Origin of the sequence: Vreelandella arctica, assembly GCF_037070215.1 — a bacterium.
Classification (GTDB): domain Bacteria; phylum Pseudomonadota; class Gammaproteobacteria; order Pseudomonadales; family Halomonadaceae; genus Vreelandella; species Vreelandella arctica.
In genome coordinates this window covers 57,672-171,851 of the sequence record NZ_JBANSN010000008.1, presented here as the reverse complement: position 1 = coordinate 171,851, position 114,180 = coordinate 57,672, and the positions used below count along the sequence as shown (strand labels likewise).

General features: G+C 54.7%; 108 protein-coding genes and 1 other RNA gene (2 of these 109 running past the window's edge). 91 read left to right on the top strand and 18 right to left on the bottom strand.

Annotated features, from left to right (window positions below; all coding sequences use genetic code 11):
- Together hisG and hisD are read left to right on the top strand one after the other, a co-directional pair.
- Positions 1 to 340, top strand: the 3' portion of a protein-coding gene (hisG, locus tag V8L70_RS09885; RefSeq protein ID WP_008958662.1) for an ATP phosphoribosyltransferase. The gene continues 314 nt to the left of window position 1, outside the view; only the last 340 of its 654 coding nucleotides appear in the window; its start codon lies beyond the left edge, outside the window; its stop codon occupies positions 338 to 340.
- A 13-nt stretch (positions 341 to 353) separates the two neighbouring features.
- The gene (gene hisD / locus V8L70_RS09880) at positions 354 to 1,670 is read left to right on the top strand and encodes a histidinol dehydrogenase (protein WP_008958663.1); all 1,317 of its coding nucleotides are present in this window, start codon (positions 354 to 356) and stop codon (positions 1,668 to 1,670) included.
- Between the two features lie 41 nt (positions 1,671 to 1,711).
- Here hisD and V8L70_RS09875 read toward each other — a convergent pair whose 3' ends face one another.
- The gene (locus V8L70_RS09875; RefSeq protein ID WP_008958664.1) at positions 1,712 to 2,977 is read right to left on the bottom strand and encodes a Do family serine endopeptidase; all 1,266 of its coding nucleotides are present in this window, start codon (positions 2,975 to 2,977) and stop codon (positions 1,712 to 1,714) included.
- A gap of 129 nt (positions 2,978 to 3,106) precedes the next feature.
- Here V8L70_RS09875 and V8L70_RS09870 point away from each other — a divergent pair, with 129 nt between their 5' ends.
- Complete coding sequence (locus tag V8L70_RS09870; protein ID WP_008958665.1) at positions 3,107 to 3,868, top strand: Nif3-like dinuclear metal center hexameric protein; 762 nt, start codon at positions 3,107 to 3,109, stop codon at positions 3,866 to 3,868.
- 62 nt (positions 3,869 to 3,930) lie between these two features.
- Here V8L70_RS09870 and V8L70_RS09865 read toward each other — a convergent pair whose 3' ends face one another.
- The gene (locus V8L70_RS09865) at positions 3,931 to 4,389 is read right to left on the bottom strand and encodes a ZapG family protein (RefSeq protein WP_035587068.1); all 459 of its coding nucleotides are present in this window, start codon (positions 4,387 to 4,389) and stop codon (positions 3,931 to 3,933) included.
- A gap of 207 nt (positions 4,390 to 4,596) precedes the next feature.
- Here V8L70_RS09865 and zapE point away from each other — a divergent pair, with 207 nt between their 5' ends.
- The 8 genes from zapE (at position 4,597) to V8L70_RS09825 (ending at position 10,967) form a co-directional block, all read left to right on the top strand.
- Positions 4,597 to 5,781, top strand: coding sequence for a cell division protein ZapE (gene zapE / locus V8L70_RS09860; protein WP_101146235.1), 1,185 nt, complete (start codon positions 4,597 to 4,599; stop codon positions 5,779 to 5,781).
- A gap of 185 nt (positions 5,782 to 5,966) precedes the next feature.
- Entirely contained in the window at positions 5,967 to 6,395 is a 429-nt protein-coding gene (gene rplM, locus V8L70_RS09855) for a 50S ribosomal protein L13 (RefSeq protein ID WP_008958668.1), read from the top strand.
- Between the two features lie 13 nt (positions 6,396 to 6,408).
- The gene (gene rpsI, locus V8L70_RS09850) at positions 6,409 to 6,798 is read left to right on the top strand and encodes a 30S ribosomal protein S9 (RefSeq protein WP_008958669.1); all 390 of its coding nucleotides are present in this window, start codon (positions 6,409 to 6,411) and stop codon (positions 6,796 to 6,798) included.
- A 209-nt stretch (positions 6,799 to 7,007) separates the two neighbouring features.
- A complete protein-coding gene (gene petA / locus V8L70_RS09845) occupies positions 7,008 to 7,607 on the top strand; it encodes a ubiquinol-cytochrome c reductase iron-sulfur subunit (RefSeq protein ID WP_008958670.1) in 600 nt (199 codons plus the stop codon).
- Positions 7,607 to 8,866 (top strand): cytochrome b, encoded by a 1,260-nt coding sequence (locus V8L70_RS09840; RefSeq protein ID WP_008958671.1) that lies wholly within the window; start codon positions 7,607 to 7,609, stop codon positions 8,864 to 8,866. The genes petA and V8L70_RS09840 overlap by 1 nt, the downstream gene beginning before the upstream one ends.
- A complete protein-coding gene (locus tag V8L70_RS09835; RefSeq protein WP_008958672.1) occupies positions 8,866 to 9,633 on the top strand; it encodes a cytochrome c1 in 768 nt (255 codons plus the stop codon). The genes V8L70_RS09840 and V8L70_RS09835 overlap by 1 nt, the downstream gene beginning before the upstream one ends.
- Positions 9,634 to 9,782: 149 nt before the next feature.
- Positions 9,783 to 10,409, top strand: a complete 627-nt coding sequence (sspA, locus tag V8L70_RS09830; protein WP_008958673.1) for a stringent starvation protein SspA — start codon at positions 9,783 to 9,785, stop codon at positions 10,407 to 10,409.
- Positions 10,410 to 10,475: 66 nt separating this feature from the next.
- Positions 10,476 to 10,967: a ClpXP protease specificity-enhancing factor gene (locus tag V8L70_RS09825; protein WP_336269320.1), complete on the top strand. Its 492-nt coding sequence runs from the start codon at positions 10,476 to 10,478 to the stop codon at positions 10,965 to 10,967.
- 96 nt (positions 10,968 to 11,063) lie between these two features.
- Here the strand turns inward: V8L70_RS09825 and V8L70_RS09820 are convergent, their stop codons facing one another.
- From V8L70_RS09820 to V8L70_RS09805, 4 genes are all read right to left on the bottom strand, one after another.
- Positions 11,064 to 11,636, bottom strand: a complete 573-nt coding sequence (locus V8L70_RS09820) for a BON domain-containing protein (RefSeq protein ID WP_336269319.1) — start codon at positions 11,634 to 11,636, stop codon at positions 11,064 to 11,066.
- A gap of 85 nt (positions 11,637 to 11,721) precedes the next feature.
- Positions 11,722 to 12,312 (bottom strand): phosphoheptose isomerase, encoded by a 591-nt coding sequence (locus V8L70_RS09815; RefSeq protein ID WP_008958676.1) that lies wholly within the window; start codon positions 12,310 to 12,312, stop codon positions 11,722 to 11,724.
- A gap of 48 nt (positions 12,313 to 12,360) precedes the next feature.
- Positions 12,361 to 12,732, bottom strand: coding sequence for a YraN family protein (locus V8L70_RS09810; protein WP_336269317.1), 372 nt, complete (start codon positions 12,730 to 12,732; stop codon positions 12,361 to 12,363).
- Complete coding sequence (locus V8L70_RS09805; protein ID WP_336269316.1) at positions 12,722 to 14,227, bottom strand: penicillin-binding protein activator; 1,506 nt, start codon at positions 14,225 to 14,227, stop codon at positions 12,722 to 12,724. The genes V8L70_RS09810 and V8L70_RS09805 overlap by 11 nt, the downstream gene beginning before the upstream one ends.
- 114 nt (positions 14,228 to 14,341) lie before the next feature.
- On the opposite strand from V8L70_RS09805, the gene rsmI reads away from it, so the two are divergent.
- The 17 genes from rsmI to lpxC all read left to right on the top strand — a co-directional run bounded on the left by rsmI (position 14,342) and on the right by lpxC (position 33,398).
- Positions 14,342 to 15,199 (top strand): 16S rRNA (cytidine(1402)-2'-O)-methyltransferase, encoded by an 858-nt coding sequence (gene rsmI / locus V8L70_RS09800; protein ID WP_008958679.1) that lies wholly within the window; start codon positions 14,342 to 14,344, stop codon positions 15,197 to 15,199.
- Between the two features lie 32 nt (positions 15,200 to 15,231).
- An RNA gene (rnpB, locus tag V8L70_RS09795) (RNase P RNA component class A) lies at positions 15,232 to 15,602 on the top strand.
- Positions 15,603 to 15,669: 67 nt separating this feature from the next.
- Positions 15,670 to 16,626, top strand: a complete 957-nt coding sequence (rsmH, locus tag V8L70_RS09790) for a 16S rRNA (cytosine(1402)-N(4))-methyltransferase RsmH (protein WP_157826477.1) — start codon at positions 15,670 to 15,672, stop codon at positions 16,624 to 16,626.
- 14 nt (positions 16,627 to 16,640) lie between these two features.
- Positions 16,641 to 16,976 carry a cell division protein FtsL gene (gene ftsL / locus V8L70_RS09785; RefSeq protein WP_101146228.1) on the top strand — a complete coding sequence of 112 codons (336 nt, stop codon included), beginning with the start codon at positions 16,641 to 16,643 and terminating at the stop codon, positions 16,974 to 16,976.
- Complete coding sequence (locus tag V8L70_RS09780) at positions 16,973 to 18,679, top strand: peptidoglycan D,D-transpeptidase FtsI family protein (protein ID WP_101146227.1); 1,707 nt, start codon at positions 16,973 to 16,975, stop codon at positions 18,677 to 18,679. Before ftsL ends, V8L70_RS09780 begins: the two co-directional genes overlap by 4 nt.
- An 18-nt stretch (positions 18,680 to 18,697) precedes the next feature.
- On the top strand, positions 18,698 to 20,191 hold the full coding sequence (locus V8L70_RS09775) for a UDP-N-acetylmuramoyl-L-alanyl-D-glutamate--2,6-diaminopimelate ligase (protein ID WP_336269315.1): 1,494 nt from the start codon (positions 18,698 to 18,700) through the stop codon (positions 20,189 to 20,191).
- Complete coding sequence (locus V8L70_RS09770) at positions 20,191 to 21,543, top strand: UDP-N-acetylmuramoyl-tripeptide--D-alanyl-D-alanine ligase (protein ID WP_336269314.1); 1,353 nt, start codon at positions 20,191 to 20,193, stop codon at positions 21,541 to 21,543. Before V8L70_RS09775 ends, V8L70_RS09770 begins: the two co-directional genes overlap by 1 nt.
- A 14-nt stretch (positions 21,544 to 21,557) precedes the next feature.
- Positions 21,558 to 22,640, top strand: coding sequence for a phospho-N-acetylmuramoyl-pentapeptide-transferase (gene mraY / locus V8L70_RS09765; protein ID WP_008958685.1), 1,083 nt, complete (start codon positions 21,558 to 21,560; stop codon positions 22,638 to 22,640).
- Between the two features lie 58 nt (positions 22,641 to 22,698).
- Positions 22,699 to 24,087, top strand: a complete 1,389-nt coding sequence (murD, locus tag V8L70_RS09760; RefSeq protein ID WP_336269313.1) for a UDP-N-acetylmuramoyl-L-alanine--D-glutamate ligase — start codon at positions 22,699 to 22,701, stop codon at positions 24,085 to 24,087.
- The gene (gene ftsW, locus V8L70_RS09755) at positions 24,084 to 25,265 is read left to right on the top strand and encodes a putative lipid II flippase FtsW (protein ID WP_008958687.1); all 1,182 of its coding nucleotides are present in this window, start codon (positions 24,084 to 24,086) and stop codon (positions 25,263 to 25,265) included. Before murD ends, ftsW begins: the two co-directional genes overlap by 4 nt.
- 33 nt (positions 25,266 to 25,298) lie before the next feature.
- Positions 25,299 to 26,396: an undecaprenyldiphospho-muramoylpentapeptide beta-N-acetylglucosaminyltransferase gene (gene murG / locus V8L70_RS09750; RefSeq protein WP_336269312.1), complete on the top strand. Its 1,098-nt coding sequence runs from the start codon at positions 25,299 to 25,301 to the stop codon at positions 26,394 to 26,396.
- 53 nt (positions 26,397 to 26,449) lie between these two features.
- Positions 26,450 to 27,862 carry a UDP-N-acetylmuramate--L-alanine ligase gene (murC, locus tag V8L70_RS09745; protein WP_336269334.1) on the top strand — a complete coding sequence of 471 codons (1,413 nt, stop codon included), beginning with the start codon at positions 26,450 to 26,452 and terminating at the stop codon, positions 27,860 to 27,862.
- Positions 27,859 to 28,800, top strand: a complete 942-nt coding sequence (locus V8L70_RS09740) for a D-alanine--D-alanine ligase (RefSeq protein WP_008958690.1) — start codon at positions 27,859 to 27,861, stop codon at positions 28,798 to 28,800. The genes murC and V8L70_RS09740 overlap by 4 nt, the downstream gene beginning before the upstream one ends.
- A gap of 24 nt (positions 28,801 to 28,824) precedes the next feature.
- Positions 28,825 to 29,538: a cell division protein FtsQ/DivIB gene (locus V8L70_RS09735; RefSeq protein ID WP_008958691.1), complete on the top strand. Its 714-nt coding sequence runs from the start codon at positions 28,825 to 28,827 to the stop codon at positions 29,536 to 29,538.
- A gap of 314 nt (positions 29,539 to 29,852) precedes the next feature.
- Complete coding sequence (ftsA, locus tag V8L70_RS09730; RefSeq protein ID WP_008958692.1) at positions 29,853 to 31,142, top strand: cell division protein FtsA; 1,290 nt, start codon at positions 29,853 to 29,855, stop codon at positions 31,140 to 31,142.
- A 34-nt stretch (positions 31,143 to 31,176) separates the two neighbouring features.
- Positions 31,177 to 32,352, top strand: a complete 1,176-nt coding sequence (gene ftsZ / locus V8L70_RS09725) for a cell division protein FtsZ (protein ID WP_008958693.1) — start codon at positions 31,177 to 31,179, stop codon at positions 32,350 to 32,352.
- 134 nt (positions 32,353 to 32,486) lie between these two features.
- On the top strand, positions 32,487 to 33,398 hold the full coding sequence (lpxC, locus tag V8L70_RS09720; protein ID WP_008958694.1) for a UDP-3-O-acyl-N-acetylglucosamine deacetylase: 912 nt from the start codon (positions 32,487 to 32,489) through the stop codon (positions 33,396 to 33,398).
- Positions 33,399 to 33,580: 182 nt separating this feature from the next.
- On the opposite strand, the gene V8L70_RS09715 is transcribed toward lpxC, so the two are convergent.
- Positions 33,581 to 34,045, bottom strand: a complete 465-nt coding sequence (locus tag V8L70_RS09715; RefSeq protein WP_008958695.1) for a DUF721 domain-containing protein — start codon at positions 34,043 to 34,045, stop codon at positions 33,581 to 33,583.
- A gap of 112 nt (positions 34,046 to 34,157) precedes the next feature.
- Between V8L70_RS09715 and V8L70_RS09710 the strand changes: the two genes are divergently transcribed.
- The 4 genes from V8L70_RS09710 (at position 34,158) to V8L70_RS09695 (ending at position 39,720) form a co-directional block, all read left to right on the top strand.
- On the top strand, positions 34,158 to 34,520 hold the full coding sequence (locus V8L70_RS09710; RefSeq protein WP_008958696.1) for a hypothetical protein: 363 nt from the start codon (positions 34,158 to 34,160) through the stop codon (positions 34,518 to 34,520).
- A gap of 105 nt (positions 34,521 to 34,625) precedes the next feature.
- On the top strand, positions 34,626 to 37,358 hold the full coding sequence (gene secA, locus V8L70_RS09705; RefSeq protein ID WP_336269311.1) for a preprotein translocase subunit SecA: 2,733 nt from the start codon (positions 34,626 to 34,628) through the stop codon (positions 37,356 to 37,358).
- Positions 37,359 to 37,412: 54 nt separating this feature from the next.
- The gene (gene argJ, locus V8L70_RS09700) at positions 37,413 to 38,642 is read left to right on the top strand and encodes a bifunctional glutamate N-acetyltransferase/amino-acid acetyltransferase ArgJ (protein ID WP_336269310.1); all 1,230 of its coding nucleotides are present in this window, start codon (positions 37,413 to 37,415) and stop codon (positions 38,640 to 38,642) included.
- A 121-nt stretch (positions 38,643 to 38,763) separates the two neighbouring features.
- Positions 38,764 to 39,720 (top strand): Nudix family hydrolase, encoded by a 957-nt coding sequence (locus V8L70_RS09695; RefSeq protein ID WP_336269309.1) that lies wholly within the window; start codon positions 38,764 to 38,766, stop codon positions 39,718 to 39,720.
- 89 nt (positions 39,721 to 39,809) lie between these two features.
- On the opposite strand, the gene V8L70_RS09690 is transcribed toward V8L70_RS09695, so the two are convergent.
- Complete coding sequence (locus V8L70_RS09690; protein ID WP_336269308.1) at positions 39,810 to 40,712, bottom strand: carbon-nitrogen hydrolase; 903 nt, start codon at positions 40,710 to 40,712, stop codon at positions 39,810 to 39,812.
- Between the two features lie 10 nt (positions 40,713 to 40,722).
- Positions 40,723 to 41,790, bottom strand: a complete 1,068-nt coding sequence (locus V8L70_RS09685; protein ID WP_336269307.1) for an agmatine deiminase family protein — start codon at positions 41,788 to 41,790, stop codon at positions 40,723 to 40,725.
- Positions 41,791 to 41,970: 180 nt separating this feature from the next.
- Here V8L70_RS09685 and V8L70_RS09680 point away from each other — a divergent pair, with 180 nt between their 5' ends.
- Both V8L70_RS09680 and V8L70_RS09675 read left to right on the top strand, forming a co-directional pair.
- Positions 41,971 to 43,212: a lipoprotein-releasing ABC transporter permease subunit gene (locus V8L70_RS09680; RefSeq protein ID WP_008956821.1), complete on the top strand. Its 1,242-nt coding sequence runs from the start codon at positions 41,971 to 41,973 to the stop codon at positions 43,210 to 43,212.
- 25 nt (positions 43,213 to 43,237) lie between these two features.
- Positions 43,238 to 43,966 (top strand): ABC transporter ATP-binding protein, encoded by a 729-nt coding sequence (locus V8L70_RS09675; protein ID WP_008956820.1) that lies wholly within the window; start codon positions 43,238 to 43,240, stop codon positions 43,964 to 43,966.
- A 23-nt stretch (positions 43,967 to 43,989) separates the two neighbouring features.
- On the opposite strand, the gene V8L70_RS09670 is transcribed toward V8L70_RS09675, so the two are convergent.
- On the bottom strand, positions 43,990 to 44,541 hold the full coding sequence (locus tag V8L70_RS09670; protein WP_336269304.1) for a DUF2062 domain-containing protein: 552 nt from the start codon (positions 44,539 to 44,541) through the stop codon (positions 43,990 to 43,992).
- A 97-nt stretch (positions 44,542 to 44,638) separates the two neighbouring features.
- On the opposite strand from V8L70_RS09670, the gene V8L70_RS09665 reads away from it, so the two are divergent.
- From V8L70_RS09665 to murB, 7 genes are read left to right on the top strand one after another with little or no spacing between them, the layout of a single operon-like run.
- Positions 44,639 to 46,906 carry a DNA internalization-related competence protein ComEC/Rec2 gene (locus V8L70_RS09665; protein WP_336269303.1) on the top strand — a complete coding sequence of 756 codons (2,268 nt, stop codon included), beginning with the start codon at positions 44,639 to 44,641 and terminating at the stop codon, positions 46,904 to 46,906.
- Between the two features lie 56 nt (positions 46,907 to 46,962).
- On the top strand, positions 46,963 to 48,699 hold the full coding sequence (gene msbA / locus V8L70_RS09660; RefSeq protein WP_336269302.1) for a lipid A export permease/ATP-binding protein MsbA: 1,737 nt from the start codon (positions 46,963 to 46,965) through the stop codon (positions 48,697 to 48,699).
- Positions 48,696 to 49,724 (top strand): tetraacyldisaccharide 4'-kinase, encoded by a 1,029-nt coding sequence (gene lpxK, locus V8L70_RS09655; protein WP_336269301.1) that lies wholly within the window; start codon positions 48,696 to 48,698, stop codon positions 49,722 to 49,724. Before msbA ends, lpxK begins: the two co-directional genes overlap by 4 nt.
- A 13-nt stretch (positions 49,725 to 49,737) precedes the next feature.
- Entirely contained in the window at positions 49,738 to 49,983 is a 246-nt protein-coding gene (locus V8L70_RS09650; RefSeq protein WP_008956815.1) for a Trm112 family protein, read from the top strand.
- Positions 49,983 to 50,759, top strand: a complete 777-nt coding sequence (kdsB, locus tag V8L70_RS09645) for a 3-deoxy-manno-octulosonate cytidylyltransferase (protein ID WP_008956814.1) — start codon at positions 49,983 to 49,985, stop codon at positions 50,757 to 50,759. Before V8L70_RS09650 ends, kdsB begins: the two co-directional genes overlap by 1 nt.
- Before the next feature lie 18 nt (positions 50,760 to 50,777).
- Positions 50,778 to 51,242 (top strand): low molecular weight protein-tyrosine-phosphatase, encoded by a 465-nt coding sequence (locus V8L70_RS09640; RefSeq protein WP_008956813.1) that lies wholly within the window; start codon positions 50,778 to 50,780, stop codon positions 51,240 to 51,242.
- Position 51,243: 1 nt separating this feature from the next.
- A complete protein-coding gene (gene murB / locus V8L70_RS09635; RefSeq protein WP_336269300.1) occupies positions 51,244 to 52,272 on the top strand; it encodes a UDP-N-acetylmuramate dehydrogenase in 1,029 nt (342 codons plus the stop codon).
- A gap of 103 nt (positions 52,273 to 52,375) precedes the next feature.
- On the opposite strand, the gene rne is transcribed toward murB, so the two are convergent.
- Positions 52,376 to 55,642, bottom strand: coding sequence for a ribonuclease E (gene rne / locus V8L70_RS09630; RefSeq protein WP_336269299.1), 3,267 nt, complete (start codon positions 55,640 to 55,642; stop codon positions 52,376 to 52,378).
- 731 nt (positions 55,643 to 56,373) lie between these two features.
- Here rne and V8L70_RS09625 point away from each other — a divergent pair.
- Genes V8L70_RS09625 through sppA form a run of 3 tightly spaced genes read left to right on the top strand, consistent with a single transcriptional unit; the run spans position 56,374 to position 59,147 of the window.
- On the top strand, positions 56,374 to 57,315 hold the full coding sequence (locus V8L70_RS09625; RefSeq protein WP_008956810.1) for an RluA family pseudouridine synthase: 942 nt from the start codon (positions 56,374 to 56,376) through the stop codon (positions 57,313 to 57,315).
- A 35-nt stretch (positions 57,316 to 57,350) separates the two neighbouring features.
- Complete coding sequence (locus tag V8L70_RS09620) at positions 57,351 to 58,004, top strand: HAD family hydrolase (RefSeq protein WP_008956809.1); 654 nt, start codon at positions 57,351 to 57,353, stop codon at positions 58,002 to 58,004.
- Positions 58,005 to 58,028: 24 nt separating this feature from the next.
- Entirely contained in the window at positions 58,029 to 59,147 is a 1,119-nt protein-coding gene (gene sppA / locus V8L70_RS09615) for a signal peptide peptidase SppA (RefSeq protein ID WP_336269298.1), read from the top strand.
- 42 nt (positions 59,148 to 59,189) lie between these two features.
- On the opposite strand, the gene V8L70_RS09610 is transcribed toward sppA, so the two are convergent.
- A complete protein-coding gene (locus V8L70_RS09610; protein WP_336269333.1) occupies positions 59,190 to 59,807 on the bottom strand; it encodes a Maf family protein in 618 nt (205 codons plus the stop codon).
- Positions 59,808 to 60,038: 231 nt separating this feature from the next.
- Here V8L70_RS09610 and V8L70_RS09605 point away from each other — a divergent pair, with 231 nt between their 5' ends.
- The 15 genes from V8L70_RS09605 (at position 60,039) to V8L70_RS09535 (ending at position 73,185) form a co-directional block, all read left to right on the top strand.
- Positions 60,039 to 60,569 carry a YceD family protein gene (locus V8L70_RS09605; RefSeq protein ID WP_008956806.1) on the top strand — a complete coding sequence of 177 codons (531 nt, stop codon included), beginning with the start codon at positions 60,039 to 60,041 and terminating at the stop codon, positions 60,567 to 60,569.
- 36 nt (positions 60,570 to 60,605) lie between these two features.
- On the top strand, positions 60,606 to 60,776 hold the full coding sequence (gene rpmF, locus V8L70_RS09600) for a 50S ribosomal protein L32 (protein WP_008956805.1): 171 nt from the start codon (positions 60,606 to 60,608) through the stop codon (positions 60,774 to 60,776).
- 43 nt (positions 60,777 to 60,819) lie between these two features.
- Positions 60,820 to 61,872: a phosphate acyltransferase PlsX gene (plsX, locus tag V8L70_RS09595; RefSeq protein ID WP_336269297.1), complete on the top strand. Its 1,053-nt coding sequence runs from the start codon at positions 60,820 to 60,822 to the stop codon at positions 61,870 to 61,872.
- 108 nt (positions 61,873 to 61,980) lie between these two features.
- Positions 61,981 to 62,940, top strand: a complete 960-nt coding sequence (gene fabD, locus V8L70_RS09590; RefSeq protein WP_101146195.1) for an ACP S-malonyltransferase — start codon at positions 61,981 to 61,983, stop codon at positions 62,938 to 62,940.
- 58 nt (positions 62,941 to 62,998) lie between these two features.
- Positions 62,999 to 63,742, top strand: a complete 744-nt coding sequence (gene fabG, locus V8L70_RS09585) for a 3-oxoacyl-ACP reductase FabG (RefSeq protein WP_101146194.1) — start codon at positions 62,999 to 63,001, stop codon at positions 63,740 to 63,742.
- A gap of 124 nt (positions 63,743 to 63,866) precedes the next feature.
- Entirely contained in the window at positions 63,867 to 64,100 is a 234-nt protein-coding gene (acpP, locus tag V8L70_RS09580) for an acyl carrier protein (RefSeq protein WP_008956801.1), read from the top strand.
- Between the two features lie 192 nt (positions 64,101 to 64,292).
- Entirely contained in the window at positions 64,293 to 65,531 is a 1,239-nt protein-coding gene (gene fabF, locus V8L70_RS09575; RefSeq protein ID WP_008956800.1) for a beta-ketoacyl-ACP synthase II, read from the top strand.
- Between the two features lie 6 nt (positions 65,532 to 65,537).
- Positions 65,538 to 66,350 (top strand): aminodeoxychorismate lyase, encoded by an 813-nt coding sequence (gene pabC, locus V8L70_RS09570; protein WP_336269290.1) that lies wholly within the window; start codon positions 65,538 to 65,540, stop codon positions 66,348 to 66,350.
- 47 nt (positions 66,351 to 66,397) lie between these two features.
- Positions 66,398 to 67,405, top strand: a complete 1,008-nt coding sequence (mltG, locus tag V8L70_RS09565; RefSeq protein ID WP_336269288.1) for an endolytic transglycosylase MltG — start codon at positions 66,398 to 66,400, stop codon at positions 67,403 to 67,405.
- Between the two features lie 58 nt (positions 67,406 to 67,463).
- Positions 67,464 to 68,117 (top strand): dTMP kinase, encoded by a 654-nt coding sequence (gene tmk / locus V8L70_RS09560; protein ID WP_336269332.1) that lies wholly within the window; start codon positions 67,464 to 67,466, stop codon positions 68,115 to 68,117.
- Positions 68,108 to 69,094 (top strand): DNA polymerase III subunit delta', encoded by a 987-nt coding sequence (locus V8L70_RS09555; protein WP_336269286.1) that lies wholly within the window; start codon positions 68,108 to 68,110, stop codon positions 69,092 to 69,094. The genes tmk and V8L70_RS09555 overlap by 10 nt, the downstream gene beginning before the upstream one ends.
- A gap of 44 nt (positions 69,095 to 69,138) precedes the next feature.
- Entirely contained in the window at positions 69,139 to 69,474 is a 336-nt protein-coding gene (locus V8L70_RS09550) for a PilZ domain-containing protein (protein WP_008956795.1), read from the top strand.
- A gap of 69 nt (positions 69,475 to 69,543) precedes the next feature.
- Positions 69,544 to 70,374, top strand: a complete 831-nt coding sequence (locus tag V8L70_RS09545) for a TatD family hydrolase (protein WP_336269285.1) — start codon at positions 69,544 to 69,546, stop codon at positions 70,372 to 70,374.
- Positions 70,375 to 70,411: 37 nt separating this feature from the next.
- Positions 70,412 to 70,975, top strand: coding sequence for a DUF1285 domain-containing protein (locus V8L70_RS09540; protein WP_008956793.1), 564 nt, complete (start codon positions 70,412 to 70,414; stop codon positions 70,973 to 70,975).
- Complete coding sequence (locus tag V8L70_RS09535) at positions 70,972 to 73,185, top strand: ATP-dependent helicase (RefSeq protein ID WP_336269283.1); 2,214 nt, start codon at positions 70,972 to 70,974, stop codon at positions 73,183 to 73,185. The genes V8L70_RS09540 and V8L70_RS09535 overlap by 4 nt, the downstream gene beginning before the upstream one ends.
- A gap of 84 nt (positions 73,186 to 73,269) precedes the next feature.
- Here V8L70_RS09535 and V8L70_RS09530 read toward each other — a convergent pair whose 3' ends face one another.
- Positions 73,270 to 74,934: an electron transfer flavoprotein-ubiquinone oxidoreductase gene (locus V8L70_RS09530; RefSeq protein ID WP_336269281.1), complete on the bottom strand. Its 1,665-nt coding sequence runs from the start codon at positions 74,932 to 74,934 to the stop codon at positions 73,270 to 73,272.
- 473 nt (positions 74,935 to 75,407) lie between these two features.
- Between V8L70_RS09530 and V8L70_RS09525 the strand changes: the two genes are divergently transcribed.
- The 14 genes from V8L70_RS09525 (at position 75,408) to V8L70_RS09460 (ending at position 87,653) form a co-directional block, all read left to right on the top strand.
- On the top strand, positions 75,408 to 76,157 hold the full coding sequence (locus tag V8L70_RS09525; RefSeq protein ID WP_336269279.1) for an electron transfer flavoprotein subunit beta/FixA family protein: 750 nt from the start codon (positions 75,408 to 75,410) through the stop codon (positions 76,155 to 76,157).
- 56 nt (positions 76,158 to 76,213) lie between these two features.
- Entirely contained in the window at positions 76,214 to 77,140 is a 927-nt protein-coding gene (locus V8L70_RS09520; protein WP_336269277.1) for an electron transfer flavoprotein subunit alpha/FixB family protein, read from the top strand.
- A 201-nt stretch (positions 77,141 to 77,341) separates the two neighbouring features.
- A complete protein-coding gene (locus V8L70_RS09515) occupies positions 77,342 to 77,953 on the top strand; it encodes a superoxide dismutase (protein ID WP_008956788.1) in 612 nt (203 codons plus the stop codon).
- A gap of 248 nt (positions 77,954 to 78,201) precedes the next feature.
- A complete protein-coding gene (nrdH, locus tag V8L70_RS09510; RefSeq protein ID WP_008956787.1) occupies positions 78,202 to 78,423 on the top strand; it encodes a glutaredoxin-like protein NrdH in 222 nt (73 codons plus the stop codon).
- Positions 78,424 to 78,432: 9 nt separating this feature from the next.
- Positions 78,433 to 78,867 (top strand): class Ib ribonucleoside-diphosphate reductase assembly flavoprotein NrdI, encoded by a 435-nt coding sequence (gene nrdI / locus V8L70_RS09505; RefSeq protein WP_083832196.1) that lies wholly within the window; start codon positions 78,433 to 78,435, stop codon positions 78,865 to 78,867.
- Complete coding sequence (gene nrdE, locus V8L70_RS09500) at positions 78,849 to 81,029, top strand: class 1b ribonucleoside-diphosphate reductase subunit alpha (protein ID WP_269801094.1); 2,181 nt, start codon at positions 78,849 to 78,851, stop codon at positions 81,027 to 81,029. The genes nrdI and nrdE overlap by 19 nt, the downstream gene beginning before the upstream one ends.
- Before the next feature lie 80 nt (positions 81,030 to 81,109).
- Positions 81,110 to 82,081 (top strand): class 1b ribonucleoside-diphosphate reductase subunit beta, encoded by a 972-nt coding sequence (nrdF, locus tag V8L70_RS09495; RefSeq protein WP_035566164.1) that lies wholly within the window; start codon positions 81,110 to 81,112, stop codon positions 82,079 to 82,081.
- A gap of 47 nt (positions 82,082 to 82,128) precedes the next feature.
- Positions 82,129 to 82,533: an NUDIX hydrolase gene (locus V8L70_RS09490; RefSeq protein WP_176303141.1), complete on the top strand. Its 405-nt coding sequence runs from the start codon at positions 82,129 to 82,131 to the stop codon at positions 82,531 to 82,533.
- 208 nt (positions 82,534 to 82,741) lie between these two features.
- On the top strand, positions 82,742 to 83,524 hold the full coding sequence (locus V8L70_RS09485) for a DUF3450 domain-containing protein (protein ID WP_336269262.1): 783 nt from the start codon (positions 82,742 to 82,744) through the stop codon (positions 83,522 to 83,524).
- On the top strand, positions 83,521 to 84,867 hold the full coding sequence (locus V8L70_RS09480) for a MotA/TolQ/ExbB proton channel family protein (protein WP_336269260.1): 1,347 nt from the start codon (positions 83,521 to 83,523) through the stop codon (positions 84,865 to 84,867). The genes V8L70_RS09485 and V8L70_RS09480 overlap by 4 nt, the downstream gene beginning before the upstream one ends.
- A 1-nt stretch (position 84,868) precedes the next feature.
- On the top strand, positions 84,869 to 85,411 hold the full coding sequence (locus tag V8L70_RS09475) for a MotA/TolQ/ExbB proton channel family protein (RefSeq protein WP_336269258.1): 543 nt from the start codon (positions 84,869 to 84,871) through the stop codon (positions 85,409 to 85,411).
- Positions 85,404 to 85,811: an ExbD/TolR family protein gene (locus V8L70_RS09470; RefSeq protein ID WP_336269257.1), complete on the top strand. Its 408-nt coding sequence runs from the start codon at positions 85,404 to 85,406 to the stop codon at positions 85,809 to 85,811. Before V8L70_RS09475 ends, V8L70_RS09470 begins: the two co-directional genes overlap by 8 nt.
- On the top strand, positions 85,808 to 86,569 hold the full coding sequence (locus V8L70_RS09465) for an energy transducer TonB (RefSeq protein ID WP_336269253.1): 762 nt from the start codon (positions 85,808 to 85,810) through the stop codon (positions 86,567 to 86,569). The genes V8L70_RS09470 and V8L70_RS09465 overlap by 4 nt, the downstream gene beginning before the upstream one ends.
- Positions 86,570 to 86,573: 4 nt before the next feature.
- Positions 86,574 to 87,653, top strand: a complete 1,080-nt coding sequence (locus tag V8L70_RS09460) for a tetratricopeptide repeat protein (RefSeq protein ID WP_336269250.1) — start codon at positions 86,574 to 86,576, stop codon at positions 87,651 to 87,653.
- 19 nt (positions 87,654 to 87,672) lie between these two features.
- Here V8L70_RS09460 and xthA read toward each other — a convergent pair whose 3' ends face one another.
- Both xthA and V8L70_RS09450 read right to left on the bottom strand, forming a co-directional pair.
- Complete coding sequence (xthA, locus tag V8L70_RS09455; protein WP_336269249.1) at positions 87,673 to 88,500, bottom strand: exodeoxyribonuclease III; 828 nt, start codon at positions 88,498 to 88,500, stop codon at positions 87,673 to 87,675.
- Positions 88,500 to 88,754 carry a hypothetical protein gene (locus V8L70_RS09450; protein WP_336269248.1) on the bottom strand — a complete coding sequence of 85 codons (255 nt, stop codon included), beginning with the start codon at positions 88,752 to 88,754 and terminating at the stop codon, positions 88,500 to 88,502. The genes xthA and V8L70_RS09450 overlap by 1 nt, the downstream gene beginning before the upstream one ends.
- 144 nt (positions 88,755 to 88,898) lie before the next feature.
- Here V8L70_RS09450 and rhlB point away from each other — a divergent pair, with 144 nt between their 5' ends.
- Positions 88,899 to 90,173: an ATP-dependent RNA helicase RhlB gene (gene rhlB, locus V8L70_RS09445; protein WP_336269247.1), complete on the top strand. Its 1,275-nt coding sequence runs from the start codon at positions 88,899 to 88,901 to the stop codon at positions 90,171 to 90,173.
- Positions 90,174 to 90,178: 5 nt separating this feature from the next.
- The gene (dinG, locus tag V8L70_RS09440; RefSeq protein WP_336269246.1) at positions 90,179 to 92,308 is read left to right on the top strand and encodes an ATP-dependent DNA helicase DinG; all 2,130 of its coding nucleotides are present in this window, start codon (positions 90,179 to 90,181) and stop codon (positions 92,306 to 92,308) included.
- Positions 92,309 to 92,365: 57 nt separating this feature from the next.
- On the opposite strand, the gene V8L70_RS09435 is transcribed toward dinG, so the two are convergent.
- Positions 92,366 to 93,442 (bottom strand): 3-deoxy-7-phosphoheptulonate synthase, encoded by a 1,077-nt coding sequence (locus tag V8L70_RS09435; RefSeq protein WP_336269244.1) that lies wholly within the window; start codon positions 93,440 to 93,442, stop codon positions 92,366 to 92,368.
- 392 nt (positions 93,443 to 93,834) lie between these two features.
- On the opposite strand from V8L70_RS09435, the gene rpoE reads away from it, so the two are divergent.
- The 5 genes from rpoE to V8L70_RS09410 all read left to right on the top strand — a co-directional run bounded on the left by rpoE (position 93,835) and on the right by V8L70_RS09410 (position 98,550).
- Positions 93,835 to 94,434, top strand: a complete 600-nt coding sequence (rpoE, locus tag V8L70_RS09430; RefSeq protein ID WP_008956771.1) for an RNA polymerase sigma factor RpoE — start codon at positions 93,835 to 93,837, stop codon at positions 94,432 to 94,434.
- 297 nt (positions 94,435 to 94,731) lie between these two features.
- On the top strand, positions 94,732 to 95,457 hold the full coding sequence (locus V8L70_RS09425; protein ID WP_008956770.1) for a sigma-E factor negative regulatory protein: 726 nt from the start codon (positions 94,732 to 94,734) through the stop codon (positions 95,455 to 95,457).
- Between the two features lie 55 nt (positions 95,458 to 95,512).
- Positions 95,513 to 96,547 (top strand): MucB/RseB C-terminal domain-containing protein, encoded by a 1,035-nt coding sequence (locus V8L70_RS09420; RefSeq protein ID WP_336269240.1) that lies wholly within the window; start codon positions 95,513 to 95,515, stop codon positions 96,545 to 96,547.
- A 31-nt stretch (positions 96,548 to 96,578) separates the two neighbouring features.
- Positions 96,579 to 97,031, top strand: a complete 453-nt coding sequence (locus tag V8L70_RS09415; RefSeq protein ID WP_336269238.1) for a SoxR reducing system RseC family protein — start codon at positions 96,579 to 96,581, stop codon at positions 97,029 to 97,031.
- A 94-nt stretch (positions 97,032 to 97,125) separates the two neighbouring features.
- Entirely contained in the window at positions 97,126 to 98,550 is a 1,425-nt protein-coding gene (locus V8L70_RS09410; protein WP_336269236.1) for a DegQ family serine endoprotease, read from the top strand.
- 147 nt (positions 98,551 to 98,697) lie between these two features.
- On the opposite strand, the gene V8L70_RS09405 is transcribed toward V8L70_RS09410, so the two are convergent.
- A complete protein-coding gene (locus tag V8L70_RS09405) occupies positions 98,698 to 99,198 on the bottom strand; it encodes an MgtC/SapB family protein (RefSeq protein WP_336269235.1) in 501 nt (166 codons plus the stop codon).
- Positions 99,199 to 99,481: 283 nt separating this feature from the next.
- On the opposite strand from V8L70_RS09405, the gene lepA reads away from it, so the two are divergent.
- From lepA to acpS, 7 genes are all read left to right on the top strand, one after another.
- Positions 99,482 to 101,296: a translation elongation factor 4 gene (gene lepA / locus V8L70_RS09400; protein ID WP_035566127.1), complete on the top strand. Its 1,815-nt coding sequence runs from the start codon at positions 99,482 to 99,484 to the stop codon at positions 101,294 to 101,296.
- A 15-nt stretch (positions 101,297 to 101,311) separates the two neighbouring features.
- Positions 101,312 to 102,115 carry a signal peptidase I gene (gene lepB / locus V8L70_RS09395; RefSeq protein ID WP_336269233.1) on the top strand — a complete coding sequence of 268 codons (804 nt, stop codon included), beginning with the start codon at positions 101,312 to 101,314 and terminating at the stop codon, positions 102,113 to 102,115.
- A gap of 67 nt (positions 102,116 to 102,182) precedes the next feature.
- On the top strand, positions 102,183 to 102,875 hold the full coding sequence (rnc, locus tag V8L70_RS09390) for a ribonuclease III (RefSeq protein ID WP_035586249.1): 693 nt from the start codon (positions 102,183 to 102,185) through the stop codon (positions 102,873 to 102,875).
- Positions 102,872 to 103,771 carry a GTPase Era gene (gene era / locus V8L70_RS09385; protein ID WP_008956762.1) on the top strand — a complete coding sequence of 300 codons (900 nt, stop codon included), beginning with the start codon at positions 102,872 to 102,874 and terminating at the stop codon, positions 103,769 to 103,771. Before rnc ends, era begins: the two co-directional genes overlap by 4 nt.
- Before the next feature lie 8 nt (positions 103,772 to 103,779).
- Positions 103,780 to 104,475, top strand: a complete 696-nt coding sequence (recO, locus tag V8L70_RS09380) for a DNA repair protein RecO (protein WP_336269231.1) — start codon at positions 103,780 to 103,782, stop codon at positions 104,473 to 104,475.
- 52 nt (positions 104,476 to 104,527) lie between these two features.
- Positions 104,528 to 105,364 (top strand): pyridoxine 5'-phosphate synthase, encoded by an 837-nt coding sequence (gene pdxJ, locus V8L70_RS09375; protein WP_101146157.1) that lies wholly within the window; start codon positions 104,528 to 104,530, stop codon positions 105,362 to 105,364.
- A gap of 62 nt (positions 105,365 to 105,426) precedes the next feature.
- Entirely contained in the window at positions 105,427 to 105,807 is a 381-nt protein-coding gene (acpS, locus tag V8L70_RS09370) for a holo-ACP synthase (RefSeq protein ID WP_101146156.1), read from the top strand.
- A 54-nt stretch (positions 105,808 to 105,861) separates the two neighbouring features.
- Here acpS and V8L70_RS09365 read toward each other — a convergent pair whose 3' ends face one another.
- Positions 105,862 to 108,594 (bottom strand): ATP-binding protein, encoded by a 2,733-nt coding sequence (locus V8L70_RS09365; RefSeq protein ID WP_336269230.1) that lies wholly within the window; start codon positions 108,592 to 108,594, stop codon positions 105,862 to 105,864.
- Between the two features lie 91 nt (positions 108,595 to 108,685).
- On the opposite strand from V8L70_RS09365, the gene cysM reads away from it, so the two are divergent.
- The 4 genes from cysM to mazG all read left to right on the top strand — a co-directional run.
- Positions 108,686 to 109,594, top strand: coding sequence for a cysteine synthase CysM (gene cysM, locus V8L70_RS09360; protein ID WP_336269229.1), 909 nt, complete (start codon positions 108,686 to 108,688; stop codon positions 109,592 to 109,594).
- Between the two features lie 2 nt (positions 109,595 to 109,596).
- Positions 109,597 to 111,000 (top strand): 23S rRNA (uracil(1939)-C(5))-methyltransferase RlmD, encoded by a 1,404-nt coding sequence (gene rlmD / locus V8L70_RS09355; protein WP_336269228.1) that lies wholly within the window; start codon positions 109,597 to 109,599, stop codon positions 110,998 to 111,000.
- A gap of 77 nt (positions 111,001 to 111,077) precedes the next feature.
- Positions 111,078 to 113,354 (top strand): GTP diphosphokinase, encoded by a 2,277-nt coding sequence (gene relA, locus V8L70_RS09350; RefSeq protein ID WP_336269227.1) that lies wholly within the window; start codon positions 111,078 to 111,080, stop codon positions 113,352 to 113,354.
- Positions 113,354 to 114,180: the 5' portion of a nucleoside triphosphate pyrophosphohydrolase gene (gene mazG / locus V8L70_RS09345; protein ID WP_336269331.1), read on the top strand. The gene runs 13 nt beyond the window's last position; 827 of the gene's 840 nt are visible here — the first part of the coding sequence; its start codon is at positions 113,354 to 113,356; its stop codon lies off the right edge, out of view. Before relA ends, mazG begins: the two co-directional genes overlap by 1 nt.

The window sequence follows — 114,180 nt, the reverse complement described above, 5'->3', positions numbered from 1 at the left end:
CCAGTTGCCTGCGCGTGCCCGGCGCCGGGTAGCCACTAAGTTTGTGAATGTGGCCCGTCGCTATTACGCCGAGCAGGGCATTCAAGCCGAAGTGATCAAGCTTTATGGCGCCATGGAGCTTGCGCCCCTGATGAACCTAGCGGACGAAATTGTCGATATCGTTGATACCGGCAATACATTGCGGGCGAATGGTATGGAGCCGCGTGAGCTAATCGCCCATATCAGCACCCGACTAGTAGTGAATAAGGCGGCCATGACCATGAAGCATGAGCGCATTAAGCCGTTACTGGCTCGCCTAGACAGCGCGGTCAAAAAGCGTCAGGCACAGCTTGCCGAATGACATGAGGTGACCCATGAGCGAACAACGTAATGCCACCATTTCACGCCTGTCGACAAGCGATGCAGACTTTAACCATCAGCTTGATGCGCTGTTAGATTGGGAAGGGGTGTCAGACAAAGCAGTTCAGGCGCGCGTAGAAGAAATTCTTGCCAGTGTTAAACAGCGAGGCGACGCCGCAGTAATTGAAGCTACCAACCGCTTTGATCGGCTTTCTGTTAGCTCAATGGACGAATTGCAACTCACACCTGAGCAGTTGAAGCAGGCGTTTGATCACCTGCCTTCTGAACAGCGTGAGGCGCTATCCAGTGCCGCCGAGCGCATTAAGCAGTATCACGAGCGCCAAAAGCCCAGCTCCTGGCAATACGAAGAGGCTGACGGCACGGTGCTGGGGCAGAAAGTCTCCCCACTGGATCGCGCCGGTATCTATGTACCGGGTGGAAAGGCGGCTTACCCCTCTTCGGTGCTGATGAATGCGATTCCTGCCCATGTGGCCGGTGTCCGTGAAATTGTCATGGTAGTGCCTACGCCGGATGGCGTGCTCAATGAGTTGGTGCTGGCTGCGGCCCACCTGGCTGGGGTCGATTATGTATTCACCATCGGTGGGGCTCAGGCGGTGGCTGCGCTTGCTTATGGCACAGAAACGGTGCCTCGCGTCGACAAGATAGTGGGCCCAGGCAATATTTATGTAGCCACGGCTAAGCGCGCGGTGTTTGGTCAGGTGGGGATCGATATGATTGCCGGCCCTTCGGAAATCATGGTGGTGTCCGATGGGCTGACTGATCCTGATTGGTTGGCAATGGATCTGTTCTCCCAGGCCGAACACGACGAAGATGCTCAGGCGATCTTGGTGAGCTGGGATAAAGCGCACTTAGCTGCCGTTGAGGCCGCGATTGAGCGCCTACTGCCGACTTTAGAGCGCGAAGAGATTGTGCGTGAATCGCTGCGCCGACGTGGAGCGCTAGTACACTGTCAGGACGCCCAAGAAGCGATTACGCTAATTAACCGGATCGCCCCTGAGCATCTGGAGCTTTCGGTGGCTGAGCCAGGCACTTGGTTGGACGATATTCGTCACGCCGGGGCGATCTTTATGGGACGTTACACTGCCGAAGCGCTGGGAGATTATTGCGCGGGCCCCAATCACGTGCTGCCTACCTCTGGAACGGCACGTTTCTCGTCACCGCTGGGTGTCTATGATTTCCAGAAGCGCTCTTCGATTATTCACTGCTCGGCAGGCGGTGCGTCTGAGCTGGGTAAAATTGCCTCGGTATTGGCGCGGGGCGAGTCATTAACCGCCCACGCCCGCTCAGCTGAGTACCGTATTCGCGATTGATGCCCCCCTAGCACCTTGTCAACGCGCTCAAGCTGTTACCGCTATGAGTCGCGTTGGCCGGGCACCTCTTCATTAATCGGAATAGCGGGAAGCGGGCGTTCGCCTACTTCCAGTGTCATTTCCATACGCTCACCGCTGCGCACAATGGTTAATGGTAGCGACGTGCCGGGCGGTATTGAGGCGATCTCGCTCATCGTGGAGCGAGCATCCAGAATGGGCTCTCCGTCCACGGCGAGTAGTACATCGCCAGGCTCTAGGCCTGCTAGCGCAGCCGGGCCGCCGCTGACGACACCGGCAACAATAACGCCTTGAGGTGTTTGCAGCCCAAAGGAGGCCGCTAGCTCACGTGACAGCGCTTGTGCCTCTATACCCAGCCAGCCACGAATCACACGCCCTTGCGTAACCAGTTCATCTAGGATGCTGTGGGCAAGGTTGGCGGGGATCGCAAACCCAATACCCTGGGAGCCACCTGAACGTGAGAAAATGGCGGTATTAATACCCACCATGGCACCGTCAGGGTTGACCAGCGCGCCGCCAGAATTGCCTGGATTGATCGCAGCATCTGTCTGAATAAAATCTTCATAGGCGTTGAGCCCTAGATGATTACGCCCCGTGGCGCTAATAATGCCCATGGTGACGGTTTGGCCGACCCCAAAAGGGTTACCAATGGCCAGCGCTACGTCGCCCACTGCTACATCGGCAGAATCGGTCAGTTCAATAACCGGCAAGTCGTCCAAATTAATGCGCAGCACGGCTAAATCACTTTCAGGGTCGGTGCCAATCACTTCGGCCAACGTTTCGCGCCCATCACGTAACGCCACCTGAATTTCGTCGGCGCCATTGATAACGTGGTGATTGGTTAATACGTAGCCGTCTTCACTCACAATAACCCCAGAGCCTAGGCTGGAAAGCATCCGCTGGTGAGTCGTCGCATCGTCGCCCTGGCTATCAAAAAATTGCTGGAAGAAGGGGTCCGACATCAGTGGGTGCTGATCGCGTTCCACAATACGTGATGAATAAATGTTAACCACGGCCGGCGCTGCTTGTTCGACTGCTCGTGAATAGCTCACCGGGCCCTTATTGCGGGATAGAGGTGCAGCTTGGTGTATTTCTGGAGCTGGGCGATTAGGGTTGGGTTCCACTGCCGCTGGGACCGTAGAGATCACCGGGGCCGGAGATTGAGGCGCCTGTGGCGGTGAATCACGAAATGGGTTGGGAAGTTGCTCGGGGAGCGCAAACAGAATCACCACAGCGAGCAGTACGCCAGTAACAACAGGCCATAGGTAAGGCAGCACATAGCGTCGCATGTAATAAATTCCTTAACGAGTCAGTCTCACTGTTCGCGATAAAAAGCCGCGAGTTTTACAATGTTTTAATGGTAACACTTTCTTAGCAAGTTCCTCACGGGTGCAGTTAAATCAATAAAAGGACGCAATATGATTCATCGTGACCAATTAGTGGCAGCCTGTGACCATCAGCTGCGCGCTGCTCAGTTTAAAGATTATACGATTAATGGTTTGCAAGTGGCGGGTAGTGAGCACGTTAAACGCGTTATGACGGGAGTGACAGCCTGTCAGGCTTTGCTGGACGAAGCCGTTGCTTGGCAGGCGGATATGGTGTTGGTCCATCATGGCTATTTCTGGAAAAACGAACCCGTTGCGATCACCGGTATGAAGCAGAAGCGGATTAAAACACTGCTTGATAACGATATCAGCCTGCTGGCGTACCACCTACCGTTGGATGCTCACGCCGAAATGGGCAATAACGCCGAATTGGCCAGGCGCCTAGGCTGGAAAGTGGAGGGGTGTATTGATGGCGAGCTAGGAGAAGGGCTTTTATGGTCAGGACGTTTAGCGCAGCCACTTTCTGTACAGGATCTCGCAGCGCAAGTTGCGCACACCCTTCAGCGTGAGCCTTTGGTCATTGAAGCCCCGCAGGTGGGTGATATTGAGCGCATTGCCTGGTGCACCGGTGGGGCGCAAGACATGATTACGGCAGCCTTTGAAGCGGGGGCGCAGGTTTTCGTGTCGGGTGAAATATCAGAGCGAACCACCCACTTGGCGCGCGAAATGGGAATCCATTACATCGCTGCTGGCCATCACGCTACCGAGCGTTATGGAATCCAGGCCATGGGTGAGTGGTTAAGCGATGAGTATGATGTTGAGCATCGCTTTGTGGATATTGATAATCCTGCTTAACACATTAAGCGCCCCGAAAGATCGTTGACGAGAATCGGGGCAGCTTACTGTGGTTTGGTTACTTAATAGCGAGGTGGTTGAGGCGTTGCCACCTCATTACTTTTCAAGCCAAAATCCTCAGATAGCGTGCCGCCTTTACCGTCGGCATAGTCGCGCGGGGTAGCGGGAGCCGCTGTATCAGCCTGTGCCTGCTGTTCAGAGGTGGAATTGATGCCAGAAAGATCAAGGCTTGGCTGAATCGCTGCATCGCGAATATCCCATTCCTCAGCGTCCTCTTTTAGCTGAAGTTCTAGTTGGTTGGCTTCATCGCGAATATTGCTGAGTCGCTGATAGATCCCGGTCAAATGGCTGCCCACGCTGTTCTTCATTTCAGCGATTTGATGTTCGCGTTCGAGTAGCTTTTGACGCATGGAAGCAGCCTCACGCTGGCTTTTGCTGAAGAGGCGGTAACTGCCCAATCCAACGATTAAGCCGACGATAAAACCGATAATGGCAAAGGTTAATGGTGAGCTTGCGTCCACAGTGTTCTCCCTGGCGCCTTGAATATAACCGCAGACTGCATTAGCCAGCAGCTTTTGAATTAAACAGGCTGCCATTATAGGCGTCAGTCTGCCAGTTGGGTCAATCCACTCATGCGCTTAGACGTCTCTACGGGTATAATCGCAGCCTTCTTAGGGTTGCCAGTCATTGTGCTGGCTGCTGCCTTACATGCTGTGGGAGGCGATTGCATGTCATCAACATCTGCGGATAGGGCAATGTCCAAAACACGCCCAGCATCGCCTATTGAGCGCTACCGCGCGGATTTAGAGCGTGAGGATTTTCAATATGATGCGGCGCAGGAATCAGCAGTAAAACATTTGCAGCGGCTTTATGATGAGCTTGTAGCTGCACCTACGACCGTGCCAAAAACCTTGATTGCCCATAAGGGCTTGAAAGCCAAAATGGCCGGCTTAATGGGTAAAAAATCTTCTTCTGCCGATAAACCGGTCTTGCCTCAGGTAAAAGGGCTCTATTTTTGGGGAGGGGTAGGGCGTGGTAAAACCTATTTAGTGGACACGTTTTACGAATCCCTTCCTTTTCCTGACAAAATGCGTACCCATTTCCATCGCTTTATGCAGCGCGTCCATAATGAGCTGACACACTACAAGGGTGAAAAAAATCCCCTCACGCTGATAGCGGGTAAATTTGCCACTGAGGCGCGTGTGATTTGCTTTGATGAATTTTTCGTCAAAGATATTACCGATGCTATGATACTTGCCAACCTGCTGGAGGCGCTTTTTGAGCGCGGGGTGGTGCTGGTGGCAACCTCAAATATCGTGCCTGATGACCTGTATAAAGAGGGTCTGCAGCGGGCCCGTTTTCTGCCTGCCATTGAGCTTGTCAACCGGCATTGCAGCGTGGTGAACGTCGATTCAGGCGTTGATTATCGTCTGCGCGCACTTGAGCGGGCTGCTATTTTTCACTCACCGCTGGAAGAAGCGGCTGAGCATGAACTTTCGCGTAGCTTTCGTGAAATAGCGGGGCAGGCGGGCGAAGTAGATGCGTCGCTAGAAATTAACCATCGTGTGCTTAAAGCCCGCCGTTTGCATGATGATATTGCTTGGTTTGAATTTCTTGAGTTGTGTGACGGGCCGCGTAGTCAAAATGACTATATTGAGCTGGCCCGTGAGTTTCACACCGTGTTGGTCTCCAATGTAATGCGAATGGATGCAAAAAAAGATGATCAGGCGCGCCGTTTCATCAATATGGTCGATGAATTTTATGACCGTGGCGTAAAGCTGCTGATGTCGGCGGAAGTGCCAATTGAGCAGCTTTACAGCGATGGCAAGCTGACGTTTGAGTTCCAGCGCACGCTTTCCCGGCTACAGGAAATGCAGTCAAAAGAATACTTGGCGTTGGCGCATAAACCCTAGAAGGCAAAGAGTCTATCGGGCAAGTAAAAAAGTCACGATACGGCTTAACTTGTCGCTGTCCTTACTGTAGAATGCCGCCTCGCTACATGTTGCTTGCGTAAGCTGGCAACCAAAAAGAATAGGGATGGTGCTTCGCCGTATAGCGGTGTGAGTCACCCAATACATTTAATCTGGTGATTTTATCCATGAAGACGTTCAGTGCTAAGCCGCAGTCCGTCCAGCGCGACTGGTATGTTGTCGACGCTAAGGACAAAACGCTCGGTCGCCTGGCAACCGAGATTGCTCGTCGCCTACGCGGCAAGCATAAGCCCGAATTTACCCCTCACGTTGATACCGGCGACTACATCGTTGTTATCAACGCAGAGAAAGTCCATGTGACCGGCAACAAGGCGAAGGCTAAAACCTACTACCGCCACACTGGTTACCCGGGCGGTCTGCGCTCTATGACATTCGACAAAATGCTTGATCATGCGCCTGAGCGCATCATTGAGTCTGCCGTTAAAGGCATGTTGCCGAAAGGTCCTTTGGGTCGCGCCATGTACACTAAGTTAAAAGTGTACGCCGGTGCCGAGCATCCGCATGCTGCCCAACAGCCGCTTGAACTAGACATCTGAGGAAATCTTCGCCATGACACAGCAGTATTACGGTACCGGGCGCCGCAAGACTTCCACCGCTCGCGTGTTTATGAAGCCAGGCTCTGGCAAAATTACTGTCAATAACCAAGACCTAGACCTTTACTTTGGTCGCGTTACTGGTCGTATGGTTGTTCGTCAGCCGCTTGAGTTGACCGAAACGCTAAGCCAGTTTGACATCTTCGTGACTGTCGCTGGCGGCGGTGGCTCATCTCAAGCAGGTGCTATTCGTCACGGCATTACACGTGCCCTGATGAACTACAATGAAGACCTGCGTCCTTCGCTACGTGCCGCTGGTTACGTAACGCGTGATGCTCGTCAAGTTGAACGTAAGAAAGTCGGCCTGCGCAAAGCACGTCGTCGTCCGCAGTTCTCTAAGCGTTAATTCTTTACGCTATGCGGCAAAACGCCCAGGTCATCGACCTGGGCGTTTTTTATTGAAATATCATAAAATTATATTGCTCGTACCACTATGGTCACGGGCGGTTGTTCTTGTGCATAGCGCTTTGTTTTTTTACCATAGAGCGTATTTGATATTCGTCGCCGCAAGACGCCTTTGCGGCGAAGCGGGTAAGCTGATGGGAGAAACCTGAAATGGCAGATAACGGCGTAAACAAAGGCCGACGCCGTTTCCTCGTAGGCGCCACCTCCGTTGTGGGTGCGGTAGGTGCTGTCGGGGTTGCGGTACCCTTTGTGGCTTCTTGGCAGCCTAGTGCCAGGGCAAGAGCGGCGGGTGCTCCTGTTCAAGCGGATATATCGAGGCTTGAACCAGGACAGCGTATGACCGTTGAGTGGCGTGGTCGTCCTATATGGATTATCAATCGTACACCAGAGATGATTGAGCGCACTGAATCGCTGGGTAGTGACCAGTTAGCTGATCCTGATTCGGAAGTGCCACAACAACCTGCGTACATTGATGGTGGGTTGCGGTCGATTCGACCTGAGATTGGGGTGCTGATTGGTATCTGTACACACTTAGGTTGCTCGCCACTTTTTCGCCCTGAGCCTGATGCAGAGGGCGTAGGCGTCGATAATTGGCCGGGTGGTTTCTTCTGTCCTTGCCATGGTTCTCGCTTTGACTTAGCTGGTCGTGTGTTCAGTAACGTTCCTGCGCCGACTAACCTCGAGGTTCCACCCTACCGCTTTGAGAATGACGACATCATTGTCATCGGCGAAGATGAGGAGAGTGCCTAATGGGTAACCCGAATAAAGCCAAAGCGGAAAAGGGCGTCATGCGGTGGGTAGATGATCGGTTTCCTGCGACTCAAATGTGGCAAGAGCATCTATCTAAATATTACGCGCCAAAAAACTTCAACTTCTGGTACTTCTTTGGCTCGTTAGCGCTGCTGGCGCTAGTTAACCAAATCCTAACCGGGGTTTGGCTGACGATGAGCTTTAATCCCTCGGCTGAAGGTGCGTTTGATTCTGTCGAATACATCATGCGCGATGTGGAGTGGGGCTGGTTGATTCGCTATATGCACACCACCGGCGCCTCTGCTTTCTTTCTCGTTGTTTACCTGCATATGTTCCGTGGCCTGTTATACGGTTCTTACAAAGCCCCCCGCGAGTTAGTGTGGGTCTTTGGCATGACGATTTACCTGGTGCTAATGGCGGAAGCCTTTATGGGCTACCTGCTTCCTTGGGGCCAAATGTCCTATTGGGGCGCGCAGGTTATCATTTCGCTATTCTCTGCCATTCCCGCTATTGGCCCTGATTTAGCGCAGTGGGTGCGCGGTGACTTCCTGATCTCAGGGATTACCCTTAACCGCTTCTTTGCGCTGCACGTGGTGGCCCTGCCCATCGTTATTTTGGCGCTTGTAGTGCTGCATATCATTGCCCTGCATGAAGTGGGTTCAAATAACCCCGACGGTATTGATATCAAGCAGAAGAAGGATGAGGCCGGTGTTCCGTTGGACGGAATTCCTTTCCATCCCTACTACACGGTTAAAGACTTGGTAGGTGTCGCGGTATTCCTGTTTGTTTTCTGTGTGGTGGTGTTCTACTTCCCAGAAGGCGGAGGCTACTTCATTGAGCGGCCTAACTTTGATCAGGCTAACCCGCTGCAAACACCTGACCACATTGCGCCCGTTTGGTACATGACGCCGTTCTACGCCATTCTTCGTGCGATTACCTTCTCGGTGTTTGGCTTAGACGCCAAGTTCCTGGGCGTTATCTTTATGGGCGCGGCGATTGCCATATTGTTTGTGCTGCCTTGGTTGGATCGTAGTCCGGTGCGCTCTATGCGTTATAAAGGCTGGATGTCGAAAGTGATGTTGCTGCTGTTTGCCATCAGCTTCGTTATTCTCGGTGTTTTAGGTGTGTTGCCATCAACGACAGGGCGAACCATTCTGGCGCAAACATGCACCGTGATTTATTTCGCCTTCTTTGTCTTGATGCCTGTCTACACCAAGCTTGAGAAGACTAAACCCGTTCCAGAAAGGGTGACTGGCTAATGAAAAAGCATCTATTAGGACTCCTTTTCGCCTTAGTGCCAGTAACCGCGATGGCTGCAGGGGGTGCAAGTGTGCCTCATTCGATGGAGCCTGATCTTCACGATCAAGCCTCGCTGCAAAACGGCATGAAGCTCTACGTTAACTACTGCATGGGTTGCCACTCGCTTCAGTACCAGCGTTTTGCCCGTGCGGCTGACGACTTGGGGATGCCTCAGGATTTGGTGGAAGAGAATCTGATTTTTTCACCTGAGTTGGCCTATAACGATCAAATGCACATTGCTATGGACAGTGGCGATGCAGAGGGTTGGTTTGGTGCGCCGCCGCCTGATCTGTCGCTGAAAACACGTGTGCGAGGAACCGATTGGATCTACTCCTATCTGCTCGGTTTTTATAAAGATCCCAGCCGTCCAACCGGCGTCAACAACACGGTATTCGATTTGGTAGCAATGCCTAACGTGTTGGAGCCTCTGCAGGGCGTGCAAGAGCTGGTGTGCGCTGAAACGGATCATCCGGTAGAAGGGCAAGAGCCGGATGCGCTATCAGGTAAGTATCAGTCTTGTGACGTGCTGCAAGTCACAGAGCCTGGTGAGCTCGAGCCTGCTGAGTTTGAGGAAGCGGTGTATGATCTTACTAACTTCCTGGCTTATGTAGGCGAGCCCTCCAAGCTTCAGGCCCAGGCACTGGCGCCTAAGGTGCTGATCTTTATTTTCATTTTTGGTGTGATTGCTTACCTGCTCAAGCGTGAGTATTGGCGAGATATCCACTAATTAGTAGTAGCTGATCGTCAGTAGGGCGCACGGCGTGAGCTGTGCGCCTTTTTCTTGTCAGCATGACAATAAAGCAAAGCAAGCTAGCTTCCCCTAAGGGTGTGCTGGCGTGTTATTATCCAAGATTGTTTTGAAGTGAGGATGCTTTCATGGGTGTTGTGGCCAAGCGGTCGTCGATGATCTTTTACTCAGGTGGTGATGATCATTTCAGTCATCGTGTGCGCATTGTGCTGGCCGAGAAGGGGGTCGCCGTTGATATCGTCGATGTTCTCGACGAAAAACCACCAGAAGAGCTGGCAGACCTCAATCCGTACAACAGTGTACCGACACTGTTAGATCGTGACCTGGTGCTTTATGAGTCCAAAGTCATGATGGAGTATCTGGATGAGCGTTTCCCGCATCCTCCGTTGTTGCCTGTTTACCCAGTGGCTCGGGCGCAAAGTCGTCTATGGATGCACCGCATTGAGCGTGAGTGGTGTCCAATGGTTGATCAGATTCGCAGCGGTGGAAAGAAAGAAGCGGATAAAGCGCGTAAAGAGCTACGCGAAAGCTTAATTGGTATATCACCAATTTTTGAAGATATGCCGTATTTCATGAGCGAAGAGTTTACGCTAGTGGATTGCTGTTTAGCGCCTGTGTTGTGGCGTTTGCCGGATCTCAATATTGAACTGCCTGAAAAGCAGGTTAAGCCGTTGCTGGCATATATGTCACGTGTATTTGAGCGTGAAGCGTTTAAGGCATCTTTAAGTGAGCGTGAAAAAGAGATGCGCGCTTGAATTCATTCGGCTCCCGTTCGCTTGTTAGAGGCAGGGAGCCTTACTTGTAAGGAGGAGGGAGTCTAGATGAAATCGAGTCGCCCCTATCTCGCCAGAGCGCTTTATGAGTGGCTGCTGGATAATGAGCTAACGCCTTATCTGGTGGTGGATGCTACTTTGCCAGGCGTCGAGGTGCCTCGCCAGTTTGTTCAGAATGGCCAGATCGTTTTGAACGTGGCACCTACTGCCGTGCGCGATCTTTTTATGGAGAATCAGGCAATAGGCTTTAATGCCCGCTTTGGTGGGCAGCCGATGCAGGTGATGATTCCGACGCCGGCTTTGATTGCTATCTATGCCCGGGAAAATGGCGCTGGAATGGTTTTTGGCCATGAGCCTGAGCTGGGTGAAGACGCCGAATCTTTTGGGGATATTGAGGACGACGAGAAAGCCTCTGGTAAGCCTGAGCTTTCAGTCACTGAGCCAGTTCATGATGAACATGGCGATCCCAAAACTTCAGCCGAAACCTCTGATAAAGCTCCTAGCGCCAAGAAAAAACCAACGCTACGGGTTGTTAAATAACGCGAGTTAAATAACGCCAGTGGTGTGGATTAAAAAGCCTCGCTTTTATCAAGCGAGGCTTTTTTTATGCAAGTTGGCAATGAAAGCGCGTACAGATTAGTCGATGTAGTCAAACACCTTGACGATTCGTTGTACGCCGCCAACTGCGGAGGCTGCATTGACGATGCGGTCGGCTTCTTCACGCGTCACGCTGCCCATCAGGTAAACGCTGGCGTTTTCTGTAGTCACTTTTAGTTTGGAGGAATCAATGTGGTCATTAGTGGCCAGGTGGCTGATGACGTTGGTGGTTAGCCATGTGTCCGTCAGGCGCTGGCTGGCCGGTAGGCGAGCGGCAATGGTGAGTTCGTTATGAACTTCATTGACCCCACGTAAGCTGCTGGTGACTTCGCCCGCCATCGCGCGAAGCTCTTCACTAGGCACTTGTCCCACCAATAGCACCACACCGTTATAGGCATGGGCGCGGATACGAGCGTCGCCGAGTCGCGCATCGGCACGCTCAAGAGCGTCGTCAACTTCGCGCTCTATGGTGGCATCAATGGCTTCAACGTCGTCGCTACGTTGGGCATAGTTTGACTGATTGGAAGCGGAGTTATTGGCACAGCCGCTGATAAACATTACCGCGCAAAGCGCAGCAGCGATAAAACCGCGAGAGGAGAGGTGCTGGGGCATCGGTATGACTCCTTGGTGCTAGCTAGCTGTTAAAAATTTATCAAAGTCCGTTTATGTTAACGCTATAAACAAGGACTGCTGGTGTTTAAGCGCTGCCAAACAGTTGTTCGTCGATAAGGTCGCATAGGCAGTGAATGACCAAAAGATGAACCTCTTGGATGCGCGCCGTCGAGGTGGCAGGAACGCGGATTTCACAATCATCCTGGCCTAGCAGCGAGGCCATATCGCCGCCATCGCGACCGGTAAGAGCGACAACGGTCATATCACGATCATGCGCCGCCTGGATAGCTTGCACAATATTGCCTGAATTGCCGCTAGTTGAGATAGCCAGCAGCACGTCTCCCGGTTGGCCCAGTGCCCGGATCTGCTTTGAAAATACCTCATTATAGCTATAGTCGTTAGCGATAGACGTTAGCGTGGATGTGTCGGTGGTAAGCGCTAACGCAGGCAGGCTTGGCCGTTCGCGTTCGAAACGGTTGAGCAGTTCAGAGGAGAAGTGCTGGCTGTCGCCTGCACTGCCGCCATTGCCGCAGCTAAGTATTTTTCCTTCGCTAACAAGGCACTGCACCATCATTTGGCTTGCCACTTCAATAAAGGGCGGAAGCACTTCGCTGGCATACGTTTTAGTGTCGATGCTGGCGTTAAAGTGGCCGAGTATCCGAGATTGAAAGTCCATCAGGGCTTCCTGGTTAAATTAAAGTGTAAAGACCGTTTTTAAAGACAGTCAAAAGGCATCAAAAGCAGCTTTCACCCAGTGAAACTCAAGATCGGGGGACTTGCCAGTAATCGCCAGGATATCAAAGCGGGATGGCGATGAAAGTCCACCGCGAGCGATATATAACCTAGCTGCACGAACCAATCGCTGCTGTTTCTGGTGGGTGACCGTTTCTAGAGGATGTCCATAGCGCGTCGTCGTGCGATGTTTAACTTCGACAAAGACGAGAATATCGCCATCTCGCATTACCAAGTCAAGCTCACCCCCTTTCACGTGATGATTTTGCGTGACGAGGGTGAGTCCCTGTTGGCGCAGCCATTGAGCAGCTATCTGCTCAATGGCTGCGCCGCGGGCACGAGCGGTATGGGCGTTATTCGTCACTGACGTTACGGTTAGGGATCAAAATAGGCGATGGAACACCGTTTTGGAATTTTGCCCAAGGCAGCTCACGGTAAATGCGGCCGTCGTCGTTTAAGTAAAGCATGCCGGTACTGCCGTTCAAGCCGTTGAGCTCGTTAAGATTTGAGAAGCGAATTGCCAGCTCGTAAGCATCAACACCCATGGCCATTAGGCGGAACATAGACGCATCCGATTCATCGCGTAGGCTCTGATAGGTGGATGCAAAAGGAAGCGCTTCTTCACCACCAACCGCAGCATCGGGGATTTGCCAGGGGATATCTATAAACATGACATCGTTTAAATCTTGATCAAGGCGCGTTTGCAAGCGGCCTTCATGTAAATGCGATGTGGCATAAATTGGCAGATCGGGGGCGTAATAATAGTCCATGGTGGGCGGCACTTGGCGCGCATATTCCGGTAACGCGAGTAGGAAAAGTGCGTCAATATTGCTTAGGCGGGCGCGTTCGCCGCTGACATTGAGAGCGGTTTGTACCGCATTAGAGACGGAGCTATCAGGGTTATAGCGTACGGCGTTGGCAACTTCACCGCCTTGGCTATGCCACTCATTCCAAAAGGCTTCACCTACGCGGCGCCCCCAGTCGTTATCAGGCACCATCATGGACATTTGGCGGTGGCCATCCTGCCACGCACGGCGAGCCGCTTGGCGTGCTTCATCTTCAGCGGAGAGGCCGTACTGGAATAGCCGCTGTGCTTGGTTGTTATCGCCACTGCCATAGTTGAGCGCCAGCGTAGGAAGGGGAACACTATCGCGTTGCTCTAGCTGGGTGACTTGGCTTTTATCTAATGGGCCAATCATTAGTTGCGCGTTCATTTGCTGGGCGCGGTCATAGAGCTCATCAAGTGAGTAGCGCGACGCGTCGAGAAAGCTGAGTTCGGTATTGCCCCCTTTAACATCATGGTGCTGACGCATGGCGGTAGCGATGGTGTTAGCGACGCTGCTAAGTGGGCCAGATTCGGGCAGTGCAACCACGATACGGCGTATTGCCTGACCTTCAAGCTCAGGCAGTGCGACCGTTACCGCGCCAGGTTGGTCAAGCGCTTCACGAGCCCAGCGCTGACGCTCTGCAAGCCTCTCTTGCTGGCTAGCCTGCATTGGCAGTTCGTCGTCGAGTACTTGTGTGGCGCGTAAAACGGCGCGTGGTTCGTCCAGTGCGCGGGCAAGTTCGGAAAATAGCAACGCCCAGCGCACACGGTCAGGCTCTGATAGCAGGCTTTCATCGATTCCGTCGGCGGTTTCAAAGGCTCTGTCGCGCTCACCCTGCCTCGCCAGAATGTTGGCTGCTTCCAGGCGCGTTTTAGCTGCTTGTTCGGGTGCCTGCTGTTCCGCTTGGTTGAGTAATTGACCTGGGTCTTCAACAGGCACGCGGTCTACCACGCTTGGCGACTGCATCGCACAGCCAGCAACGAGAAATGCCACAAGGGCAGCGGCGAGTAAGCCACGTAATGACTGTTTCATGTATCCTTCCTTAAGTTTCCATTTGCGCTGTCGCTGCTTGCCAGCGTTTGCCGAGGCTACGGCACAAGCATAGCGCACCGATAGAGCAAGCCATCAACGAATTGAGAGTCAACAATGCCAGACCATAATCCGGGTACATTGTACGTGGTTGCCACGCCAATTGGGAATTTGGACGACTTAACCGCACGTGCCGCTCGGGTATTAGGGCAAGTCGCGCGGGTTGCAGCTGAAGATACCCGCCATAGCGGCCGCCTGTTGGCGCACTTAGGCTTGAATAAGCCGATGGTCTCCTTACACGAACACAATGAAGCGCGTCGTGTGGATACCTTGGATAGCTATCTCGCCGCAGGAGAAGATATTGCCTTAATCAGCGATGCAGGAACACCGTTGATTAGCGATCCAGGTTTTGTGTTGGTTCGGGAGCTGCGGGCGCGAAACCGCCATATCGTGCCGATTCCTGGCCCCTGTGCGCTGATCACCGCGCTGTCAGGAGCCGGGCTGCCCACCGACCGATTCGTATTTGCTGGCTTTTTGCCCGCTAAGCCAGGTGCTCGACGTCAAGCACTAGAAGGCTGGAAAACCCGTGAAGAGACGTTGGTGTTTTACGAGTCGCCTCACCGTATTGTGCACACCCTTGAGGCGCTGCAGGAGCAAATGGCCGGGCGGGATGTGGTATTAGCGCGTGAGCTAACCAAAACTTTTGAGACATTTTTGCACGGAACGCCTGAGAGTTTGCTTGAGCAGTTGGCGGCTGACCCTAATCAAGCTCGCGGCGAATTCGTCATTATTGTGGCTGGCGCTCCGCCGGTTGAGCAGAGTGAACATCAGAATATATCAGCGGAGGCCTTGCTAGAGGCACTGCTGGCAGAGGGCGTGGGCGTTAAGCAGGGCGCTGCGATTGCCTCGCGAATGCTCGGTGGGCGTAAGCAAGCTTGGTACGCTCGTTTGCAAGCAATTAAAGGCGAGCATTGAGGCAAGTCGAGGGCGCTGGTATGCTTGCCGCCGGAGTTGGCCAGACAGTCGCCGCTAATACCCCTTAAAAGGTGTTGGGGGAGGAAAGTCCGGGCTCCATAGGGCAGAGTGCCAGGTAACGCCTGGGCGGTGTGAGCCGACGGAAAGTGCAGCAGAGAGTAGACCGCCTAAGCCCCTGAAATAAACCTCTGGGGCCGGTAAGGGTGAAAGGGTGCGGTAAGAGCGCACCGCGCGCCTGGTAACAGTGCGTGGCATGGTAAACCCCACTCGGAGCAAGACCAAATAGGGACCCAATGGCGTGGCCCGCGCTGGGTCCGGGTAGGTTGCTTGAGCGCTGTGGTAACGCAGCGCCTAGAGGAATGGCTGTCCACGACAGAACCCGGCTTATCGGCCGACTCCCCCATTTCCACATCAGGGCGTGCATGCACGCTCTTTATTACGTTGTCTCTAACATCTTGTGTGAGAAAAAAATGCCTTCTCCTGACGCTGAACAGGTTGCTTCCCGCTTTCGCCATACCAGCGTACTACTGGAAGGTGCTATTGATGCCCTGGTGCATGACGATCAAGGCGTCTATTTAGACGGTACTTTCGGGAGAGGCGGTCACTCACGGGTAATTCTTGACCGTCTGAGCGAGCAAGGTCAGCTGCTCGCCATGGATCGCGACCCCCAAGCCATTGCCGCAGCGGCTGACATTGATGATTCGCGTTTCCAGATTACCCAGCGTGAGTTTGCCCAGCTTGCCGAGTTTGCTCGTGAGCAAGGCGTGTTCGGTAAGCTTTCAGGGGTGCTGCTTGATGTAGGCGTTTCCTCCCCTCAGCTTGATGATCCCGAGCGCGGTTTTAGTTTTATGCGTGATGGCCCGCTGGATATGCGCATGGATCCTACCCAGGGACAAAGTGTTGCTGAATTCTTGGCGCGTGCCAGTGAAGCTGATATTGCCTACGTGTTTAAAACCTATGGTGAAGAGCGTTATGCCAAGCGTTTAGCCCGGGCGGTGGTCACTCGTCGAGTCGAGAAGCCATTCACCCATACGGTGGATTTGGCTGAAGTACTTAAAGTTGCTCACCCCGCCTGGGAAAAAGGGCGTCACCCAGCCACCAAAGCGTTCCAAGGGCTGCGTATATTCGTCAACGGTGAGCTTGAGCAGTTAGACAGTGCGCTTGATGCGGCGCTTGAGGCGCTTGCCCCCGGCGGTCACTTAGTGGTGATCAGTTTTCACTCGCTGGAAGATCGCCGCGTGAAGCGTTTTATCCGTCATCATGTGCGCGGTGACACTGACCTTCCGCGTGGGGTGCCTATTCGCGACGATCAAATGAATCGGCGTCTTGAGGCGTTAGGCAAAGGCGTGCGGCCAAGTGAGGAAGAAGTGGATGCTAATCCTCGCGCACGAAGTGCCGTCATGCGGGCTGCACGCAAACGGATGTAATCACGGATGTAATCATGAGCATGGATCGGATTGAGCAGTGGGCAACCACGCTACGCACCGAATGGCCTTTCAAGCTACGTCTGCGCGCCTGGCCAGTGGTTATTAGCCTGTTATTTTTACTCTGCATGGCCTCTGGGTTAGCTGTTGTCATTACTACGCATATGACGCGGGTGCAATTTGCTCAGCTGCAACAGCTAGAGCAAGAAGAGAACCAACTGCAAACAGAGTGGGGGCAGCTGCTGCTTGAAGAGGGCGCATGGTCAACGCCCGCCCGCATTGAGCAAATTGCCACCGAGCGCCTGGGCATGCGAATCCCCGATGTCCATGATGTTGAGGTGATTAGGCCATGAGAAGCGAGCGTCGCGGAGGCACCTCTCGTCAGGCCCCGATTGCACCTCCTCTTGGAGGCGGCCGGTTCGTATTTATTTTATTGGCGATTGGTTTGGCATCCGCTATTTTAATCGGCCGCATTACGCTGCTTCAGGTTATTGACCGTCCGTTTCTGCAAAGCCAGGGGGATGCACGGACCCTCCGCCATGAAGCGATTCCCGCCCACCGCGGCATGATTACCGATCGTAATGGAGAGCCACTGGCTATTTCTACGCCGGTCGTCACACTCTGGGCGAATCCCCAGGAGTTGCCCGAGGATGCCATACAGCGCGTTATGCTAGCCCAGGCGTTAGGGATGACGCTGGATGACTTTGAGTCGCGTGTAGCACGCTTTAGCGAGCGTGAATTTATGTATTTACGCCGCCAAATGACTCCCGCCGCGGCCCAGCAGATCCTTAACCTACGGACCCCCGGTGTCTATCCCCAGCGTGAATACAAGCGCTACTATCCTGCTGGCGAAGTGGCGGCGCAATTATTGGGCGTCACCAATGTTGATGACATTGGACAAGAAGGTTTAGAGCTCTCCTATCAGCCCTATTTGGCTGGCCACCCTGGACAGCGACGGGTAATTAAAGATCGCCGTGGGCGTCTGGTGCGTGAGCTTGGCGTGATTAACGAAGCCCAGCCGGGTGGCGAGCTCACTTTGGCTATCGATCAACGTATTCAGTATATGGCGTACCGTGAGCTGCGTGCGGCAGTCGCTGAAAATGAGGCTGATGGTGGCGTACTGGTAATGATGGATGCGCGCACGGGGGAGGTGCTGGCAATGGCGAACTTGCCCTCCTATAACCCTAATAACCGGGCAGGACTCGATCCGCGTGGGTTGCGTAACCAAGCACTGGTGGATGTATTTGAGCCTGGTTCGGTCATGAAGCCGCTGGCCATGGCGGCTATTTTGGAGAGCGGGGTGGTTGACCGCGATGTCATAGTGGATACATCACCCGGTTGGATGCGGCTGGATCAATTTACGATTCGCGATTTCCGTAACTATGGCGAGTTGGATCTGGCCGGTATCCTGGAGAAGTCATCGAATATCGGTATGTCACGCTTAGCACTGCAACTGAGCGATACTGCCCTTTGGGAAAAATATAACCAGTTAGGGTTAGGGCAAGCGCCCGGCACAGGCTTTCCTGGTGAGTCGACGGGTAGTTTGCCCGCACCGGTGCGCTGGTCGCGCAGTGAGCGAGCGGCGCTCTCTTATGGCTATGGACTCTCTGTTTCCGCGGTGCAGCTAGCGAGTGCTTACACAGCGTTAGCTAATGATGGTGTTCGTTTGCAGCCCTCTCTTTTACGCCTTTCTGAACCCCCTCAGGGCATTCCTGCTATATCGCCTACGGTTGCGAATGATCTGCTCAATATCTTGGAAACCTCGGTAGCCGCTTATACCGGTGGTCGGCGAGCCCGTGTGGAAGGTTATCGCGTGGGAGGGAAAACGGGCACCGTGCGTAAGACCGGACAGCAAGGCTATACCACCGATGCTTATCGCAGTGTGTTTGCAGGGATTGCGCCTATTTCTGATCCGCGTATCGTCACTGTAGTCATGATTGATCACCCCAAGGCCGGCGAATTTTATGGTGGTGCTGTCGCCGCCCCGGTTTTTTCCAGCGTAACGGGTAATGCTTTGCGCTTGTTGGATGTTCCGCCGGATCACGATGCCGAGTAGTTTTTCTAAGGAGTTTGCATGACGCTGAGTTCAGTCGATGTGGTGTCGGCGCTTGCCCACGTATGGCCTAATTCACCACTGCCCGCCGACCTGCCTGAGCTGCCGGATCTAGTACGCATAGAAATGGATTCCCGCAAGCTACAAACGGGCGATGTTTTTGTGGCAGTACCGGGCAGCCAGCGTGATGGTCGCGATTTTATCGAGCAAGCGCTCGAGGCGGGTGCTGTGCTTGTGTTAGCGCAAGGCGAGCCCGGTCAGGTGTTGCTTGAAGGCCGCGTGCTGAAACTGCCGCATCTTTCGGTGCGCTTGGGTGAGTTAGGACGCGCCATGTTTAAAGTGCCTAATGATCTTGAAGTGATTGGCGTGACCGGTACCAACGGTAAAAGCTCCGTCACTCACTATATCGCTGCACTTAGCGAGACATTAGGAACGCCCACCGGACTGATTGGTACGTTGGGTGTAGGGCGCCCCGGTGAGTTGCGCGATAGCGGCTTAACCACGCCTGGCTCCTTAGCGCTGCAGGCGACATTGGGTGAGCTTGCCAGCCAGGGTGTGCGGCGTGTGGCGCTTGAGGCCTCTTCCCATGCGCTGGATCAGTACCGCTTGGAAGCGGTAAACGTAAGCGTAGGCGTGTTTACCAATCTGACTCGCGACCATTTGGACTACCACGGCAGTATGGCCGCCTATGCGGCATCCAAAGCGAAGCTTTTCCGGCGCTCTGAGCTCCGTCTAGCGGTAGTCAATGGCGATGACCTCTTAGCACGCTTAATGCTGGCAGGTTGCAACAGTAATGTACGGGTGCTGGCGACGGGTAAAGATGAAGCCGTTACCTTGCGCGTGCTGGACTGGCAGCCCTCTGAGCAGGGGCAGCAGGCAATGATTGCGACACCCGATGGCGAGAAAATGCTCAGCTTAGGCTTAATGGGGCGTTTTAATTTAGATAACGTGCTGTTAGCGATGGCTGTGTTGTACGGATTAGGCGAATCACTCGACGACCTCTTCTCCGCCGCCTCTTCGCTGACGCCGGTGCCAGGCAGGATGGAGCGCTATGGTGATGACAGCACGCCTACCGTGGTGGTGGATTATGCGCACACGCCGGATGCGCTTCATAGCGCGCTACAAGCGCTGCGTGCCCATCTGGGTGATGCTGGCAAATTGTGGTGTGTATTCGGCTGCGGGGGAGAGCGTGATACGGGTAAACGAGCCGAAATGGCTAAAGCTGCCGAGGCGCTGGCCGACCACATTATCGTTACCGATGACAATCCTAGGCACGAGTCCGCTGAGCAAATCCGCCAACAGATTTTGTCTGGGTTCTCTGATACCTCGCACCCTATTGAAATAGGGGACCGCCAGAAGGCCGTGGCCACCGCTATTCAGCAGGCGTCTGTTCAGGATGTCGTGCTTATCGCCGGAAAAGGCCATGAGGCGTATCAGGATATCCAAGGGGTTCGCCATGCCTATGCCGATAGCGAAGAGATCCAGCGTGCCTTCGCTGGGCGGAGAAGCGACTAATGCAGTGGACACTTGGCCAGCTCGCCTCTGTGCTGGGTATTGAGGCGCCTGCTGATAAGGCGCAGCTGCTAGTCAGTTCAGTCGTAACTGATAGCCGCAAGATCGAGCCTGGCTGCCTGTTTGTTGCCCTTAAAGGCCCCCGCTTTGACGGTCATGATTTTGTTGCGCTTGCCCACGAGCTCGGTGCCGTAGCGGCATTGGTAGAGGCGCCCGTTGCTGTCGACTTACCCCAGCTGGTATGTCCGGATACACGTTTGGCCCTGGGGCTGATTGCCGGTGCGCACCGGCGCGCATGGCATGGTCCCGTGGTAGCCGTCACCGGCAATAGCGGTAAGACGACCGTCAAAGAGATGTGTGCTGCTCTGCTAGCGCCTTTAGGCGACGTATTAGCCACTCAAGGTAATCTGAATAACGACTTTGGCGCGCCGCTGACCTTATTACAATTGCGGCCGCATCATCAAGCCGCGGTGATTGAGCTGGGCGCTAATCATTTAGGCGAAATCGCCTGGACAGCCCCGCTGTCCAAGCCCGATGTGGCGATTATTACCAATGTCACCGGTGCCCATGTGGGCGAGTTCGGTGGCATGGGGCAGATTGCCCAGGCGAAAAGTGAGCTGCTGGTCGGGCTGGGCGAGCAGGGTACTGCTGTTCTGAATAGGGATGATCACTATTTTACGTTTTGGGCTGCTCGTGCGGCTCCGCGGCGGGTGGTGAGCTTTGGTTTTCACCCCGCGGCGGATGTGAGCGCCGCAGCGCTTTCCTGTGATTCGCAAGGGCGGTATGCTTTCACGCTATTGCAGCATGGTCGAGCGCTGGGCCAAGTGCGTTTGCCTTTACTGGGCAAGCACAATGTCAGTAATGCGTTGGCCGCTGCAGCTGCGGCATTAATGCTCGGCGTGCCGGAAGAGCAAGTTATATCACGCCTGGAATCGCTGCAAGCGCTTGCCGGTAGGTTGGTCGTGGTATCCGGATTGCGGGGTGTCACTGTGCTGGATGACACTTATAATGCCAATCCTGGCGCGGTCAAAGTGGCCCTGGATACCTTGGCCAGCTTTCCTCCGCCACGCTGGTGTGCGTTAGGGGCGATGGGCGAACTGGGGGAAGCATCGGCTGCGCTGCACGCCGATATCGGCCACTACGCCGCCGAGCTTGGTATTGATGAGCTGTTAACGCTGGGCGAGGCCGCACGTCCCGCCAGCGAAGCCTTTGGTCGTGGGCTGCACTTTAACGATCACGAGACGCTAACGCGTTATGTCACTCATACTTTGCCGCCTGACACCACGTTGCTGGTGAAAGGGTCGCGCAGTGCGGGCATGGAACATGTCGTCAATGCACTGCGTTCGGATAAATAAGGTAAACGCCGTTCATGTTACTTCACTTGGCGAATTTTCTGTCGCAGTACCAATCTGATTTTCAGGTCGTTAACTATTTAACCCTTCGCGTAATTTTAGGCGCTCTCACGTCGTTAATGCTCTGCTTATGGCTGGGGCCATGGATGATTCGGCGCCTGGTGGAAGGGCAGATCGGGCAATCCGTGCGTGACGATGGGCCGCAGTCCCACCTCTCAAAAGCGGGCACCCCCACCATGGGTGGGGCAATGATTTTGCTGGCCATTGCCATCAGCACCTTGTTATGGGGTGACTTAACCAACCTTTATATCTGGGTGGTGCTAGGCGTCACGCTCGGCTTCGGCGCCATCGGTTGGGTCGATGATTACCGCAAAGTAGTGGAAAAAAATCCACGCGGTTTACCCGCTCGCTGGAAGTATTTCTGGCAGTCGGTGGTGGGTTTGGGGGCGGCGCTGTTGCTCTATTTAACCGCCTCCACGCCGGTCGAGACCAGCCTGCTGGTGCCGCTGTTCAAAGAGGTGGCGCTGCCGCTCGGGGTCTTCTATATCGTGCTTACCTATTTCGTGATTGTAGGGAGCTCCAACGCCGTCAATCTAACTGATGGCTTAGATGGCCTAGCTATTATGCCGACGGTGCTCGTGGCCATGGGCTTGTCGGTATTCGCTTATGCCAGTGGCAACACCGTTTTCGCCGAATATCTGCATATTCCGTTTATTGCCGGAACCGGTGAATTAGCCGTGTTCTGCGCAACGATTGCTGGCGCTGGGCTGGGGTTTTTATGGTTTAACACTTATCCCGCCCAGGTCTTTATGGGCGACGTAGGTGCCTTGGCGTTAGGGGCTGCGCTGGGTGTGGTGGCCGTGATCGTACGCCAGGAGATTGTGCTGTTTATCATGGGCGGTGTTTTTGTCATGGAAACGGTGTCGGTCATCCTTCAGGTGGGATCCTACAAGCTCACCGGGCGTCGTATCTTCCGAATGGCGCCTTTGCATCATCACTATGAATTGAAAGGCTGGCCTGAGCCGCGGGTCATTGTCCGCTTTTGGATTATTACCGTGGTGCTAGTGCTGCTTGGCCTCGCAACGCTCAAAGTTCGTTAATGCATCTGACCATGAGTGCGTCGACTGATCGTTGGCATGATGCGAGAGGGAGCTTGTAATGGTTCAAGTAGCTAAGGGAGTAACGCTGGTTGTCGGGCTGGGGCTTTCCGGTCGGGCGATCTGCCGTCATTTAAGTCGCTTAGATGTACCTTACATGGTAGCGGACACGCGGGCCGAACCGCCGGGGCTTGATGATTTTCGCGCCGCGCATCCGGGGGTGGAAATTCACTGCGGCTCGCTTACTGAGCTGGACCTGCGCGATGTGGAAGAGGTGGTGGTAAGCCCTGGGCTTGACCCAAGAATGCCGGGCTTAAAAGAGCTGGCGGATCAGCTAAATCCTCGCACTGGGGAGCCGATGGTGGTGGGTGAGATGGCCCTGTTCGTGCGTGCCGCGAAGGCGCCCATTGCTGCTATCACCGGTTCTAATGCGAAGTCGACGGTGACCACACTGCTCGGTGAAATGGCAGCGGCGGCAGGCGTGAATGCGGCAGTGGGCGGTAATTTGGGCACCCCCGCGCTGGACTTGTTGGCCAGCCACCCGGATGCCGCGCTCTATATCCTTGAACTCTCGAGCTTTCAGCTGGAGACGACTCCTTGTCTGGGGGCGAGCTGTGCCGCGTTCCTGAACCTGTCCGAAGACCACCTTGATCGTCACGGTGATATGCACGGTTATCGAGCTGCAAAACAGCGTATCTTTATCGGCGCCCAGCACGCGGTGGTGAATGGGGATGACCCTCTGACATGGCCTGACTATCCCGTTGACCAAGTGGCCTACTTTTCCCATGACGCTCCGGTGGAGGGCCAGTGGGGGCTGGCGCGTGATCAAGGTGAGTTAATGCTGATGCAGGGTGACACGCCCTGGTTGAGCATTGACAAGTTACGCATGACTGGGCAGCACAATTACCTTAATGCACTGGCTGCGCTGGCGATGGGGCAGGCATTAGGGTTTGCAGCGGCGCCCATGTGTCGCGCACTGCGTGACTTTAAAGGGCTGGCACATCGCAGCGAAATGATAGCGCGTATCAACGATGTCACCTGGGTTAACGACACCAAGGGCACCAATGTGGGCGCTACTCTGGCGGCCATCAATGGCATTGGCGTTACGTTGGAAGGACGTTTGATTTTATTGGCCGGTGGGGTTGGCAAGGGTGCAGACTTTACCCCGTTGGCCGAGCCTTTGAAGAAGTGCGCGCGTCATGTGCTGCTGTTTGGGTTGGATGCTCCGCGATTGGCGGAGGCGTTGGATGGTCACGTAACGACTCAGCAGGTAGACGATCTAACTCAGGCCATGCAAGCAGCGTTTGAAATCGCTCAGCCTGGAGACTGCGTGCTGCTATCACCTGCCTGTGCAAGCCTGGATCAGTTTGCTAATTACCAAGAACGCGGCGAGGTATTTCGCCGCTGGGTGCACCAACAGGCAACGTCCACTACTGGGGGAGCGTCATGAGCCGACTTCAGCGTCTGCGTACTGTTCTTTCCACGCGGGATTTGCCCTGTGATATCTGGCTGGTGATGGCGGCAGTAGCCTTAGCGGGTTTGGGCTGGGTAATGGTGAGTTCGGCATCAATTGGCTTACTGGAAGATACTTACCACTACTCCCGCCAGCACGGCGTTTTCCTAGTACTCGCTATCATGGCATGTGTATTTATGCTCTGTGTGCCGCTGGAAGCCTGGCGCCAGAATGCTGCGCTTATTCTGCTTGCCTCTATCTTTCTGTTGGTTCTAGTACTGATTATTGGACAGGAAATTAACGGCAGTAAGCGCTGGATAGCATTGCCGGGGCCGTTGCCTAGTTTGCAGGTCTCTGAATTTGCCAAAATCGGGCTGATTTTTTATATGGCGGCGTTCATGTCGCGTTTTACTTATGACCTGCGTCGCCGGGCGTTCAGTATGTGGCGCCCGCTTGCCGTGCTGGCAGTGCCTGTTGGGCTGCTTTTCTTAGCGCCTGATTTTGGCGGCATGGTGGTCTTTACCATTTGTGTGATTGGCATGCTGATGATGTGCGGTGCGTCGTTGGTGCTGTTAATGGGTAGCGGGTTGTTGCTAGGTTCTGGTGCGGTTGTGATGGTGTTGATTGAACCCTATCGGCTAGCGCGTTGGACCAGTTTTTTGGATCCCTGGGCCGATCAATTTGCGACTGGCTACCAATTAACCCAGGCGTTGATTGCTTTTGGGCGGGGCCATGTAACCGGTACCGGTCTGGGTAACAGCGTTCAGAAATTGCACTACCTGCCTGAGGCGCATACCGACTTTATCTTTGCGGTGATCGCCGAAGAGTTGGGTATGATCGGCGCGATTATTGTCGTGCTGCTATTTACGCTATTTATTGCGCGCGCTATGTGGGTAGGGCGCAAAGCGGAGATGGCCGGGCATCTTTTTGGCGCTTATGTAAGTTACGGCATTGGGTTTGTTGTGGCTGCGCAGGCATTTATTAATATGGCGGTAAGTTCGGGGCTGTTGCCAACCAAAGGTTTAACATTGCCGCTAATGAGCTATGGCGGTTCTAGTCTATTGGTAACTGGCGTGATGGTGGGGCTGCTGCTGCGCACGGATGCCGAAACGCGTCATCGCCCCCGACGTGCGTCCACCCCGTATAAATCGCGCCATGAACCGCGTTTATCGTAACGTTATGCCGCTTGGTGCTATCAGGAGTTTGATGTGAAGACTAATGTTAGGCGACGAGTGCTGATAATGGCAGGTGGCACCGGCGGCCATGTGTTCCCAGCGCTTTCACTCTCTAAAGCACTGCAGGCGCAGCAGGTGGATGTTGAGTGGTTGGGCAGCCCCAGGGGGATTGAGAACCGACTGGTGCCTGAAGCGGGTATTAAATTACATACTATTGCCATTAGCGGGCTACGCGGCAACGGCATAGCCGGCTGGCTGAAGGCGCCGTTGAACCTCTCCCGTGCAGTCTTAGAAGCGCGGACGGTGATTCAAGAGTTCAAACCGCATGTTGTGGTTGGCCTGGGTGGTTTTGCCAGTGGCCCAGGCGGGTTAGCGGCTTGGTTGACACGTATCCCCCTGGTTATCCATGAGCAGAACGCTGTAGCAGGGCTGACAAATCGCGTTTTATCGCGACTGGCTAAGCGTACCTACGCCGCCTTCCCAGAAGCCTTTGGCTCGCGCGCCGAAGTGATTGGAAATCCCGTGCGTGACGATATCGCTGCCTTGGGTAGTACGCCAAGGAATGCTGACACGCTCTCTGCACGACCACTGCGTCTACTAGTGGTGGGGGGCTCGCTTGGCGCCGTTGCGCTAAACGAACGCTTGGCGCCAGCGCTTGCTGCACTGCCTGTTGAGCAGCGACCCGAGGTCCGCCATCAGGCGGGTAATGATCGTGATGTTGCGACTGCCGAAAATTATCAGCAGCACGGCGTAAACGCTGAGGTTAGTCCCTTTATTGATGATATGGCTGCTGCTTATGAGTGGGCCGATTTAGTGGTATGCCGCTCTGGTGCGCTCACCGTGGCCGAGCTGGCTGCCGCCGCCAAGCCTTCACTGCTGGTGCCTTTTCCCTTTGCGGTCGATGACCATCAGCGTATCAACGCGCAGGTGTTAGTTAAGGCGGGCGCCGCCAAGTGCGTTGTACAGTCTGAGTTGACGGTTGAGCGTTTAAGCGACTTTTTAAATGAATTGCTCGTCCCCAATACCCTGGCTGCGATGGCGGCGAACGCCCGTCAGGCCGCGCATTTGGATGCGACTCAGCGCTTGGCTGAAGGGTGTTTGGCGATGATAAAGCTAGGAGATTCTGCGTGATCGATAAAGACAAACCCACGGCACCCTCACGTGGCACTCCCGCTGGCCCAGGCATGCGTCGCATTCGACGCATTCATTTTGTGGGTATAGGTGGCGCCGGTATGTGCGGTATCGCAGAGGTGCTAGCCAACCAGGGCTACATCGTCAGCGGTAGTGATATGAAAAACTCTTCAGTCGTAGAGCGGCTGCGCCAATGCGGTGTATGCGTGGCGATCGGTCATGCTGAAGAAAACGTAGAAAGCGCCGACGTGGTGGTGGTGTCTAGCGCAATCGATGAAACCAACCCTGAAATTCGCTGGGCCCACGAGCATCGTGTACCGGTCGTGCGCCGGGCTGAGATGCTCGCCGAGCTGATGCGCTTCCGTCACGGTATTGCCGTGGCGGGTACCCATGGTAAAACCACCACGACCAGTTTGACGGCGACACTGCTGGCAGAGGGGGGGTTAGACCCGACCTTTGTTATCGGCGGCAAGCTGACAAGCGCCGGTACCAATGCTCGCCTGGGCGAGGGCGACTACCTCGTTGCCGAAGCCGATGAGTCCGACGCCTCGTTTCTGCACCTGCAGCCAATGGTATCCATCGTTACTAATATCGATGCTGACCATATGGCGACCTATGGTGGTGACTTCGAGCGGCTGAAAAGCACCTTTATCGAATTTCTGCATAATCTACCGTTTTATGGCCTGGCGGTGCTGTGTATCGATGACCCGCATGTCCGCGTGTTGTGCGATCAGGTGAAGCGGCAGTTTGTGACCTATGGGTTTGATAGCGATGCTGACTATCGCATTGTCGATTTTGCCCAGCGAGAAGGAGAAGTTTCGTTTACTGCGTTACGTCCAGGTGGCGCTGAGCCGCTAGCGGTACGCTTGGCCATGCCTGGGCGCCACAATGCTCTCAACGCCATGGCGGCCATTGTGGTGGCTACTGATGCAGGCGTTAGCGATAGCGCGATTTTGAGTGGGTTGGCGAGCTTTGCAGGCGTGGGTCGGCGGTTTCAGGTGCATGGGCATTTCCCTGCACCAAAAGGCGACGGCGACATCATGCTGGTGGATGACTATGGTCACCATCCACGTGAAGTCGACATGGTTATCCAGGCCGTTCGCGCCGGGTGGCCCGAGCGCCGCCTAGTGATGCTTTACCAACCCCATCGCTATAGCCGTACCCGCGATTTGTATGAAGACTTTGTACGCGTACTTTCCCAAGTCGATACGTTGGTGTTGCTCGATGTTTACAGCGCCGGTGAAGCTATTATTCCTGGTGCCGAGGGAAGGACCCTGGCCGGGTCGATTCGCCAGCGCGGAGAAGTCGATCCACTCTTTGTCGAGCATAAGCACGAGTTACCGGTGCTGTTAGCCAATGTGTTACGGCCAGGCGATATTTTAATTACCCAGGGTGCTGGTGATGTGGGGGGGATTTCCCTGCGTCTGGCACAGGCACAGCTAGCGATGAACGAGGTAGACTTGTGAGCGTTGACGTAACAACCCCTGAGTCGCATGGAAAAGTCGTTGTCGTTTACGGCGGTACGTCTGCTGAACGCGAGGTATCGCTTAAAAGCGGGGCGGCAATACTTGAGGCCCTTCAGCGTAAGGGCGTCGATGCCTGTGGTTATGACCCCCGCGAAAGCGGCCTGGTGGGATTAGAGCAGTTGGCTCCTTCAGTGGTCTTCGTTGCCTTGCATGGGCGCGGCGGTGAAGACGGCACGCTGCAGGGGGCGTTGGAGTTACTCAATATCCCTTACACCGGTAGCGGAGTGCTCGCTTCAGCGCTGGGCATGGATAAGCAGCGCACCAAGCAGGTATGGAGTGCGGTTGGCTTGCCGACACCAGAGAGCATCATGCTGGATGCCGGTTCGGATTGGTCAGCCGTGGTCGCCCGGCTTGGCTTGCCGCTGATTGTGAAGCCCGTGCATGAAGGCTCAACGCTAGGTATTAGCATTGTCAAAAGTCAGGCGGCGCTTGAGGCTGCGTATCACGAGGCGGCGCAGTTCGACGCACGCGTAATGGCAGAGCGCTTTATCGTCGGCGACGAGTACACGGTCGCGCTGCTGGGTAGCCAGGTATTGCCAGCGATTCGCGTTGAAGTGCCGGGCGGTTTCTACGACTACGAAGCGAAATATATCGCCAATACCACTCAATATCATTTGCCGTGTGGGCTGCCCACGGAGCAGGAGGCGGCGTTAGCGGATATATGCCAACAGGCGTTTGCCGCGATTGGCGGCGTTGGTTGGGGGCGAGTGGATGTCATGCGCGATAGCGAAGGGCGTTTCTGGCTGCTGGAAGTTAATACCGTGCCTGGGATGACCGACCATAGCTTGGTTCCCCAGGCAGCGGCACATGCGGGTATCTCATTTGACGAGCTAGTGATGGAAATTTTGAATACCGCTGGCAGGCAGTTATCGCTATGACGAGTTTGTTATGAAGGGTGCCTTATGAAAAGGCGTAATGCCTGGTTGGGCGTTATTCTATTAGCCTTGCTGATGGGCGCCGGTGGCCGGGCGCTTTGGTTGTGGCTAGACCGCCCGATTGAGCGGGTGTCAATTCGCGGTGAATGGGAATATGTCAGCGCTGACTATCTGCGTACCCAATTGGCGCCCTTGGTGGTCGATGCCACCTGGCTTTCGGCGGATCTGGGTGAGCTGCGCGACCGCGCTTTGCAAGTGGGCTGGTTAAATGAAGTGCGTATTACCCGTGAGTGGCCCAATGCGTTAGTCTTTGAACTAATTGAACAACAGCCGGTCGCACGCTGGAATGATGATTTTTTACTTAACCCAGAAGGCGAGCCTTTCGCATTTGCCCCCTTAAACCCGCCCTCAGGTTTGCCTGATTTGGCCGGTCCCGGCGGTAGCAGTGAAGAAGTGTTAACCTATTATCATCGTCTAAAGCGTCACTTTGAGCAGTTATCGCTTGATCTTACGCAACTCCGTTTAGAGCCACGCGGCGCATGGCGGCTGCAATTAAATGAAGGCGCTTGGGTGATGTTAGGACGTCGGCAGCATGAAGTCCGTTTGGCACGTTTATCGGCTTCATGGCAACGCGAGTTGAATTCGCTAAGCGAGCAAATTCGCTATATAGATCTGCGTTACCCTAATGGTGTCGCTGTCGCTTGGCACGGAGAAAGTGAATTTGCTGTGCAAGATGAGTAACTCTTCTATTACTTGATGCAAATAAGGTGTAAAAGTGAGTGGTTGCCATCGTTGAAAAAGCCAATAATCGGCTTTAAATTGCTTTCTATGCCTATTATTGTGGGTTGATGCTAGTCGTATTGCGACTATTGTTTCTATACTATGGGCCAGACGCTGGTTAAGTGGTTTTTAATTTCAGCTATTTGTAATTAGTGAGTGTCAGAAAAAAACCACTGTTTATTTTGGATAGCACGCTTTCAATGTTAAGCGTTGGATTAAGCGGCACCCAATTAATATTTATTTTTTAACAATCACGCAAGGAGATTTCCCGACTCATGGCAGGCTCACCCAACGCATCCAATATGGTGGTCGGGCTGGACATTGGAACGTCCAAGGTCGTCGCGATAGTCGGTCAACCCACCGATGACGGCGGAATTGAAATTGCCGGTATTGGTTCGCACCCTTCGCGTGGTATGAAGCGTGGTGTTGTGATCAATATTGAATCAACGGTGCAGTCTATCCAGCGCGCAGTTGAAGAAGCCGAGTTGATGGCTGGCTGTGATATCCATTCAGTATATGTTGGCGTGGCCGGTAGTCATATCAGTTCAATGAACTCTGACGGTGTTGTTGCTATTAAAGAGCGTGAAGTGACACCTTCTGATATTGAGCGCGTTATTGATTCTGCTCGGGCGCGCGCTATTTCTGAAGGCCAGCGGGTATTGCATGTATTGCCCCAAGAGTTTTCGATTGATGCTCAGGGGGGGATTCGCGAGCCGCTAGGCATGTCCGGGGTGCGCTTGGAAGCTCAAGTGCATTTAGTGACGGCCGCCTTAAACGCAGTGCAGAATATAGAGAAATGCGTACGTCGCTGCGGGCTAGAGGTAGATGCTATTATTCTGGAGCAGCTAGCCTCAAGCATGGCAGTGCTGACAGAGGATGAGCGTGAGCTGGGCGTCTGTATGGTGGATATCGGCGGCGGCACGACTGATATGGCTATTTTCAGTGAAGGCGCCATACGTCACACGGCGGTTATACCTATTGCTGGTGACCAAGTGACTAACGATATTGCCATGGCCCTGCGAACGCCAACCCAACACGCTGAAGAGATTAAAGTTAAATACGCTTGCGCACTAACTCACTTAGCGTCAAGCGATGAAATGATTAAAGTACCTAGCGTAGGTGATCGACCTGCGCGTGATCTATCGCGCCAAGCACTGGCTGAAGTGGTAGAGCCGCGCTACGAAGAGCTATTTACGCTAGTAAGAGATGAATTGCGCCGAAGTGGCTATGAAGACATGGTGGCTGCTGGGATTGTACTTACCGGTGGAACCTCGCGCATGGAAGGGGTTAGCGAATTGGCGGAAGAGATTTTTCATATGCCGGTTCGCATCGCATGTCCGCAGAATGTAAGAGGTTTGGCGGACGTCGTTCGTAACCCAATTTATGCGACGGGCGTAGGTCTGCTGCATTATGCCTTGCAGGAAACGCGTTATGGGCAAGGCCTAAAAAACCACGGGGGAGTGGTTGCTGCCCATAAGGGTCGCAATGAGCTTTCCCGGCGTGATATCAAGGAAGACCATTCGGCGCTGGCTAGAATTAAAGGCTGGTTCAAAGGAAATTTCTGACAGGGCCGCAAGCGCGGTTCAGGAGACGGGGCTTATGTTCGAATTGGTAGATAACGCACCCTCGAGCAGTGCGGTCATCAAAGTGGTTGGTGTTGGCGGCGGTGGCGGCAATGCTGTTAACCACATGGTCGAAAGCAATATTGAAGGCGTTGAGTTTATCTGCGCTAACACTGACGCTCAGGCGCTTAAACGCTGTTCAGCAAAAACCGTGTTGCAGCTGGGTAGCGAAATCACTAAAGGATTAGGCGCAGGTGCCAATCCCGACGTGGGACGCCAGGCGGCTATGGAAGACCGTGAGCGTATCGCGGAATTGCTGGTAGGCGCTGATATGGTGTTTATCACTGCTGGCATGGGCGGGGGTACCGGCACTGGTGGTGCTCCTGTAGTGGCACAGGTCGCCAAAGAGCTAGGGATTCTCACCGTCGCGGTGGTGACTCGCCCCTTCCCCTTTGAAGGGCCGAAGCGAATGCGTGCCGCTGAGGAGGGCATGAAAGAGCTTTCCGAGCATGTTGATTCGTTGATCACTATCCCTAACGAGAAGCTGCTTTCCGTGCTGGGCAAAAATGCGACATTGCTAACGGCTTTCAGTGCGGCTAACGATGTGCTGCTAGGCGCTGTGCAAGGTATCGCAGAGCTGATTACCAGCCCAGGTATCATTAACGTCGATTTTGCTGATGTTCGCACCGTGATGTCTGAAATGGGCATGGCGATGATGGGTACCGGTGGGGCGACGGGCGAGAATCGTGCTCGTGAAGCTGCCGAAAAAGCCATTCGCAGCCCGTTGCTGGAAGATATCGATCTTCATGGCGCACGGGGTATTCTGGTCAACATCACCGCTGGCCCTGACTTGTCCATCGGCGAATTCAATGACGTCGGTGCCACTGTTCAAGAGTTTGCGTCTCCAGATGCAACTATAGTGGTAGGCACCTCCATAGATATGGAAATGTCCGACGAGCTACGTGTAACCGTTGTGGCTGCTGGTTTAGATGGGCAAAAACCTAAGGCTTCTTCGCGCGAGCCTGCCCGTCGGTCAGCCGCAGAATCCTCGGATTACCGCAAGCTACAACAGCCAACGGTAATGCGTCAGCAGGCGACAGCGCGCGCTGAAGCAACCGAAACTGCCGCTAAACCTCGTCCTGAAAAGCGTCGCTCTACTGAAGCCGATGACTATTTGGATATCCCCGCGTTTTTACGCCGTCAGGCGGATTGATTCTACAAAACAGCTTTATTGCAACAGTTGGCGAGCGTTTTATTGGCTAAAACGCTCGCTTGCTGTTAAAGTGAACACTGTTTGATAACTTTTTCTCTACGGTCACTGCCGTCACCAGAGTTCGATTACTGCCCATGATCAGACAACGCACCCTACAAAACGTCATTCGCGCCACCGGAGTGGGCCTGCATTCTGGCAAAAAAGTCCACTTAGCGTTGCGTCCGGCGCCCGCCAATACTGGGATTGTGTTTGTTAGAACCGATCTGGATCCTGTCGTACACGTGCCAGCGCGCGCTGAATTGGTTGAAGATACCAAGCTGTGTACAGCACTCTCCAATAATGGGGTTAAGGTTGCTACCGTTGAGCACCTTATGTCGGCTTTTGCAGGGCTGGGGATTGATAACGCTTATGTGGACGTAAGCGAACCTGAAGTGCCGATTATGGATGGAAGTGCTAGCCCGTTTGTATTTTTGATTCAGTCAGCGGGTATTTTGGAACAGGATGCTGCGAAGAAATTTATTCGCATCAAGCATCGTGTAGCGGTTACCGATGGTGATAAAGAGGCTGTTTTCTTGCCCCACCAAGGTTTTAAAGTCTCATTTGCGATTGATTTTGACCACCCTGTTTTTGAACAGCAGAAACAGACGGCGCTGATCGATTTTTCGACCACATCTTTTGTCAAAGAAGTGTCGCGCGCGCGTACCTTTGGTTTTATGCGTGATTTAGAGTTTTTACGCTCTAACAATTTGGCATTAGGCGGCAGTTTAGACAATGCGATCGTGGTAGACGATTACCGCATTGTTAACGAAGGTGGTTTGCGCTACGAAGATGAGTTCGTCAAGCATAAAGTATTAGATGCCATCGGGGATTTATACCAGTTGGGTTACAGTCTGATTGGTGAGTTTCGTGGTGTTAAGTCAGGACATGCGCTGAATAATCAGCTGTGCCGTGAGCTGATGGCTCAGCCTGACGCTTATGAAATAGTGACGTTTGAAGAAGATAAGGCCGTGGCGCCGATCTCTTATGCTGCGCCCGCAATGGCATAATATAGCCGCTTATAGAAAAGCGGCTATTAGCTAATAAGGTAGTCCGAAGAGTTATCGTAGCAGTGGTAATGTCAATAAAGCATCGCTTAGGCGGTGCTTTATGCATTTTGCCGCCAGCATACGTTTTACGCCAAGAGCGTTATAGCCGGTAAATTTGTTTGCCATAGCCCTTATGGCAACTGTTACTCGTTGGGTGGCCGAGCATGAGAGGCAAGCCGTTCAAGGGCGCGCTTTAACGTGGGATTGGTCGTGTCTTCAGCGCATTCAGCCAGTGTTTTGCCTGCATCTGCTGAAAGGCTGCGTGTATTACGTGGCGGGGGCACGATAGGGTGCACTGGGCGCACTTTAAAGGTAAAGCCGCTCACGCTTTCAAAGCCAGGTAACTGATGAAGCAGCTCTAATAGGCGACGCTGCTCAAAACGTAACCAGGTTAGCCAGCCTGCTTGACCACTGATCAGTGTTAAGCGACCTTCGCGAAAGCCACCGACAAAAATATGTTCACGCATCTCTTCGGGCAGGTGCGCGCGAAGATGCTGCTGCGCCTGGTCAATTAAACGAGATAGGCGCATTAACTGACTAATATCGCCCGACTTTGAGAGTAGGCGGGCAATGGGCTGTGCGCGAGAACGCTTAACCTTTATACTCATACGCTTAATTCCTAGGGCACCGCTATCCTAGGGTGCCGCTAATGATGACGTCGGAGACATTAACCGATCTCATTTTAGCAGATTTTACCACGCTCAGGAGCCGGTCTACAGCATGTCACCTACGCTTGATGTTCAATCAGCTTTGCCGCGGCGCCATCGCCGCTATGGCTTAGCGCGTTGGTGGCTGGCCGGCTTGTTAGTGAGCTGCCTATTACCCGCGAGTTTAAGCCCCGCGGATGCTTTTCGGAGTGGCGAACGCAGCGTTACTATCTGTTTATGGGTACCCGCGATTTTACGTGCGCAGTCGCACTGGGTTGCTAAACGGCAGCGCGCCCTGCGCCGTTGGGCTCAACGCCCTAGGCGCTTTGCCCCGGTGCGGCGTCTAAGCAGTTGGCTTGCGCCGATGGCCCTGCTGGTAGCAGCGCGCGATGTCTTGACTCAGCGCGGCCCTCCTACCCATCAAGTATGCCGTTAAGATACTTACTTTGTCCCTACGCTGGTAGGTAAAAGACCTGAAGAAAAAGGGTCTGCCGTATATAGGCAAAGTCCGATGGGTTGTTCGTGAATACTTGGATATTTCATGCTTAATAATTTATTACGTAAAGTCGTTGGTTCTAAAAATGACCGCGATGTTAAACGCATGCACAAAAATGTGCCTCAGATTAATGCCCTAGAAGCAGAGTTTGAGGCATTAAGTGACGCTGATTTGCAGCAAAAAACAGCGCAATTGCGCGAACGCCTGGCGTCAGGTGAGCCACTCGATGCGCTGTTAGCTCCCGCCTTTGCAATCGTCCGCGAGGCCAGTAAGCGCGTTATGGGCATGCGCCACTTTGACGTGCAGATGGTGGGTGGTATGACCCTGCACCGTGGCCGTATTGCAGAAATGAAAACCGGTGAAGGTAAAACCCTGGTGGCAACGCTGGCGGTGTATCTGAATGCGCTGACGGAGAAAGGCGTTCACGTGGTGACCGTGAACGACTATTTGGCCCGTCGTGATGCTGAGTGGATGCGGCCGTTGTATGAATTTCTAGGCCTTTCCATTGGTGTTATTTTCTCCGGCCAGTCTGGCGAAGAGAAGCGTCATGCCTATCAGTGCGATATTACCTACGGTACCAATAACGAGTTCGGCTTTGATTATCTACGCGATAACATGGCGTTTTCGTTAGAAGACAAAGTGCAGCGTGGCTTGCATTTTGCGATTGTCGATGAAGTTGACTCGATTCTTATCGATGAAGCGCGTACGCCGCTGATTATTTCGGGCGCGGTAGACGAAAATACGGATCTCTATAAAGTCGTTAATCAGTTGGCTCAGCAGCTTGAGAAAGGCGAAGAGAGTGAAGATGACGATGCCCCGGTGGTCGGCGACTTCTTAGTTGACGAAAAGCAGAAACAGGTAGAGCTAACGGAACAGGGGCATAACAAAGTTGAAGAGCTAATGCGCGGCGAGGGTTTATTGGGCGATGAAGAGTCGCTCTATGCCGCGCAAAACCTCAATTTGCTTCAGCATATGCATTCGGCCCTGCGCGCCCGCTACCTCTATAATCGTGATGTCGATTATATCGTTTCTGAAGGTCAGGTAGTCATCGTCGACGAACACACTGGCCGTTCTATGCCAGGGCGCCGTTGGTCGGAAGGCTTGCACCAGGCTGTAGAAGCCAAAGAGGGCGTTACGGTACAGCGCGAAAGCCAAACGCTTGCCTCGACCACCTTCCAGAACTATTTTCGTCTGTATGAGAAGTTAGCCGGTATGACCGGTACAGCGGATACTGAAGCCTTTGAATTTCGTCAAATTTATGGCCTCGACGTGGTGGTTATTCCTACCAACCGTCCATTGGCACGTAAAGACCTGAACGATCTGGTCTATTTGAGCGCTGAAGAGAAATACGAAGCGATCATTAAAGATGTCAAAACCGAGACAGAAGCTGGGCGCCCTGTGCTGGTTGGTACGGCCTCAATTGAAACATCGGAGTACCTTGCCAACCTGATGCGAGAGGCCGGCCTCCCGTTCAACGTGCTTAACGCCAAACAGCACCAGAGTGAAGCCGAAATTATCGCTCAGGCAGGCCGCCCAGGGGCAATTACCATCGCCACCAACATGGCTGGCCGGGGTACCGATATTGTGCTGGGCGGCAATTGGGAGGCTGAATCGGCCAAGCTACAAAACCCAAGCCAAGAGCAGGTTGATGCGTTAAAGGCTGAGTGGCAGGCACGCCACGATGCTGTGTTGGCCGCCGGCGGCTTACATGTGGTGGGGTCTGAGCGCCATGAGTCTCGGCGTATCGACAATCAGCTGCGTGGCCGTGCTGGTCGCCAGGGCGACCCCGGCTCCACGCGGTTCTTCTTGTCGCTTGAAGACAGCCTGATGCGTCTGTTTGGCTCTGATCGTGTTAAGCGCTTGATGCAGGCGTTAGGGCTTGAGCATGGTGAAGCCATTGAGCATAAGATGGTCTCCAATGCGGTTGAGCGTGCCCAGAAAAAAGTCGAAGGGCGTAACTTCGATATTCGTAAGCAGCTGCTTGAGTACGATGACGTTGCCAACGACCAGCGCCGGGTGATCTACGACCAGCGTAATGAAATTCTCGCCGCGGACGATGTGGCTGATGCCGTTATCGGTATTCGTGAAGAGGTAATGGAAACGGCAATTAGCAGCTATGTTCCTCCTCAGAGCCTGCCCGAGCAGTGGGATTTGCCCGGTTTGGAAGCGCACCTGAAAACAGAGTTTAATCTTGATGTGCCCGTGGTTAAGTGGGCTGCTGAGGATGATCGCTTTAGCGAGGAGCAGTTGCGTGAGCGGCTGCAGTCCATGCACCGTGAAGCCTATGCGGCAAAAGTGGCTGCAGCGGGCGAGAAACTGATTCGTCGCTTTGAGAAGCAAGTCATGCTGCAGGTGCTGGATACGCGCTGGAAAGAGCACCTTCAGTCAATGGATCATCTGCGCCGTGGTATTCACCTGCGTGGCTATGCCCAGAAAAACCCCAAGCAGGAGTACAAGCGTGAATCGTTTGAGCTCTTCCAACACCTGCTTGACCATATTAAAGAAGATGTAACGCGCATTCTGAGCCACGTTCAGGTTCGCCAGCCCGAGGAAGTGGATGCCCTTGAGCGTCAACGCCGCGAAGCGCTGGAGCGCGAAACCGCCACCGCCGCTAGTCGCCATGACGCCCCGGCCCCTGAGCAGACTGAGAGCGATCAAGAAGCGCCTGGCAGTGAAGGGCGTCCAGTGCGTCGCGAAGGCCCTAAGGTGGGCCGTAACGACCCCTGTTTTTGTGGTTCAGGTAAAAAGTACAAGCAGTGCTGTGGAAAATTAAGCTAACGGCGATTGTGTCTGAGATAACGTCTGACCAAGGTTTGCCTAAAGGAGAGAATCATGGCAGTGGGAAACACTCCCTTTCCAGAGTTGCCACCCCTGAAAGGGGTGCGCCTTGGGGTTGCAATGGCGGGTATCAAAAAGCCGGATCGTCGTGATGTGGTGGTGATTGAACTGCCCGACACAGCGACGGTGTCGGGGGTTTTTACCCGTAACGCCTTTTGTGCAGCGCCGGTAGTAGTGGCCAAGCAACACCTTGAACAGCGCCGTGCGGAGCACCGCTCTCCGCGTTATTGGTTGATCAATACCGGCAACGCGAACGCGGGCACTGGCGAGGCAGGCTTGCGCGATGCGCGGGCATGCTGTGCTGAGCTTGCCAAGCAGGTGGGAGTTGCGACTGAAGATATAATGCCATTCTCAACCGGTGTGATTGGTGAACCGCTGCCAATGGAGAAACTGCTAGCGGGATTAGCACCGGCGCTTGAAAGTTTGTCCAGCGACAGTGTTGCCTGGGAGCACGCAGGCGAGGGCATTTTAACCACTGATACCCGGGCCAAAGGGGCCAGTGTCACGGTTGAAATAGGTAATCAGCAGGTAACGATTAACGGCATCACGAAAGGGTCGGGCATGATCAAGCCCAACATGGCGACCATGTTGGGCTTTGTGGTGACCGATGCAGCTATCGAGGCACCGCTACTGGATCGGCTTCTGCGTGAAACCGTCGACCGCTCGTTTAACTGCATCACGGTGGATAGCGATACCTCTACCAATGACGCCTGTATGTTGGCAGCGACTGGCACAGGCCCTCGAATCGCTGATGAAGCTCAGATAGCCGCGTTCAGTAACGCTTTACAACGGGTAATGACCGAGCTGGCGCAAGCGATCATTCGCGATGCTGAAGGGGCGACCAAGTTCGTTACCCTGCAGGTTGGCGAAGCGCAAAGTCGTCAAGAAGCACTTGATGTAGCTTTCACCGTTGCTCACTCGCCGCTGGTCAAAACAGCGCTGTACGCTTCTGATGCCAACTGGGGGCGAATTCTAGCAGCCGTCGGGCGGGCGCCGGTGAACGACTTTGACGTTAACCGCGTGGTGATTGACCTGGGCGATGTGCGTTTAGTCGAACAAGGCGGACGCGCGGCAGGTTACACCGAAGCAGCAGGAAGCGCTGTCATGGCGCAGTCAGAAATTACCATTCGCATTAACTTGGGGCGCGGCGAAGAGAGTGCCACGGTGTGGACCTCTGACCTCTCTCATGACTATGTGTCTATCAACGCGGATTACCGTAGCTAGTCGGTCGCTCTCAGCCGAGGGCATTGGTTGGCAGGGGTAATGGACACACGCAGCGAGATAGCGCCGATGGCAGAAGCGTTGGTGCGCGCAGTGGATCAAGACGTAACGAGTATATGAGTATATGAGCATAAAGGTAAAACGACGGGTTCACGTCGCGGCAGCTGCGATTATCAGCGCCGATCAACAGCAAGTACTGATCGCTCGTCGGCCGTCAAACGTTGATCATGGCGGACTGTGGGAGTTTCCAGGTGGCAAACTAGCACCTTATGAGACCGGTCTTGAAGGATTAAAGCGAGAACTGCATGAAGAGCTGGGCGTCGAGATTATTTGTGCTCAGCCGTTGATTCGCGTTCACCATGAGTATCCTGACAAGCATATCCTGCTTGATGTCTGGCAGGTGCATGAGTTTGCCGGAGAGCCTTTTGGCCGTGAAGGGCAGGCCGTGCGCTGGGTGCCTATGAGCGAACTCTCCAACTATCCTTTCCCGGCAGCAAATTTACCGATACTGCGGGCGGTAAGGTTGCCTACCGAGTATTTGATCACCAACGAAGAGGCTGATGAAGCGCGTTTTGATGCGTTTTTGGAGCGCGCGCTGCGTGAAGACAAGATTCGCTTGGTGCAGCTGCGTGCCAAGCAGTTGGACGAAGCGGCTTATCTTGCCCGTGCTCAGCGAGCACTAAGCCTATGCCGTGAGCACGGCGCGCGGCTGCTGCTGAATGGTGAACCCACGCTGCTGGATCATATTGACGCTGATGGCATTCATTTGACCAGCGAGCGTTTGATGCAGCTTGAGCGTCGTCCGATTGCTGAAAATAAATGGCTTTCCGCATCGACGCACAACCAGAAGCAGCTTACCCAAGCAGCCGTATTAGGCTGTGACTTTGTCAGCCTGTCGCCGCTGCGCACCACGCCATCGCACCCTGAAGTCGCTCCGCTCGGTTGGCATGACTTTCAACAGTTGGTCGAGCGTGCTGGTATGCCGGTGTTTGCATTAGGCGGTATGACGCGCTTTGATGCCAATCACGCTCGTGCCGTAGGCGCTCAAGGGATCGCCTCAATTCGCGATTTCTGGAAGTAATACGCTGCGTTAATCGGTCGTGGGTCATCAAAAACGCCTGCCTGAGTATTGATCCCAGGCAGGCGTTTTGTTTTCTAGGGGGGGCGGGGTTAGTCGCGGTAACGGCGAGTTAGATCCCCATACGCATCTACTCGACGATCCCTCAGGTAGGGCCAAATGCGGCGTGTGTTTTCACTGCGCGCCATATCAAGCTCAACGACTAACTGCTCGGTCTCTTCCCCTGCATGGGCTAATAGTTCACCTTGCGGCCCACAGACAAAACTACCACCCCAGAACTGAATGCCATCGCCGACTTCGGAGTGATCCGCCTCAAAACCAACCCGGTTAGCGACCAGCACGGGTAAGCCGTTGGCTACGCCGTGGGCGCGCTGAATCACTGTCCAGGCATCTTTCTGGCGTGCCTTCTCAGCGGCATCATCATTGGGGTCCCAGCCAATCGCAGTGGGGTAGAGCAGTAAGTCCGCACCGGCCAGGGCCATCAATCGGGCGGCTTCCGGATACCACTGATCCCAGCAGACCAGTACGCCAAGACGACCTACGGATGTCTCAATGGGTGTAAAGCCTTCACCGCGGGCGCTGTCATGGTCGCCTGGCGTAAAATAGAACTTCTCATAAAACCCAGGATCATCGGGAATGTGCATCTTGCGGTACTGCCCAACGCGCCCTTTGGCGCGGTCATAGACCACGGCGGTATTGTGGTAAAGCCCTGGGGCGCGGCGTTCAAACAACGAACCGACCAGGACAATGTCCAGCTCCTTAGCGAGTGCTGCAAGACGCTGGCCGGTCGGGCCATCCAACGGCTCTGCTAGGTCAAACAGCGAAGGGTCTTCGAACTGGCAAAAGTAATGAGTGGCATGCAGTTCTTGCAGCAGTACCAACTGAGCGCCTTGCTCAACGGCACTGCGAATACCTGCTTCACTGGCAGCCAGGCTTTGCGCTTTATCAGGCCACGCAGGTTGCTGCACAACAGCGACGGTTAGTGTCGTCGACATGGTGACTCCTTTAGCAAATAGCGGTCGCAGAAAACGTACTCTGGGTAAGCGTGCCTTGTGGAAGCTGCATGGTTAAGCAGTGCAGGCTGCCATGTTGGCGAATAACGCTGACGCACTCAATCGGAATTAGGGTGTGTTCGGGAAATGCACTTGTCAGCGCGTGTAGCGCGGTGACATCCGCCGGGTCGCCGTAAGTAGGAACCAGTACGGCTTGATTGATGATCAGAAAATTAGCGTAAGTGGCTGGCAGGCGGTGGCCGTCATCAGGGTCGAAGCAGGCCTGGGGCCAAGGTAGCGCGATTAAACGGTAGGGTTCACCATTGCGTTGTCGAAACGCCTGTAACGCCTGCTCCATCGCCGCCAGTGCCGGATAATGAGGATCATTGGGATCATCGCAGCGTACATAGGCGATGGTGGTTGGATCGCAAAAACGGGCAAGCGTATCGATATGACTGTCGGTATCGTCGCCTTCTAAATGACCATTGGCCAGCCACAATACGCGGTCAACGCCAAAATCTTGGGCGAGCTGGGCTTCTACATCTTCTCGCGATAGCGTTGGGTTGCGGTTGGGGTTAAGCAGGCATGCTTCTGTAGTGAGCAGAGTGCCTTCTCCATCGGTTTCGATACCGCCACCTTCCAGCACTAAATTCCGTGTCGCTACCGGGCAAGCCCAAACGCCCGCCTCGGCAAGCCACTGGGTAAGCCGATTATCACGCTCAGCGGGGAATTTACCGCCCCAGCCGGTGAAGGTGTAATCAAGCATCAGCATCTGGCCCTGGTCGTCGATAACACTGATCGGCCCATGGTCTCTCGCCCAGGTATCATCAGTGGGTGCGACAATAAGCTGCAGCCGGGAAGCAGGCACGCCGTAAGCGTCAAATGTAGTGGCTAAGCGTTGTTGCGTTAACTCATCGGGCACACAAATCAGCACGCGCTGAAAGCGTGTCGTGGCGATCACAATGCGTTCCAGGGTGGCTTCGATGCGAGCAAGCAAGGGCGCCCAATCGCCGTCTGGCCGCGGCCAGGTCAATTGTATTCCGTCTTGGGGATACCATTCGGGTAGCAAACGATAAGTCATAAAAGCGCAGGCCCACGGTCAGCAGTAAATCGGCGCAATGTAGGCGGTGGCGGGGCAAGTTGCAAGCGTAACGTTTTTAATCTGAACGCTCGCAGGGCTGATCGCTCTAATGGCCGTTTGGAACATGCAGCGAGACTAAAAAAACCGTACCATGAGCGCTTATTGATAAGGAATGACGCCATGCTTGATCGTTTGCCTTTCCTGGTGGGGCTGCGCTACGTGCGCGCTAAACGCCGGAACCACTTTATTTCGTTTATTTCGCTTACCTCAATGCTGGGGTTAATGTTAGGGGTCGCCGTACTTATTCTGGTGTTGTCGGTAATGAACGGCTTTGACCATGAGCTAAGGACGCGCATTTTAGGCATGGTTCCACACGCCAAAATTGAGTCCCGTGTGGGAATGGTCGAATGGGAGTCTCTTGCCGAAGAGCTGATGCAGCGAGAGCGGGTCATTGGCGCGGCGCCTTTTGTCGAGCAGCAGGGCATGTTTTCGGTCGGTGGCCACAATCAGGGTGCCATGGTGAATGGTATTAATCCCGATTGGGAAGACCGTGTCTCCATTATTGGCGAACATATGAGCCAAGGTGCATTAGCCGATTTAGTGCCCGGTGAGTGGAATGTAGTGCTGGGGTCGATGCTGGCGCGCAGCCTGGGCGTTGGCGTTGGGGACCGAGTGACGCTGTTGGTGCCTGAGGCTTCGATTACCCCGGCTGGGGTGTTCCCGCGCTTAAAGCGCTTCACCGTTAGCGGTATTTTTAGTGTCGGTGCTGATTTAGACGCCAACCTGGCCTACGCCAATATTGAAGATATGCAGACGCTTGCCCGCTTGGGTGACGCCATTGGCGGGCTTCGCCTACAGCTCGACGACCTGTTTGCTGCTAGTAGCGAAACTCAGGCCATTCTCAACGAGCTTGGCCCTGAGTACCTCGGCAGCGACTGGACATTCTCTCATGGCAATTTGTTTCAGGCGATACAGATGGAAAAGCGCATGATTGCGCTGCTCTTAACCGTGATTATCGCTGTAGCGGCGTTTAATATCGTCTCTACGCTGGTCATGGTAGTCACCGACAAAAGCGCGGATATCGCCATTCTGCGTACGATAGGTGCTAAGCCGAGCTCGATTATGGGGATTTTTATTGTTCAGGGCATGGCCATTGGGCTGATTGGTATCGCCATGGGGGTGGCCGTTGGTGTACTGCTGGCGCTGACCATCGCTGATCTGATTGGCTGGGTGGAAGGGACATTGGGCATTCAGTTCTTGGATGCTGGGGTTTACTTCATTAGCGATTTACCTTCTCGCTTACAGTGGGATGATGTTAGCCGTATCGTATTGGCAGCCTTTGGGCTGACATTCCTGTCCACGCTCTATCCTGCTTGGCGTGCGGCGCGGGTTCAGCCAGCGGATGTATTGCGCTATGAATAATGGCTTCAGGAATAAGGATGACATGATGTCTACGAATACGGTGTCTACCCACGCACAAACAGACGCAGCCATTATGCTCGATTGCCAAGCGCTGACTAAGACTTACAGCGAAGGCCCACAGGATCTAACGGTGCTCGATAAGCTCAGCCTGCAAGTGCGCGCTGGAGAGCGGGTGGCTATCGTCGGCAGTTCGGGCTCCGGTAAGACCACATTGCTGAATCTGCTGGGAGGGCTCGACCGCCCCAGCGAAGGCAGTGTGGTGATCGCTGGTGAGCCGCTATCGGGTTTGAATGAAGCGGCGCTGGGCAGCTTTCGGAACCGCTACATTGGGTTTGTGTATCAGTTTCACCACCTGCTGGCGGAGTTCACCGCCGTCGAAAATGCGGCGTTGCCGCTGATTATTCGCGGCCAGTCGAAAAAGGCGGCCGAGCAGCGGGCGATGCAGATATTGGAGCGAGTGGGCATGCAGCCGCGTGCCGACCATAAGCCAGGTGAGCTTTCTGGTGGTGAGCGTCAACGCGTGGCGATTGCCCGGGCACTGGTTACCGACCCCAGCTTGGTGCTGATGGATGAACCCACGGGTAACCTTGATCAGACCACTGCAGCGACTATTTTGGCGCTGATGGATGAGCTGGCCAAAGAGAGCGCCTGTGCCTTTGTGATTGTGACCCACGATGTGAGCCTTGCCGCTCATCAGGATCGTGTGCTTAAGCTGGATGCAGGTAGGTTGGTCGAGCAAACGCCAGCGCGTTAACGATGGAGATAGGCTCTTAAAGCTTAATCATCAAATTCTGCTTCAATCTGCGCACGCCGCTGCCGACGTTTTTGGCGGCGGCGTTTCCAATTATGGGAGACGTGCCAGCGCCAGACTAAGCGGATACCGATATTGACGACGATCGCTAATATCAACGCTGTCACCAGCGAGCCAACGATCAGAGGCGGCATAATGTCGTGCATCTGTTCGGCAATCCAGCGCGTTGAAATACGCGAGGGGGCTTCTCGTACAGGCGCACCGAGTATGAAAGTGCCAATCCGATAATTGCCGTAAAAAATGAGCGGCATTGTTAAAGGGTTAGTGATCCATACCAAACCGATCGAAAGGGCTAAGTTGCAGCGCGTTAAGCGAGCACCCAGCGCAGCGACCACCATCTGAAAAGGGATGGGGAGCATGGCGCAAAACACGCCCACACTAAACGCATTGGCAACGCTTCGGCGAGTTAGTAGCCACAAACCCGGGTCTGCAATCAGCGGTGCCATAAAGCGTAGCGAGCGCTGTTTTCTGATGGTGTCGGGTTTGGGCATGTAGCGCTGCAGGAACCTGCGCGGCATGACGGATACTCTTACCTATCGATGCTGCCCATTATCCATATAGCGTTGCCCTTCGGCTATGCTAGGCCATCAATGAACATTCGACAGGGAGAGTTCTATGCGGTTAGGGGTCGCCATGCCCGCTGCACTTGCAGCTCTCGCTGGAGGGATTTTGGCATGGTACAGCCATGCCGCTGGGATGACCTCCAATGCGTTCGGATGGGTGCTGGTAGCCGCGTTGTTGATAGTGGCGTGGCAACCCCGCCGAGGTATATGGCTACTGATGGGTCTATGGGTATTTGCAGGCGTTCAGCAGCAATGGGCGAGCCGTTTGCCGACAGGCCTGAGTGGTGAGGATATAGTTGTTGAAGCCACTGTGCTTAACGCTCAGCCGTCGGGAGACGCAACGCGTCTGATCCTGCGTGTTGATAGCTGCCAAGGCCCGGCACAACGACCACGTTGCTCGGTGATAAACAAGGTGCGGGTAACGGCTTATAGCGATGAAGCTTTTTATCCCGGTGAACAGTGGCGAATGACGCTACGTTTGCGGCCTCCCAGTGGTTTTGCCAACCCCGGTACGTTTGATTATGAGCAGTGGCTATGGCGTGAGGGAATTCACGCCACTGGGTATCTGCGCCAAGATCCACCGCCGGTTCGGCTAGCTTCCGCCGGGCCATCGCTGCGTCAGTTGGGGGTGGGTTTTTTAGCCCAGCAGGCGCTGGATGAGCGCACTAAACGCTGGTTGGCGGCGCTGACACTGGGTGATAGCGAACAGCTTACCCAAGATGACTGGTCGTTGTTGAATGCGACCGGCACCACCCATCTGGTCGTTATTTCAGGCTTACACGTTGGGCTGGTGACGTCATTTGTATTGATGCTTGCCAAGCTCGGTGCGCGCTTAACGACGCCTACCAACTGGCGCATGCGCGCTTGGCCTTGGTGGGTGGCGGCAGTAGCCTGCATCAGTTACGCCACGCTTGCCGGGATGGCACCGCCCGCTATGCGTGCCATGGTGATGACGTTGATTGGCCTGTGGGTGCTTAGTGGTCGACATGCACCAAGCCCATGGCAAGGGTGGTGGTTGGCCATTGCGCTGGTGCTCCTCGTTGATCCGTTGGCTCTGTGGCGGCCCGGTATGTGGCTGTCATTTGTGGCGGTGGCATGGTTGATCACTATTTGGCAGGGGCGGCGGCGCCCTCGGGGAATTAAGGGCTGGTGTTGGGCGCTGGTCAGATCGCAGTTACTGCTTGCACCGTTAATGGCCGCCGCTGTGCTGGTAGCATTTGGGCGCATAGCGCCCGCCGCTCCGCTGATTAACCTAGTGGCCGTGCCGTGGGTGAGTTCCATCATGGTACCTACGGCGTTACTGGGTTGGTTATTATCGCCGGTGCCTTTTCTAGGCCATGCTTTGTGGTGGCTGTTTGAGGCTGCGCTTAATATTTTCCATTTACTGTTGAGCCTCTCTGTCCAGCACTGGCCGCTATGGGAGCCTGATCGGCCATTAACTTATCCGCTGGCCTTTGCGCTGTTGCTACTGTCACTCTGTTGGGGATTGCCTGCGGTGCTGCCGGGGATGCGGCTAGCCGCTACAGCATTGGTGGTGGCGCTGCCTTGGTGGTCGCTATCGTCAATGACTCCCCAGCAGGGGCTTCGAGTGAGTGTGCATGATGTGGGGCAAGGGCAGTTGATAGAGCTGCGCAGTGAACATTATCGACTGCTTTATGACACTGGACCGCGCTTTCGCGGCGGTTTTATGCCGCTGGAAACGCTGTGGTCGCCGGGTCAGCGCTTTGATCAGGTGATCGTTAGTCACGCCGATAACGACCATGCGGGTGGCGTTAATGCGTTATTAGCGGAGCATCAGGTTACTCAGTGGACTGCCCCTGCGGGTGAAACGCTGCCAATAGCGAGTCGGGCGTGCCAGCGAGGTCAAACCTGGCAGCGCGATGGTGTTAATTATCGCTTTTTATGGCCGCCAGCGGGCGCTAATGCGTTATCACCCAATGATCGATCCTGCGTATTGGAAGTCAGTGTAGGCGAGCATCGGCTGCTCATCACGGGGGATGTGAGTACCGAGATAGAGCGACGCTTTTTGCTTGAAGTGGATTCGCCTGTCTCTATGCTTGTCGCGGGGCATCACGGCAGTGGAACGAGTTCGGGTATTCAGTTCGTACGTCATACCGCCCCTGAACATGTTGTTTTTAGCGCAGGACGTGATAATCCTTTTCAGCATCCTGGAGATGCCGTCGTGCGCCGTTTTCGTGATCAGGAGAGCTGTTTGTGGAGTACGGCCCAAGACGGCGCACTGCGTTTTTGGCTGGAAGCTGCTCGTCCTTTTGAGGTTAGAACGACGCGACCACGGTCAAGTCGACGCAATCGGTGTTGAACCACGTCGCCATCAGGTAGAATTCACCGCATTGCACACTATTGCCGGGAGCGCGTGTGGCTGATTCAAGTTGGGGTATTTACAAGCGGTTATTGGGCTATGTTAAGCCACATTGGCGCGCGTTTGCGCTGGCGCTGGTGGGGTTTGTGGTATATGCCGCGTCGAGTACCGCACTGGCGGAAATGATGAAGCGGCTGATTGATGGCATTCAAAACCCGGATGCGGCCTTCCGGTTCTTCTTGCCGCTGTTTGTCATTATTATGTTCTCCGCCCGCGGGGTAGGCACTTTTTTAAGTACTTACTTTATGGCTTATGTGGGGCGCTACGTGATTCATACCCTGCGCTGCGATGTATTTGCTCATCTTCTTCATCTGCCTGGCCGGTTTTTTGACCACCACTCCAGCGGTCAACTGGTATCGCGGGTGACCTACCACGTCGAGCAAGTGGCAGGGGCGGCCACCAAGGCGGTGACGATTATTCTACGTGAAGGCCTGTTCGTCGTCGGCCTAGTGCTTTATCTGCTCTGGACCAACTGGATGCTCACGCTACTGTTTTTAGGCGTGACGCCGATTATCGCCGTCGTAGTGAGTTACGTCAGTAAGCGGTTTAGGCGTATCTCCAAGCGCATTCAGCACTCTATGGGCGATGTAACCCATATTGCATCGGAAGCGTTGTCTGGCTATCGCGTAGTGCGCACCCATGGCGCAGAAGATTATGAAAAGCAGCGCTTTGAGCGAGTGAGTGAAGAGAATCGTCGTCAAAGTATGAAAGAGGCCATGACCCGGGCGGTTAGCTCGCCGGTAATTCTGATGCTGGTGGCTATCTCTATGGCGCTGCTGGTATGGCTGGCGATGGCGCCCTCCCTGATGGAGAACATGACTCCCGGTGAGTTTGTCGCCTTTATTACGGCCGCCGCCCTGATGATCAAGCCGGTGCGACAATTGACTGAGATTAACGGTGAGATTCAGAAAGGGTTGGCGGCAGCTTCAGAGCTTTTTGGTCTACTGGATATGACGCCGGAGCAGGATAACGGTAAGCGTATTGCCAGCCGTTTAAGCGGTGAGGTCGTTATCGATAAGGTTAGCTTCCGCTATGCTGACGACCAACCCGAAGTACTGCATGAAATTAATCTACGGCTGGCGCCAGGTGAACTGGTGGCGATAGTCGGTCGCTCGGGAAGTGGTAAATCTACGCTAGTGAGCCTATTGCCGCGCTTCTACAGGCCTAGCCAAGGCAGTATCACCATTGATGGCGTCAATGTTGATGAGTACGCGCTTGGGCCGCTGCGCCAGCAGATTGCCTTGGTCTCCCAGCAGGTGACGCTATTTAATGCCTCAATTGCCGATAACATTGCCTATGGGGTGGCTAATCCTGACCCGCAGGCTATTCAAGCGGCGGCTGAAGCGGCCTATGCCCACGAGTTTATCGACAAACTACCCGATGGTTATGCGACCACCGTAGGCGAAAACGGCGTGATGCTCTCGGGTGGGCAACGTCAGCGGCTGGCGATTGCTCGGGCTATCTTCAAGGATGCGCCGCTGTTGGTACTCGATGAGGCCACCTCGGCGCTGGATACGGAATCCGAGCGCTATATTCAGAAAGCGCTGGAGCGCGTTTGTGAGGGGCGCACTACATTGGTGATTGCCCACCGCCTGTCCACCATCGAACGGGCCGACCGGATCGTAGTGATGGATCAGGGGCGTATTATTGAAGAGGGTAGCCATCAGGCGTTGTTGGATGCCGATGGCGCCTATGCAGCGCTGCATCAGTTGCAGTTTCAAGAAGCATTATGACCCTGCCTACAAAAGCGCAAAAGACTCGGACACTGGCAGAGCGTTGGCTGCAAGGTGTCTATCAGGGCAGCCGTTGGCTTTGGCCGCTGAAGCCCTTAGGGGCGCTTTATCAATGGGGAATGGCCCGCCGTGAACAGGCCTACCAGCGTGGTAAGAAGGCTACGTGGAAGGCCCCCGTGCCGGTAATTGTGGTCGGCAATATCACCTTAGGCGGGACCGGGAAGTCGCCGTTAGTGGCGTGGTTGGGCAATTGGCTGGTGGCGCAGGGCTGGTCGCCAGGTATTGTTACCCGCGGCTATGGCGGAACATCCTCGCACTATCCCTTGTTTGTCACCGCCGCCACTAATGTTACCGAAAGCGGCGATGAACCCTTGATGCTCGCGCAGCAGACAGGGCTACCGGTAGTGGCAGACCCCAAACGGTCACGCGGCGTGCAGGCGCTAGTGGCGGCGGGTTGCGATATTATTTTGAGCGACGATGGCTTGCAGCACTTGGCGCTGGCGCGGGATATTGAGCTAGTCGTGGTTGATGGTGCCCGCGGTTTAGGTAATGGTCGCTGCTTACCCGCCGGGCCGCTGCGCGAATCGCCCAGCCGGTTGCAACGCGTTGATGCCGTGATCGTCAATGGTGACTCACAACAGGCGTTGCCGGTCGGCTCTGTGACCACTATGCAGTTAGCACCGCGTTATTGGCGCCGCTTAGATGACGGTGCTCGGTTTTCGCTAGCGCCGCTGCCGTTTTCGCTACCAGTTCACGCGGTGGCGGGTATTGGCAATCCCGAGCGCTTTTTTCGCACGCTTTCCGATTTGGGGGTCAGTGGTGACTGGCATCCATTGGCCGATCACCAGCAGTACAGCGCTGAGGCGCTAAACTTTACAGATATCCGCCCGGTGATCATGACAGCCAAAGATGCGGTTAAATGTTATGCCCTGGCACCGCAGAATAGTTGGGTACTAGACGTGGAAGCAGCGCTTCCACCCGAATTTGAACACTGGCTGGCAGCACGGCTGTCGGCACTTTCCTAAAGGAGTCACGCGCATGGATAAGGAACTGCTGGCAATGCTGGTCTGCCCGTTGTGTAACGGCAAGCTGAAATATGACCGTGAGGCTCAAGAGCTGCGTTGCCACTACGATGGCTTGGCCTATCCCATTCAAGAAGGGATTCCCGTCATGCTGCCGGAAGAAGCCCGTGCCATGGATGCCGATGAGAAGCTGCCTACTTCCCCTGGTCGCGCGCCAGGGAGCGCTTCAGGACGCGCTTCAGGACAATCCGGAGGCGTTTAATGGCTTCTCCTGACGTTGCCGTGCCTGACTTTACGGTTGTCGTACCCGCCCGCTATGGCTCCACCCGTTTGCCCGGCAAGCCGCTGTTAGAAATTGCCGGAGAGCCGATGGTCGCCCACGTATGGCGTCGCGCATGCCAAAGCCATGCCAGCCGGGTTGTGGTGGCCACGGACGATAGCCGCATTCGCGATGCCATGTTGCCCTATGGTGCTGAGGTGATCATGACGCGCGACGATCATCCGTCGGGCACTGACCGCTTAGCCGAAGTGGCTGATATCTTAGCGCTAGCGGATGACGCTCTGCTGGTTAATGTGCAGGGCGATGAGCCTTTGATTCCGCCTGCCTTGATTGATCAAGTGGCTCTTCGCTTGGCCGATGACCCCGAGGCATCGATTGCCACGCTGGCAGAGCCTATCAACGATGTCGACACGCTGTTTAATCCCAATGTGGTCAAGGTGGTGCGCACACTGCAGGGCCGAGCGCTGTATTTCTCGCGTGCGCCCATCCCCTGGGATCGAGAGCATTTCAAACAGGCGCCCACGCTACTGGCGACCGATGCCTGGCTGCGCCATATCGGCCTCTATGCTTACCGCGCAGGTTTTCTAGCGGCTTACCGTGACTGGCCAGCCTCTAGCCTGGAGCAACTTGAACAGCTTGAGCAACTGCGTGCGTTACAAAACGGCCACGCGATACAGGTAGCCTTAGCCTGTGAGGTAAATCCCGCGGGTATTGATACTGCCGAGGATTTAGCCCGTGTGCGTGCGCTGCTTGCCTAGCGCCTAAGGAGAGTTGTTGTGAAAGTGTTATTTGTGTGTCTAGGCAATATTTGCCGTTCGCCCACCGCAGAAGGTGTTTTTCGCCGAGCCCTTGAGCAAGCAGGGCTAGCCGACGACGTTGAAATAGACTCCTGCGGGGTCGGCAGTTGGCATGTGGGCAAAGCGCCAGACTCGCGCGCCCAGCAAGCGGCCTTATGCCGTGGTATCGATTTAAGTGGCCTGCGTGCCCGCCAGTTAAATGTGCAGGATTTTGCTGAATTTGATTACGTGCTGGGTATGGATCAGGACAATTTGCGCGCCATACGTGACCTGAAACCCGCCAATAGCCAAGCTCATGTCGGCCTGTTTTTAGATTTTGCCGGGACGCCTGGTACAGAGGTGCCTGATCCTTATTATGGCGGGGATGAGGGCTTTGAAAACGTTCTAAATATGATTGAAGCCGCATCAGACGGGCTCATTCAGCACCTCAAACGTGAGCGCTGAGGTGGCGGCTTTTAATCTGCAGACCAATATTGATTTAACCCTTGCCAATACGCTGCGGCTACCTTGTCACGCCGAGCACTATGCAGCGCCGGGCACACTGTCAGCACTGCGCACTGCACTCGCTTATGCGCACGCTCAGGGCTGGCCCGTGACGTTGCTGGGCGGTGGCAGCAATGTACTGCTGCCTGAGCAGTTGCCGGGCCTGGTGCTACGCCCAGCCTTAAAGCAATGGTGGTTGAGACATCCAAAAGGCGCTCAACAAGGGGATGTGTTTGCCCAAGTGGGCGCTGGGGTTAATTGGCACGCCTTAGTCATGGCGACTGCCGCACGGGGGTTGTGGGGAATCGAAAACTTGGCGCTAATTCCCGGTAGTTGCGGGGCGGCACCGGTGCAAAATATTGGCGCCTACGGCGTTGAGCTTGCTGACACGCTGCAAGCGGTGCAGGTCATGGAGCTCGCCACTGGACGCTGTTATTGGTTAAGTACTCAAGAGTGCGCGTTTGCTTACCGGGACAGCATCTTTAAAGGCGAGTTAGCCGATAGTGTTGTGATTACCCAGCTAATAGTGCGTTTATCACGCATGCCAGCGCCGCAACTGCATTATGGCGATCTTGCCGCGCGGTTATCTGCCACACCCTCGCCGCTTGAGGTTGCTGAAGCCGTTTGTGCTATTCGCCGCGAGAAGCTACCCGACCCTGAGGTGCTTGCCAACGCGGGAAGTTTCTTCAAAAATCCGCTAGTAAGTGATGAGCAGGCAGCACAGCTGTCGCGTCAGTATCCTGCGATGCCCCATTTTCCCCAGGCGGGAGGGCAAACAAAGTTAGCGGCAGGTTGGTTGATCGACCAGTGCGGTTTAAAAGGAATGCGCGACGGCGCCTTTGGCGTACACCAGCATCAAGCGCTGGTGCTGGTGCATTTTGGTGGCGGTGATCGCCTCGGCTTGATGAAAATCGCCAACTATATCGCCGCTCAAGTAAACACACGCTTTGGCGTGCTGTTAGAACCCGAGCCACGTTTTATTAATCCTTAACGCCCTTTGCCAGCGAATCCTTCTGCCGTTTTTAAAAGGCGTCTCCTAAACAGCAAAATCCCCGCTTAAGCGGGGATTTTGCTGTTGCAACACGCGACCGATTTTACTCGGAGTGGGTGTCCTGTTGCGCCTGTTTACGCTTTTCTCGCGGATCGTTGTGAGCCCGTGTGCGACGGCGACGTGGCTTAGGCGTTTCTTCAGTGACTGCGTCTTCAGCGGGTGCTTCGCTAGCAATCGGCTGAGCAGGCTGAGGCTCTACTTCAGTCGTTTCTAGTTCGCCGCTACTCTGCTCGACGCTCTTTTCTTCCTCGCCTTGCTTTTCCTCAGCTTGCTTTTGCTCGCTGCTGGATGGCTCTTCAACTGAAGAGGCCGCGTCGTCACGCTCAGAAGTCCTCTCAGAAACGCTTGTTGTTACTGCTTCCTGGCGAGTTTCCTGGGCGTTAGTTGACGCTTCAGGCTGGCGCTGTTCGCTGCTTTGATCCGTGTTAGCGCTACTGAGAGGCTCAGCGGCAGCTTCTTCAATAGTGGCCGCCGGATCGACCGCGTTGGCCGCAGGCGGTTCGATAGCTTCAGGTGCTACCGATTCGCTAGCACTTGGCTGGCTATCAGCAGTTTGCTCAGTTTCAGCAGGCTCCGAGTTGGTGGCTTCGGTTGCTTCTGAGTTCACCTCCGGTGGCGCTGATGTAGTCTTACTCTCTTCAGAATGAGGTTCCGTCGTTTCAGAGGCAGCAGCAGGTGCGGGCTCTTCGCTGGTGACGGGTTCACTCGGCTTGGCAGCGGCTTCCTGCTCAGCGGTCTCAGAAGCAGGTTGAGCAGCTTCATCGGCAGAGGCGGCGACGTCAGCATTCGATGTCTCGGCAGCCGTTGCTTCTGAAGCCGGTTTTTCTGTAGCAGGTGTCTCTACTTCCGGTGCCGGAGCTTTCGCGTTTGACGTTTCGGTTGTCGGCGCAACAGGCGCTTCATCCGCTGGTTCAGCGGTTTCTGGCGCTTCATTTGCCACTTCTGCCTGCAGCTTTAACTGCTCGGCTTCTGCCTGTGGGTTGATCGCCTGGGTACGTGTACGGTTACGCGGGTTGTTACGCGTACGCTTCGGCTTGCCGTCATCCTGCTTGGCTTCTGGCTGTTTGGCAGTTTCATCGGGTTGGCTGTCTTGGCTAGCCTCGCGACGCGACTCTTTCGGCGCTGCGCTTTTGCCGTTATTGCTCTTTTTAGAGCTGTCTTTTCCAGAACTGTCTTTGCCAGAGCTATCTTTGCCAGAACTATCCGACTGGCTCTCTTTACGAGGCGCTTTGTTGGCCGACTCTTCGGTGGCATCGTCTTGCTGGGGATGACGACGACGATTGCGAGTGCGGCTGGGGCCGCTGCGCTTGTCGCTGTTATCGTCACCGGCAGGGCGCGGAGCAGTGGTGGGTTGCTCGCTTTTTTGCTCGGCTTTTTGTTCAGTTTTTGGCTCAGACCGGGTGCTGTTATCGCTGCGCGACTCGTTACGGCTAGTGTTGTCGCCGCGCTCATTGCGTGAGGGCTTCTGCCGCGACTCACTGCTGCGCTGATTGGTTTTACGCTCGCTTGGCTTGCGCGGTGCCGGGGTTTCAGTCTTGGGCTCTGGCGTAGCTTCAGTATTACTTTCGTCGCTGCCTAGCAACTTGGCGAAACCACGGATAAAGCGGCCAATGACGCTGGGTTGCTCGCTGGTCGCCGGTACTACTTTCGCCGCCGGGGCAGCAGCAGGCGCTTTCTCTTCGGTTTGCAGCGATGCCGGCGCAGGGGCGTTATGCGTAACGCTTTTCACTGCTGCTTCGGCGCGTTGAGCGGGCGGTACGAAGCTGGGTGTTGGCTCTTTGCCTACTTCGGTATCCGTGGAGAGCTCAAAGCTCGAAAGGCTTTGAGTATCATCCTCGTCTAAATGATCATCGCGCAGGCGCTGAACGTCGTAGTGGGGCGTATCCATATCAGGATTGGGTAGCAGCACAACGCGAACATTTTGGCGGGACTCTAAATCGGCCAGCACACTGCGTTTTTCATTGAGCAGATACGTAGCGACGGGTACCGGCAGAATAGCGCGAATCTGCGCGCTGTTCTCTTTCATGGCCTCTTCTTCAATCAGGCGCATGATCGACAGCGACAGCGAACGCACATCGCGAATGGTGCCTTGGCCATTACAGCGCGGGCAAACCACGCCGCTGGTTTCACCCAGCGAAGGACGCAGGCGCTGACGGGACATTTCCATTAGGCCAAAGCGTGAGATGCGACCAATCTGCACCCGCGCGCGGTCTAGCTTAAGCGCATCGCGCATGCGGTTTTCAACTTCACGCTGGTTGCGCGCAGGCCCCATGTCGATAAAGTCGATGACGACTAACCCGCCGATGTCGCGCAGGCGTAGCTGGCGGGCGATCTCGTCGGCGGCTTCAGAGTTGGTCTGTAGGGCGGTTTCTTCGATATCGCTGCCGCGGGTGGCGCGGGCCGAGTTGATATCGATGGAGACCAGTGCCTCAGTGTGATCGATCACAATCGAGCCACCGGAAGGAAGCTTCACTTCGCGCTGGTAGGCCGTTTCGATTTGCGATTCGATCTGAAAGCGCGAGAACAGCGGTACTTCATCAGCATAAAGTTTAATCTTCTGCTGATACGAGGGCATGACCTGGCGAATAAAGCCCAGTGCTTCGGCGTGAATCTCGGGGCTGTCGATCAATACTTCGCCGATGTCCTGGCGCAAGTAGTCACGCATAGCGCGAATGATGACGTTGGATTCACGGTAGATTAGGAATGGGGCAGGGCGCTTGGCGGCTTCAGTGGTGATCGATTCCCACACCTGGACCAGATAATCCAAGTCCCACTGCAGTTCTTCCGGGTTACGGCCAATGCCCGCAGTGCGCACAATCAGGCCCATTTTGTCCGGCACGGTCAATTGACCCATGGCATCTTTGAGCTGACTACGCTCATCGCCTTCGATACGGCGAGAAATGCCACCCGCACGCGGGTTGTTGGGCATCAACACCAAAAAGCGGCCAGCCAGGCTGACAAAGGTGGTAAGTGCGGCGCCTTTATTGCCACGCTCTTCCTTGTCAACCTGAACGATGACTTCTTGGCCCTCTTTGAGTACTTCTTTAATGCTGGGACGTCCGGAAACGTCTTTTACAAAGTACTCTTTAGAGATCTCTTTGAGCGGCAAAAAGCCGTGGCGGTCAGCGCCGTAATCGACAAAGGCAGCTTCAAGTGAGGGCTCTACGCGGGTGATTTTACCACGATAGATATTGGCTTTTTTCTGTTCTCGAGCGCCGGATTCGATGTCTAAATCGTACAGGCGTTGTCCATCAACTAAAGCGACGCGCAGCTCTTCGGGCTGTGTCGCATTAATAAGCATCCGTTTCATGTTGTCTCGCATAGCGTTGCGTACCGGCGAACTGCCTATGGGGTGACGTAGGCGAACCGCTGGGTGCTGCGTGCTTGTGCTCGGCGCATTGCAATGCTGACGCGTCAAGCCGGGAAGGCATCATCGCCAACCCGGCCAGTAGGGCGTTGAGTACGTGGCGGAGGCAGGACGTGTTCCGGTGGTTGTCACATCCATCCGGCCCTGCTGACACCGCCGACACCTAGCATTCATCGATTCACCAACGCCGGCCACCGGCACAGCGTTGAACTTGTCGCCCGGAGTCAGCCAGCGCCTTGTGACGAGAAAGGAGGGGGCTGCTCAGGGCGTGGCGTTGTTAAGTTACTGCCTGCCGTTGAGGGCTAGGCTTATCTTCATCTGCCGGCATGAAAAACGGGCGGCAGATTTACTGCATTTTTTAAGATCAGATGTTGGTACTGGAAAAACGGGCAATGCGTACACTGACGTCGTCTTTCGTGTTCAGGCCTGCGTGTTAGTCGGGCAGGCGCATTAACCGAGCTCAGCGTTGATGTTTTCTGCTAACCAATTTAACGAATTAGCTATCTATCAGCTAGTCACTAGCGGTAGACAAGAAAGCTTTCTGTGCTTGGCTGGTGAACGTTTTGGAATATAACAGTAAAGACAACGACCAGCAATTGACGCAATGCCCTTGGGTCTACGCTAGAATGCCGTTTTTAGCTGATGTCATCGAACTACAGCAGGAGCAAGCGGCAATGTCCGAAGGGCGTGAAGTACAGTGGGTGGATATTGCCCCAGAGCAGGCTGGGCAGCGAATTGATAATTTTCTCATGACGCGGCTCAAAGGAGCGCCACGGGCGCTTATCTATCGCATCGTGCGTAAAGGCGAAGTGCGCGTTAATAAAAAGCGCGTAAAGGTGGATTACCGTTTGCAAGCAGGCGATTTAGTTCGCGTTCCGCCGCTGCGCTTGGCGCCCCGTGAGGCGGTCAAGGAAGTGAGCGATAATTTACGCGACCTGTTAGTGGGCAGCGTTATCATGGAAGGCCCTGATTGGATGGTGCTCAACAAGCCTTCAGGCTTGGCGGTACATGGTGGTAGCGGGGTTAAGATTGGCTTAATTGAAGCGCTACGTCAGGTGCGCGATGATTTGAGCTTCCTGGAGTTGGTTCACCGTTTAGATCGCGATACATCAGGCTGTTTGCTGCTCGCTAAATCCCGTGATGCGTTGGTGACGCTTAATGAGTCACTGAAAAAACACGGCATGGACAAGCGCTATCTAGCCTTGGTGAGCGGGCGCTGGCCAGCGCGTAAAACCTACGAAAGCGCGCGTTTGGATCGCTTTGATGCGGGCAATGGCGAGCGTCGGGTAAGGGTTGATCCCAATGGTAAAGTGTCGCGTACTCATTTCTCGGTGGTCGAGACGTTCGAAAAAGTCACCTTGATCGAAGCCGAGCCAGTGACAGGGCGCACCCACCAGATTCGTGTGCACGCTGCTCATGCAGGCCATGCACTGCTGGGCGACGATAAATACGCCACCCGTGAAAGCGGTTACCTTACCAAGCAATTAGGGCTGGGGCGTTTGTTTCTGCATGCGCGTGCGCTTACCTTTCCCGAGCCTACCAATGGTCGACCGGTGACCGTCAAAGCGCCACTGCCAGAGGCGCTGGAAGAAGCGCTTAAGCGTGCTCGCCAATAAGCCGTTTACTAATCCGCCCTTGATAAGGAGCTGCCATGCAGTACGAGCTGATTATATTTGATTGGGATGGCACCTTGATGGACTCGGTGCCGCGGATAGTGTCGTGCATGCAGGCGGCTGCGCTGGAGGCCGAGTGGGGAGAACTCTCGGCGGAGGAGGTGGAAGATATTATTGGGTTAGGGCTGCCTGAGGCCATTGCCCAGCTTTGCCCAGGTATTTTACCAGCTCAGGCCGAACGCCTACGTGAGCGTTATTCACACCATTTTGTGACGGCGGATGCGACGCCGATGCTGTTTTTTGCCGGGGTTGAGGCGCAGATCGCCCGTCTGCGCGGTCGTGAGCAGCAGCGGCTAGCGGTAGCGACCGGCAAAAGTCGCCGTGGCCTCGACCGCATTTTTGCTGAGACCGACAGCGGTGCCTGGTTTCACGCCAGCCGCACGGCGGATGAAACCCGCTCGAAGCCACATCCTCAAATGCTTACGGAGCTGTTGACTGAGCTTGAAGTGCCCGTCGAGCGAGCGGTGATGGTCGGCGATACAGAATACGACTTGGAAATGGCGCGAGCGATTGGCATGGATCGAATAGGCGTGACTTACGGTGTGCATACGCCAGAGCGTTTGGCACTGAGTCGCCCCAAGTGGATTGCCCATAGCATCGATGAGCTTTTTGATCGGTTGTACAGTGAGTAGCCAGCGTTTACATAAGGACATTTTATGAGCGACGACCCAACCCGCCCTGGTGGCACAAACGACGGACGTGACGGCCCGACCAATGATGATCGCAATGAGGTGAGGGAGGATCGTTGGACACAGGGATCAGAGGTGCCTCCTAGTAAGGGCGCTAAGCCGATGTCGGGTGCGCCAGACGATGATGCCGAAACCCTGCGCGAACGCCAACGGCTGGCGCAGCTGGAAATGATGGATCATTGGATAGGCGGCGTGTTAACGGAACAGCGACGCACTCGCCGCTGGAAGCTGTTTTTCCGCCTGATGATGCTCACTATTGTGTTGGTGGCGCTGTTTACCACCCTTTATAGCCTGTTTTGGGATTCGCCTAGTGCCACCGCGCCCACACAGCGACACTTAGGGATTGTTGAGGTTAGCGGGGTAATTGCCAGCGATTCGCCTGCCAATGCCGAGCGTATCATTGAGGGGCTGAATAACGCCTGGGAGGCGGAAGGCGCTTCGGCTGTGGTGCTGCACATTAATAGCCCAGGTGGTAGCCCGGTGCAGTCTCAGCGTATCTATGCAGAAATTATGCGTCTACGCGAGCAGGGCGATAAGCCGATTATCGCAGTGATCGAAGATATCGGTGCCAGCGGCGCTTATTATATTGCGGCGGCGGCGGATGAGATCATTGCCTCGCCGGTGAGCCTGGTGGGCTCTATTGGCGTTATTTACGCGGGCTTTGGTTTTGAAGAGGCAATAGCGCGTATTGGTGTGGAGCGCCGCGTGCTGACTGCTGGTGAAAATAAAGCCTTTCTTGACCCGTTTCAGCCGCTGGATGAAGAGGCGGAGCAGTTTTGGCAGGGAGTGCTCAGCCAAACTCACCGTCAGTTTATTGATGATGTGCGTGCGGGAAGAGGTGAAAGGCTTAGCGACAGCCCCGATATATTTTCAGGCCTGGTCTGGAGTGGTGAGCAGAGCATTGATCTAGGCTTGGTTGACCAATTAGGCAGCCTTGAGCAAGTGGCGCGTGACCGAGTGGGTGACACCCATTGGGTTGATTATACGCCGAGTCTTGATCCATTTGAGCGCCTGACGCGCCGCTTTACCCAGGTCGTCGCTGAGGTATTGGGCGTCAGTGCGCCCGCTACCCCGCTGCGCTTCTAAGCGCTTAGTTGTCAGGCCCTTGGTTGTCAGCTCTATTGATAATCAGGAGGCGCCAAGCGGGTCTAAGCCCGCTTGGCGCAGCATGTCGCAAAGCGCAATCAGTGGTAACCCAATCAATGCGTTAGGGTCGCGGCCTTCAAGCTTCTCAAACAGCGCTATGCCTAAGCCTTCCATTCGAAAGCTGCCAGCGCTGTCGAGTGGCTGTTCTTTGGCGACATAGTTTTCAATTTCCTGGGCGCTCAAGTGGCGGAAAACCACCTCGAATGGCTCGACGTGCACCTGATGCCGCTGGTGGCGTGTATCCAGTAGCGCTAAACCGGTCAAAAAAGTGACACGCTGGCCGGAAAAGCGGCTTAGGTTAGCGCGTGCCTTGGCTTCGGTATGCGGTTTGCCAAGAATGTCGCCTTCAAATACTGCTACTTGATCAGAGCCGATAATGCAGTGGTGGGGGAAATGGTGCGCAACGGCGTTAGCTTTGCTGAGCGCTAGTCGATGGACCAGAGCGTGGGGTGTTTCGCCACTATGGGGTGTTTCATCAATATCCGGCGAATAGCATTGGTAGGGGAGCTGCAGTCGATCCAGCAGCTCGCGTCGCCAACGCGAGCTGGAGGCCAGTACCAGCTCGGTCGTTGATGCCTGACTGCTTGATGGCTCGGTCATTGCGGATGAAGTCACAAATAGCTCCTGGCTGGGTAGTGGCGCATGTCTAAGGGATGTGTGTGCAACGTGGCGCAAATGCAATTTCAAAGCAGTAGAGTGTAGCGAAAGCAGCTAAACCTGCCTATGTTGGCCGTTTATTGAGGCCGCGGTTGGTTATTTATTGAGGAAGGCATGAAGAAATATACCGACAGCTTTGACACCAGCAGGGGGAGTGCCTATCATTGCGCGCCTATGTTGACCTCACAACTCCCCAGTCGGGTTGAGCCTTATAAGCTCGCAGCCCGCCACGAACGAATCGAAGGCTTGGTAGCGCTGGATAAACTGCCACGTCTTGCCGAAGAAGCGGGTGTCCAAACCGGCGACTGTCATGTCGTGCTTGAGTTTGGCGTCGATGCTCAAGGTCGTCGTGAAATTCGTGGCCACTTGCAAGCGACGTTGGCGCTTGCCTGCCGACGCTGCCTGGTGCCGCTGCCTCAAGAGGTGAGCAGTGACTTTTTGCTTGGAATGGTTACTGACGAAGCCTTAGCGGCCGAGTTGCCTGCTAGTCATGAACCGGTGCTGGTGGAAAAGGAACAGCTGGATCTTTTGACGGTGGTTGAGGATGAATTGATTCTTAGCCTGCCTCAAGTGGTCTATCACGATGAAGCCGAATGTCATGTCTCGGCGGAGCAGCTGGTCAGCAAAACAGAAGGCGCGGCGGCAGAAACAACGCCAGCGACGAATCCATTCGCGGTGCTCAATGTCTTAAAAGGCAAAAAATAAGCACCCTTTACCTTAAATACCTTGGAGTAAACACCCATGGCAGTTCAACAGAACCGTAAAACTCGTTCCAAGCGCGGCATGCGTCGTAGCCACGATGCACTGACCGCTCCGACGCTGTCTCAAGACAAAGAAACCGGTACGACTCACCTGCGTCACCACATTTCTCCAGACGGTTTCTACCGTGGTCGTAAAGTGATTGAGGTATAAACCTCAATTGCGTTATTAAGCGGCTAAACGGACTCAGTGCGGTATGCGCCTAGCGATAGATGTGATGGGGGGTGACCAAGGCCCTCATGCGATTATCACAGGTGCTGCAAAGGCAGTGGTGGAACACCCAGACCTTGAGCTGATTCTGTTTGGCCCGCGTCAGCAGATTCTTGCTGAGCTTTCACGCTTGCCGCAGCCTCTGGCTGCGGCAACGTCACGTTTGGTGGCGCGTGAAGCACCTGACTGCATTATGCCATCGACAACCGCTGCCTGGGCGCTGCGCAGGGGGCAGGCGACCAGTATGGTGCGCATGCTGCGAAGTGTCGCTCAGGGCGAGGCGGTTGCCGGTGTAAGTGCGGGTAATACGGCAGCGCTTGTGGCATTAGCAAGGCGCGAGCTGGGGATGGTCGAGGGTATTTCTCGGCCAGCGATCAGTACCGCGATTCCAGCGCGCCAAGGGCGTCGCTGTTATTTGCTGGACTTAGGCGCCAATGTGGACTCTCCCGCTCATCGGCTGGTGGATTTTGCGCTAATGGGCGCGGCGATGGCGCAGTGTGTCGATGGCACGGCTATGCCACGTGTCGCGCTGCTCAATGTTGGTGCTGAGGCCACTAAAGGATGCGCCAGCGTTCGCGAAGCTGATCGTTTGCTGCGCGAGCATGCCAATAGTGGTGCTTTTGATTATCAAGGTTATGCCGAGGGTGGTGACCTGTTTAAAGGCCAGCTTGACGTAGTGGTATGCGATGGCTTTGTGGGTAACGCTGTGCTCAAGGCAAGCGAAGGTTTGACAAGTATGTTGGTTGAACGCGTGCAGATGGCGTTTGAATCGCGCTTAAGTGGTCGTCTAGCAAGCCTACTGGCCAAGCCTGTGTTGAGGCGTTTAAAGCAGGAGTTAGATCCTGTGCGCTATAACGGGGCCAGTTTGTTGGGGTTGCGCGGTATCGTGGTGAAAAGTCACGGCAGTACCCATGCCGATGGTTTCTACTACGCTATCCAGCGTGCTCTTCAGGAAGTAGAACATAATTTACCTGCGCGGATCGCAGGCCGTTGGCAGGCGCCATTAAGTGAAGCAATGGCACCTGCGAGCCATGATTAGATAATAAATAGTTTATTTTTTGCGAGTTTATAGGTGGCATCAGGATGTGCCAATAATCTCGCCTATCGCTCATATGAGCAAATGCCTACAAGTGCAAAGGTGAACGACATGTCTCAACCCCTTGCCCTCATTTTCCCCGGGCAAGGCTCTCAGCAGGTTGGAATGCTGCGAGAGCTGGCCGAGCGCTATAGTGTGGTGGGAACGACATTTGAGGAAGCGTCGGATGCTTTGGGCTACGACTTATGGAAAGTCGTCCAAGAGGGTCCTGAAGCATCGCTTAATGCAACCGCGTGCACCCAGCCCGCATTACTTTCTGCCAGCGTCGCTATTTGGCGCGTTTGGCAGGAGCTAGAAGGGCCTCGGCCTACTGTAATGGCGGGCCATAGCTTGGGCGAATACAGTGCGATGGTGTGCGCTGGCGTCATGAGCTTTGCCGAAGGCGTTAACTTAGTGCGTCTGCGCGGTGAGGCCATGCAGGAGGCCGTTCCCGCGGGTGAAGGTGGTATGGCAGCCATCCTTGGTTTGGCAGACGAGGCGGTTGAAGCCGCCTGTGAAAAAGCCGCCCAGGGCGACGTGGTGTCTGCTGTCAACTACAACTCCCCTGGGCAGGTCGTAGTGGCAGGCTCAAAGGCGGCCGTGGAGCGGGCTATCGTTGCCTGCCAAGAAGCGGGGGCCAAGCGCGCTATGTCATTGCCCGTTTCCGTTCCTTCGCATTGTGCGTTAATGCGCCCGGCCGCCGAGCGTCTAGCGGAGGCTATGCAGGCGATTGAATTGCGAGCGCCACGCTATACCGTGATTCAAAATGTTGACGCCAAGGCGCATGCGGATACAGCGACACTGCGTACACGCCTCATCGAACAGCTTTATCAGCCAGTGCGCTGGAGCGCCTGCGTTGAGGCAATGGCCAGTCAAGGTGTTGAAGTATTTATTGAGTGCGGGCCTGGAAAGGTGTTGACCGGTCTCAATAAGCGTATCGTGAAGGGTAGCAAGGGGTTGGCAGTGAATGATCCTGACAGCCTGAATGCTGCGCTTGAGCTGGCGCGTGAAACGTTAGCTGATAAAGCGTGACCAAGGGTTGTGTTATTCCGCTATCCTTGCTTGATTACACGGTTAGAGGCAGAACGTTATGACCCAAGAAAGTAGAGTTGCCCTGGTAACAGGGGCCAGTCGCGGTATTGGCCAGGCCATTGCTCGTGAGCTAGGCCGTCAAGGCCGTATCGTCATTGGCACAGCGACCAGCGAATCCGGTGCTGAGAAAATTGATGCTGATTTAAAAGAGAATGGCATAGAAGGCGCAGGTCTGTGTCTTAACGTGACCGACCAGGCCAGCATTGACAGCGTATTGAAAACCATCACTGAGCGCTTTGGTGCGCCGACCATTTTGGTTAACAATGCCGGTATCACGCGAGACAATTTGCTGATGCGTATGAAGGAAGATGAGTGGGACTCCGTGATGGATACCAACTTAAAATCTGTCTATCGTGTTAGTAAGGCGTGTTTGCGGGGTATGACCAAGGCGCGTTTTGGGCGTATTGTGTCGATCAGCTCTGTAGTGGCAACCATGGGCAACCTGGGCCAAACTAACTATGCTGCAGCCAAAGCCGGTATGGAGGGGTTTAGCAGAGCCTTGGCGCGTGAGGTATCCTCGCGAGCAATCACGGTGAATGCGGTGGCGCCGGGCTTTATTGCCACCGATATGACCGAGGCGCTGCCCGAAGCCCAGCATGAAATGTTACTTAAGCAAATTCCGTTGGCTCGCTTAGGGGCGCCGGAAGAGATCGCCGCAGCGGTTGGCTTTCTGACCAGTGATGCAGCCGGTTACATCACCGGTGAGACGCTTCACGTGAATGGCGGCATGAATATGCGTTGATGGCCTTGGGGATGGCGGTTGCGTCGACCCAAGGGCGTCTATAAACTACCCCGCAGCTTTTGGCTTGCGGTTTCCAAATAGCTGGTTATCAAAAACGGCTAATGTGAACGACTGGAGTACGTTAATGAGTACTATTGAAGAGCGCGTTAAGAAAGTGGTAGCAGAGCGCCTGAACGTTAAAGAAGAAGACATCCAAAACAGCTCTTCTTTTACAGAAGACTTGGGTGCTGATTCGCTCGACACCGTTGAGCTGGTCATGGCTTTGGAAGAGGAATTCGATACTGAAATTCCTGATGAAGAAGCTGAGAAAATCACCACGGTTCAAGAAGCCATCGATTACGTGAACGCCCACCAGTAAGGGCTGCGTCGATGCATCGAACCAGGGTGGGGTGCTAGTCACCCGCCTTAAGAGCCGTCCTTTCGCAGGGCGGCTTTTTTGCTTTGCTGCCACAATGCTTATAACGTTCAATCTCCGTTATACTGTTGACCAAATTTAAGCAGCGAATGACCCAAGTGGGTCGCGTCACCATGGATGCCTGGAGGAAAGCTAATGGCACGGAAAAGGGTAGTGGTAACTGGGTTAGGCCTGGTGACCCCAGTGGGCAATAGCGTAGATGAATCGTGGGCCAACATTGTTGCTGGTAAAAGCGGTATTACGCCTATTGAGCATTTTGACACCAGTGGCTTTAACACGCGTTTTGGTGGGTCGATCAAGAACTTTGATATTAGTCCGTACCTGAATCCTAAAGATGCTCGCAAGATGGATCTCTTTATTCAGTACGGTATGGCGGCGGGCGCTCAAGCGGTTGAAGATTCCGGTATCGAGTGCACTGAAGAGAATGCGGATCGTATCGGTGTGGCTATCGGTTCAGGCATTGGCGGTCTACCCATGATTGAACATAACCACAACGCGCTCAACAAGGGTGGGGCCCGTAAGGTGTCGCCGTTCTTTGTGCCGGGTTCCATCATTAATATGATTTCGGGCAATATGGCGATTCAGCACGGCTTTAGAGGGCCGAATATCGCGATTACCACTGCCTGTACCACCGGTACCCATAATATTGGCTACAGTGCGCGCACGATCGCCTATGGCGACGCAGACGTCATGGTCTGTGGTGGTGCCGAGATGGCGACAACCCCGCTAGGTCTGGGCGGCTTTTCAGCTGCACGCGCGCTCTCAACGCGTAATGATGACCCTCAGGCGGCCAGCCGCCCGTGGGATACTGATCGCGATGGCTTTGTGTTATCGGACGGTGCGGGTGTGTTGGTGCTAGAAGAGTATGAGCATGCCAAAGCGCGCGGCGCTCACATCTATGCCGAGCTGGTCGGTTTTGGCATGAGTGATGATGCTTACCACATGACATCGCCACCGGAAGACGGCCGTGGTGCAGCGCTCTCTATGCGCAATGCCATCAAAGATGCCCAGGTTGACGTTTCTGAAGTGCACTATATCAATGCCCATGGCACTTCAACCGCGGCAGGTGACCTGGCAGAAAGTCGAGCCATTGAGAACGTACTGGGTGATGCAGCCAATAATGTGGCCGTGAGCTCTACCAAGTCGATGATCGGCCACCTGTTGGGTGCCGCTGGTGCGGTAGAGGCAGTGTTCAGCATTCTGGCAATTCGTGACCAGATCGCACCGCCGACCATCAACCTGGATAACCCGCAGCCGGGTTGCAATCTGGATTATGTGCCGCATACCGCGCGGAACATGCGGATTGATATGGCGCTTTCCAACTCCTTTGGCTTTGGTGGTACTAACGGTTCGCTGTTATTCAAGAAGGTGTAATTGACGATGTTGCCGCCCGCGTTATCTGACGAACAAACTGTGCCGTTTGATGATCGCGGGCTAGCGTATGGCGATGGTCTCTTTGAAACGGTACTGTTGCGTGCAGGTGCACCGGTGCTGTGGCGCTATCACACAGACCGCCTAGCGAAGGGGTGTCGGCGCCTAAATATACCGTTACCTTGCCAAGCAGCACTAGATGCCACGTGGCAGGGTGATTGCACCGCTGAGCTGGAAGTCCTCAAGCTTATCCTGACGCGTGGCAGTGGCGGGCGGGGTTATGCGCAGCCGGATGAAGTAACACCGCGTTTGCTTAGTCGCCGTACGCCATTTCAGCCCTCGATTCAGCGCTGGCAGCAGGGTGTCACAGTTAGGCTTTGTGACTTGCGCCTTAGCCGCCAGCCGCGGTTGGCCGGTATTAAGCATCTTAATCGGCTGGAGAACGTACTGGCCCGCCAGGAGTGGAGCGATGCCGCGATCGCCGAAGGTCTGCTCGCTGATAGCGAAGGCCGGGTCATAGAAGCCACCAGTATGAATGTTTTTTGGCTGCAGGCGGGGCAGATGTTCACGCCTTTTGTTGACCAATGCGGCGTAGCAGGCACACTGCGCGCTGGTTTAATTGATCAAGGTGTCGTTGCCCAGGGGGCGCTGTCGCTGGATCGCCTTGCAGAGGTCGAGCGGCTATGGGTAGCAAACTCTGTTCAGGGAGTGTGGCCCGTGACGACGCTGCTAGCAGCGGATGGCTCGTTGCTGCAGCGCTGGGCTGTGAGTGAGTCTGATCCCTTCCAACGCTTGGCCCATCAGTTGTTAGGCTTTGCCTAAACGCCAGCCTTCTTATCAATATCGCCCCGCAATTATTTTGAGGTGTCATGGTGAAACGGTTATTAACCGCTTTGTTAGTCGTAGTCATAATCGGGGCTGCCGGTGCAGCAGGCGGTTATTTTTATTGGCAGAGCCGCTTAGAGGCACCGCTAGCGCTTGATGAGCCAACGCTTTACCAAGTGACTTCTGGTGCGGGGTTTAATCAGGTGGTGGCGGAGTTGGAATCCCAGGGCATATTGGAAGATGCTTGGGCGTTTCGCTTATTAGCGCGGGTGGAGCCTGAGCGCGTGCCGCGGCTGCGCACTGGCGAATATCAGCTTTTGCCGGATATGAGCGGGCTGGAAATGATGGCGCTGCTAGGCAGTAATAACGTTGTCACCTATCCGCTGACGATTCCTGAGGGGTGGACCTTTCGTCAAATGCGCGACTTGCTCAATGCCGCGCCAAAACTTGACCATCGCACGGCAGATTTGAGCGACGAAGAGGTGATGACGCTACTTGATCGTGAAGGCACCTTTCCTGAGGGATGGTTCTTTCCCGATACCTATCGTTACCACCTGGGAATGAGCGACGTCGATATTCTAAGCCAGTCGCTTGAGCGTATGGAACGAATTCTGGGCGGTGTCTGGGAAGAGCGTGCCGACGACCTGACTATTGAGTCGCCCTATGAGGCGCTTATTATGGCTTCTTTGATTGAGCGCGAAACGGCTGCGCCAGAGGAGCGGCGCGAGATTGCCGGGGTGTTTAAGCGCCGTATGGAGCAGGGCATGCGCTTACAAACCGACCCGACGATTATTTATGGCATGGGCGAGCGCTATGAAGGGCGCATCACCCGCGCTGATCTTCGTGAAGCGACGCCTTATAACACTTATGTGATTGATGGCATACCGCCCACGCCGATCGCTTTGCCGGGGCGTGCGTCATTGGAAGCGGCGGTAAACCCGTTGCCCGGCGAAACGCTCTATTTTGTTTCCCGGGGCGATGGCACGCATCACTTCTCGCGTACATTGCGGGAGCATAATAATGCCGTTAACCGCTATATTCGCAATCGGTAATCGCTATGACCTATCATCAAAGTCATCACCACATTGATCACCACAGTAAGGGAGCATGATGAGTAAGCGGGGACGCTTCATTACGCTGGAAGGCGGCGAAGGCGTGGGAAAGTCTACCAATGTGGGCTTTGTCGCCGAGTGGTTGGAAGCCCAGGGGCTGGAAGTGGTGCGCACACGTGAGCCGGGGGGAACTGAGCGAGGCGAAGCTATTCGAGCACTGCTGCTGGACCCGGCCCCCCAAGAGCCGCTGCATGTGGACGCCGAGCTGCTGCTTATGTTTGCCGCTAGGGCGCAGCATTTAGTGGAGAAAATTCTTCCTGCCCTGGCAAGAGGCGCATGGGTAGTGTGTGATCGCTTTACTGACGCTACCTTTGCCTATCAGGGCGGCGGCCGAGGTATTGCCAAGGAGCGTATCGCCGTGCTGGAAAATTTTGTCCAGCAGGGACTCTCGCCCGATTTAACGCTTTTGCTCGATATGCCTAAAGAGGCGGCAAAGCAGCGTTTAGAAGTACGCCTGCGCGATCGTCACGAGCAGCTTGACCGTTTTGAGCAAGAGCAGGCCGATTTTTTCCAAGCTGTACGCGACGCCTATTTGGCACGAGCAGAAGAAGCCCCTGAACGTTTTGCAGTGATTGAAGCTCAACACTCCCTTGAAGAAGTACAGGCGCAGATTCGTAGGATCCTTTCGGCGCGAGTAACAGCATGGCGTTAACCGGTGTTATGCCGTGGCACCTTGCCACCTGGCATCAGTTAACCCGTCTGGCCGATGGAGGGCGGATGCCCCATGCGCTGCTCATTCATGGCGCCCATGGGGTAGGTAAGCAGCAGTTGGCGGAGGCGTTAATCGCCCGGACACTTTGCGCCACTCCTGCCGACCAGGCCTGCGGCCATTGCCATAGCTGCGCGATGTTGGCATCGGGGTACCATCCTGATTTGCTGCGGGTCTCGCCGGAAGAGGGCAAGCGCCAGATTCGTATTGACCCTATTCGCGAGGTTAACCGTTTTGTTTCGCAAACGGCTCAGCAGGGGGGATACCGGGTCATTGTCATTTCACCGGCTGAGGCAATGAACGTTGCCGCTGCTAATGCGCTGCTCAAAAGCCTTGAGGAACCCGGCGATAAGACGCTGTTTATTCTGCTCTCTGACGTGCCTTCACGGATGCTGCCGACGATCCGCTCGCGCTGTCAGCAGTGGTCCCTGCCCAGTGTTGCCTTTGAGGCATGTCGCGGTTGGCTGATCGAGAAACTTAACAGTGCCGACGAAGCCTACTTCTGGTGGCAGGTAGCGGGTGGCCTGCCGCTGCTGGCGGTGGAGCTGGCCGCGCCCGAAGAGCGTGCTTTGCGCCACCAAATTCACGACAGTTTTGAGCAGTTGGTGCGCGGCGCAGAGCCTGTCTCAGAGGCCGCGCGACTGGATCGCCAGGCGATTGATGCCATCTTGTGGTACGGTATCGCCTGGCTGGAAGACCTGATTCGTCTCGGTTTATCCGGTGAAGCGGCAGTGCTGCACAATCCTGATCTTGAGCCGCTTTATCGTCAGGCGGTCAAAAATGGCCGGGTGCAGGATTGGTTTCGCCTGCTGGATTATGCCCGTGAACAGCGGCGTCTGTTGGCGGTGGGAGCTAACCCAAATCCCCAGTTGGTGCTTGAGGCGTGGTTGGTTCGCTGGGCGGCTCTGCTGCGCTCCTAGCGGAATGTGTTCTCCCTATTTCACAGTAATCTAGCGAGGTTGTTATGGCAGCCCAAAAAGCGCTCTCTCTTAACATTCCCGATGTGCCGACACTGCTCTCCGCTTATATGCCATTTCTGGACCGTGGGGGGATTTTTGTGCCCACTCAGACTCCCTATGCACTGGGTCAGCAGGTATTTTTACTGCTGACGCTGCCGGGTGAAAGCGAACGTCTTTCAATCACCGGCCACGTGGTATGGGTCTCGCCCGAGGGTGTCAGCGGCCGCCGCATACCGGGTATTGGTCTACATTTCAGCCAGCAAGATTATCCTGTGCGTGACCGCATTGAGACGCTGCTTGCCGGACAGTTGGATAAGGCAGCCCCGTCGTTCACGCTCTGATTAAACCGTCGTTGATACCTTTAAAGTAAGCACCATGGTGTTAACGCCCTATCCGTTGTCGAGACCTGCATGTTTGTTGATTCGCACTGTCACCTAGACCGTTTATCTGACCAGACGCACGGGGGCGACCTCGCTGCCACGCTGGAGGCTGCGCGCGCGGCCCACGTTAGCCAATTTCTTGCGGTCGCCGTTACCTTGGAGGAGTTGCCGCAACTCGCAGCCATTGCTCGTGCGCATCACGATGTGGCGATCTCTGCTGGTTTGCATCCTTTGCATCACAGTGAGAGCGAGCCCAGCGTTGAGGATATAAAAGAAGCTGCCGAGCAGTATGGTGCGGTAGCCATCGGCGAAACCGGGCTGGATTATCACTACCGCGACAGCGTGCCGGTAGACGTACAGCACGAGCGTTTCAAGCGTCATTTGATCGCTGCGCGTGAGTTAGAACTACCAGTGATTGTGCATACCCGTGAAGCAAAAGAAGAAACCCTGGCGTTGCTGCGTGAATATAGCGACCCTCGCGTGGGCGGTGTATTACACTGTTTTACTGAAGACTTGGCGATGGCCCGTGAAGCCGTAAGGCTGGGCTTTTACATTTCGTTATCGGGGATTATCACCTTTCGTAACGCTGCACCGCTGCGCGAGCTAGCCCGCCAGCTGCCGCTGGATCGCCTGCTAATCGAAACCGATAGCCCCTATCTTGCTCCTGTTCCTTATCGCGGCAAGCCCAACGAGCCGGCCTGGGTAGTGGAAGTGGCGGAGTGCATCGCTAACGAGCGGGGGATCAGTGTTGATGAGGTCGCCATGCAGACCACCGCCAACTTTTATCAGCTCTTTCGTGCCGCCGCGCCTGATGCTCCGCACCATGTCAAAGAGGCGTTAGAGCAGTCTGGGCTTCTATAGCCGTGTGAGTTGAATGCGCTTAAGCAAGGAGGGCGAGATGAATATCGATAGATTGCTGCTGCAGCGTGACGAAGTGGGAGGCACTATTCCTCCCCTTGACCAATGGCAGCCTCCGCTCTCTGGAGACATGAACCTGCGTATTCACGCCGATGGCAGTTGGTGGCACGAAGGACAGACCTTTGCCCGTCCCAAGGTGGCGCGTTTATTGGCCACGCTGCTACGTCTTGACGAAGATGGTTACTGCTTAGTCACGCCGGTAGAGCGTTGGCGGATAGAGGTGGAAGACCTACCGCTGGTCGCGGTAGAGGCCGACTTTCACGACGATGCCTGGTGGTTCACCACCCAGTTTGACGATGTCGTTCGCTTGGATGCTGAGCACCCGCTTTCCGTCACTTTAACGCCTCAAGGCGAGGCAGTTCCGCAACTGCCGGTACGTTTTGGGCTGGCCGCCAGGCTGCACCGTAATGTGTATTACCAGCTTGTTGACGCAGCAGAAGCCCGTGAAAACGACGATGGCACTACTGAGATTGGGTTAATGAGTGCTGGTCAGTGGTTTGCGCTCGGTCAGCTTGACGATGAAGCATCAGGCGAGGCGCCGTGAAGTTAACCGCTGAACAGCAGGCCGTTGTGAATCATACCGCCGGTCATGCGCGGGTGGCGGCCGTCGCAGGCGCAGGTAAAACCACTACCATGGCCGCTCGGGTGCTACACCTGTTGGCCCGTGGTGTGCCGCAAAAGCGCATTCTGGTGTTGATGTTTAACCGTTCCGCCAAGGATGATTTTCAGCGCCGTTTAGCGTCAATGGCGCCTGCCGGGCAGGCGCTGCCGGATGTGCGCACGTTTCACTCGCTGGGCCACCGCTTAACCCAAAGCCTATGTCGCTGGGGCGCGCTTGCGCCTCGTCAGCTATTATCCGCCGATTGGCAATTAGAGAGGCTGCTTCGTCAAGCGAGCCTTAATGTGCTGCGCGACGCAGTTGAGCGCCGTGATGCTGCGCTAGAAGGAGATCGGCTTGAAACCTTGGCCCACTTCTGCGGCTTGGTTAAAGCAGAGATGATTACCCCTGAATCGCTCTATGAACGACTCAATGTTGACCCGGATACCGACTATTTCCCGGCCGCTTTTGCCGAGGCGGAGCGGCTACTAGAGTCGGAAGGGGTGATGACCTACGCTGATTTACTTTATCGCCCTTTGCAGGCGTTAGAGGAAGATAGCGCCCTGCGTAGTCGCGTTGAGGGGTTTCTGGATCATGTCATTATTGACGAATATCAAGATATTAACGCCGCTCAGCAGCGCCTTCTATCCGTGCTGGTGGGTAGCCGTGCCGAGGTAATGGCGGTCGGTGATGCCAACCAATGTATTTATGAATGGCGTGGCGCCAAACCCGATACGATGCTGGAAAATTTTACCGCCACCTTTGGTAAGGCCACCGACTACCCGCTATCTACCACGTTCCGTCATGGCCATGCCTTGGCGCTTGCCGCTAATCATGCCATTGCCGCCAATCAACGCCGTCCCAATCAGCTGTGTCTGGCCGCGCCCAATAACCCAGATACCCGGGTTTCAGTGGGGCAGGGTAGTCGGCTGCTACTGGATGCCTTGATGGATTGGCAAGCCCAAGGGCGTGCGTTTAACGAGGCCAGTTTGCTGGTGCGCAGTTGGGCGCTTTCAGTACCTTTCCAGCTGGCGCTTTTGCAGGCGGGAATTCCGTTTCGGCTTCAGCGCGAGGATCGCTTTGTCTTTCGCCTGCCGTTGGTACAGGCACTTGCCGGGTACTTGAAGCTGTCGCGTCGTCCCGATTTGCTGGGCGATCCGCAGCAACTATTACTGCTGCTTTCCCAGCCGACGCCCTTTGTTGCTCGTGAGCGACTGCAGCGATTAGCCCACCAGCTGGCGACTACTCAGCAGTGGCCTGAACGGCATGACCCTATGTTGACGGCATTAAAACCGATCCAACGGCGTACGCTTAAAAAACGCTGGATGCTGCTATGTGAATTGCCGCAGCTGAGTGCCTGGCCGCCCGCCAAGCTGTTAAGGCATGTAGTGGAAACCATTGAGGCGGAAAAAACACTTAAACGGGCAGCGGCGCGGCGGGATAAAGGCGAAGAGGATGTACGCTTACTCGATGTATTAATTGAACAAGCCCAAAGCGTTCAAGATCCAGATGCCTTTATCGAGCTGCTGGAGCGTCCGGTTGAAAACCAGGCGAGCGGCGTACTGATTAGTACAGTGCACGGTGCCAAAGGGCTTGAGTGGCCATTGGTAGCAGTAGTCGGTGTCAATGAAGAGGATTTTCCCCACTACAGTCGCGATAATCCACTTAGCGATGAGCGCTTAGAGGAGGAGCGGCGGTTGTTCTACGTAGCCATCACTCGCGCCCAAGAACAGCTAGTAGTGCTCCATGATGGGGGCGCACACCGTCCTAGCCGCTTTATTGCCGAAAGTGCCTGGCAAGACAGTATGCGTGTGGCCTCATGTCTGGCTAACCCCAGTGCGCCAGAAGCATCGCTGCAAGTGACATCGGTGGGGCTGGTTGAGCGTTATCTGGCGCGTTTAGGGCGAGACGACATTGTGCTTGCAGCGGCACACGTGGAAGAGCACAAGGCAACTTATTCGGCCGATACGCGCTTTTATCCCGGTCAGCGCCTTCATCATGCGGTATTTGGTGAGGGGGAAGTGGCGGCTGTAGAGGGAAATGCGAGCGATCCGGTGATTGATGTGCGCTTCGATCAGGCTGGCCGTCGTAGGCTTATTGCCCGCCGAGCGCCCATTCAGCTATTGGAAGGCTCGCAAAGCGCTATTCTCTCTTAGCGTATAAGTTGAATGCGAAAGGGGGTGGGCTACGGCTAGTAGGAATGCACGCTCCCTTCTAGCCGTAACGTTCATGCGGCTGGCTTACATATTTGGATAGTTGGGGCCGCCGCCGCCTTCCGGTGCTACCCAAGTGATATTTTGCGCTGGGTCTTTAATATCACAAGTTTTGCAGTGTACGCAGTTCTGGAAGTTAATCTGAAAACGCGGCTGTCCTTCGCTATCTTCAACCACTTCGTACACACCCGCCGGGCAGTAGCGCTGTGCTGGTTCTGCATATTTAGGCAGGTTCTCACGAATCGGTAGCTCTGGATTCTCCAGACGTAAATGGCACGGCTGGTTTTCTTCATGATTGGTATTCGATAGAAACACTGACGACGGTTTATCGAAGGAAAGCTTTCCATCCGGCTTGGGATAGTTAATCTTTTCAAACTCGTCCGCAGGCTTCAGGGCGCCGTGATCAGTAGTGGTGTCATGCACGTTGGGTAACTTGTTGCCCAGCAACTGGTGGGCAAAGTTATACGCGCCGCCACCGATGGTGCCGTATTTATGGATAGCCGGGCCGAAGCTGGCGCTCTCTTTAAGCTCTTGATACGCCCAGCTGGCTTCCCATTTCAGAGTAAAACTTGTCAGCTCCTGAGCGCCCTCATCACCGCCTTTAATTGCTTCAAACACGCTCTCGGCAGCCACTAAGCCCGACTTCATGGCGGTGTGTAAGCCCTTAATTTTGGAAAAGTTGAGCGTGCCCGCATCGCAGCCGACCAGCAAACCGCCGGGAAAGGTCATTTTTGGCAGGCAGTTGAAGCCACCTTTGGTAATGGCCCGGGCGCCGTAAGCAACGCGTTTGCCGTCTTTAAGGTATTGGCTAATAGTCGGATGATGTTTCATGCGCTGAAATTCATCAAACGGTGAAAGCCACGGGTTTTGGTAGCCAAGATCCATAATCAGACCCACCACCACCTGCTGATTTTCCGCATGGTATAAAAACCATCCGCCGTGGGTGTTTTTATCTAAAGGCCAGCCTGAACCGTGAACTACCAAGCCAGGCTCATGCTGCTCGGCAGGTACATCCCACAGCTCTTTGAGGCCAATACCGTAGTGCTGGGGGTCGCGACCTTCATCCAGCGAGAAGTCTTTAATTAAGCGCTTCCCAATATGGCCGCGCGAGCCCTCAGCAAATAGCGTGTATTTGGCACGCAGTTCCATACCCGGCATGTAGCCATCTTTGGGTGTACCATCGGCGGCGACGCCCATATCACCAATCAGAATGCCGCGCACAGCGTTGTCTTCAATGATAACGTCCTGGGCGGCAAAGCCTGGGAAGATTTCAACGCCGAGTGCTTCTGCCTGCTCAGCCAGCCAGCGGCAGAGGTTACCGGCACTGATCACGTAACGTTGCTGATCGCCGCCGGTGTTGTGCATACTTTTCGGCACAAGTGCGTTAGGCACTTTTTGCGCTTTTTCAGCGTCCTTAAGTAAAACAACGTCATCGCGAATGGCGGGCGTATTGAGCGGCGCGGCGCGTTCTTTCCAGTCAGGGAAGAGTTCGGTCAGTGCGCGGGGCTCAAAAACCGCTCCTGACAAGATATGAGCGCCAACTTCTGAGCCTTTCTCAACCACACAGACCGTTAACTCTTGCTCCGCCTCGGTAGCTTGCTGCATGAGTCGGCAGGCGGCGGAAAGCCCGGATGGGCCAGCGCCGACAATGACGACATCAAAGTCCATTACATCGCGTTCAACAGTTTCCACCCGGCTTCTCCTTATTCTCTTTAAGCGCCAATATCTGCAAAAGCTAGTGAATGCCTACGTTTTAGGTACTAGCTTATAAACAGATGGCCTTAATTTAAAACGGTCGTTTGCTTCTGGTTATGCCCCATGATAGGCATAATACCTGTGTCAGGTCACGCCTACGATGGTGCAAACCGCATTTCTTGGCTGTATGTGTTGCTAGCGATAGATCAATGCTAAGACCAAGGCAGTAGCTAGCAAGTATTGTCACTAACTGGCAGGCTATGGCAAATTGATAGGGTTTTTCAATCAGGTACCTATCAAACGCTTGAATGAATTTGACGGCACTGCCAATTTGGGCAGTGCCCAAGCAAGACTTTTTGCTCATAACGTATGCAGTAATTCTATTATTAGTCGCTATTTAATAAGGGGTACTCGCGAAGCGGGTGCCGTCCCAGGTTAACGGCTTTTATTACAAGCCAAGCGAGGAACCTATGAAAGTACTCGTCGCGGTGAAACGCGTCATCGACTACAACGTCAAAATCCGCGTGAAAGCGGACCACTCCGATGTGGACTTGACCAACGTCAAAATGGCCATGAACCCTTTCTGCGAAATTGCCGTGGAAGAAGCCGTGCGCCTGAAAGAGAAGGGCGTGGCGACCGAAGTCGTCGCCGTCACGGTAGGGCCCAAAGCCGCCCAAGAGCAGCTGCGTACCGCGCTGGCGCTGGGGGCAGACCGCGCCATCCATATTGAAACCGACGAGCGCGTAGAATCGCTGGCCGTAGCCAAACTGCTGGCGAAGGTAGTGGATGAAGAGCAGCCCGGCCTAGTGATTCTTGGCAAGCAAGCCATCGACACCGACAACAACCAGACCGGCCAGATGCTCGCCGCGCTGACGGGTCTGCCGCAAGGCACTTTCGCCTCGGAAGTGGCGGTGGACGGGGAGAAGGTTAATGTCACCCGTGAAATCGACGGCGGCCTGCAAACCATCGCTCTCACGCTCCCGGCGATTGTCACCACCGACCTGCGCCTGAACGAGCCGCGCTACGCCAAGCTACCGGACATCATGAAGGCCAAGAAAAAGCCGCTGGATGTAAAAACTCCTGCCGACTACGGCGTGGAAGTGGCCTCTAAGGTGAGCCTGCTCAAGGTGGAATCCCCTGCCGAGCGCAAAGGCGGTGTCAAAGTGGCCTCGGTCGACGAGCTGATCGACAAACTGAAAAACGAAGCCAAAGTTCTTTAAGGTCGGTTCTTGACTCTCCGTACTTTGAGATAAACGCTTTGAAAGGAGCTGATGCTATGAGCATTTTGGTACTTGCCGACCTACATGAAGGCCAACTGGCTGGCGCCACCGCCCACGTAGTAGCGGCCGCCCAGGCCATTGGTGGCGATATTGATATTTTGGTCGCCGGTGAAGGCGTTCAAGCGGCAGCAGACGCTGCGGCGAAACTCGACGGCGTTAATAAAGTACGCGTGGCGGACAACGCTGTTTACGCCCACCAGCTTGCCGAGCCCATGGGCGCGCTGCTGGTAGAACTGGCCGATGGCTACAGCCACGTACTGGCCAGCGCTTCTACCACCGGCAAGAACGTCCTGCCGCGCCTAGCCGCGCTAAAAGACGTCAGCCAGCTATCGGATGTGCTGGGTGTCGAGAGTGCCGATACCTTCCTGCGTCCGATTTTCGCCGGTAACGCCATTGCAACGGTGAAAAGCGATGATGCGCTGAAAGTGATCACCATTCGTACCACCGGCTTTGATGCCGTGGGTGAAAGCGGCAGCGCCACGATTGAAGCGGTTGATTTTGTCGCCGACAACAGCCAATCCAGCTTCGTCAAAGAGGAACTGGCGCAGTCGGATCGCCCAGAGCTGGGTGGCGCCAAGGTAGTGATCTCCGGCGGCCGCGGCATGGGTAACGGCGAGAACTTCAAACTGCTGGACGGCATTGCCGACAAGCTGGGCGCCGCCATTGGTGCTTCCCGCGCGGCGGTCGACGCTGGCTTTGTGCCCAACGACATGCAGGTCGGTCAGACCGGCAAGATCGTCGCGCCGGATCTGTATATTGCCGTGGGTATCTCGGGTGCCATTCAGCACTTGGCGGGCATGAAAGACTCCAAAGTCATCGTCGCCATCAATAAGGACGACGAAGCGCCGATCTTCCAGGTGGCCGACTATGGCTTGGTGGGGGATCTGTTCGAGATCCTGCCGGAGCTTGAGAGCAAGCTGTAAGCATTTGAATGATCTATAAACATTGAGCCGACTTCGCCAGAAGTCGGCTTTTTTGTGATGGGTACATTAGGTAAACTGCCAATAGTTGACTAAAGTACTGGGGCAAAAGGTAAGAAAATCCACCCCGGTGGTTGAAAAAGCTGCGGGCTGACCGCACATAGGTAAGTGAAAGCAACGAAAGCCACTCAAGGAGATGATGATATGGCACATACACTACCCGAATTGCCGTACGCATATGACGCTCTCGAACCAAACATTGATGCAATGACGATGGAAATTCACCACTCTCGTCACCATCAAACTTACATCAACAACCTGAATGCCGCGCTTGAAGGCACAGGTCTTGAAGATGTACCTGTCGAAGAACTGGTCGCTAATCTGGATCGTGTTCCGGAAGCCAAGCGTCAAGCCGTTATCAATAACGGTGGCGGTCATGCCAACCACTCTATGTTCTGGCAAATGATGTCGCCTAACGGTGGCGGTAATGCTCAAGGTGATGTTGCAAAAGCGATTGATGCCGAGCTCGGCGGCCTTGAAGCTTTTAAAGAAGAATTCAAAAAAGCGGCCGTTGGTCGTTTTGGTAGCGGTTGGGCATGGCTCTCCGTTACACCTGAGAAAAAACTGGTAGTCGAAAATACCCTGAACCAAGACAGCCCGCTGATGCACGGCAATACGCCGCTACTCGGTTTGGATGTTTGGGAGCATGCGTACTACCTGAAGTATCAAAACAAGCGTCCTGACTATATTGCTGCGTTTTTCAACGTGGTCAATTGGGAAGACGTTGAGCGTCGTTACCAGGCTGCGATTAGCTAATACGGCTATGACCCGCTAATGGCGTCAGTTCTGGCGCTGTGAAAAAACCGCCCACTTTTAGTGGGCGGTTTTTTTATTGTCAGGGATAGCCTTGGGTATTAGCTGTCAATATCCTGTGGGTAAAAATACCACATATGCTTGAATTGATTTTCCAATGGTCTATATATAGTATGCGTTGTGTCTTTTAGTGAGGGCGGGCACTAGATGTGCTCTACCCGAAAAATGCCGCTATGAAAAGGGGGTTACCCATGGAAATTCAGATTTATAGCAAGCCAGCTTGTGTTCAATGCACCGCTACTTACCGTGCGCTCGACAAGCAGGGGCTCGATTACACCGTTATCGATATTACCGCAGAGTCCGGTGCCCAAGAAGAAGTAGAAGCGCTGGGCTATCGGCAGCTTCCCGTCGTAGTCGTCGGCGAAGATCACTGGTCGGGTTTCCGTCCGGATCGTATTCAAGCCCTGGCGTAAGCCGACAACATGCTGGCAAGTTGCTCACACACACCGATGGCCGGCAATTTGGTGTACTTCTCTACTAAATCAGGTAACACCCATCGTTTTGTAGAAAAGCTTGGTTTTGTCGCCACGCGGCTGCCGCTAAATCGAGATGAGCCTGCGCTACGTGTTTCCCAGCCTTATATTTTAGTTACCCCTACGTATGGTGGGGGAAGTTCACAGGGTGCCGTACCCAAGCAGGTCATTCATTTTCTCAACGACACGCATAACCGGAACCTCCTGCGGGGAGTCATTGCTGCGGGAAACACCAATTTTGGCGAAGCATATGGTCTTGCTGGCCGCATCATTGCGAAAAAATGCCACGTACCGCTGCTGTATCGATTTGAATTATTTGGCACTGACGATGACGTGGTCAACGTGCGCAAAGGAGTAGAAGAGTTTTGGAAACGACTAACGTAGCTACCCAGAATGTGTCAGAAACAAAACGGCCTGCGGCGGCTCCTGAGGCGCGTACGCTGGATTACCATGCCCTCAATGCCATGCTTAATCTATACGGGGCCAACGGCGAATTACAGCTGGATAAAGATCGCGAAGCGGCACGCCAGTACTTTTTACAGCACGTTAACCAGAACACGGTGTTCTTCCACTCGCTAGAAGAGAAGCTCGATTACCTCGTGGAAGAGCAGTACTACGAAGCGGAAATGCTGGGCCAGTACAGCTTTGCCTTTATCAAAGCGTTGTTCGAGCAGGCCTATGCGTATAAATTTCGCTTCCCAAGCTTTTTGGGCGCCTTCAAGTACTACACCAGCTATACGCTGAAGACGTTTGACGGCAAGCGTTATCTAGAGCGCTATGAAGACCGTGTCTGCATGGTCGCGCTGACCTTGGCCCGGGGCGATGAAACGCTGGCCAAGTCACTGGTCGATGAAATCATCTCCGGCCGTTTTCAGCCCGCGACACCCACTTTCTTGAACTGCGGCAAACAGCAGCGCGGCGAACTGGTGTCGTGCTTCCTGCTACGCATCGAAGACAATATGGAGTCGATCGGTCGCTCCATTAACTCGGCGTTGCAGCTTTCCAAGCGGGGCGGTGGCGTTGCCTTCCTGCTCTCCAATATTCGTGAGTCTGGTGCGCCCATCAAGCGCATTGAGAACCAGTCATCGGGCATTATCCCGATCATGAAGCTGCTGGAAGACGCGTTCTCCTACGCGAACCAACTGGGCGCACGTCAGGGCGCGGGAGCGGTCTACCTGAATGCTCACCACCCGGACATCCTGCGCTTTCTCGATACCAAGCGGGAAAATGCCGACGAGAAAATTCGTATCAAAACGCTCTCCTTGGGCGTGACGATTCCGGATATTACCTTTGAACTCGCCAAGCGCAACGACGACATGTACCTGTTCTCGCCCTACGATGTCGAGCGGGTTTACGGTGTTCCGTTTGGTGATATCAGCGTTACCGAGAAATACCAGGAGATGGTCGCAGATGCGCGTATTCGCAAGCACAAGATCAATGCACGCGCCTTCTTCCAAACGTTGGCAGAGCTGCAGTTTGAGTCGGGTTACCCGTATATCATGTTTGAAGATACGGTAAACCGCGCCAACCCGATTGCTGGCCGTATCAATATGAGCAACCTGTGCTCGGAAATCCTCCAGGTCAACACACCGACTGAGTATGACGATGACCTCGGTTATCGCCATATCGGCCAGGATATCTCCTGTAACCTGGGCTCTATGAACATTGCCAAGGTGATGGACGCAGGGGATATCGGTACCAGCGTTGAAATTGCCATCCGCGGTCTTACCGCTGTTTCGGAAATGAGCAACCTGCGCAGTGTGCCTTCTATTGCCGAAGGCAATGCCCAGTCGCGGGCGATTGGCCTTGGCCAGATGAACCTACACGGCTATCTGGCGCGTGAGCACATCTACTACGGCTCCGACGAGGGGTTGGACTTTACCAATCTCTACTTCTACTGCGTGGCGTTCCACGCCATACGTGCGTCGAACCGCTTAGCGATTGAGCACAAGGAGTCGTTTGCGGGCTTTGCAGATTCTACCTACGCTTCGGGTACCTTTTTCGATAAGTACACCGACCAGGCGTGGCTGCCGCGCACCGATAAAGTACGTGGGCTGTTTGAGCGCAGCGGTATCGCGCTGCCGACCCAGGATGATTGGCAGGAGCTGAAAGCCTCGGTCATGGCCCACGGTTTGTATAACCGTAACCTGCAGGCAGTGCCGCCGACGGGGTCGATCTCCTACATCAATAACTCCACCTCCAGCATTCACCCGGTGGCGGCGAGAATCGAGATTCGTAAAGAGGGCAAGTTGGGGCGTGTTTACTACCCGGCGCCTTTCCTGGATGAAGCGAATTTTGACTACTTCCAGGACGCCTACGAAATCGGTCCGGAAAAGATCATCGATACCTACGCGGAAGCCTCGCAGCACGTCGACCAAGGCTTATCGCTAACGCTGTTCTTCCCAGACACCGCAAGCACGCGCGATATCAATAAAGCGCAGATTTACGCCTGGCGCAAAGGTATCAAAACGCTTTACTACATTCGTCTGCGCCAGAGTGCGTTAGAAGGTACCGAGGTAGAAGGCTGCGTTTCTTGCACGCTGTAATCAGCAAGCGCTTTGTAACTGTTATTGAATGCCCGGTGTTGATCGCCGGGCATTGAACGCTACGTTTTGAGAGCAATGCCATGAACACCATGCAACGTTTATCGCGAGTAGATGCGATTAACTGGAATCGACTCCAGGATGATAAAGACCTGGAAGTGTGGAACCGTCTGACCAGTAATTTTTGGCTACCCGAAAAGGTGCCCTTGTCTAATGATATTCAGTCTTGGAACACCCTGACTGAAAAAGAAAAGCAGCTGACGATTCGTGTGTTTACGGGGCTAACGCTGCTGGACACTATTCAAAGCAGCGTGGGCGCGCCGGTATTAATGGAAGATGCGCGCACTCCCCACGAAGAGGCTGTTTACACCAACATCGCCTTTATGGAGTCGGTGCATGCGCGCTCCTACAGCTCGATTTTCTCGACACTCTGCACCACACGTGATGTAGATGATGCCTTTCGCTGGAGCGAAGAGAACCCTACGCTGCAGGCAAAATCGCAGCTGATCTTAGAGCGCTATCGCTCTGATGATCCACTGATGCGCAAAGTGGCCAGCGTTTTTCTTGAGTCGTTTCTGTTCTATTCCGGCTTCTACCTGCCGATGTACTGGTCAAGCCATGCCAAGTTGACTAACACCGCCGATCTGATTCGCTTGATCATTCGTGACGAAGCTGTGCACGGCTACTATATTGGCTACAAGTTCCAACAGGCACTGGCGGAAGCGACGCCAGAGCGGCAGCAGGAAGTCAAAGATTACGCCTACGAGCTGCTGCTGGAGCTTTACGACAACGAAGTGCGCTACACCGAGTCGCTGTATGACGAAGTTGGCCTAAGTGAAGACGTGAAGAAATTCCTTCACTACAACGCCAACAAAGCGCTGATGAACCTTGGCTACGAGCCACTGTTCCCTAGCAGCGTTACCGATGTGGATCCGACTATCATGGCGGCGCTTTCGCCTAATGCCGATGAAAACCATGACTTTTTCTCCGGTTCCGGCTCTTCCTATGTGATCGGCAAAGCCGTCGCCACCGAAGACGACGACTGGGCGTTTTAATAGGGTTAGGTATTAATGGTTTAGGGTGGAGAACGAAGGAGAGGGGTATGACAGGGAATGTTGGTAGTGTACTGAAAATTGCCGCTGCCGTGGTGAGTGACCCAGATGGGCGCTTGCTATTGGTGCGTAAGCACAATACATCTTTCTATATGCAGCCAGGTGGCAAAATCGATGCAGGTGAGAGCGCGCTAGAGGCATTGTGTCGCGAGCTGCAAGAGGAGCTTGGCTTGCATGTTAGCGAGGATCAGCTGATGCCGCTCGGAATGTATTCCGTGCCAGCGGCTAATGAGCCGGGCGTGATGCTTGAAGCGCATCTGTTTGGGCTTGTTATTGACGAGCCTGTCGAGGCGGCCGCTGAAATTGCCGAAGCAAAATGGGTGACCCGTGAAGAGGCTTGGCAGCTACCTCTAGCGCCGCTGACGAAAGAGTATGTAGCAGTAAAGCACACATAGTGATGTTTGTGATGAAAGGGCGCTGATAGGCGCCTTTTTTATGCGCGCTCGGTGAGCGATAACGCCTGATTGTTAATGATAAATATTGTCATTTATTATATTAGTGGTAGGCTAGACGCGTAAAAGTTAAACGCAAATCGTTCTAATACCTAATTAGTTTTTAGCCGGGCGGTGACAGCCGCTGGCTACTCAGTGACGGAGAGTCGACGTGCTGAACAGGCCTTTTTTTGCCTTACGTGGATGGTGGCTAGCAGGAGTGCTGGCCAGTGGCACGCTGCTGGCAAGTGAACAAGCAGTGGCTCAAGCGGCCGAAAGTGTAGAAGCCCAGCAAACCCAAGCAGCACTTCAGGCGCAAATTGATGCTGCCGATGAACAAACGCGTGAGCAACTGCAAGAGCTACGCCGCTTAGAGCGCGAAACCCGCCAGTTAGACGCTGAAAATGCCTCACTGACCGGGCGTTTGGCGGAAGAAGCCGAACGCCAGCAGCGTCTGGCGACTGCCCTGAATACGCTTGAAGAGACGCGCGCAGCGCTGCCTGTGATTGAACAAAATATGTCTGTTCAGCTCAGTCAATGGATTGAACGTGACTTGCCGTTTCTACGCGAGGAGCGGCTGGCACGGGTTGAGCGTCAGCCTGAGGAACAGGGCGAAAACACCATTGAACGCATTAATGGGCTACTCGAAGCCTGGCGCGTCGAGCTCGATTATGGCCGTGAGATGGATAGCTGGCGGGGTCGTTTAAGCCAGGATGGCCGCGAACGTGAAGTGGATTTTTTACGTGTGGGTCGTATCGGTTTTTATTATCTAACCCCTGATGGGCGTGAAGGCGGGGTGTGGAGTGCTGAAAGCGGTGGATGGCAGCCACTTGATGACGAATACCTGCGTGAAGTGCGCAATGGGCTGCGTATGGCGAAAGATCAGCGCGCTCCAGATTTATTAACCTTGCCGCTCTCAATCAGTGCGAATGACCAGCAGGGAGAGCAACCATGAGTCGACCAACTCTCCGTCAACTTTTTTATGCCTGCTTGATGTTAGGGCTGGTAGCGATCAGTGGCGCATCAATGGCACAAACTGAAAGCGCAACGTCGCTGCGTGAAGCACGAGAAGCGGCTGAAGCGCGTGACCAGCAGCGTCTAATGGGCTTTTTAGACGACCAGCAAGCATTAGAGTCTGCGCTGGAGCAAGCCCGCACTGATCACGAAGAGGCTCAGCAGCAGCACGAAGCGTTAGAGATCCAGCAGGCAGAGCAAACCGATCAAGCCAGCGAGTTAAGCGAGCGTCAGGCGGAGCAGGGCGAGGCACTGACAGGGCTGCTGTCTAACCTTGCCCGGCATAGCTCAGAAATTCGCAATGCACTGGGTGAAGAGAGTTTGCTTTCCCTAGAAGAAGGGTCGCTGCCGCCACGTTTGGATGAAGTCGAAGTGCTCGAACGCCATCAATTGGAAGAGGTGGTGGATCGCTTGGCGGCATTAACGGCGCGTACGGGCCGCGCTGAGCGCCTTTCACTGCCTGTCGCCGATGCTAACGGCGAAGTAGCCACCCGTGAGTTGGTGCGGCTTGGAGATTTTGCAGCCTTTACCGAAAACAAGCTTTTAGAGCGCGGAGAAAATGACGGCAACCTAGTGGTATTGCCGCGTACACCTGATGCCATTGGCGGGTTACTAGCGGATTACTACCAGGGTGAAAGCCATGTCTTCGCTGTTGATCCTACTCAGGGCAGCGTGCTGGAAGCCCTGGCCCAGCAGCCCAGTCTGTGGGAGCGTTTCCAGCAAGGCGGTTATGTCGGCTATGTGGTCGTTGCATTAGGTATTTTAGGCCTGATCATTGGGTTAGGGCAGTACCTCTATTTAGTGCTCGTTAGCTTGCGTGTTAATCGACAGCGTCAGTCGCTCAGCCAGTTAAAACCTAACAACCCACTGGGACGTGTATTGCTGCGTTTTGAAGGCATGGACAAACACCAGACCCCTGAAGCGTTGGAAGCACGTTTGGATGAGGCGGTGCTGGCTGAGCTACCAAAGCTGGAGCGCAGCCAACCAATGGTCAAATTGCTGGCCGCGATTGCGCCGTTGCTTGGGTTGTTGGGTACGGTCACCGGCATGATCGTAACTTTCCAGGCGATTACCGTGTTTGGCACCGGCGACCCGCAACTGATGGCGGGCGGTATTAGCCAAGCCCTGGTAACCACTGTACTCGGTTTGATTACCGCCGTGCCGCTGCTGTTCGTGCAGACAGCCCTGTCGGGTCGTAGCCGCTATTTAACCCATGTGATTGAAGGGCAGGCGAGCGCGACATTAGCTGATCATCTCGAATCTCACACGCCCGCGGTGAACTGATATGTCCACTCTTCCTCTCTGGCTCGAACCCGTTGAGCGCTTAGTGGAAGCGGGTGGCACGGTATTGGTCGTGCTGGCAGTGGTGGCTGTGCTGGTATTTGCCATGGCCATGGAGCGCTGGTGGTACTACCGAATTACCTGGCGTACCGCGCGGCGCCAGTTATTGCGCCGTTGGGCGGCGCGCAGCGACCACACCAGTTGGAGCGCCCGTACGCTACGTCATGTGTGGGCGGAGGCGCTGGTCGCTAGACTGCGTAAGCCCTTGCCATGGCTGAAACTGCTGGTCGCGCTGTGTCCTTTATTGGGCTTGTTAGGCACGGTGACCGGTATGATTAGCGTGTTCGATAGCCTTTCCCTAAGCGAGACCCATCAAGCGCGCGCCATGGCGGACGGTGTCGCCCGGGCGACGCTGCCGACCCTAACCGGTATGGCCATTGCCGTGGTGGGGCTTTTATTTATTAGTCGTTTAGAGCACGTCATTCGTCGTGAAGACCAGCGGCTGCAAGATCGCTTGGCGCGGGCACTGGAGGAAAGTGATGCGTAGACGCCGTTCTATAGAAACTACTGCAGAGAGTAATGAGGTGAATCTTACCCCCATGCTCGACGTGGTATTTATCATGCTGATTTTCTTTATCGTCACGACTAGCTTTGTTAAAGAGAGCGGCGTGGAGATTGATCGCCCTGAATCCAGCGCTGCGACGCCGCGCCCGGACGCCCAGGTGCTTGTGGCGATTTCCCCTGAAGGCGCCGTATGGGTGGATGGTAGCCCAGTGGATGCTCACCGGGTCGGCCAGCAGGTCGCCGATATGCTGAGTGACGATGGCTCGGTGGTTATTCAGGCGGATCGCGAATCTACCACGGGCTTGCTGATCGAGGTAATGGATCGCCTGCGTGAGGCGGGCGTTGACCAAGTGGCGGTGGCGGCGAGTCGGAGTGGATCATGATCCGACATCTGCTGTCGTTATTGGGGGGCGTCGTGCTGGCGGTAGGCTTGTTCTGGCTGCTGGCGCAGTTGGTTGCCCCCCCTGAGCGAGAGCCCGAAGAGTTGACCATGAGCATGGCCATGACCATGGTTGAAGCGCCGGAAGTGGCTCCTGAGCAGGAGGCACCTACACCCCAACCTGTAGAAGCTGCGCCACAACAAGCGCCACCGCCCATGCCCGCACCCGAGCCGCCTCCGGTTGCGGAAAGCACGATTAGTTTGCCGGAAGTAGAGCTACCGGATGAGCCCGCTGAACCTATTGAAATGGACAGTGACCTCCCCGAGCTTACCGAAGTTGAACCGGAACCCGAGCCACAGCCTGAACCTGCCCCAGAGCCTGCGCCGCGAGAAACGCCTGCCGAGCCAGCCCCTGCGGCAACCACTGCTGCGCAAAGTGAGCCTGCCGTGCGTGAAGCTGCGCCACAGGCTGAGCCAGCGCCCTCTAACGAGCCGGTTAGTGTAGGTCAGGCGACGCCCACCAGTCGGGTCAATCCAAGCTATCCAGCTCGTGCTCAGCGCCGCGGCATGGAAGGGTTTGTAGAAGTAGCCTTTACGATTCGTCGTGATGGCAGTGTGGATGCCTCATCGATACGGGTAAATAACGCGCAGCCGCGGCGCGTGTTTGATGACGCTGCGCAGGAGGCGATTGCTCAGTGGCAATTTGAACCCAGTGATCGGTTACGCAATGCCACCCAGCGGATCGAGTTTCAGTTGAGGTAGCGGAATGAAGCGTCTTATATGCCTTTTATTATTAAGCGTTTGGTCTCTCTCGTCACAGGCTGGCCCTGCGCTGCAAGGCGATGTCATTGCTGACCTCAATGCCCTGCAAAGCCTGTTAAAAGAGAGCCAGTCGCAAGAGGCCGCGTTGGCTCAAGTCATTGAGAGGGCAACTGCCCAGGCCGAGCGGTTGGCATCCGGTAACCAGTCGGATCAGTGGGCCAGTGCGCTCTATCAACAGTTGGCGGCAGGTGCCTTGGCGCGTCAGGATCAGCCTGCTGCGGCAGCGGATCGGCTGGCCATTGCCCGTGGCTTAAACGGTGTGGATAGTGCCCAGGCAGCCCGTTGGCTACGTGAGGAGGCCTCGCTGCGCCGTGCTGCCGGCCAACGTAATCAGGCCATTGAGTTACTCAGTGAGTGGTTGTCCAATCAGCAAGACATTGAGGCTGTTTGGCAGTTAACCCGTCTTCTGGCTCAGCAGGAGCGCTGGGAAGAAGCCGCCGTCTGGCTTGAGCAGGCACTTAATGAAACGTCAGAGCTAACTGAAACGCAGCAGGCTCTGGCGCTTGCTGTGTTTCGCAATGCGGGACAAGGCGATCAGGCATTGGGTTGGCTGCTGGATGGCTTGAGTGCACAAAGCGACGCCGCCGATTGGCGCCAAGCCGCCGGGCTTGCTCAGCAGGCTGGTCAGGCAGGGGTGGCTGCTGGGCTGTGGGAAGCGGCGTGGCAATTAGGAAAATTACCCGAGCAGCAAGATTTTTGGCTGTTGATTCAGCTTCATCTCGCGGGTGGAAGCCCCGCTAGGGCGGCAGAGCATCTAGAGTGGGCATTGAAGGAGGGCGATATAGTCCGCGATGAGTCCCATCTGCGTTTGCTTGCCAACGCCTGGCGGCAGGCGAAAGACGTTGAGAAGGCTCTGAATGCCTGGCACACCTTAGCGCTGCATACTCAAGCTGCCGCCGACTGGCGAGCCTATGGCCAGCTCGCTTACGCCTGGGGTGAGGATGGGCAAGCGAAACAAGCCTTTGCCCGCGCCTCGTCGCTAGGTGACAAGGAGGCGGAGCAGTGGCTGTCCAGCTTTAACTAGAAAAGAGTACGTAGAAAAACTACGCCTTAAGCATGAGAGCGAAGTCGCTCCAGGTAGGCGCGTGATCAGAGGGTCGTTCCATGCCGCGCAGATCGTAGTCGATACCCGCGCCGGTGGTCTGATCGGCTAACGCCTTAGTGACTAGAATATAGTCGATACGCAGGCCGCGCTTGGGCTCCTGGTTAAACCCTTTTGAGCGGTAGTCGAACCAGCTAAAGCGGTCATCGCTTTGTGGATAGCAGAGGCGATAGCTGTCGGTAAGCCCCCAGGCTTTAATGCCTTCGAGCCATTCGCGCTCAATGGGTTGAAAGCTGGTTTTGCCTTCGCGCAGCCAGCGCTTGCGGTTAGCGTCGCCAATGCCAATGTCCTGGTCTTCTGGCGATATATTAAAATCGCCCATGATGGCTAGCCGCTCGTCAGGGCGGTACTGCTCGTTGAGCAGTCGCGCTAGCTGGCCATAAAAGCGCTCTTTGTTGGGAAACTTAGTGGGATGGGTGACATTTTCGCCCTGAGGGAAATAGCCGTTCCATACCGTCACGGCTTCTCCATCTTCCGCGATCAGACGAACGCCGATCATGCGGCGCTGAGCGTCTTCCTCATCGTCGGGGAAGCCGTAAAAAATCTCTTCGGGCGCCTGGCGGCACATTAAAGCGACGCCATAATGGCCCTTTTGGCCGTGGTAAAAAACGTGGTAGCCCATCGCTTCCACGTCGGCAAGCGGGAACTCGTTGTCCTGTACTTTGGTTTCCTGAAGCCCAATCACGTCCGGCTGCTGAGTATCGATCAACGCCTGTAATTGGTGAAGCCGTGCTCGGATGCCATTAATGTTGAACGAAACCAAGCGCATTATGAATCGCTCCCCTTGGGATTTTCGGATTCACTGCCTTTGTCAGGGTGAATAGCGATATCTTGCCCACTCTGCTGCCGGGCGAGTTTCCTCACCGCCTGCAGTTTGCGCTGCTGCTGCTTTTTTGCCACAAAGCGGCGCGATGGAGCCACTTGGTCAGGGTTGTCGTGGCGCCATTTTTTATAATCTTTACGCCGGCCGGTACGAATAGTTACCTTGTCGGCCAGTGAACGAGTTTTTTTCTTACGCGTCATGTCGCGCTCCTTACGTCGATTTGACGGCTATTCTAACAGGCCTTGGGACTCCTTCGACAGCAGGACGCGCTCTTATCGCCAAGCCCTGGTACAATGCGCACGTCAAGAAGCCAACTTCCACAGCAATGGACAGATAGACAGCCTATGAGCGAGTCGGAACAGACCACAGCCCCGGCCCAGAATCGCAAGCCAAAGCGCCGCCGTCGTAAGCCGCGTCGTCGCCAGTCGAACTGGGATCTTCGTCAGTTTCAGGTGCCCGCCGTGGCCGGTAAGTGGCGCTTTCATGACTTTGATCTGCCGCTGACATTAATGCGCGCTATTCACGCCCAAGGGTTTGAATACTGCACACCTATTCAAGCCGAGGCCCTGCGCCAAACGCTATTAGGTGGTGACATTGTCGGTAAGGCGCAAACGGGAACCGGTAAAACCGCGGCCTTTTTGATCTCTGTGATGGCTTACTTCCTGGAAGAGCCAACACCCAATGGTCAAAAGCCAGGTGCACCGCGCGCCTTGATTATTGCGCCTACTCGCGAGCTGGCGCTGCAGATCGAAAAAGATGCTAAAGCGTTAGCACGATTTACCCAGCTCAATGTGGCGAGTGTGGTCGGCGGTATGGACTACCAGAAGCAGCGTGAAAGCCTGGGTAGCAAGATCGATATCCTGGTGGCAACGCCAGGTCGTCTGTTGGATTTCCATCAGAAGCGCGATATCGACCTCAATGAAGTTGAAGTATTGGTGTTAGATGAAGCCGACCGCATGTTGTCGATGGGCTTTATTCCCGACGTGAAGCGAATTATTCGCTACACGCCGAAGAAAGAAGAGCGCCAGACCTTTCTCTTCTCGGCCACCTTTACCGATGACATCTTGAATCTCGCCAGCCAGTGGACACTTGATCCTGCCCACGTCGAGATCGAAGTGACCGTTGAGAACCAGGCGGATATCGATCAGCGTGTGTATTTGGTGTCTGATGACGACAAGCAGCGCTTGCTGGTCAATCTGCTTCAGCAAGAGAGCTTTGAGCGCGTCATGGTCTTTGGTAACCGCCGCGACTTAGTACGCAAGCTTGACGATCTGCTCAAAAAAGCTGGCGTAAGCGTGGCGATGCTGTCAGGTGATGTACCTCAGAATCAGCGTATTAAAACCCTGGAAAGCTTCCGCGAAGGCGAGATTCAGGTGTTGGTAGCCACTGACGTTGCAGGCCGCGGGATCCATATTGAAGACGTTAGTCACGTCATCAACTATACCCTACCGGAAGATCCAGAAGACTACGTACACCGTATCGGTCGTACCGGTCGAGCTGGCGCTAAGGGTGTCTCGATTAGCTTCGTTGGCGAAGAGGATGCGTTCTCACTGCCGGAAATCGAACGCTATATCAACGATAAGCTTCCCTGCGTGCATCCGCCGGAAGGTATGCTCTAAGCCGCATGCTGGATGATGCCCTCAAAAGCGAGATTCAAGACGCTTACCGTCGCGTGGTGGATACCCTTGAGCTAACACCACGCTACGGCCAGCGCATGATGATCGCCGAAATCGCCAGGACCCTCGGTAATATCGAGAGCGACAGCGAAGGTAAGCGCACAAGCGATACCCATGTGTGTGTGCTTGAAGCGGGCACTGGCACTGGAAAAACGCTGGCCTATCTAATCGCCGCCTTGCCCATCGCGAAAGCGCGCGGCAAGCGGCTGATTATTTCCACGGCCACGGTCGCTCTCCAAGAGCAGGTGCTGAATCAAGACTTACCCTTGCTGGCTAGCCACAGTGGCATTCCCTTTCGCTACGCATTAGCCAAAGGGCGTGGTCGCTATGTGTGCGTGGCGCGTCTGGATCAGGCGCTCGAAGGCACTGAGCCCAACCCAACGCTCTCGTTGTTTGAGCAGTCGCTGCAAACGCAAAGTAGTGACTTTACGGTCATTGCCAGCGATATGGCGCAAGCTTATGGCCAGGGCGAATGGGAAGGGGATCGCGATAATTGGCCAGAGTCGATAGACGATGCGCACTGGCGAAGACTCACAGTAGATCATCGCCAGTGTACGGGCAGGCGCTGCGGGCACTTTGGTGCCTGCGCGTTTTTCCGTTCCCGTCGTGAGCTTGAGAATGCGGATGTTATCGTCGCCAATCACGACCTTGTGCTGGCTGACTTGGCCTTGGGTGGCGGCGCTATTCTGCCCGACCCGGCGGACTGCATCTTTGTGTTCGACGAAGGCCATCACCTGCCCGAGAAGGCGCTTTCCCATTTTGCTCACCGCTTTGCAGTGCACGGCTGCTTGCGCTGGCTAAAAACGTTGAGAAGCAGTTTGACCGACCTTCACCAGGCGTTGGCTATTCAGCCAACGGTGTCGCGGCTTTTGGTCAGCTTGCCAGAGCTGATTCATAACCTGGAACCCGCACTAGGCGATGTGTTTAGCATGGGTCATCAGTTGGCGGAGCGGCCAAATGGTTTAGCTGACGAAGAGGCCACTCATCAATCGCGTTTTGAGAAGGGCCAAGTGCCCGACGCTCTGAGGGAACAGGCGCAGCAATTGTTGGTGATGTTCGCCTCGCTGTCGCGCTGCTTGGAGAGCATTAGCGACATCCTGCGTGAAAGCCTTGATCCTGATAAGCAGACCGGCCTTGATCGTGAGCAGGCAGAAACTTGGCTGCCGCTCGTCGCGTTGCTTCATGGGCGTGCCTTAGAGGCCCATGCGTTGTGGCAGGCGTTTAGTGAGCAGGATGTTGCTAACGAGGCGCCCAGCGCTCGTTGGATTACCCTAAGCCGGGTAGCCGGTGAGCCTGAGATTGAGTTTTCGGCCAGCCCCGTTTCAGCCGCCCATACCCTGGCCAAGCATTTATGGGGGCGCTGCCATGGGGCGGTGGTCACCTCTGCGACCCTGACGGCCTTGGGTCGCTTTGAGCGCCTGCAAGAGCGGGCAGGCTTGGCCAATCGCTATCGCTATCAGGCGTTGCCGAGCCCCTTTGATTACGCCAATGCGGTGCTGCGCGTGCCTAAAGAGGCCACCGACCCTGGGGATAGGGATGCCCACGAGCGGGCGATTGTGACGTTTGTATCGCAGTTGGCCGACAAAGAGGCGGCGCTAGTGCTGTTCTCTTCCCGCGCCCAGCTGCGTGCAGTCGACAAAGCGTTGCCGGCGAGTGTGAAGGAGCGTGTGCTCGCTCAGGATGCGTTGCCAAAGCGCGAGTTGATCGAGCGACACCGTGCGGCGGTGGATAGGGGGGAGGGGAGTATCATCTTTGGCTTGGCGAGCTTTGCCGAGGGGATCGATCTTCCCGGCGACTATTTGACGCACGTGGTGATTACGCGGCTACCTTTTGCGGTGCCAGACGATCCAGTGGGCGCTACATTAGCGGAATGGATAGAGAGCCAGGGTGGTAACGCGTTTATGCGCATTAGCGTGCCTGATGCGTCTATTAAACTGGTGCAGGCCTGCGGGCGTTTGATTCGCAAAGAGAGTGATCGTGGGACGATCACTTTGCTGGATAAGCGGGTGATTACCCGCCGCTACGGACAAGCACTGCTGGATGCACTGCCGCCATTTCGGCGTGAAATTAGTCGCTAGTGATTATCCAGTGTGCTGGGAAACAACACAAAACCCCGCCGTAGCGGGGTTGTCAACCTACTTGGCGATGCGCTTGGCTAGCGTGTCGGCAAGTTTATCGTTCATGCGGTTGAAGGTTTCTACCGTGGTGTCCCAGTCGATGCAGGCATCGGTAATCGAGACGCCATACTGCAGCTGGCTGAGATCCTGCGGCAATTTTTGATTGCCCCAGCCAATGTTGGATTCAACCATCAGACCTATGATGGAGGTGTTGCCTTCCAGGATTTGGTTGGTAACGTTTTCCAATACTAACGGCTGTAGCGCTGCGTCCTTGTTGGAGTTGGCGTGGGAGCAGTCAATCATGATGTTGGGTGATAGTTTGGCTTTCTCGAGCTCTTTTTCCGCCAGGGTAACGCTTACGCTATCGTAGTTGGGCTTGCCGTTGCCGCCACGTAGAACAACGTGGCCGTAGGCGTTGCCCCGGGTGCGAATAATGGCCACCTGGCCTGCTTGGTTAATACCCAGGAAATTGTGCGGGCTGGCTACGGACTGAAGCGCGTTAATCGCCACATCCAGGCTGCCGTCGGTACCGTTTTTAAAGCCGACCGGGCAGGAGAGGCCGGAAGCCATTTCCCGGTGGGTTTGCGACTCGGTCGTGCGGGCGCCAATCGCTGACCAGCTAATGCAGTCTTGCATATACTGGGGAGAGATGGGATCGAGTGCTTCGGTAGCGAGCGGTAAGCCCATTTCAGCGAGATCGACCAGCAGTTTTCGAGCGATGTGCAGACCTTCATCAATCTCAAAAGAGTCGTTGAGGTGCGGGTCGTTGATTAGGCCTTTCCAGCCCACCGTTGTGCGCGGCTTTTCAAAATAGACACGCATCACTATATACAGGCTGTCGCTGACTTGATCGGCAAGTTTGCGAAGACGGCGGGCATAATCAAGCGCTGCTTCCACGTCGTGGATAGAGCAAGGGCCGACCACTACCAATAGTCGTGGGTCGCTGCCATCCAGGATGTTCTGGATGGTTTTACGCCCCTCTATTACGGTGCGCTCTGCTGCCTCCGTTAACGGTATGGCATTCTTGAGCGCTTCTGGCGTGGTGAGAACGTCTTGAGCGAGGACGTTAAGGTTATTAACCTGCTGTTCTGACATCTTGCTACCTGTGCTTTCGTAATGGCTGAAAAAGTGAGGGGACGATGAAAGTGGCGTCTACTATCGCTTGCCGGGGAGGTAAAAATCAATTGTTGTGGAACTATAGCAGCATTGAAAGTGTCAGCCGCAGGGTTTTGTGAAAGGAGCTAAGTGCTTGATGCCCTGCACGGAACGCGCAACACTGAGGCTCTGTTTTAACTGGGCCCTGTCTTTAAAATTCGGTACCGTTATAAAATGCAACAACATATACGGGCGATGTATTCGCTCTTTTATTCACTCTATTATTAATCAATGCCCATAGGGACGCTATGCTGCTTGCTGTGAACGCCCACTTGTCAGGGCTAATAGGAATGGGGCTCGGCGCACGCCGTACGAGCTGGAGGAGCGTGTGAATGGGCACTCGGGAAACAGACCAACAGCTTGTGGAACGTGCCCAAAAAGGCGATACGCGCGCTTTCGATTTGCTGGTAAAAAAGTACCAGCACAAAATTATCGGCCTGATCGGTCGTTACGTTCATGATCACTCTGAAGTGCAGGATGTGGCTCAGGAGGCATTTATCAAGGCGTATCGCGCCTTGGGCAAGTTTCGCGCCGAAAGCGCGTTTTATACCTGGATGTACCGTATTGCTATCAACACTGCCAAAAATTATTTGGTCTCGCGGGGCAGGCGTCCCCCGGGCAGCGATCTAGATATTGTTGATGCTGAAATTATCGATCAAAGTGGCCGATTGGCCGATTCAGAATCGCCGGAAGCGGCCATTGCTAGAGATCAGCTTGAAGCAGCGGTTTACCAAGCTATTGCCAACTTACCTGATGATCTGCGCACAGCGATTACCTTGCGAGAGCTGGATGGTCTTGCTTACGAAGATATCGCTCAGGTAATGCAGTGTCCGGTGGGGACCGTTCGTTCACGAATTTTCCGCGCTCGGGAAGCGGTTGATGAGCATATTCGTCCGTTAGTATCGACGGCCAGGAACAGTCGCGACGAATGACGGTCACTAGTAGAAGGGCTAAGTGATCGCTTTGAATCGCCACCACAAAAAATGAAGGTTTTACTTTTTTTGTGAACTGTCTGGCACGTTTAGCGTCATAAAGCATGACTATCTTGATGAGCACAATGGCTGTATCAATGTGCAAAGCGTCATGAACTTAGCGTTGTAACCTAGTTAGGTGGATATCCTAAGTAGCGTGTAACGGAGTCTTGGCCTTGGAAGTCTTCGGTGTGATGGCGCCTGTTCAGAGTGACCGCCATGCCAGTACTTCTTTTAAACAGTGTGGGGGTGTGAAGTATGAGTCAAAACACACGGGAATCACTTTCGGTGTTGATGGATGGCGAAAGTGATGAGCTAGAGCTTCGCCGAGTGTTGAAGGCGCTGCCTAACGATGATGACGCCGCCGATACTTGGCGCCGCTATCATCTTGCGCGCAGCATGATGCAACGTGAGCAGGGTGTCGATGTAAGCGTTGATCTTTCTGCTGGCATCATGGCCCGATTGCGTGACGAGCCTGCTCCCATAACGCAAGGCTCAGACCAAGTGGCCCATCGTGCTGGAGGGATATCGTTTGCCCGTGGTGCTGGCGTTGCTGCTGCTGTCTCCTTGATGGTTATTACAGGGGTGCAGTTCTTTGGCAATGATTCGCCGGTTGGTCAAGGTGGCGACATTGCAACGACTGCTTCCAGTACTAATGGGGGGACTCAAGTGCAACCCGTTAGTTTGGCGTCTCAGCCGGCAGTTGCTGGGCGTGCGGATATGCCGATGTTTGAACCTACGCCGTTTAGGCTTAGCGGCCAGGCAGGTCAAAGTGGCTTGATGAATATTAGTGAAGCTGGCTTTTCAGCGCAGACTCCTCAGGGAGTAACCGCTTCACAAGGCACTAACATTGATGTTGATCAGATTGGCTTACTGCAATCTTACTTAAAACAGCACACCCAAAGTGCCGCTTACGGTAGTGGTGACAGCTGGATGCCGCTGATGCGTTCTTCTGCAGTAACTGAGCCACTAGGGCAGCGCTAAGCCTCAATGACGGGCTTTTTCATGGCGCCTATTAGGTGAGCAGGGAGTGCGCTAGATGGAAGTGCGCAATATAATGGTTGCCCTGCGGACTAAGCGAGCATGGGGGCTAGCAGCTCTGGCTTGTGTGCTCTCTTTTGATGTCTATGCAGAGAGCACAAATGAACAACCAGAAAGCCATGCTGGTTATGAATGTGCAGTGGTTTCGCAGCAGGCGCCTAGCAGCGCAACGCAGTGGCTTGAGCGTGGTTTGTGGGCCAGCCACTGTTATGCCTTTCAAGCAAGAGCCGTCGCTATTGATCCAATCGGGGTGCGCACTCTTGCGCTTTCACACCGAATTCAAGACGGTATCCGACAGCAGGTAGTTCAGTATTTAGATGGTCCCTCTGTCAGTATCGAGCGACGCTCGCCAGTCGGGCGGTTAGCCTGGACAGAAGAGGACAGCACTGGGGAGCTGCCTTCGCCAGCGCGGTGGGCAGCCCACCTCGAGCAGTTCTATTCCATTGAGCTTGAAGATAACGCGCGTGTTGCCGGTCGTGAAGCGGTTAAACTAATGTTTGAGCCCCGCGATCAATGGCGTTTTTCCCATGAGTGGTGGCTAGATCAAGACACTGGCCTATTGCTGAAGCATGTGCTCATTGATCAGCAAGGGCGAATCATTGAAACTTTTCAAATCACTCAGCTTCAATCGCCTCAAAAGTATACTGGGATCGTTAGGGTAGATGATTCTAAGGTCGTGCTGAGTACTCCCTGGCAAGTTACCTGGTTGCCCGAAGGATTTGTTGCCCAACCGTTTAATTTTACCGGCAATGATCGTCGGCATCAGCGAGTTTATAGCGACGGTTTAGCGACGGTAAGTATCTTTGTAGAACCTCTTTCCTCTGATGCTACTACCGCTTTAAAAGAAGGCGTCCAGCAACTGGGTGTTTCTGCTGTTGCCATTGAGCATACAATGAGCGCTGAAGGTCGTTGGCAGATGGTGGCCATTGGTGAGCTGCCTGTAGCAACGCTCCAACGGATCGTCCGTTCAATTAATTTTGATTTGCTTCAATCAAAGGCCAGTAGTGATAGCCACGATGAGGATGAACCTTAGTGTTTTCGTTTTACGCATGACGAGAAATGAGATGACGACCCCCACTTCATGCTCCCACTTATTACGCGCTGGCACCGTTGTAGGGTTTAAGCCTCAGCACCTTATTGTAGAAATATCTGCCCAAGAGAACTGTGAGCAGTGTGCACAGGGAAGAGGGTGCGGTTTAGGGTTGTTAACACGTCGGCGCAGCCAGCATATTGCTGTAGCACTTCCTGAGTCAGCCAGAGGTGTTGAGCAGTGCTATCCGTTAGGAAAATTGGTCACCATAAGCTTGCCAAGTGCTTCCGTCACGTTGCTCGCTTTTTTTGTTTATGGGTTGCCTTTACTGCTAGCGCTGTTGCTATCCGGCTTAGCCGCGCGTGTTAGTGACTCAATTTGGCTGCCGCCACTGATCTTTTTTATCGCCTTGATGGGCGGTGCGCTAAGTATTAACTACCTAATACGTGGGCGAGGGGAACGCTTTCGCCCACGCTTGGTCAATTAGTTTGTTAATTTAGTTCTCCGGCACTTTTCTATGAACGTTGCTGTGAGTTATTGATCTGCCTTCGATTACTATCACCTTAAGTAGGAGCTCTTGCATGAAGCGCTTGATACTCCCCTCCACCCTATGGGTATGCGTGGTGGCGTTGCTAACCTTTGGCCAAGCGGCCAGCGCTCAGGGTTTGCCTGACTTTACCGAGCTGGTAGAGGATGCCGCCCCTGGGGTGGTCAATATTGCTACCAGCAGAACGGTTCAGCGTAGCAGCGTCCCGGGTTTTGAAGGGTTCGGCGGTCAGGAAATCCCAGAAATTTTCCGCCATTTTTTTGGTGATAACTTTGGCGATAGCTTCCCCGAGCCGCCTAGCAATGGGCAAGGACGTAGTGAAGAGCGTCAATCCTTAGGTTCCGGCTTCGTTATTAGCGAGGATGGCTACGTGATGACTAACGCACACGTTGTTCAAGACGCTGATGAGATTCTCGTGCGGCTCAATGATCGACGTGAGTTGAGTGCCCAAGTGATTGGTAGTGACCCACAAACCGATGTGGCACTCCTCAAAATAGAGGCCAATGACCTACCGACACTGACGCTGGGCGATTCTGACGAACTCAAAGTTGGCGAATGGGTAGCGGCGATTGGCTCGCCTTTCGGTTTTGATCACTCTGTCACTGCGGGTATCGTCAGTGCGATCAATCGCACCTTGCCGCGTGATGCGTATGTTCCCTTTATTCAAACGGATGTGGCGATCAATCCCGGTAACTCCGGTGGTCCGCTATTTAATCTTGAGGGCGAAGTGGTCGGCATCAACTCACAAATCTTTACTCGTAGCGGCGGTTTCATGGGTGTCTCATTCGCGATTCCCATCAACGTGGCCATGGATGTGGCCGAGCAATTGCGTGAAGATGGCCGAGTTAATCGCGGCTGGTTAGGTGTCATGATCCAGCCGGTCTCCGAAGATTTGGCTGAGTCGTTTGGCATGGAGAGTGCGATTGGTGCGCTGATTGCTGACCTTGATCCCGAAGGCCCTGCCGCGCAGGGCGGCCTCCAGGCTGGTGATGTCATTCTTGAAGTCAATGGTGAAGAGGTCGAGCGCTCAAGCTCACTGCCGCGTCTAATTGGCAAAGGTGCGCCCGGTACCGAGGTAGAGCTTACCTTGATGCGTGATGGCGAACAGCTGACCGAATCAGTAGAGCTGGGCAGTTGGCCGGATGCCGAGCAGCAAACTGCTCAAGCCACTAGCAACAACCAAACACGTCTTGGCGTAATGGTGGCTGAAATTGATGATGCTATGCGTGAGCAGCTGAATATCTCAGGTGGCGTGGTAGTTCGCCAAATTGAGTCAGATAGCGTGGCAGCTAAAGCGGGGATTCGGCCTGGGGATGTGCTGGTAAGTATCGATCATCGCAGCGTCTCTTCTTCAGAGGAGTTAGTGAGCATTGTCGAAGAGTTGCCCACTGATCGTGCCATTCCGTTGCGCTTATTCCGCGAGGGTCGTTCGTTGTTTGTAGCGCTTCGCCTAGAATAATCCGCCTATTGTTACTCATAGTCCGGCGGTTCTCGCCGGACTATGGCTGCTAACCTGTCTCACCCTTTCGATAATTAAGCTCGCCAGACTGTATTTCCGTTGACCTCTATTTCCCCCCGCCCACTTTATCGCCCTTATCGCTTTCGATCACTCCTCGTTCCTTTTTCTACGTTCTTTACGATTACCTTTCTTATCAACAAGGTTCTCTATCATGTCGTGCTCGAAACGGCCTAACAACACCATGATGATTAATCCCAAAATGGTGACCATAACGGCTAATGGGAAATTATTGATGCCCGCGGCAACGCCGACGGCACCGGCCAGCCAAATCGAGGCGCCAGTGGTAATCCCTTCAATGTGGGCGCCACTGCGGATGATACTGCCAGCACCCAAAAAACCTATGCCACCAATGACGCCCTCAACAACACGATTAGGATCAATACTTGCCGCGTGATCCCCTTCACCCGTGGCAAACAGCACGCTCATGCCAACAATGATGAACGCAGACGAGCCAAGTGACACCAGCATATGAGAACGAAGCCCCGCGGGTTTGCCACGAAGCTCCCGTTCCAAGCCAAGACACAGGGCCAAGCCGGAGGCAACAAGCAGGCGGGCTAGCATATCCAGGATAGGGATTTCGGTTTCCATGGCACTCCTTTTTAAAGCTCATTCAATAAAACCCTAGTATAGGAACAAGCAAACACCATGGAATAGTTAAAGTTGGCTTACCTCTATGCCTGCACAAGGGTTGATAAAGAGTGCGTGTAGAACATTAGCAAGGTGATTAGGTAGCGGTTATTTTTGGCAATTATTGATGAACATAGCACCGGAACCCCGCTAACGGTACAATGACACCAAATTTCGACTGCGCATTTCAAGGTACTTTTTTAAATCGTACTCGATTGCCTACATACCCGGATTAAATCGGCAAATGACCCAAGAAAACGATAGTAAAATCAAGCACATACGAAATTTCTCTATTATCGCCCACATTGATCACGGTAAATCGACGCTCTCTGATCGTTTGATTCAGACCTGTGAAGGGTTAACGGAACGTGAGCTTAAAGAGCAAGTGCTCGATTCTATGGACATTGAGCGTGAGCGTGGTATTACCATCAAGGCTCAGTCGGTGACGCTGGATTATACGGCTGCCGATGGCCAGGTTTACCAGCTCAACTTTATCGATACGCCGGGGCACGTTGATTTCTCTTACGAAGTGTCGCGTTCGCTCTACGCCTGTGAAGGTGCACTGCTGGTAGTCGATGCAGCGCAAGGCGTGGAAGCCCAGTCGGTGGCCAACTGCTATACCGCGATTGAACAAGGCCTGGAAGTTCTGCCGGTACTTAACAAAATCGATTTGCCGCAGGCAGATTGTGACAAGGTTTCTCAGGAAATCGAGGAGATCATCGGGCTTGATGCTACCGATGCCTGCCGGGTGTCGGCTAAAAGCGGTATTGGAATCGACGCCCTGCTTGAACGCTTGGTGCGTGATATTCCACCACCCAAAGGCGATCCCGATGCCCCCTTACAAGCGCTTATTATCGACTCCTGGTTTGATAACTATCTCGGCGTAGTCTCACTGGTGCGTCTATTTGATGGGACGCTGCGCAAAGGCGATAAGATCCGTATTAAGTCGACGGGCCGCGATTGGGGCACGACGGAAGTGGGTATTTTTACCCCCCAGCGTAAACAGACTAATATCCTGCGTGCCGGTGAAGTTGGTTTTATTGTCGCTGGCATCAAGGAGATTCACGGGGCGCCGGTAGGCGATACGATTACCCATACGAAAACCCCTGACGTCGCGCGCTTACCTGGTTTCCAAAAAGTAAAGCCACAGGTTTATGCTGGTATGTTCCCGGTCAGCGCGGATGATTACGAAGACTTCCGCGATGCGCTGGAAAAACTGGCGCTTAATGATGCCTCGCTTGAATATGTGCCAGAGAACTCCGATGCTCTTGGCTTCGGTTTCCGGGTGGGCTTTCTTGGCACGCTACACATGGAGATTGTTCAAGAGCGCCTGGAGCGTGAGTATAATATTGATCTGCTCACCACCGCGCCAACGGTTGTTTATGAACTAGCGATGAAAAATGGCGACGTTAACTACGTCTCCAACCCCTCCAAGCTGCCCGATATGGCCGACGTAGATGAAATGCGCGAGCCAGTTGTCCGCGCCAGCATCCTGGTTCCCCAGGAGTATGTGGGCAACGTGATTACCGAGTGTGAACAGCGCCGGGGTACGCAGCGGGATATGCAGTTCTTGGGCAATCAGATTCAACTGGCCTACGAACTGCCGATGTCAGAAGTGGTCATGGACTTCTTTGATCGCCTGAAATCTATTTCGAAAGGGTATGCATCGCTTGAATACAACTTCGAACGCTTTGAAGAAGCCAAGTTGGTACGTTTAGACGTACTCATTAACGGTGATAAAGTCGATGCATTAGCCGTCATTATTCACCGTGACCATGCCCATCATCGCGGTCGTTTGCTAGTGGAAAAAATGAAAGAGCTTATTCCGCGGCAAATGTTTGATGTGGCCATCCAGGCCGCTATCGGTGGTCAGGTAGTCGCGCGCTCGACGGTCAAGGCATTACGCAAAAACGTGACCGCCAAGTGTTACGGTGGCGATGTCAGCCGTAAGAAGAAACTGCTCGAGAAACAGAAAGCGGGTAAGAAACGCATGAAACAAGTGGGGCGTGTGGAAATTCCCCAGGATGCCTTCCTTGCTGTGCTCAAGGTAAACGACTAGGAAAGAACACCACCCATGGATTTTTCATTACTTTTGGTACTCGCTGTTGCGCTTTCGGGCGTTGTTTACCTGTTGGACGTGCTGGTATTAAAACCCAAGCGCCGCCAACGTTTCGCCACAGCAGAGGCCAACACCAAGGAAGGGCTTGATCCTGCTACCAGTGAAAAACTGCTTAAAGAACCCTGGCCGGTCGACTACGCACGTTCATTTTTTCCGGTGCTATTGGTTGTGCTGGTGGTGCGTAGTTTTGTCATTGAGCCCTTTCAAATTCCCTCGGGTTCAATGCGACCAACGCTCGAAGTGGGCGACTTTATTCTGGTCAACAAATTTGCTTACGGACTACGATTACCCGTGGTGAATACGCGCTTTATCGAAGTAGATGATCCCGAGCGTGGCGACGTGATGGTGTTTCGTTTCCCAGGTGAACCGTCGGTGAATTTCATCAAGCGGGTGGTCGGTATGCCAGGGGATCGTATCCGTTATGAAGGCAAGCAGCTCTTTATCAACGGGGAGGCGGTGGCTAAAGAGTTGATTGAAGAGGGCCCCGAAGGTTCTCCCCAGCAGCTATTATTAGCTGAACGCCTTGGCGACGCTGAGCACTTTATTTATAACAACCCACGAGACCCAGGCCCGCAGATGCGTGAAGTAGAAGTGCCGGAAGGGCACTATTTCATGATGGGTGATAACCGAGACCATTCCAACGACAGCCGCTATTGGGGTTTTGTGCCGGAAGGGAATATTGTTGGCCGTGCGTTTGGAGTATGGATGCATTGGGATGGTGGGTTGCCGAGTTTTACCAGCGTGCGGCGTATTGAATGAAGCACCTGCTTAGATTGTGGTTAGTCAGTTATGTCACTTTAGTTAACGTCAATGACGTAGGAGAGCTGTGAGTAATTCCTTGAACGCTTTTTGCCGACGAATCGGCCATACCTTTGGCGACGATATGCTATTGGAATTGGCCTTGACCCACCGCAGCTTCGGTGGTCGTAACAATGAGCGCCTGGAATTCCTGGGTGACTCCATTGTCAATTTTGTGATCGCCGAGGCGCTGTTTCAACGCTTCCCCCAGGCTCGTGAAGGTCAGCTCTCACGCCTGCGTGCGCGGTTGGTGAAAGGCCAAACGCTGGCGGAGCTTGCCCGGGAAATGGAGTTCGGTGAGTGCTTGCGGCTAGGCTCTGGTGAGATGAAAAGCGGTGGACACCGCCGTGAATCGATCCTGGCGGACGCGGTTGAAGCCATCATTGGTGCTATCTATCTGGATGCCGGTATGGATGTGGTGCGTGACCGTGTATTGGATTGGTATGCAGAGCGATTGGAAAATATCTCGTTGCAAGATACCCAAAAGGACCCCAAAACGCGTTTGCAGGAGTTTTTGCAGTCGCGTCAAGCCGCCTTGCCGCGCTATGAAGTTGTCTGCGTGAAGGGCGAGGCGCATGCCCAGACCTTTACCGTGGAGTGCTACATTGACCTGCTGGTTGAGCATACCACTGGTAAGGGTCCTAGCCGCCGTCATGCTGAACAGCAAGCAGCAGAAGAAGCACTGTCGTACCTCGAAAAAAGCCCTGGAGAAAAATCATGAGCCAAACCTGCGGATTCGTTGCCATCGTCGGCCGACCCAACGTGGGCAAATCGACCCTCATGAACCGTATTTTGGGGCAGAAAATATCGATTACCTCCCGGCGACCACAAACCACGCGCCACAAGGTAATGGGTATTAAAACGGAGAATGAGACCCAGTTCATCTACGTCGATACGCCGGGCATGCACATCATGTCCAAGGACCGTAATAAGGCGATCAACCGCTTTATGAACCAGGCGGCTACCCAGGCACTGCGTGACGTAGATTGTGTGGTGTTTATTATCGACCGCACTCGCTGGACCGAAGAAGATCAAGCGGTATTGAAGCGCCTGGAACATGTCAAAGCGCCGGTTATTTTGGCGGTCAATAAAGTCGACCGTCTCGGCGAGAAAGGCGATCTTTTACCGTGGTTGGCTGAGGTGGGTGCTCGACGCGACTTCGCTGCCATCGTGCCAATTTCAGCTAAACATGGCACCCAGGTGGATACCTTGGAAGAGGAGGTGGCCAAGCATCTCCCTGAAAGCGTTCACTTCTTCCCTGAAGACCAGATTACCGATAAAAGTCTGCGCTTTATGGCTGCTGAGCTGGTACGTGAAAAAGTAATGCGCCAGTTGGGCGACGAGCTGCCTTACCAGATGACCGTTGAGATTGAAGAGTTCCGCGAGACCGAACGTGTGACACATATCAGCGCACTCATCCTTGTTGAGCGGCAGGGTCAAAAAGTTATTTTGATTGGCGAAAACGGCGATCGACTCAAGAGTATTGGTCGTGAAGCACGCCTTGATATGGAGCGCGCGCTGGGCACCAAAGTCATGCTGAATCTCTGGGTGAAAGTGAAGCGTGGCTGGTCGGATGACGAGCGCGCCTTGAAAAGCCTGGGTTACGACCTCGATTGAGTGTAGCGATGGCGCCTGAGCCGGCTTTCTTACTTCATCGTCGGCCTTACCGTGAAACCAGTGCACTGGTAGATCTACTAACCCTTGACCACGGCAGAGTGCGTGCTGTAGCCCATGGTGGGCAACGGCCCGGATCAAAATCGCGCCAACGTTTGCAGCCTTTTACACCGCTATTCGTGACGTGGCAGGGCAGCCGTGATTTAAAGCGGCTGACGCTGATGGAATCACGCGGCCAAACGGCATTATTAGCGGGTGAAGGTTTGCTATGTGGGCTTTACGCTAATGAGATCGCCACTCGACTATTGCCGCTAGAGTTACCAGCCCCTGATGTGTTCGCCTTTTATACGGCGCTATTGGAAGCGTTGCCAGCGCCCGCTGAGAGGGCGTTAGCGTTGCGCCGTTATGAGTGGGCGCTATTGGAAGCGCTTGAAGCAACGCCGCAATTTACAACACCGGAGGGTAGCGTTTTGGATCCCCAGCTGCGCTATCGTTTTGATGCAGCGACGCGCGCTTTTTCCCCGGCCGAACGCGGTTTAGATGGCCGCACGCTGCGCTATATTGAACAGGGTGACTGGCAGCATGAAGGGCTCGCTAACGCTTTGAAGGCGGTGATGCGTGCCGCACTGGCACCGCACCTGGGTTCCACCGTCTTACGCTCGCGAGAATTAATGCTCGATTTAGCGCGACGTCGCCATCGTCCCTAATGGTTGAATTTCTTGCTCACAAACTCTTTCTTATCGCTGCGCTGGAGGCATTATGCACCCCCCTCGGATACTGTTAGGCGTCAATATTGACCACATTGCGACACTTCGCCAAGCCCGAGGTACCCGCTACCCTGATCCTGTTCAAGCCGCGCTAGTGGCTGAAGAGGGGGGCGCTGATGGTATTACGGTGCATTTGCGTGAGGACCGTCGTCATATTCAGCCTCGTGATGTGCGCATTCTGGCCGAAGTGCTTAATACCCGCATGAACCTGGAAATGGCGGTTACCGAAGAGATGCTGGCGCTGGCTGAAGAAGTGCGTCCAGCCCACGTTTGTCTGGTACCTGAGAAGCGTGAAGAACTGACCACTGAAGGTGGCCTGGATGTGGTCGGCGGCTTTGACGTTATTGCCAGCGCCTGCCAGCGATTGAGCGCAGCGGGCTGCGACGTCTCTCTGTTTATCGATCCTGACGTAGAGCAGATCGATGCTGCCCAGCGCGCCGGGGCTCCTACCATCGAGCTGCACACAGGCGCTTACGCAGAAGCTCGACCAGGCAGCGATGCGGCGAATGCGGAGTATCACCGCTTAACAGCTGCCGCCACGTATGCTGTCTCACTAGGATTGGTGGTCAATGCCGGTCACGGCTTGCACTACCATAACGTTGAAGCCATTGCGGCATTGCCAGGCATCAACGAGCTTAATATTGGTCATGCCATTATTGCCCGTGCGCTGTTTGTTGGCCTGAAAGAGGCCGTACAAGAAATGAAACGCTTGATTATCGCAGGCCAAGAGGCGGGGTTAATGGCAGCTCTCGATGCCCACGATCATGAGCACGACCATGAACATGAACATACAGAAGATCATGTGCATAACGGATGCTGCGGGCATTGATCAGAGATTGACTCTTTAGAGATTGACTATTCAGGAGTCCCTACCAAGAGGTTTTTTAGGCGATGATTGTGGGTATTGGCTCCGATATAGCGCGTATTGAGCGCTTTACGCGGGCCGTGCAGCGGCACGGCCCGCGCTTTGCGCAGCGAATTTTAGGGCCTGAAGAGCATACGCTTTGGCTCCAGAAATCCCAGCCTGCCGCCTTCCTCGCCAAACGTTTTGCTGCCAAGGAGGCGTTTGTTAAAGCGCTAGGGCTTGGTCTGCGCCACGGAATGCAGTGGTGTGATATCCAGGTGCTTAATGATGCCTTGGGTAAGCCTTACTTCGTGCTTGACGGTAAAGCAGAGCGGCTACTCCAGGCGGCAGGCGTCACGGCGAGTCATATCACCTTGAGTGACGAAGCCGAGTACGCGGTTGCTTTTGTGGTGTTGGAACGCACATAGCCAGCCAAGATCGGACGAAGATTTGTTTTTGGTCTTTAGGTATTAGTTATTGGCTTAGGACCTGAGTAAAAACGGGCGGTGTGCTTTTAGTCGTGCCATTGCACGATATAAGTCCTCCAGTAGCCCCTCTACATGGTCTAAGCCGCTGGTCCGCAGCCGTGTCTCCAATGTCTCTACCAGCAATGCCAGTTCCGGCGCGCCGCAGTAGCGGCTGGCGCCATTCAATCCATGGACCCAATCGAGCAGCATCGGCAAATTTTGTTGCGCAAAAGCGCTACGCATATGTTGTTCGCTTTCGTCCAAGCTGTCGATCAAACGTTTTAGCTGCTCCCGTGCGAGGTACTCTTTACCGCCTGCTAGGCGTGCGCCTATCTCAAGATCCACAACGGGTAGCTTGGCGGGCGTCGTGTGGCTAAATGACTTAATAGTGGTTTTGCTACTGCTCGTTGCAGAAGGCGCTGCATTGCTGTCGGCTAGCCGATGGGTAACCCCCAAAAAGCGATGAAGCAGTTGATGCAGCTGTGCCTCATCAATGGGTTTTATCAGGACGTCATCAAGGCCTTCGGCGAGCCACTTTTGGCGTTCACTGCTGAGGACATGAGCGGTGACCGCTATAATGGGGCAGCGAGCCCAAGTGCTGCTGAGTCGGCGCAACGCTTGGGTGGTTTGTACACCATCCATGCCAGGCATGCGGATATCCATCAGCACCATATCCACATTGCTGGTTCGTGCAAACTCTAGTGCTTGGTGGCCACTTTCTAATGCCGTGATATGCAGGGCGGGATCTTCAAGCATATTTTTGAGCAGCTCACGGTTCGGCGCATTGTCATCCACAATCAGCAACTTGACGGGTTGAGACGACGCTGGCAGAGCTGCTAACGCCCCAGGCTTCTTATAGGACACGCACGCCGGTAGCAGTAATTGCTTAAGCGATGCCACCAACTGAGCGCGTGAAAAGGGTTTGTAAAGCGTTTCACCGCCCTGGGGTAATCGCAAAGGGGGCAGATCAAAACTGTTACCGTTGGCTAAAATCAATACAGGGCAGGGCGTTTGATCAATGACTTTTTGCCAGTAGCGGTGGCGCTCGGGCGTATAATCACTGTGCTCCAGCCCCAATATCAGCAGTTGTGCCGGTTCAGAGGCATCAAACGCAATCGGTTGCGCTTCCCAGCGTTGCAGCAAATGCTCCAACACATGGCGGGTAGGCGCATGGGTTTCATAGAGGCGAATAGTGGGGTTGGCTAGGCTAATCTCCGCTGGCCGTTCGATTGCTTTGTGAGCCAGTAGGGGTAGTGTAAAGGAGAAAGTGGTGCCTTGGCCCAGTACACTCTCCAGTTCAATCTCGCCACCCATGCGCTCAATGAGCTGGCGGCAGATAGTAAGCCCCAGGCCACTGCCGCCAAACTGGCGTGAATGGCTGGGTTCAGCTTGGGAAAAGGCGCTAAATAAAGCCTTCTGATGGGCATCGCTAAGACCAATCCCGGTGTCACTAACGCTGAGGTTAAGCACGACATGCTGGCCTTCTTGGTTATCCAGCATGACACGCACAATCACGTCACCTTCATGAGTGAACTTGAGCGCATTACCAATCAAGTTATTTAACACTTGATGAATACGCAACGGATCACCGCTTAGTGGTGTAGGGACATCGTCATACACCATCGCCACTAAGTGTAACTGCTTGCGCTGGGCTTCAGGCGCGTGAAGCCCAATCACTTCATCAACCAGTGCGACGATATCGATATCCGCTTCTTCAAGAGTAAGGCGATTGGCCTCAAGCTTGGAAAAGTCGAGCACGTCGTTAACCAACATAAGCAGGTTGTCGCAAGCGCGATGGACGTGCTGCAACCATTCCTGCTGGCGCGTATCCAGCGATGAACGGCCCAGCAGCCGACAAAACCCAATAATGCCGTTGAGTGGGGTGCGAATCTCATGGCTCATGTTGGCTAAGAATTCGGATTTCACCGCATTCGCCCGCAAAGCGCTGCGGTGGGCCAAATCGAGCTTTATATTCTGCTCCTCTATGGTTTCCATGGATTCTTGCAGTTCGCTGGTGGCCTGCTCAATTTGCGTTTGCATATCCCGCTGGGCCTGCTGAAAGTGTTCAGCGAGGGTATTAATGTGGCTAGTCAGGTGGTTAAGTTCCGCCGCATTAGAAGGCATCAGATGTAGTCGATAGTCACCGCGGGATAGGCGATAAAGCGCTTGGTTAGCTTCTTCGATAGGGCGGGTGGCATAGCGACTGATGGCGAAGGCGATTAAAAACATCAGCAGGCCAAGCAACATGCCGCCTAAGCTAAGACTAGCAATCAATTTATAACGGCCCAGGGTGAGCGCTCGGGTGTCCATCTCGATAACCAGCCAGCCTGCGCTACTATTGACCGCGCTGACTAAGCTTGTATTGGGCTGGGTAACCTCTAACGGTAAGCGCAGTCGCCAAGCCTCTTCTTCCATGAGCAGTTGGCTGCTAGCGGGCGCTTCCAGAGTGGGTCGCGCAGCGTTGCCCAGTAATAAAAGACGATCGCCTTGCGCATCAAAGAGCGCAACTGCCCGCAATCCTCTCATGGTGAGAAGTTGGCGGGCTAGGGCCTCTAGACGCTGAGAATCACCCTGTGCGACTGCGTCAGCAAAACTGGGTGACAGCAGCTCGCCAGCATTTTCCAAGCGTTCTTGCTGTGCCGCCCGAGCTTCCGTACCACTCTGTATGACCAGTAATACAGCCATCATGGCGTACATCAGGAGCGGGAAACCGAGTAGAGCAAATAGAAGACGGGTATTCAATGACATGAAAAGAAGCTCGCTGATTCAATGAGGTTGCCTGTCCAGGTCAAGGCAGCACCGATATAATGCAGCATAACGGTTACGATAAGGAGTTTTCATGAACGATCTTAAGGGCTATCCCACGTTGGAAGAGATTGTTGGCAACACGCCATTAGTGCGCCTGAAGCGCATTAGCGCCGGTCGCAACAATACCCTGCTGGCCAAGCTTGAAGGCAATAACCCAGCGGGTTCGGTCAAGGATCGTCCCGCACTCTCCATGATCAGCGAGGCGGAAGCCCGTGGTGATATTACCCCCGGCGATACGCTGATTGAGGCAACCTCAGGTAATACCGGTATTGCGTTGGCTATGGCGGCGGCGATCAAAGGCTACAAAATGGTACTCGTGATGCCGGAAAACGCCTCGGAAGAGCGTAAGCAGGCGATGGCAGCCTATGGGGCCAAACTCATTTCGGCCAGTAAAGCCGGTGGCATGGAGGAAGCTCGGGATATAGCGGATGACATGATCGCCAGTGGCGAGGGAAAACCGCTCAATCAGTTCGCCAACCCGGATAACCCGTTGGCGCACTATCGCACCACCGGCCCTGAAGTATGGCAACAAACCGGTGGCGAAGTGACTCACTTTGTAAGCTCAATGGGCACCACGGGCACCATCATGGGCGTGTCGCGCTATTTAAAAGAGCAAAACCCGGCTATTCAGATTGTCGGCTTGCAGCCCGCCGATGGCGCCAGTATTCCCGGTATTCGTCGCTGGCCAAAAGAGTACCTTCCCGCCATCTTTGAAGCGCCCCGGGTGGATGTCACGCTTGATATCGGCCAGCAAGAAGCCGAAGAGCATATGCGTCGTCTTGCCCGCGAAGAGGGTATTCTGGCCGGAGTTTCATCAGGTGGTAGCTTGGCAGGCGCGCTGCGCATTGCCGAACAAACTGAAAATGCGGTCATTGTGTTTATTGTCTGTGACCGCGGTGACCGCTATCTCTCTACTGGCCTATTTGCCCCAGGAGTATAACCATGGCCATGTTGGGAAAAAGGCGGCCGTCTAGGCCCGCATCCGGTCACTCTGGGCTTGCTGGCACGCCAGGCGGCAAAACGCGTCATACGGCTACAGATAATGATACGTCGCCCTTGGTGATTGAGCGCTTAGCGCACGATGGCCGTGGCGTCGCCCACTCAGCCAACGGTAAAACTGTTTTTGTTGATCAGGCGTTGCCCGGTGAACAGGTGGAGGTGGCGACTCATCTGACGCGCAAACGCTTTGACGAAGCGCATATTAAATCACTGCTAACGTCCTCTGATCAGCGTGTTACGCCCCCGTGCCCGCATTTTGGCCACTGTGGCGGCTGCGATTTACAACATTTAAATATTGATGCCCAGCGCACCCACAAGCGTGAGGTGGTGCGTGACCTGTTTGCGCGTCAAGGCATCACACTAGGCGAGATTGGCACGATTCAGGGCGATGACCAGGGCTATCGGCGTCGTGCACGGCTGGGCGTCAAGGTAGATAGCCAGGGCAATACGCGCCTTGGCTTTCGAGCTGCCCATAGCCATCGCTTAGTCGACATCGAGCGCTGTCCGGTATTGGTTGATTCCTTACAGCAGTTGTTAACACCACTACGCGAGTTGCTACAGCGCTTGGAGGCCCCGCGCCATGTGGGTCACATAGAATTGCTGGCAACGGCGACCACCCAAGTAGTACTGGTTCGTCAGCTCAAAGAGCACCTTCAGGATGCCGAGCGCTGGCAAGCTTTTGCTCAGCAGCATCAAGTGGCATTAGGCTCCTGGTTGGGGCGTGAAACACCCACGCTGCACTGGCATGGCGCGCCCCCGGTGCTGGAAGAGTCGCTAACACTCAACGACCAGCCACCGCTAACACTGAGTTTTGCCCCAGGCGATTTTTTACAGGTCAACGCCCAGGTTAATCAGCAAATGGTTGCCCAAGTGATGCAATGGTTGGCGCCCAAGCCAGGGCAAAAACTGCTCGATCTGTTTGCAGGTATCGGGAATTTCAGCCTACCCATCGCCGCGGCGGGTGCTGAAGTGCACGCGGTGGAAGGCAACCCTGCCATGGTGGCGCGGATTGCGATAAATGCTAAGCACAACGCGCTGATGGTCAGCGGCCAACAAGCCGATTTGAACGACCCCGCTAGCGTTAAAGAGCTGCTATCTGCTCATCGCGATAGTGATGCGCTAGTGCTTGACCCGCCGCGCAGCGGTGGGGAAGCAATTTGTCAGTCGCTGGCGCGCCACCCGGTGCCCAGGGTGGTCTATATTTCCTGTGACCCCGCAACGCTTGCACGGGATGCGGCACATCTTGTGCATGCGGGTTACCGGGTTAAGCAAGTAGCAGTGGCAGATATGTTCCTTCACACTGCGCATATGGAAACACTAATGTTGTTTGAAAATGATGCTGTTTGAAGCTGATGCAGCTAAATGCGTCAAGCCACGGTGACAGCCGTGTGGAGATCGTCCCCCAGAATGGATGAGTGATAGTCATGGTAAAAGTGCGTGAAGACCAGCCGCTAACCGCTAGCGGAAAGGTGGATATACAACAATGGTTAACGCGCCTGCAAGAAGATGTGCGCCTACGTGATCCCGAGCGTTTAGTCGAGGCCTGTGAGCTTGCTGAAACGTTAGAACTAGAAGCCCCTCGCACGCATCGTGTATGGCTTTCGCCGGGTTCCAGCTTCCGCATGGGCCTGGAAATGGCCGATATCCTTGGCGATTTGAAGTTGGATCAGGCCACGCTGGAAGCCGCCGTTCTCTACCGTGCGGTGCGGGAAGGCTTACTGAGCCTTGAGGCGGTGACAAAACGCTTTGGAGAAGAAGTCGCGAGCCTGATCGATGGCGTGCTGCAAATGGCCGCGATCAGCTACCCGTTAGCGCCTGACCATGGCATGGGCCAGCATAATCAGCAGGAAAACCTGCGCAAGATGCTGGTCAACATGGTGGGCGATGTACGCGTCGCCTTAATCAAAATTGCCGAACGTACCTGTGCGCTGCGTCAGGTAAAAGATGCTCCTCGGGAAAAATGTTTACAGGTGGCCAGAGAGGTCGCGGATATTTACGCACCCCTGGCTCACCGTTTGGGTATCGGTCAGCTCAAGTGGGAGCTGGAAGACCTATCGTTTCGTTACTTGCACGAAGACGAATACAAAGCGATTGCCAAGCTGCTGGCGGAAAAACGTCTCGACCGCGACCGCTATATCCACGATGTGGTAGAAACCATCAAGGGCTTGATGGAGGCCCAGCATATTCACCGCTACGATGTGGATGGGCGGGCCAAGCATATCTACTCGATCTGGCGCAAAATGAAGCGTAAGCGGATCGATTTTTCACAAGTTCACGACGTGCGCGCAGTGCGGATTCTGGTGCCGGAAGTGGCCGACTGCTACACCGTGCTGGGCATCATCCATTCGCGCTGGCACCACGTGCCGAACGAGTTTGATGACTACATCGCCAACCCCAAGAAAAATGGCTACCAGTCACTGCACACTGCCGTGATGGGGCCGGAAAACAAGGTGCTCGAAATCCAGATTCGCACCTTTGCCATGCACGACGAAGCTGAACTGGGCGTCTGTGCCCACTGGCGCTACAAGGGCCACGATACCAACGCTAAAAGCCGTAGCTATGAAGAAAAAATCGCCTGGCTGCGCCAAGTGTTGGAGTGGCAGGACGAAGTGGGTGGCTTTGGCGACCTGCGCGAAGGGCTCTCCAGCGATGTCGCGCCTGACCGCATCTACGTGTTCACCCCCGATGGCCATGTGATCGATTTACCGCGGATTGCCACGCCTATCGATTTTGCCTATCGAGTGCATACCGAAATTGGTCACCGCTGCCGGGGCGCCAAAATTAACGGTCGTATCGTGCCGCTGACCTATAAGCTCAAAACGGGCCAGCAGATCGAGATTTTGACCGCCACTAAAGGCGGGCCTAGCCGTGACTGGTTAAACCCCAGCTTAGGCTATGTGCGTACTTCCCGGGCACGGGCGAAAATCCAGGCGTGGTTTAAGCACCAGGCGCGGGATCAAAACCTGGATGAGGGGCGGGCGCTATTTGATCGTGAGATGCGCCGCCTGGATGTCGAGGGGCTTGATCTACCCAAGCTAGCCAAGGCGGTTAACTACCTCAATGCTGACGATATGTACGCCGCCATTGGCGCCGGTGACCTGCGCATTGGCCAAGTGTTGCATCAGGCCCAACAGCTGTTCGGCGAAACCGACGACCAGGAGCAGCTTAATCGCCTGCTAGCCAAGCCTCAGCGGCAATCCAGCAAAGCCACCAAAAGTGATATCACGGTGCTTGGCGTCGGCAACCTGAAAACCAGCATGGCGAACTGCTGTCGGCCAGTGCCTGGCGAACCGATCATTGGCTTTATCACCCAGGGGCGTGGCGTCACCGTGCACCGCCAGGACTGTAGCAATATTCTGCAATTGCGCCTGGACGAACCCCAGCGCATTATCGAGGTAGAGTGGGGCGAACGCGCCCAGACCCGCTATCCGGTGACCATTGAGATTCAAGCCTGGGATCGCTCCGGGCTACTGCGCGATGTGACAGGGCTGCTCGGCAATGAAAAAGTCAACGTACTCGCCGTGAACACATTGACCGATACCGACGAGGGCATCGCCCGTCTGCGCATTACCTTGGAAGTCGACGGCCTGGAATCCCTGGGGCGCCTGTTCTCCCGTATCCAGCAGTTGCCAAACGTTACCGAAGTGCGCCGTTTGCGCAATGCAGACCCGGAAAAGCAAACGCGTAAGGGAGGGGAATGATGCGCCATGGTATGGTCGACCTGCTGACCCTGATGCAAGTGCTGCGTGACGCCGAGCAGGGCTGCCCATGGGACTTGCAGCAGGACTGGGACAGCATCGTGCCCCACACACTAGAAGAGGCTTACGAGGTCGCCGATGCCATTGAGCGTCGCGCCTTCGATGAGCTACCCGGTGAGCTGGGCGATCTGCTCTTTCAGGTGGTCTACTACGCTCAGTTTGGTGCCGAAGAGCGGCGCTTCGACTTTGCCGATATTGTCGATACGCTGACCGCAAAAATGCTGCGTCGTCATCCACACGTGTTTCCGGATGGCACCCTGGCCTCGCGCCGCCCGCCTGGAGTGAGTACCGAAGAGGTGCAAACCCAGCAGGTAAATAGCCGTTGGGAGTCGCTAAAAGCGGAAGAGAGAGCCGAACGAGCTGTCGCTACGCCGTCGGTATTAGACGATGTGCCACGCACACTGCCAGCGCTCAGCCGGGCCGCCAAGCTCTCCAAGCGCGCAGCGCGGGTTGGCTTTGACTGGCCAGATGCCAAGGGCGTGATAGCGAAAATTCGCGAAGAGCTGGCCGAAGTCGAGGAGGCGCTCACCGCCGGTGATCAACAGCACTCCCAGGAAGAAGTTGGCGATCTGCTGTTTGCAGTCACCAATCTTGCCCGCACATTGAACGCTGACCCTGAACAGTGCCTACGCGCGACCAATGCAAAGTTTGAACGCCGCTTTCGCTACGTCGAAGGCGAGCTTAACGCTGCCCAGCGACCGCTGGCGGAGGCCTCGTTAGACGAGATGGAAACCCACTGGCAGGCAGCTAAAGCACAAGAAAAACAACC

Bases quoted from the DNA above. Each gene is read 5' to 3' on its own strand.
- rhlB (WP_336269247.1), top strand. From the start codon at position 88,899: ATGAGCGAGTCGGAACAGACCACAGCCCCGGCCCAGAATCGCAAGCCA.
- nrdF (WP_035566164.1), top strand. From the start codon at position 81,110: ATGAACACCATGCAACGTTTATCGCGAGTAGATGCGATTAACTGGAAT.
- V8L70_RS09515 (WP_008956788.1), top strand. From the start codon at position 77,342: ATGGCACATACACTACCCGAATTGCCGTACGCATATGACGCTCTCGAA.
- V8L70_RS09710 (WP_008958696.1), top strand. From the start codon at position 34,158: ATGTCACCTACGCTTGATGTTCAATCAGCTTTGCCGCGGCGCCATCGC.
- V8L70_RS09405 (WP_336269235.1), bottom strand. From the start codon at position 99,198: ATGGAAACCGAAATCCCTATCCTGGATATGCTAGCCCGCCTGCTTGTT.
- acpP (WP_008956801.1), top strand. From the start codon at position 63,867: ATGAGTACTATTGAAGAGCGCGTTAAGAAAGTGGTAGCAGAGCGCCTG.
- sppA (WP_336269298.1), top strand. From the start codon at position 58,029: ATGAGCGACGACCCAACCCGCCCTGGTGGCACAAACGACGGACGTGAC.
- V8L70_RS09460 (WP_336269250.1), top strand. From the start codon at position 86,574: ATGAAGCGTCTTATATGCCTTTTATTATTAAGCGTTTGGTCTCTCTCG.
- fabG (WP_101146194.1), top strand. From the start codon at position 62,999: ATGACCCAAGAAAGTAGAGTTGCCCTGGTAACAGGGGCCAGTCGCGGT.
- V8L70_RS09650 (WP_008956815.1), top strand. From the start codon at position 49,738: ATGGATAAGGAACTGCTGGCAATGCTGGTCTGCCCGTTGTGTAACGGC.
- V8L70_RS09775 (WP_336269315.1), top strand. From the start codon at position 18,698: ATGACGCTGAGTTCAGTCGATGTGGTGTCGGCGCTTGCCCACGTATGG.
- ftsA (WP_008958692.1), top strand. From the start codon at position 29,853: ATGGCAGGCTCACCCAACGCATCCAATATGGTGGTCGGGCTGGACATT.
- acpS (WP_101146156.1), top strand. From the start codon at position 105,427: ATGATTGTGGGTATTGGCTCCGATATAGCGCGTATTGAGCGCTTTACG.
- lpxK (WP_336269301.1), top strand. From the start codon at position 48,696: ATGACCCTGCCTACAAAAGCGCAAAAGACTCGGACACTGGCAGAGCGT.
- plsX (WP_336269297.1), top strand. From the start codon at position 60,820: ATGCGCCTAGCGATAGATGTGATGGGGGGTGACCAAGGCCCTCATGCG.
- rne (WP_336269299.1), bottom strand. From the start codon at position 55,642: ATGAAACGGATGCTTATTAATGCGACACAGCCCGAAGAGCTGCGCGTC.
- V8L70_RS09780 (WP_101146227.1), top strand. From the start codon at position 16,973: ATGAGAAGCGAGCGTCGCGGAGGCACCTCTCGTCAGGCCCCGATTGCA.
- argJ (WP_336269310.1), top strand. From the start codon at position 37,413: ATGGCAGTGGGAAACACTCCCTTTCCAGAGTTGCCACCCCTGAAAGGG.
- V8L70_RS09610 (WP_336269333.1), bottom strand. From the start codon at position 59,807: ATGACCGAGCCATCAAGCAGTCAGGCATCAACGACCGAGCTGGTACTG.
- V8L70_RS09410 (WP_336269236.1), top strand. From the start codon at position 97,126: ATGAAGCGCTTGATACTCCCCTCCACCCTATGGGTATGCGTGGTGGCG.
- nrdH (WP_008956787.1), top strand. From the start codon at position 78,202: ATGGAAATTCAGATTTATAGCAAGCCAGCTTGTGTTCAATGCACCGCT.
- cysM (WP_336269229.1), top strand. From the start codon at position 108,686: ATGAACGATCTTAAGGGCTATCCCACGTTGGAAGAGATTGTTGGCAAC.
- V8L70_RS09770 (WP_336269314.1), top strand. From the start codon at position 20,191: ATGCAGTGGACACTTGGCCAGCTCGCCTCTGTGCTGGGTATTGAGGCG.
- V8L70_RS09815 (WP_008958676.1), bottom strand. From the start codon at position 12,312: ATGGACTTTCAATCTCGGATACTCGGCCACTTTAACGCCAGCATCGAC.
- V8L70_RS09540 (WP_008956793.1), top strand. From the start codon at position 70,412: ATGAATATCGATAGATTGCTGCTGCAGCGTGACGAAGTGGGAGGCACT.
- V8L70_RS09480 (WP_336269260.1), top strand. From the start codon at position 83,521: ATGAGTCGACCAACTCTCCGTCAACTTTTTTATGCCTGCTTGATGTTA.
- kdsB (WP_008956814.1), top strand. From the start codon at position 49,983: ATGGCTTCTCCTGACGTTGCCGTGCCTGACTTTACGGTTGTCGTACCC.
- V8L70_RS09695 (WP_336269309.1), top strand. From the start codon at position 38,764: ATGAGCATAAAGGTAAAACGACGGGTTCACGTCGCGGCAGCTGCGATT.
- V8L70_RS09475 (WP_336269258.1), top strand. From the start codon at position 84,869: ATGTCCACTCTTCCTCTCTGGCTCGAACCCGTTGAGCGCTTAGTGGAA.
- ftsZ (WP_008958693.1), top strand. From the start codon at position 31,177: ATGTTCGAATTGGTAGATAACGCACCCTCGAGCAGTGCGGTCATCAAA.
- rlmD (WP_336269228.1), top strand. From the start codon at position 109,597: ATGGCCATGTTGGGAAAAAGGCGGCCGTCTAGGCCCGCATCCGGTCAC.
- V8L70_RS09665 (WP_336269303.1), top strand. From the start codon at position 44,639: ATGCGGTTAGGGGTCGCCATGCCCGCTGCACTTGCAGCTCTCGCTGGA.
- xthA (WP_336269249.1), bottom strand. From the start codon at position 88,500: ATGCGCTTGGTTTCGTTCAACATTAATGGCATCCGAGCACGGCTTCAC.
- V8L70_RS09670 (WP_336269304.1), bottom strand. From the start codon at position 44,541: ATGCCGCGCAGGTTCCTGCAGCGCTACATGCCCAAACCCGACACCATC.
- fabF (WP_008956800.1), top strand. From the start codon at position 64,293: ATGGCACGGAAAAGGGTAGTGGTAACTGGGTTAGGCCTGGTGACCCCA.
- V8L70_RS09450 (WP_336269248.1), bottom strand. From the start codon at position 88,754: ATGACGCGTAAGAAAAAAACTCGTTCACTGGCCGACAAGGTAACTATT.
- zapE (WP_101146235.1), top strand. From the start codon at position 4,597: ATGTCATCAACATCTGCGGATAGGGCAATGTCCAAAACACGCCCAGCA.
- rpmF (WP_008956805.1), top strand. From the start codon at position 60,606: ATGGCAGTTCAACAGAACCGTAAAACTCGTTCCAAGCGCGGCATGCGT.
- V8L70_RS09685 (WP_336269307.1), bottom strand. From the start codon at position 41,790: ATGACTTATCGTTTGCTACCCGAATGGTATCCCCAAGACGGAATACAA.
- murD (WP_336269313.1), top strand. From the start codon at position 22,699: ATGGTTCAAGTAGCTAAGGGAGTAACGCTGGTTGTCGGGCTGGGGCTT.
- lepA (WP_035566127.1), top strand. From the start codon at position 99,482: ATGACCCAAGAAAACGATAGTAAAATCAAGCACATACGAAATTTCTCT.
- petA (WP_008958670.1), top strand. From the start codon at position 7,008: ATGGCAGATAACGGCGTAAACAAAGGCCGACGCCGTTTCCTCGTAGGC.
- nrdI (WP_083832196.1), top strand. From the start codon at position 78,433: ATGCTGGCAAGTTGCTCACACACACCGATGGCCGGCAATTTGGTGTAC.
- V8L70_RS09875 (WP_008958664.1), bottom strand. From the start codon at position 2,977: ATGCGACGCTATGTGCTGCCTTACCTATGGCCTGTTGTTACTGGCGTA.
- rsmI (WP_008958679.1), top strand. From the start codon at position 14,342: ATGCCAGACCATAATCCGGGTACATTGTACGTGGTTGCCACGCCAATT.
- ftsL (WP_101146228.1), top strand. From the start codon at position 16,641: ATGAGCATGGATCGGATTGAGCAGTGGGCAACCACGCTACGCACCGAA.
- V8L70_RS09825 (WP_336269320.1), top strand. From the start codon at position 10,476: ATGAAATCGAGTCGCCCCTATCTCGCCAGAGCGCTTTATGAGTGGCTG.
- V8L70_RS09420 (WP_336269240.1), top strand. From the start codon at position 95,513: ATGGAAGTGCGCAATATAATGGTTGCCCTGCGGACTAAGCGAGCATGG.
- rpsI (WP_008958669.1), top strand. From the start codon at position 6,409: ATGACACAGCAGTATTACGGTACCGGGCGCCGCAAGACTTCCACCGCT.
- V8L70_RS09470 (WP_336269257.1), top strand. From the start codon at position 85,404: ATGCGTAGACGCCGTTCTATAGAAACTACTGCAGAGAGTAATGAGGTG.
- V8L70_RS09555 (WP_336269286.1), top strand. From the start codon at position 68,108: ATGGCGTTAACCGGTGTTATGCCGTGGCACCTTGCCACCTGGCATCAG.
- V8L70_RS09840 (WP_008958671.1), top strand. From the start codon at position 7,607: ATGGGTAACCCGAATAAAGCCAAAGCGGAAAAGGGCGTCATGCGGTGG.
- hisD (WP_008958663.1), top strand. From the start codon at position 354: ATGAGCGAACAACGTAATGCCACCATTTCACGCCTGTCGACAAGCGAT.
- era (WP_008956762.1), top strand. From the start codon at position 102,872: ATGAGCCAAACCTGCGGATTCGTTGCCATCGTCGGCCGACCCAACGTG.
- V8L70_RS09805 (WP_336269316.1), bottom strand. From the start codon at position 14,227: ATGAAACAGTCATTACGTGGCTTACTCGCCGCTGCCCTTGTGGCATTT.
- rsmH (WP_157826477.1), top strand. From the start codon at position 15,670: ATGCCTTCTCCTGACGCTGAACAGGTTGCTTCCCGCTTTCGCCATACC.
- pdxJ (WP_101146157.1), top strand. From the start codon at position 104,528: ATGCACCCCCCTCGGATACTGTTAGGCGTCAATATTGACCACATTGCG.
- V8L70_RS09365 (WP_336269230.1), bottom strand. From the start codon at position 108,594: ATGTCATTGAATACCCGTCTTCTATTTGCTCTACTCGGTTTCCCGCTC.
- V8L70_RS09620 (WP_008956809.1), top strand. From the start codon at position 57,351: ATGCAGTACGAGCTGATTATATTTGATTGGGATGGCACCTTGATGGAC.
- V8L70_RS09425 (WP_008956770.1), top strand. From the start codon at position 94,732: ATGAGTCAAAACACACGGGAATCACTTTCGGTGTTGATGGATGGCGAA.
- V8L70_RS09625 (WP_008956810.1), top strand. From the start codon at position 56,374: ATGTCCGAAGGGCGTGAAGTACAGTGGGTGGATATTGCCCCAGAGCAG.
- rplM (WP_008958668.1), top strand. From the start codon at position 5,967: ATGAAGACGTTCAGTGCTAAGCCGCAGTCCGTCCAGCGCGACTGGTAT.
- recO (WP_336269231.1), top strand. From the start codon at position 103,780: ATGGCGCCTGAGCCGGCTTTCTTACTTCATCGTCGGCCTTACCGTGAA.
- lepB (WP_336269233.1), top strand. From the start codon at position 101,312: ATGGATTTTTCATTACTTTTGGTACTCGCTGTTGCGCTTTCGGGCGTT.
- dinG (WP_336269246.1), top strand. From the start codon at position 90,179: ATGCTGGATGATGCCCTCAAAAGCGAGATTCAAGACGCTTACCGTCGC.
- V8L70_RS09435 (WP_336269244.1), bottom strand. From the start codon at position 93,442: ATGTCAGAACAGCAGGTTAATAACCTTAACGTCCTCGCTCAAGACGTT.
- V8L70_RS09870 (WP_008958665.1), top strand. From the start codon at position 3,107: ATGATTCATCGTGACCAATTAGTGGCAGCCTGTGACCATCAGCTGCGC.
- V8L70_RS09605 (WP_008956806.1), top strand. From the start codon at position 60,039: ATGTTGACCTCACAACTCCCCAGTCGGGTTGAGCCTTATAAGCTCGCA.
- ftsW (WP_008958687.1), top strand. From the start codon at position 24,084: ATGAGCCGACTTCAGCGTCTGCGTACTGTTCTTTCCACGCGGGATTTG.
- V8L70_RS09520 (WP_336269277.1), top strand. From the start codon at position 76,214: ATGAGCATTTTGGTACTTGCCGACCTACATGAAGGCCAACTGGCTGGC.
- V8L70_RS09415 (WP_336269238.1), top strand. From the start codon at position 96,579: ATGACGACCCCCACTTCATGCTCCCACTTATTACGCGCTGGCACCGTT.
- V8L70_RS09465 (WP_336269253.1), top strand. From the start codon at position 85,808: ATGATCCGACATCTGCTGTCGTTATTGGGGGGCGTCGTGCTGGCGGTA.
- lpxC (WP_008958694.1), top strand. From the start codon at position 32,487: ATGATCAGACAACGCACCCTACAAAACGTCATTCGCGCCACCGGAGTG.
- V8L70_RS09690 (WP_336269308.1), bottom strand. From the start codon at position 40,712: ATGTCGACGACACTAACCGTCGCTGTTGTGCAGCAACCTGCGTGGCCT.
- V8L70_RS09735 (WP_008958691.1), top strand. From the start codon at position 28,825: ATGAAAAGGCGTAATGCCTGGTTGGGCGTTATTCTATTAGCCTTGCTG.
- sspA (WP_008958673.1), top strand. From the start codon at position 9,783: ATGGGTGTTGTGGCCAAGCGGTCGTCGATGATCTTTTACTCAGGTGGT.
- mraY (WP_008958685.1), top strand. From the start codon at position 21,558: ATGTTACTTCACTTGGCGAATTTTCTGTCGCAGTACCAATCTGATTTT.
- mltG (WP_336269288.1), top strand. From the start codon at position 66,398: ATGGTGAAACGGTTATTAACCGCTTTGTTAGTCGTAGTCATAATCGGG.
- secA (WP_336269311.1), top strand. From the start codon at position 34,626: ATGCTTAATAATTTATTACGTAAAGTCGTTGGTTCTAAAAATGACCGC.
- V8L70_RS09680 (WP_008956821.1), top strand. From the start codon at position 41,971: ATGCTTGATCGTTTGCCTTTCCTGGTGGGGCTGCGCTACGTGCGCGCT.
- V8L70_RS09675 (WP_008956820.1), top strand. From the start codon at position 43,238: ATGTCTACGAATACGGTGTCTACCCACGCACAAACAGACGCAGCCATT.
- fabD (WP_101146195.1), top strand. From the start codon at position 61,981: ATGTCTCAACCCCTTGCCCTCATTTTCCCCGGGCAAGGCTCTCAGCAG.
- tmk (WP_336269332.1), top strand. From the start codon at position 67,464: ATGAGTAAGCGGGGACGCTTCATTACGCTGGAAGGCGGCGAAGGCGTG.
- V8L70_RS09490 (WP_176303141.1), top strand. From the start codon at position 82,129: ATGACAGGGAATGTTGGTAGTGTACTGAAAATTGCCGCTGCCGTGGTG.
- V8L70_RS09715 (WP_008958695.1), bottom strand. From the start codon at position 34,045: ATGAGTATAAAGGTTAAGCGTTCTCGCGCACAGCCCATTGCCCGCCTA.
- relA (WP_336269227.1), top strand. From the start codon at position 111,078: ATGGTAAAAGTGCGTGAAGACCAGCCGCTAACCGCTAGCGGAAAGGTG.
- V8L70_RS09525 (WP_336269279.1), top strand. From the start codon at position 75,408: ATGAAAGTACTCGTCGCGGTGAAACGCGTCATCGACTACAACGTCAAA.
- V8L70_RS09545 (WP_336269285.1), top strand. From the start codon at position 69,544: ATGTTTGTTGATTCGCACTGTCACCTAGACCGTTTATCTGACCAGACG.
- V8L70_RS09835 (WP_008958672.1), top strand. From the start codon at position 8,866: ATGAAAAAGCATCTATTAGGACTCCTTTTCGCCTTAGTGCCAGTAACC.
- V8L70_RS09550 (WP_008956795.1), top strand. From the start codon at position 69,139: ATGGCAGCCCAAAAAGCGCTCTCTCTTAACATTCCCGATGTGCCGACA.
- rpoE (WP_008956771.1), top strand. From the start codon at position 93,835: ATGGGCACTCGGGAAACAGACCAACAGCTTGTGGAACGTGCCCAAAAA.
- pabC (WP_336269290.1), top strand. From the start codon at position 65,538: ATGTTGCCGCCCGCGTTATCTGACGAACAAACTGTGCCGTTTGATGAT.
- V8L70_RS09820 (WP_336269319.1), bottom strand. From the start codon at position 11,636: ATGCCCCAGCACCTCTCCTCTCGCGGTTTTATCGCTGCTGCGCTTTGC.
- murC (WP_336269334.1), top strand. From the start codon at position 26,450: ATGCGTCGCATTCGACGCATTCATTTTGTGGGTATAGGTGGCGCCGGT.